This is a genomic window from Streptomyces sp. NPDC006544 (genome assembly GCF_040611715.1).
Taxonomy (GTDB): Bacteria; Actinomycetota; Actinomycetes; order Streptomycetales; family Streptomycetaceae; genus Streptomyces.
Genome location: NZ_JBEXOV010000013.1, coordinates 1 through 111,942 on the forward strand (window position 1 = coordinate 1; position 111,942 = coordinate 111,942).

The window sequence follows — 111,942 nt, forward strand, 5'->3', positions numbered from 1 at the left end:
ACAAACGCGACTACATCTTCAACGGCACACTGGCCACCGCAGCCATCGTCATCTGGCTCCGCGACCTCATCAAAGAGCCATCAGACACTGCCTAGCAGGTCCCTCCGACGTACCGTCACCTCGTGTCCAGCAGGAGCGGGAGCGAAGACGGAAGCGCCGCCCCGGCCGTCGTGGCCGTGGTCACGAAGCTCGCGATCGCGGCCGCCTCCACTACCCCTGCGGACGGGCCTTGAGCTTGCCCCAGACGGCTCCGAGCGCGGCGATGTCCTGGTCGTCGAGCCGGTCGTCGAACACCTCGGCCAGGGCTTCGCGGCGGGTGGCGTCGGCCTCGGCGAAGGCCCGGCGGCCGGCCTCCGTGAGGGCGACGCATACGGAGCGGGCGTCCGTCGGGGACGGTATCCGCTCGATCAGGCCCCGGGCCTGGAGCGAGTCGGCGACGCGGGAGACCTGGCTGCGGCTGAGCAGGGTCCTCGCCCCCAGCTCGGAGGGAGCGACCGGCTCGTCCTGAGCGTGGAGCCACAACATCACCTCGAACCACGACAGCGGCAGGTCGTGGCGGCGCGTGAGCGCCTGGTCGACCCTGGCGGTGAGCGTGGTGCCGGCCCAGACCAGGCCGTAGAAAGCGTGGTCGCGGGGGGTGAGGCCGCCCATCCTGAGCTCGTTGTTCGCCATGGGAAAAGAATACCGGGGTTGCGTGCACACGCACACACCATTAATGTGTGTGCGCACGCACAAATCTAGGGAGATTCATCGTGAGCACCAAGACCGTCCTCATCACCGGCACCTCCTCCGGCATCGGCCTGGCCGCCGCGGTCGCCGCCGCCCGGGCCGGGTGGCACACCGTCGCCACCATGCGCGACACCTCCCGCGCCGACGCCCTGACCAAGGCGGCCGCGGCGGCCGGGGTCGCCGATCTCGTCCAGGTCAAGAGGCTGGACGTGACCGACTCGGACTCCGTGACCGCGTGCGTGACCGAGGTCGTCGCCGAGCACGGGCACCTCGACGCCGTCGTGAACAACGCGGGCGCCGGCTTCGTCGGCACCATCGAGCAGCACGGCATGGAGAAGGTGCGGGACGTCATGGAGGTCAACTTCTTCGGCGTCGTCGAGCTCACCCGGACCGCGCTCCCCCACCTGCGCGCCTCGGGCGGCCGCGTCATCACGGTCACGAGCGTCGGCGGGGTGGTGGGCCAGCCGTTCAACGAGTCCTACTGCGCGGCCAAGTTCGCCGTGGAGGGCTTCATGGAGGCCCTCGCCCCGGTCGCCGCGAGCGTCGGCGTCCAGGTGGCCGTCGTCGAACCGGGCGCCGTCTCCAGCGAGTTCGTGAACAACGTCGGGCTCGACCTGCCGGCCCTGCTGGCCGAGGCGGGCCCCTACGCCCCGGCGCTCCAGGGCTACGTCAACCACGTCAGGAAGTCCTACGGCAGCCACAGCGCCCAGACCTCGGAGCAAGCCGCGGCGCCGGTCGTCGAGGCGCTGACCTCCGAGACCGTGCCGCTGCGGATCCAGACCTCCGGGTGGGCCCGCGACTTCGTCGCCGTCAAGCTCGGCGACCTCGACGGCTCGGCCGTCCAGACCACGATGACCGGCTGGCTGCGCTAGAGCACGGGGCAGGGGACGGGACCGGCCGCCGCCCTAGAGCAGCCCCGCCGCGTCCAGCAGGTAGGCCACCATCGGGTCGTAGAAGCGCGGGTCGCGGACGTGGTCGTCCAGGGGGACCGCCACCTGGAGGGTGCCTTCGGCCTCCCCCAGGAAGAGCGCCGGGTCGTTGCTGTCGGCGTAGCCCACCGCGTCCAGGCCGCGCTGGGCCGCGCAGCCCGCCCATCCGTGGTCGGCGACGACCAGATCCGGCTGGGGGCGGCCCCGTGCGGCCAGGCCGTCCAGGATCGCCGCCATCGGTTCCGGCGAATGGGTGTGCCACAGGGTCGCCCCGCGCTCCAGGACCGCGACGTCCGCGAACTGCCACACCGAGCCCTCGTCGGCCACGAGGCCCTGCGGAATCACCACGATCTCGCAGCCGGCCGCGCGCAGGGCGGCGGCGGTGGCGCGGTGGACGTCCAGCAGGCCTCCCGGGTGGCCCGTGGCCAGCAGCACGCTCTGGCGGTCCAGCGCGGCCTTGCGCAGGCGCGCCGCCATGCGGTCCAGACCGGCGACCGTGAGCTCCGGGTCGATGGTGTCCTGGCCGAAGCGGTAGGCGGCGTCGTCCACGACCCCGCAGCGCTCCGCCATCACGGCGAGCACGTCCTGCTCGTCCGTCCAGCGGTCGCCCAGCTCCAGGCCGAGCCAGTAGTGCCGGTCGCCGTTGGCGAGTTTTCGGTAATGGGAGAGGTTGTTGTCGCGCGGGGTCGCGACGTCCCCCGCGATCCGCGTCCGGACCAGGTGGTCGATGAGTTCGGCTCGGTTGGGGACAGGCGTCTCTATCGGCTTCGGCATGCGGCCCATTCTGCCGCCGCCCGCCCGGAGCCGTCCCCTCCATCCCGACCGGCGGACGCGCCGCGTCACCCCGACAGCGCCCCGAAAGCCCCGTGGGCGAGCCGGCGGAGCAGGGATTCCGTCGCCTCCCGGCCGAGCGCGGCCAGGTGCGGGGTGGAGTTCAGCAGGCCGAAGACCGCGTGCACGCAGACCCGTACCTCCGCCTCGCCCACCTCGGGATGCAGTTCCCGTACGGCGTCGACCCACAGTTCGACGTACTGGCGCTGCAGCTGCCGCACGAGCTTGCGGTCGGCCTCGCGCAGCCGGTCGAGCTCCCGGTCGTGGAGGGTGATCAGCGCCCGGTCGTCGAGGGCGAAGTCGATGTGGCCCTCGACGAGGGAGGCAAGGAGGCCGGGCGGGTCACCGGCCGCCTCCTCCACCCGTCGGCGGCCGCCGGTCAGCAGCCGCTCGCTGATGCCGACGAGGAGCTCGGCGAGCATGGCGTCCTTGCCGGCGAAGTGCCGGTAGAGGCCGGGGCCGCTGATGCCCACGGCGGCGCCTATCTCGTCCACGCCGACGCCGTGGAATCCGCGCGCCGCGAAGAGGCGGGCAGCCTCGCTCAGGATCTGCTCGCGACGGGTCGGGGCGGCCGCTCTGGTGCTCATGGGAATCCATTCTAGACAGGGCCGTTAGCGGTCGTTAACCTAAGTCCCACATGCGTTAACGCTCATTAACAAGCGTGCACCGAGCAAGGGAGCTCGACCGATGCAGCAGGCACCAGTGCTGACGAGCGCCGCCGACCCGGCGTCCGATGCCTGGCGGGCCAACGAGGCCGCCCACCGTGAGCTCGCCGGGGGCCTGCGCGCCCGGCTGGAGGCGGCCCGGCTCGGCGGCGGGGAGAAGGCCCGCGCCCGCCACACCGCGCGCGGGAAGCTCCTTCCCCGCGACCGCGTGGACGCCCTCCTCGACCCCGGATCCCCCTTCCTGGAGCTGGCCCCGCTGGCCGCCGAGGACATGTACGGGGGCGCGGCCCCGGCCGCCGGGGTCATCGCGGGCATCGGCCGGGTCAGCGGCCGCGAGTGCGTGATCGTCGCGAACGACGCCACCGTCAAGGGCGGCACGTACTACCCCATGACCGTGAAGAAGCACCTGCGGGCCCAGGAGGTGGCTCTGGAGAATCGTCTCCCCTGCCTCTACCTGGTCGACTCGGGCGGCGCCTTCCTGCCCATGCAGGACGAGGTCTTCCCCGACCGCGACCACTTCGGCCGGATCTTCTACAACCAGGCCCGCATGTCCGGGGCCGGCATCCCGCAGATCGCCGCCGTCCTCGGCTCCTGCACGGCCGGCGGCGCGTACGTGCCCGCCATGAGCGACGAGGCCGTCATCGTGCGCGGGCAGGGCACGATCTTCCTCGGCGGCCCGCCGCTGGTGAAGGCCGCGACCGGCGAGGTCGTCACCGCCGAGGAGCTGGGCGGCGGCGAGGTCCACTCCCGGGTCTCCGGCGTGACCGACCACCTCGCGGAGGACGACGCGCACGCGCTGCGGATCGTGCGGAACATCGTGGCCACCCTTCCCGAGCGCGGGGCCCTGCCCTGGTCCGTCGAGGCTCCCGAGGAGCCCAAGGTGGACCCGTACGGGATGTACGGCGCGGTCCCCGTCGACTCCCGCACCCCCTACGACGCCCGCGAGATCATCGCCCGGCTGGTGGACGGATCCCGCTTCCAGGAGTTCAAGGCGGAGTTCGGGCAGACCCTGGTGACCGGCTTCGCCCGCATCCACGGCCACCCGGTCGGCATCGTCGCCAACAACGGCATCCTCTTCTCCGAGTCCGCCCAGAAGGGCGCGCACTTCATCGAGCTGTGCGACCAGCGCGGCATCCCGCTGCTCTTCCTGCAGAACATCTCCGGCTTCATGGTCGGCCGGGACTACGAGGCCGGCGGCATCGCCAAGCACGGCGCCAAGATGGTCACGGCCGTGGCCTGCACGCGGGTCCCCAAACTGACCGTGGTGGTCGGCGGCTCCTACGGCGCGGGCAACTACTCGATGTGCGGGCGTGCCTATTCGCCGCGCTTCCTGTGGATGTGGCCCAACGCCAAGATCTCGGTGATGGGCGGCGAGCAGGCCGCGTCCGTCCTGGCCACGGTCAAGCGCGACCAGATCGAGGGCGCCGGCCAGGAGTGGCCGGCCGAGGACGAGGAGGCCTTCAAGGCCCCGGTCCGGGCGCAGTACGAGGCCCAGGGCAATGCCTACTACGCCACCGCGCGGCTCTGGGACGACGGGGTCATCGACCCGCTGGAGACCCGGCAGGTGCTGGGACTGGCCCTGACCGCGTGCGCGAACGCCCCCCTGGACCAAAAGGATCAAGCGCAGCCCGGCTTCGGCATCTTCCGTATGTGACGTGAGGACCTCACTGATGTTCAGCACTGTTCTGGTCGCCAACCGGGGCGAGATCGCGGTACGGGTCATCCGCACGCTGCGCGAGCTCGGCGTCCGGTCCGTCGCCGTCTTCAGCGACGCGGACGCGGACTCCCGGCACGTACGGGAGGCCGACACGGCCGTCCGGATCGGCCCGGCGGCGGCCGCCGAGAGTTACCTGTCCGTGGAGCGGCTCCTGGACGCCGCCCGGCGCACGGGCGCCGAGGCCGTCCACCCCGGCTACGGCTTCCTCGCGGAGAACGCGGCCTTCGCGGCGGCGTGCGCCGAGGCGGGCCTGGCGTTCATCGGGCCGCCGGCCTCGGCGATCTCCCTGATGGGGGACAAGATCCGGGCCAAGGAGACCGTGAAGGCCGCCGGCGTGCCGGTGGTCCCGGGCTCCTCCGGGAGCGGGCTCTCCGACGCCGAACTGGTCTCCGCGGCCGAGAAGATCGGCATGCCGGTGCTGCTGAAGCCCTCGGCGGGCGGCGGCGGCAAGGGCATGCGTCTGGTGCGCGACGCGTCGGCGCTGGGCGAGGAGATCGCGTCGGCCCGCCGCGAGGCGCGGTCCTCCTTCGGTGACGACACGCTGCTCGTGGAGCGGTGGGTGGACCGGCCGCGGCACATCGAGATCCAGGTGCTGGCGGACGCCCACGGGAACGTGGTGCACCTCGGCGAGCGCGAGTGCTCGCTCCAGCGGCGCCACCAGAAGGTGATCGAGGAGGCCCCGTCGGTCCTGCTCACCCCCGAACTGCGGGCGTCGATGGGCGCGGCGGCGGTCGAGGCGGCGCGCTCGTGCGGGTACGTCGGCGCGGGCACGGTGGAGTTCATCGTGCCGGGCGGCGACCCGTCCTCGTACTACTTCATGGAGATGAACACCCGGCTCCAGGTGGAGCACCCGGTGACCGAGCTGATCACCGGGCTGGACCTGGTGGAGCAGCAGCTCCGGGTGGCGGCGGGCGCCGAACTGGGCTTCGGCCAGTCGGACGTCGTCCTGACGGGGCACGCGATCGAGGCCCGGGTCTGCGCGGAGGACCCGGCGCGCGGGTTCCTGCCCTCCGGGGGGATGGTGCTGGCGCTGTCCGAGCCGTCCGGGAAGTCCGTCCGCACCGACTCCGGGCTGACGGCCGGGGTGGACACCGGATCGACGTACGACCCGATGCTGTCGAAGGTGATCGCGTACGGTCCCGACCGGGCGGCGGCGCTGCGCGTGCTCCGTGGGGCGTTGGCGGACACCGTGATCCTGGGTGTCCAGACCAACACGGGCTTCCTGCGGAGGCTGCTGGCGCACCCGGACGTGGTGTCCGGCAACCTGGACACCGGGCTGGTGGAGCGCGACCTGTCGTCCCTCCTCCCTGACGGCGTCCCGCCGGAGGTGTACGCGGCGGCTGCCCTGCTGGCCCAGGCTCCTCTCCCCCACCCCGCCCCTTCCCGCGGTGCCGCGTTCGCGGCTGGGCCGCGTGGTGGGGATCTGCCCGGACCCGCGTCGGCGGGGCCGGACGGTGCCGCCTGGGTCGACCCGTTCAGCGCCGCCAACGGCTGGCGGCTCGGCGGCACGCCCGCCTGGACGGTGCACCACTTCCGTCTCCCGGGCCAGGACCCGGTCACGGTCCGCACCCGTCCCTCCGGCTGCGACACGGAGCTGCTCCTCCTGCCCGCGGACGACGGCGACGCCGGAGCGAGTTCAGCCGCACCGGCCCGCGGGCGCATCGTCACCCGTACCGCCGGCCGCGTCACGGTCGAACTCGACGGCGTCACCCACACCTTCAGCCACGCCGACTCCCCGGAGGGGACCTGGCTCGGCCGCGACGGCGACTCCTGGCACGTCCAGGACCACGACCCCGTCACCGCCGCGCTCACCGGCCGCGGCCACGCAGGGGCCGACACCCTGGCCGCTCCGATGCCCGGCACCGTCACCATCGTCAAGGTCGCGGTCGGCGACAAGGTGGTCGCCGGTCAGAGCCTGCTCGTGGTCGAGGCGATGAAGATGGAGCACGTCATCTCCGCCCCGCACTCCGGCACCGTCACCGAGCTCGACGTCTCCCCCGGCGCCACCGTCGCCATGGACCAGGTCCTGGCCGTGGTCACCCCGGACGAGGAAGAAGAGGAGGTGGCCAAGTGAACGGGCTGCCCATGACCGTCCCCGCACCCGGGCTCCCCGCCCGCGTCCGCATCCACGAGGTCGGTGCCCGCGACGGCCTGCAGAACGAGAAGTCGGCCGTCCCCACCGACGTCAAGGCCGAGTTCATCCACCGGCTGGCCGCCGCCGGGCTCACCACGATCGAGGCCACCAGCTTCGTCCACCCCAAGTGGGTCCCCCAACTGGCGGACGCCGAAGAGCTGTTCCCGCAGGTCCAGGACCTGACCGGAGTCAGTCTCCCGGTCCTCGTCCCCAACGAGCGCGGCCTCGACCGCGCGCTCGCGCTCGGTGCCACCCGCATCGCCGTGTTCGGTTCGGCCACCGAGACCTTCGCCTCGCGCAACCTCAACCGCACCGTCGCCGAGTCCCTCGCCATGTTCGAGCCCGTCGTGGCCCGGGCGAAGGAGCAGGGGGCCCACGTGCGCGGCTACCTCTCCATGTGCTTCGGCGACCCCTGGGAGGGCCCCGTCCCGATCCACCAGGTGGTCGGCGTGGCCAAGGCCCTGCTCGACCTCGGCTGTGACGAGCTGAGCCTCGGCGACACCATCGGCGTCGCCACCCCCGGGCACGTCCGGGCCCTCCTGGGCGGGCTGGGCGAGGAGGGTGTGGGCACCGACCTGATCGGTGTGCACTTCCACGACACCTACGGCCAGGCCCTGTCCAACACCCTCGCCGCGCTCCAGCACGGCGTGACCACCGTCGACGCCTCCGCGGGCGGCCTCGGCGGATGCCCGTACGCGAAGAGCGCCACCGGCAATCTCGCGACCGAGGACCTCGTGTGGATGCTCGACGGGCTCGGCGTCGAGACCGGGGTCGATCTGGCCGTCCTCACCGCCACGAGCGTGTGGATGGCCGAGCAGTTGGGCCGCCCCAGCCCCTCCCGTACCGTCCGCGCCCTGTCCCCCAAGGAGTAACGAAGACCATGGCCCTCGACCACCGGCTCACCCCCGAGCACGAGGAACTCCGCCGCACCGTCGAGGCGTTCGCGCACGACGTCGTGGCGCCGAAGATCGGCGACCTGTACGAGCGGCACGAGTTCCCGTACGAGATCGTCCGCGAGATGGGCCGCATGGGCCTGTTCGGCCTGCCCTTCCCGGAGGAGTACGGCGGCATGGGCGGCGACTACCTCGCCCTCGGCATCGCCCTGGAGGAGCTGGCGCGCGTCGACTCCTCGGTCGCCATCACCCTGGAGGCGGGCGTCTCGCTGGGCGCGATGCCCCTCTACCTCTTCGGCAGCGAGGAGCAGAAGCGGGAGTGGCTGCCGAAGATGTGCTCGGGCGAGGTCCTGGGCGCGTTCGGCCTGACCGAGCCCGGCGCGGGCAGCGACGCGGGCGGCACCCGCACCACCGCGGTCCGCGAGGGCGACGAGTGGGTGATCAACGGCTCGAAGTGCTTCATCACCAACTCCGGTACGGACATCACCGGTCTGGTCACCGTCACGGCCGTGACGGGCCGCAAGGCGGACGGCCGCCCGGAGATCTCCTCGATCATCGTCCCGTCCGGCACCCCCGGCTTCACCGTGGCCGCCCCCTACTCCAAGGTCGGCTGGAACTCCTCGGACACCCGCGAGCTGTCCTTCGACGGCGTACGGGTCCCCCTCGCCAACCTGGTCGGCCAGGAAGGCCGCGGCTACGCCCAGTTCCTGCGGATCCTCGACGAGGGCCGCATCGCCATCTCGGCGCTCGCGACCGGGCTGGCGCAGGGCTGCGTGGACGAGTCCGTGAAGTACGCCAAAGAGCGGCACGCCTTCGGCAAGGCGATCGGCGACAACCAGGCGATCCAGTTCAAGCTGGCGGACATGGAGATGCGCGCCCACATGGCCCGGATCGGCTGGCGCGACGCGGCCTCCCGGCTGGTGGCCGGGGAGCCGTTCAAGAAGGAGGCGGCCATCGCGAAGCTGTACTCCTCGACGGTGGCCGTGGACAACGCGCGCGATGCCACGCAGATCCACGGCGGATACGGATTCATGAACGAGTACCCGGTGGCGCGGATGTGGCGGGACTCGAAGATCCTCGAGATCGGCGAGGGCACGAGCGAGGTCCAGCGCATGCTCATCGCCCGTGAACTGGGGCTCCCGAGCTAGTCGGGCACCGGACGGGCGAGGACGGGGGGCCCGGTTCATTAGGGCCCCCTTACCAATTCGAGCCAAGGTTAGGCTAACCTTCCTAGCGAACGGCCCGACGGCCGCCCGGCACGCACGAAAGCGGACATCGACATGCCCAAGTCCCGTTCCTCCCTCCTCACGCGCCGCGGTCTCATCGCGGCCGGCGGCGCTCTCGGCCTCGTCGCCGCGCTCACCGCCTGCGGCGGCAACGACACCGCGAAGGACGAGTCGGGCAGCAAGGGCGCCGCGGCCTCGGGCCCCTGGAGCTTCAAGGACGACCTCGGCAAGGACCTGACCGCCAAGTCCACGCCGAAGAACATCGTCGCCTTCACCGGCACCGCCGCCGCGCTGTACGACTACGGCGTCAACGTCAAGGGCGTCTTCGGCCCGACGAAGACCGCCGACGGCAAGGCCGACGTCCAGGCCGGCTCGATGGACATCTCCAAGGTCGAGATCCTGGGCAACGTCTACGACGAGTTCAACGTCGAGAAGTACGCGGCGCTCCAGCCCGACCTGCTGGTCACCAACACCTGGGACGGCACGTACTGGTACGTGCCGGAGGCCTCCAAGGACAAGATCCTCAAGCTCGCCCCGGCCGCCGCCGTCGGCGTGGGCGGCGAGGTCTCGATGGACAAGGCCCTGGCCCGCACCGCGGACCTCGCCAAGTCCCTGGGCGCCGACATGAACGCCAAGAAGGCGGTCGACGGCAAGGCCCGCTTCGACGCGGCCTCCGCGAAGCTCCGCGAGGCCACCCGGGCGAACCCGGGCATCAAGGTGCTCGTCGGTTCCGGCTCCGCCGACCTGTTCTACGTCTCCACCCCGGGCACCTCCGCCGACCTGAAGTACTTCCAGTCGCTCGGAGTCGAGTTCGTCTCCCCGGAGAAGACCGACGAGGGCGGCTTCTTCGAGAGCCTCAGCTGGGAGAACGCCGGCAAGTACAAGGCCGACGTCGTCCTCCTCGACAACCGCACCGGCACCCTGCAGCCGGCCGAGCTGAAGGCCAAGCCGACCTGGGCCGAACTGCCCGCCGTCAAGGCGGACCAGATCACCCCCCGCGTGACCGAGCCGATCTACTCGTACGAGAAGTGCGCGCAGATCCTGGAGGACCTCGCGAAGTCCATCCAGAACGCCAAGAAGGTCAGCTGACCTCAGACCGTCCGGCCCCCGGCGCCTCCGCGAGGCGCCGGGGCCTTCTGCCTGGACCGCCGCCGCACCGCAATCCCCAGGGGGGATCCTCCGCATGACCGCCACCGCGCCCGAAGCCGTCGAAGCGGGCGGGACCGCCGAAACGGGCACCGCCGCCGACAACGCCGAACACACCGAAGCCGTCCCGGCCACCCCGCACTTCCGGTTCTTCGAGCTCGAGGTGCTGCGTACGCGCCGCCTCGGCCGGTCCTTCCTGCGGATCACCTTCGGCGGCGAGTCCCTCGCGGAGTTCCGTTCGGGCGGTTACGACCAGAGCCTCTCCCTCTTCCTGCCGCCCGCCGGCCGTGAGCACACGGCGCTGCCGTCCACGGACGAGGACACCTGGTTCGCCAACTGGCGCGGGATGCCGGACGGGGAACGCCCGGTGATGCGCTCGTACACGGTGCGCGCGCAGCGGCGGACCTCCGGGGGCGCGGACGAGGTCGACATCGACTTCGTCCTGCACGGGGACTCCTCCCCGGCCTCCTTCTGGGCGGGCCGCGCCGTCACCGGCCGCCGGATCATGGCCATCGGGCCGGCCGTCGCGGAGAACAAGTCCGTACGCTTCCAGCCGCCGGCCGCCACCGACGCGATCCTGATGTACGCGGACGAGACCGCCCTGCCGGCGGCCGCCGCGATCCTGGACCGGCTCGCCCGGGGCACCCGGGTCAAGGCCTGGTTCGAGGTCCCCCACGAGGACGACCGGCTGGACCTGCCGACGCTCGCCCACGCCGACATCACCTGGGTGGTGCGGGCGCGGGGAGCGGGCCGGGAACGCACCGAGCAGCTGCTGGACGTGCTGCGGTCGGCCGAACTGCCCCCCGCCGAAGCCCCGTACGGCTGGATAGCGGGCGAGTCCGCGACGATCCGGGCGGTGCGCAGGCACTTCGTGCAGGAGTTCGGCGTCGACCGGCGGGCGGTGCGGTTCACCGGTTACTGGCGGCTCGGCGTGAGCGAGGAGGAGCTCCTCGCGGAGGCGTACGCGGGCCGGGCGCCCAGCGAGGACCCGGCGGCGGCGCTCTAACGGCGCCGCTCCACCACCGTCGGGCTCCAAGTCCCGCGTGGCCGAAACCATTTGACGAGGGCCCCGGCGTTGGCCGGGGCCCCTCTGCATTTGGCGTCAAACTAAGGTTAGGCTAACCTAAGCATCACACCCCACGCCCCGCTCCCCCCTGCCCGGAGGAAAGTTGATGCGTCAGCATCTGCTCAACGAGACGACCGCGGACCTCTACCGGCGTTCCGTCACCGAGGGCGTCGCGCGCGTCGCGGCCAAACTCGCCACGACGGAACGGCCCCACACCGGCATGTCCGTCGACGCACTCGCCCCGGTCATCGACGGCATCGACCTCGACTCCCCGCTCGAAGACGCGGCCGCCGCCCTCGACGAGCTGGAGGACGTCTACCTCCGCGACGCCGTCTACTTCCACCACCCGCGCTACCTCGGCCACCTCAACTGCCCGGTGGTCATCCCGGCCGTCCTCGGCGAGGCCGTCCTGTCGGCCGTCAACTCCTCGCTCGACACCTGGGACCAGTCCATCGGCGGCACGCTCATCGAGCGCCGCCTCGTCGACTGGACCGCGCAGCGCATCGGCCTCGGTCCCGGCGCGGACGGCATCTTCACCTCCGGCGGCAGCCAGTCGAACTTCCACGCGCTGCTCCTGGCCCGCGACGAGGCGTGCCGCGTGGTCATGAGGCACGCGGCGGACGCGGGCCGCGAACTTCCCAAATCCGAAGTCCTCCCGAAACTGCGCATCTTCACCTCCGAGGCGAGCCACTTCAGCGTGAAGAAGTCGGCCGCGATGCTCGGACTCGGCTACGAGGCCGTCATCGCCGTCCCCGTCGACCGCCACCGCCGCATGGACACCTCGGTCCTCGCCCTGGAACTGGAGAACTGCGCCCGCGAGGGCCTCTTCCCCATGGCGGTCGTCGCCACCGCCGGCACCACCGACTTCGGGTCCATCGACCCGCTCCCCGAGATCGCCCGCCTCGCCGCCGAGCACTCCGCGTGGATGCACGTGGACGCGGCGTACGGGTGCGGTCTGCTGGTCTCCCCCACCCGCCGGCACCTTCTCGACGGCATCGAGCTGGCCGACTCCGTGACGGTCGACTACCACAAGTCCTTCTTCCAGCCGGTCAGTTCCAGCGCCCTGCTGGTCCGCGACCGCGACACGATGAAGCACGCCACGTACCACGCGGACTACCTCAATCCCCGCCGGATGGCGGAGGAGCGGATCCCCAATCAGGTCGACAAGTCGATCCAGACCACGCGCCGCTTCGACGCGCTCAAGCTCTGGATGACCCTGCGCGTCATGGGTGCCGACGGCATCGGCTCGCTCTTCGACGAGGTCATCGACCTGGCCGCGGCCGGGTGGGACCTCATCGCGGCCGATCCCCGCTTCGAGGTCGTCGTCGAGCCGCAGATCTCCACCCTCGTCTTCCGCTACGTGCCGCGCCCCGCAGGTGCGCAGGTGCCCGCCGGCCTCGTCGACGAGGCCAACCTGCACGCCCGCAAGGCCCTGTTCGCCTCCGGTGAGGCCGTGGTGGCCGGCACCAAGGTGGACGGGAGGCAGTACCTGAAGTTCACCCTCCTCAATCCGCAGACCACGACGGCCGACATCGCCGCCGTACTCGACCTCCTCGCCGTACACGCCGAACAGTTCCTGGGAGAGTCCCTTGTCGTCCACTCGTGAGCCCCGCGACTTCATCGGAATCGGCCTCGGTCCCTTCAACCTGGGACTCGCGTGCCTGACCGCTCCGATCGACGAGCTCGACGGCCTCTTCATCGAGTCGAAGCCGCACTTCGAGTGGCACGCCGGCATGTTCCTGGACGGCGCGCACCTGCAGACGCCGTTCATGTCGGACCTGGTGACCCTCGCCGACCCGACCTCGCCCTTCTCCTTCCTGAACTACTTGAAGGACAAGGACCGGCTGTACTCCTTCTACATCCGCGAGAGCGTCTACCCGCTGCGGACCGAGTACAACGACTACTGCCGCTGGGCCGCCGACCGCCTCGACAACGTCCTGTACTCCACCTCGGTCACCGAGGTCACCTACGACGAGACGGCCGGGCTCTACGAGGTCCACACCGACCAGGGCGAGACCCACCTGGCCCGCCGCCTGGTCCTGGGCACCGGCACCCCGCCGTACGTCCCGGCGGCGTGCGCGCGGGCCGGCGGCGACTTCGTCCACAACTCCGCCTACATGCGGAACAAGGCGGAGCTGCAGCGCAAGAAGTCGATCACTCTGGTGGGCTCCGGCCAGAGCGCGGCCGAGATCTACTACGACCTGCTGGCCGAGATCGACGTACACGGCTACCAGCTCAACTGGGTCACCCGCTCCCCGCGCTTCTTCCCGCTGGAGTACACCAAGCTGACGCTGGAGATGACCTCCCCCGAGTACGTGGACTACTTCCACGCGCTCCCGGAGGACACCCGCTACCGCCTGGAGACCCAGCAGAAGAACCTCTTCAAGGGCATCGACGGCGAGCTCATCAACGCCATCTTCGACCTGCTCTACCAGAAGAGGGTCTCCTCGCCCGGCCCGGTCACCACCACCCTGCTGACCAACACCTCGCTGAACTCCGCCGCGTACGACACCACCACCGGCGCGTACACGCTCGGGCTGCGCCAGGAGGAGCAGGAGCGCGACTTCTCCCTCGCCACCGAGGGCCTGGTCCTGGCGACGGGCTACCAGTACCGGCTCCCCGAGTTCCTGGCCCCCGTCCGCGACCGGTTGAACTTCGACGGCCGGGGCCGCCCCGACGCGGCGCGCAACTACAGCATCGACACCACCGGCCGCGGCGTGTTCCTCCAGAACGGCACGGTCCACAACCACTCGATCACCTCGCCCGACCTGGGCATGGCCGCGTACCGCAACGCGTACATCATCGGGGAGCTGCTCGGCCGCGAGTACTACAAGGTCGAGAAGTCCATCGCGTTCCAGCAGTTCGCAGCCCCGGAAGGCACCCTCGCATGAGCTCCACCACCGACGTCCTGTTCACCCGCACCGATCCGGCCGTGGGCACCTTCTCGGTCCGCCCCCTGGACCCCTTCGCCGACGCCGAGCTGCTGCACGGCTGGGTCACGCACCCCAAGGCCGCGTTCTGGATGATGCAGGAGGCCTCGCTGCCCGACGTCGAGCGCGAGTACGTGCGCATCGCCGCCCACGCGCACCACGATGCCTTCATGGGCCTCCACGAGGGCCGCCCCGCCTTCCTGATGGAGCGGTACGACCCGAGCGAGCTGGAGCTGGTAGGCCTGTACGACGCCCGGCCCGGGGACGTCGGCATGCACTTCCTGGTCGCACCCAGCGACACCCCCCTGCACGGGTTCACCCGCGCGGTCATCACCACCGTCATGGCGGCCCTCTTCGCCGACCCGGCGACGCGCCGTGTCGTCGTGGAACCCGACGTGCACAACAAGGCCGTCCACGCGCTGAACGAGGCCGTCGGCTTCGTGCCCGACGGCCCGGTCACCAAGCCGGAGAAGGAAGCCCTGCTGAGCTTCTGCACCCGCGAGCAGTTCGAAGCCGCCACCGGCCTGACGGGAGAGTCGATATGAGCCTCGCCGACGCCGTTTCCCACCTCTCCCCCGAGCTGTGGGACCGCGCCAACCGCGCCCTGGTCCGCAAGGCCCTGGCGGAGTTCTCGCACGAGCGGCTGCTGACCCCGGCGCCGCTGGGCGACTCGCGCTACTCGGTCCTGAGCGACGACGGCTCCGTCGAGTACCGCTTCACGGCGGCCCTGCACTCCCTCGACCACTGGGCGGTGGACGAGGCCTCCGTCACCCGCCACCGGGACGGCGCCGAGCTGCCCCTGGACGCCATCGACTTCCACATCGAGCTGCGCGAAGCCCTGGGCCTGAGCGCGGAGGTCCTGCCGGTCTACCTGGAGGAGATCTCTTCCACCCTGGCCGGCTCGGGCTTCAAGTACACGAAGCCGCAGATCCCCTCCGCCGTCCTCTCGAAGTCCTCCTTCCAGGACATCGAGACCGGCATGACCGAGGGCCACCCCTGCTTCGTCGCCAACAACGGCCGCCTCGGCTTCGGCGTGCACGAGTACCTCTCGTACGCCCCCGAGACGGCGAGCCCGGTCCACCTGGTGTGGGTGGCGGCCCGCAAGGACGTCTCCACCTTCACGGCGGGCTCGGGCCTGGACCACGACTCCTTCATGCGGGCGGAGCTGGGCGAGGCCGCCGTCGAGGGGTTCGAGGCGCGGCTGAAGGCCCTGGACCTGGACCCGGCGGACTACCACTTCTTCCCGGTGCACCCCTGGCAGTGGTGGAACAAGATCACGGTCACCTTCGCCGCCGAGATCGCGGGCCGCCGCCTGGTCCTGCTGGGCGAGGGCTCGGACGCCTACCTCGCACAGCAGTCGATCCGTACGTTCTTCAACACCAGCGCCCCCGAGAAGCACTACGTCAAAACGGCGATCTCGGTCCTCAACATGGGCTTCATGCGCGGCCTCTCCGCGGCGTACATGGAAGCCACCCCGGCCATCAACGACTGGCTCCACCAGCTGATCCAGTCGGACTCCGTCCTGCGGTCCGTGGACTTCTCGATCATCCGCGAGCGCGCGGCGATCGGCTACCACCACCGCCAGTACGAGCGCGCCACCGACCGGTACTCCCCGTACCGCAAGATGCTCGCCGCCCTGTGGCGCGAGTCCCCGGTGGCCTCCCTCGAGGGCGACGAGCGGCTCGCGACGATGGCCTCGCTCCTGCACGTGGACTCCGAGGGGGCGTCCTTCGTCGGCGCCCTCATCGAGGAGTCGGGCCTCACCCCGGCCGAGTGGCTGCGCTCGTACCTGCGCGCCTACCTGGTCCCGCTCCTGCACTGCTTCTACCAGTACGACCTCGCGTACATGCCGCACGGCGAGAACACGATCCTCGTCATCGAGCACGGCGTGGTGAAGCGGGCGATCTTCAAGGACATCGCCGAGGAGATCGTGGTCATGGACCCGGACGCGGTCCTGCCGCCGGCCGTGGAGCGGGTCCGGGCGGACATCCCGGAGGACATGAAGCTGCTGTCGGTCTTCACGGACGTCTTCGACTGCTTCTTCCGCTTCCTCGGCTCGATCCTGGCCGAGGAGGGCATCTGCGAGGAGGACACCTTCTGGCGGGCCGTGGCCGACTGCGGCCACGCCTACCAGGAGTCGATGCCGCAGCTCGCGGAGCGCTTCGAGCGGTACGACCTGTTCGCGCCGGAGTTCCAGCTGTCCTGCCTCAACCGCCTCCAGCTGCGCAACAACCGGCAGATGGTCGACCTCGCCGACCCGGCCGCGGCCCTGCAGCTGGTCGGCACCCTCAAGAACCCCGTCGCGCCCTTCGCGCGACGGTGAACAGCGGCGGGGCGGTGTCGACACGGTCCCTCGACACCGCCCCGGCGCCCGCTACGACCAGGGCACGTCCGGCGCCCGGTGGTAGTTGACGTCCTGGGATCGAAGGCGCGGGCCCTGGGCCCCCAGGCGCAGCCGGTACGCGGCCCAGTCGCGCGCGCCCGCCGGGGCCCAGCCGAGCTCCGCGAGGCCCAGCACCCGCGGGAAGGCCATGTACTCCAGGTCCTGCCGCGTCGCGACCGTCTCCGTCCACAGCGGGGCCTCCACGCCCAGGACCGCGGACTCCGGGACGCCGTCCAGGTAGCTGCCCGGGTCCCAGTCGTAGGCCTTGCGCACCGGCACGTACCCGGCCCAGGCCAGTCCCGGCTTCGTCGTCCTGTCGTACTTCATGTCCAGGTACAGCCGGTCCGCCGGCGACAGGATCAGCGGGTGGCCCGCCTTCGCCGCGGCGGCCACCGCCGCCTTCTCCGGGGCCGCGGTGGCATCGCGGCCCCAGTAGTGGAGCACGGCCCCCGGGGCCGGCCGCGCCGTCGCCAGCTGGTGCCAGGCGATCACCTTCTTGCCGTGCCCGGCGACGACCCGCTGCGCCCGGTCCATGAAGGCCGCGTACCGCTCCGCAGGGGTGGCGGCCGCCTCGTCGCCGCCGATGTGGAGGTAGCGGCCCGGCGTCAGCTCCGCGACTTCCCCGAGGACCTGGTCGACGAACTCGTACGTCCGCTCCTTGTCCACGCACAGCGAGCTGAAGCCGACCTTGGTCCCCGTGTACCGCTCGGGCGCCTTGCCGTCGCAGTTCAGCTCCGTGTAGGAGGCGAGCGCGGCGTTCACGTGCCCCGGCATGTCGATCTCCGGGACCACCTCCACGAACCGCTCCGCCGCGTAGGCCACCAGGTCCCGGTACTGGTCCTTCGTCCAGTAGCCGCCGGGCCCGCCGCCGACCTCGCCGGTGCCCCCGTACTCCGCGAGCCGCGGCCAGGAGTCCACCGCCAGGCGCCACCCCTGGTCGTCGGTCAGGTGCAGGTGCAGGGTGTTGACCTTGTACTGCGCGAGTTGGTCGACGTACCGCTTGACCTGCTCCACCGGAAAGAAGTGACGGGCCACGTCCAGCATCGCCCCGCGGTACGCGAAGCGCGGCGCGTCGGTGACCGTCCCGCCGGGGACCTCGCCCGGACCGGAGACCGGCAGCAGCTGGCGCAGCGTCTGCCCCGCGTGGAAGAGCCCGGCGGGCGTGCGGGCGGTGAGGGTGACGCCGTCGGGACGGGACTCCAGCCGGTACCCCTCCTCGGCTGCCCCGCCCGCCCCGCCGCCCGCCTTGCCGCCCGCCCCGTCGCCCGCCTTGCCGCCCGCCTTGCCGCCCGCCCCGTCGCCCGGCCCGCCGGCCTCCCCCTCGAGGCGCAGCCGGATCCCGTCGCCGCCGGCGCCGTCCACCACGGGCAACGGCAGTCCGCTGGAGCCGCGGAGCTGCTCGGCGAGGAGCTCGCCGACCCTGCGGACCTCCTCGCCGCCCGCCCCGCCGGTACGGATGACCGTGCCCGGTCCGACGGCGTAGCCGGGGCCTTCGGCCCGTGCGGAGATTGGCGCGGGCAGGAGGCGGTCGTAGGCGGCGAGAGCGGCGGGACGCTCGTCACCGGGCCGGGCGTCGGCGCCGCGGGCGGGTGTGGTGCAGGAGGCGGCCGCGGGGACGACGGCGAGGGCAAGGACGGCGGCGAGCGCGCATCGCGGAACTCTCATGCGCCCAGGTATAGGCCAGCGGGGCCCACAAGGCCGGTGCGAGAATCGAAGGATGGCGGAAATCATCCAGAAGGACGGCACGTGGACCTTCGACGGGGACGCGGTGCGCATCGTGCCGGGCCGCGACAAGGGGGTGGGGCTGCTGCGCCAGACACTGGGCGAAGTGGTCGTGCCGCTGCGCGCACTGGCCGGTGTCTCCCATGAACCCGGTCGCAAGGCGGGCCGGTTGCGCCTGCGCCTGCGCGACGGCGCCGATCCGCTGCTGCAAGTGACCGGCGGGCGGCTGCCCGAGGCCTCCGATCCCTACCGGCTGACCGTGGAGCCGGACCGGTCCGGGGTGGCGGAGTACTTCGTGGCCGAGGTGCGCAACGCCCTGCTGCTCGACCAGGTCGATCCGGGGCCGGTGGACTCCTACCTCCTGCCGGGACCCGCCGTGCCGATCACGGTCGGCGCGGGCGACGGGACGGTGGCCTTCGACGGGGACCGGGTCACCCTGGAGTGGAACTGGACGACGGAGGAGGCCAAACGCTCCGGCGGTGCGCGCGCGTTCCGGATCGGGGACGTGCGGTCGGTCGAGTGGACCCCGTCGAGGGGGCTGGACAACGGGTGGATCCGCTTCGGCATGGCCGGGTCGGCGCAGGCCGCCGCCCCGAAGTACGACCCGTACACGGTGGAGCTCTTCGGTTTCAAGAAGGATCCGCTGATGGCGCTGGTCGCGGCGGCCGTCGCGGTGCGCATGCCCCATCCGGCGGCGCCCGGGACCGCGCCGGACACGGACCCGGGCATCGGCACGGCCACGGGCACGGCGGCTCCGTCGACGCCCGCCCCGGAGGGCGGTTCCGGGAGCGCCCTGGCGGCCGACCGCTCGGCGGACCACGACGCCCTGCTGCGGCGGCTGCGCGAGCTGGGGGATCTGCACCGGTCCGGGATCCTCACGGCGGAGGAGTTCACCACGGCGAAAGCAGCGGTTTTGGGACGTTTCTGATCACCATCGACCGGAATTAACCCTTCCTCTGGTCCATACCAGCGTCATCCTGCCCGATTTCGGGCAGGATCTTTGCGTTCCGCGGCTCATACCGTCAATATCGACGAATGCCCGACCGCCGCCCGTCGCACGACGACCTCGTCGACCACTTGGTGCGCAGCTCCTCGCTCCAGCGGGGCGAAGCCGCCCGAGTCGTGCTCGACGTGCTCGCGTACTTCGACGAGACGACCGAGGAGTTCGTCCGCCGCCGCCACCGTGAGCTCCAGTCCGGGGGCGCGGTCAACGCGGACATCTTCGAACGCATCGCGGCGGAACTGCCGCACCGCGCCGTGGCGCCGCCGGAGCTCTCGCTCCGGCAGCTGCGCCGCATCGTCTACGGCTGAGCGCGGCCGGACCCCGGTCGGGGGCAGGGCGCGGCAGGCAGTGGCAGTGGCAGTGGCAGTGGCAGTGGCAGTGGCAGTGGCAAGGACAACCGAAGCTTCAGGAGGGGTAATACCGTATGTGCGGAATCGTGGGGTACATCGGCAAGCGTGACGTGGCACCGCTGCTGCTGGAGGGCCTTCAGCGACTGGAGTACCGCGGCTACGACTCCGCGGGCATCGTCGTCAACAGCCCGAAGTCCGCGGCCCTGAAGGTCGTCAAGGCCAAGGGACGCGTCCGCGAGCTGGAGTCCCGGGTACCCAAGCGCTTCGCCGGGACCACCGGTATCGCCCACACCCGCTGGGCCACCCACGGCGCCCCGAGCGACATCAACTCCCACCCGCACCTGGACGCCGAGAACAAGGTCGCGGTGGTCCACAACGGCATCGTCGACAACGCCTCCGAGCTGCGCGCCAAGCTGGAGGCCGACGGCGTCGTCTTCCTCTCGGAGACCGACACCGAGGTGCTCGTCCACCTCATCGCCCGCGCCCAGGCCGACACCCTGGAGGAGAAGGTCCGCGAGGCGCTGAAGGTCGTCGAGGGCACCTACGGCATCGCCGTCATGCACGCCGACTTCGCCGACCGCATCGTGGTGGCCCGCAACGGCTCCCCGGTCGTCCTCGGCATCGGCGAGAAGGAGATGTTCGTCGCCTCGGACATCGCCGCGCTCGTCGCCCACACCCGCCAGATCGTCACCCTGGACGACGGCGAGATGGCGACCCTGAAGGCGGACGACTTCCGGACGTACACCACCTCCGGCACGACGACCACCGCCACGCCCGAGACCGTGGAGTGGGAGGCCGCCTCGTACGACATGGGCGGCCACGACACCTACATGCACAAGGAGATCACCGAGCAGGTCGACGCCGTCGACCGCGTGCTGCGCGGCCGGATCGACGACCGTTTCAACACCGTCCACCTGGGCGGCCTGAACCTGGACCCGCGCGAGGCGCGCGGCATCCGCCGGGTCAAGATCCTGGGCTGCGGCACCTCCTACCACGCCGGAATGATCGGTGCGGGCCTCATCGAGGGCCTGGCCCGCATCCCCGCCGACGCCGAGCCGGCCTCGGAGTTCCGCTACCGCAACCCGGTCGTGGACCCCGACACCCTCTACATCGCGGTCTCCCAGTCCGGTGAGACGTACGACGTGCTCGCGGCCGTGCAGGAACTCAAGCGCAAGGGCGCCCGCGTCCTCGGCGTGGTCAACGTGGTCGGCTCCGCGATCGCCCGCGCGGCCGACGGCGGTGTGTACGTGCACGCCGGCCCCGAGGTCTGCGTCGTCTCCACCAAGTGCTTCACCAACACGGTCGTGGCCTTCGCGCTGCTCGCCGTGCACCTGGGCCGCATCCGCGACCTGTCCGTCACCGACGGCAAGCGGATCATCGACGGCCTGCGCAAGCTGCCCGCGCAGATCCAGGAGATCCTGGACGGCGAGGAAGACATCAAGAAGCTGGCCGCCGAGTACGCCGAGGCCAAGTCGATGATGTTCATCGGCCGCGTCCGCGGCTACCCCGTCGCCCTGGAGGCCTCCCTCAAGCTCAAGGAGATCTCCTACATCCACGCCGAGGCCTACCCCGCCTCCGAGCTCAAGCACGGTCCGCTCGCGCTCATCGAGCCGTCGCTGCCGACGGTCGCGATCGTCCCGAACGACGACCTGCTGGAGAAGAACCGCGCGGCGCTGGAGGAGATCAAGGCCCGCAGCGGCCGGATCCTGGCGGTCGCCCACAGCAAGCAGGAGAAGGCCGACCACACCATCCTCGTGCCCAAGAACGAGGACGAGCTGGACCCGATCCTGATGGGCATCCCGCTGCAGCTGCTCGCGTACCACACGGCCCTGGCCCTGGGCCGGGACATCGACAAGCCGCGCAACCTGGCGAAGTCCGTCACCGTCGAATAGCCGGACCGCGGCCGGGCACCCGCCGCGCGCCGGGCCCGACGGCCGCACACACGAAAAGACCCCCGGGGATCCTCCGGGGGTCTTTTCACACGGGCGCGCTCTCACACGTCGGTGCGCCCGCGCCCGCGCCGTCAGCCCGCGCCGTCAGCCCGCGCCGTCAGCTCGCGGTGACCGCCCCGCGCGAGCCCCTGCCGAGCGCCATCGGCCAGCTCGCCAGAGCCGCGGTGGCTCCGTACCAGGCCAGCAGCCCGGAGAGGGCCGCCACCCAGCCGGCCGCCTTGGTCAGTCCTCCGCTCTCGGCGAAGGTGCCGATCGCCAGGAGCAGGAGGGAGAGGGTGAGCAGGCCGTACACGCCCTGTCCGAACAGACCGCCCGACCCGGCGGCCGTGAGGGACAGCGCGAGCAGGGCGAACAGGACGAGGAAGAGTCCGGCCGCGTGCGGCGAAACCTTTCCGTCGGCGCCGTTGGCCCAGGTGAACCAGAAGGCGCCCAGGCCGGCGAACGCCGTGCCGTTGAAGCCGTCGCCGCCCCGGAATTCGAGGACTCCGAGGACGAACAGGGCGAGGCCGCCGAGGAAGGTCGCGAGCGACACGGAGTCGGCCACGGTCACACCGTCGATGATCCCCGTGTGGCCGATACCGAACGCGAGAAGGGTGAGACCCAGGGCCATGTGCCCGAGGGTCGAAGTCGAGGCCGTGCTTCCCGCAGAGACACCATTGTCCACGGCGGGCTCCCTTCGATCTGCAGTTGTTTGCTGCGTCCCAGCAGCATTTATCTACCCCTTACAACGGGGTTCACAACCACACAATCGACATACGGTCGGTTACGGGATGACAACAACCGGTCGCTGGGCCCGCTTGGCCAGCCGGCCCGCCACCGATCCGAAGATCCGGCCGACGATCCCGTGCGTGGAGCCGACCACGATGGCGTCCGCCGAGTACTCCCGGCCGACCTCCTCCAGCTCGTGGCAGATGTCCCCGCCCCGTTCGACCAGGATCCACGGCACCTCGGAGAGGTAGTCCGCGCACGCGAGCTCCAGGCCCAGCACCTCGGTGCGGTGGTCCGGCACGTCCACGAAGACCGGAGGCTCGCAGCCGGCCCACACGGTGGTGGGCAGCCGGTTGGCGACGTGGACGATGATCAGTCCGGATCCCGAGCGGCGGGCCATACCGATCGCATACGCGAGGGCGCGCTCACTGGAAGTGGATCCGTCGAAGCCCACCACGACGCCGTGCCGGAAGGCCGGGTCGCAGGGATGACGTGGTTGTTCCACCGCGCGCAGGTCGGCCGACGCAGGGTCGGCGAGGCGTTTGCGCTTGCGGTCCGCGGGTTCGGAGAATTCGTGACCGGCCATGGATGTCTCGGCGGAGAGGTCCTCAGGGGAAGGGACAAGGCGGCGGGGCGGCAGTAGGCGGAAGCGACGATTCGAACAGTGACGTTTCTGGAAATGGCGACTCAGTGTGACCGAGGTCTGCCCGGGAAGCATCTTCCCAAGCCCGTACCCCCAGGGTACGGCGACACTCCTGTGCTGCCCAGGGCTTGCCGCCCCTGGAGAGCGTCCAAGGGAGCATGCCGCAGCGGCGCCCCCTTGGCAATGGCCGCTGCCCCCTACAGCCAGTGACGAGCAACCCCCGCCCAAGGCACGTGCACCCGTGCGCGCAGTGACCGAGCCGCGCCGCCCGCCGTTGGACAGGAGTCCGACCGTCCAGGAAGAGCCCGCAGGGAGCACGCCGTGCCCGGTCATCCGGTTCACCCCGTCCAGCCCGCTCAGTCGCCCGCTCGGCCGACGCAGTCCGTCCACCTCCCCCCGCCCGCGCTTCACCCGTCCGTGCAATCCGCGAAGCACTCCCACGAGGACCCCGCGGGTGACGTGGTGCGCTGGGCCGCCTTCAGCTGCCTGCTCGTCCCCGTGGTCCTCGTCGTCTACGGCACCTCCTTCGGCGGGGCGGCGGTGGCCACGCTCGGCCTGGCCGCCGTCACGGCCGCCTGCCGGGTGCTGCTGCGCCACTCGGAGAAGGCGGCGCGGAGCATGATGCCGGTCCGCTCCGAGGACCGAATGCCGCCCGCCCAGCGTGGCCGGCATTCGCGCGCCGGGGCCGGATCCCACCGCGGATGTCAGGGTTCCGGCGGGATGTCCCCTCACGACTGACGGTTTCGCACATCCACACCCGCATGTTTTCAGCCAACTTCCCGGCAGGTCACCCCCCTTGCCGGAATGTCCCCCCACCCCCCTCACCCTCTGCGACCCCCATGCCGGAGGGGGCCTTTGACCCTATGGGTACTGGCCATGGCCGGACAGCACGCTTCCCACGCGGCTGGCGGAGTGGAACGCTTCCTGATCGAATGCTTTTCGCCAAGTTGCCAAGTCGACATAGCGCTGCGTGCTGAACTTGTCACGCCGACACCACGGGACGCAGTAGATTCGATCATGTATTTACGGCGGGGGATCCACGTGCAAGGCCGAGGGGAAACGTGCAGGTGCGACCAGACCAAGGAGTCGCGACACCCAAGGGGGGCTTAGCGCCATGAGCCAGGATTCCACCGCCGTCATCGCGGACGGCAGGAAGCTCGCGGGGCGTCGCCGCAGGGAGATCGTCGCGGTGCTGCTCTTCAGCGGCGGGCCGATCTTCGAGAGCTCCATTCCACTTTCCGTGTTCGGCATTGACCGGCAGGACGCGGGAGTTCCACGCTATCGACTGCTCGTGTGCGCCGGGGAGGACGGTCCGCTGCGGACCACCGGCGGACTCGAACTGACCGCGCCGTACGGGTTGGAGGCGATCGCCCGGGCGGGCACGGTCGTCGTTCCCGCGTGGCGTTCCATCACTTCCCCGCCGCCGCCGGAGGCGCTCGACGCGCTGCGTCTGGCGCACGAGGAGGGGGCCCGGATCGTCGGACTGTGCACGGGGGCCTTCGTGCTCGCCGCCGCCGGTCTGCTGGACGGCCGGCCCGCGACGACGCACTGGATGTACGCGCCGACGCTGGCCAAGCGCTACCCGTCCGTCCACGTCGATCCGCGCGAGCTGTTCGTCGACGACGGCGACGTGCTGACGTCAGCGGGCACCGCGGCCGGAATTGATCTGTGCCTGCACATCGTGCGCACGGACCACGGCAGCGAGGCGGCCGGGGCCCTGGCCCGCAGGCTCGTCGTTCCGCCGCGCCGCACGGGTGGCCAGGAGCGCTATCTCGACCGGTCACTGCCGGAGGAGATCGGCGCCGACCCGCTGGCCGAGGTCGTCGCCTGGGCGCTGGAACACCTCCACGAGCAGTTCGACGTGGAGACGCTGGCGGCGCGCGCCTACATGAGCAGGCGCACGTTCGACCGGCGGTTCCGCTCGCTCACCGGCAGCGCACCGCTCCAGTGGCTGATCACCCAGCGGGTGCTCCAGGCACAGCGGCTGCTCGAGACCTCCGACTACTCGGTCGACGAGGTCGCCGGACGCTGCGGGTTCCGCTCGCCCGTCGCCCTGCGCGGGCACTTCCGCCGGCAGCTGGGGTCCTCTCCGGCCGCCTACCGCTCGGCCTACCGGGCCAGGCGCCCGCAGGCGCCGGACGTGGCCCAGGTGACCCAGCTGTCGGATTCACCGGTTCCGCACCAGCGCGCTCCTCAGCCCCAGCGGGCCGCGGCGGCGCTGGCCGCCGCCGGTCCCACGGTCACGGAGCTCTACTCCCCCGGCCGGGTCCTGCGCGAGCACGCGTAGCACCGCGAGGGCACTGCTCGGAGGAGGTCCCCCGCATCGGCGGTCACCGATGCGGGGGACCTTCCGCATAAGGTGGGCGCATGAACGATCGCATGGTGTGGATCGACTGCGAGATGACCGGGCTCTCGTTGACGGACGACGCACTTATCGAGGTGGCCGCACTGGTCACCGACTCGGAGCTCAACGTGCTCGGCGAAGGCGTGGACATCGTGATCCGCCCGCCGGACGCGGCCCTGGAGACCATGCCCGACGTGGTGCGCGAGATGCACACCTCGTCCGGCCTGCTCGAAGAGCTGGCCGGCGGGACCACCCTCGCGGATGCCGAGGCGCAGGTCCTGGCCTACGTACGGGAACACGTGAAGGAACCCCGCAAGGCCCCGCTCTGCGGAAACACGGTCGGCACCGACCGCGGTTTCCTACTGCGCGACATGGCCGCACTGGAGGGGTACCTGCACTACCGGATCGTGGACGTGTCCTCGATCAAGGAGCTGGCGCGCCGCTGGTACCCGCGCGCGTACTTCAACAGCCCCCCGAAGAACGGCAACCACCGGGCGCTCGCGGACATCAAGGAGTCCATCGCCGAGCTGCGCTACTACCGGGAGGCGGTCTTCGTGCCGCAGCCCGGACCGGACTCGGACACGGCGCGCACCATCGCCGCCAAGCACGTGGTCCCCGGCGCGTAGTACCCACCGGAGGGCGGCGCGGCGAAAGGGGGGAGCGAGCACCCTCCCGGACCCTGTACGCTTTTCTTCGGCCGGTCGGTTTTCCGACCGGACATGGTGGGTGTAGCTCAGTTGGTAGAGCACCTGGTTGTGGTCCAGGTGGCCGCGGGTTCAAGTCCCGTCACTCACCCTGCGAGAGGGCCTCGTTCCGCGGAAGCGGAGCGGGGCCCTTCGCCTTTCCCCCGGGTTTCCCCCGGTGCTCCCTTTTCGTACGGTGCTTCGCCGCCCCGCCCCGGGCTGCGAAGCTCCAGAAGAGGCTCACGAGGACTCCCGGACCACCAGCTCTGTCGGGACCACCACGGCCGTGTCCCCTTCCTCTCCCGCTATCCGCGCGAGCAGCAGCCGCGCCATGGTCCGGCCCATCTCCTCGACCGGCTGGCGCACGCTGGTCAGCGGCGGGTCCATGTGCCGGGCGATCACCGAGTCGTCGAAGCCGACCAGGGCCACGTCCTGCGGGATCCGGCGGCCGGCCGCGCGCAGCTCGCGGCGGGCGCCGGCCGCCATCACGTCGGAGGCGGCGAAGACCGCGTCGAGGCCGGGGCGGCGCTCCAGCAGCGCGCGCATCGCCCGGCGGCCGCCCTCCTCGGTGAAGTCCCCGTCCGCGATCAGCAGCTCGTCGGCGGGATGCCCGGCGTCCGTCAGGGCCTGCCGGTAGCCGTCGAGGCGGCACCGGGCGCCGTACACGTCGAGCGGTCCGGTGATGGTGGCTATCGTGCTCCGGCCCCGGTCCAGGAGGTGGCGTACCGCCCCCGCCGCGCCCGCGAGGTTGTCGGAGTCCACCCAGGGCAGCGTCTCGGCGGCGGAGCGGCGCCCGCTGAGGACGGTCGGGATGCCCAGCTCCTCCAGCAGCTCGGGCAGCGGGTCCTGGGCGTGGACGGAGACGAGGAGCACCCCGTCGACCCGGTGGCCGGAAAGGTACTGCGCGAGGCGGCGGCGCTCCCGCTCGTTCCCGGCCAGGGTCAGGACGAGCTGGACGTCGGTCTCGGCGAGGGTGGCGCCGACTCCGCGCACGACGTCGGAGAAGTACGGCTCGGTGAAGAAGCGGGCTTCGGGCTCGGGGACGACGAGCGCGATGGCGTCGTTGCGGTTGGCGGCCAGCGCGCGGGCGGCCCGGTTGGGCACGTAGCCGAGCTCGGACACGGCGGCCTCGACGGCGGCCCGCGTGTGCCCGCTGACCTTCGACGAACCGTTGATCACCCGAGAGACCGTGCCGCGGCCGACTCCGGCGCGTGCCGCGACCTCCTCCAGCGTCGGCCGTCCCCCACTGCGCGTCTGCCCGCTCATGTCGTCCTCCCGGTCGTGAATCTACCCCCGCACCCCCGCTCGGGCGCCACCCTTGCGCGGGCCCGGCCGGGACCGGCGGCCCGAGGCGCCGACGCGTCAGGCGCGGAAGGCGTCGGCGTGGTCCGCGGACCAGGTGGCGAAGGTGCGGGGCGCATGGCCGGTGAGCCGTTCGACCGCGTCGCTGAGGTCCACCGGGAGGCCGTCGGTGGAGGCCCAGAAGTCGAGCAGGGCTTCGGCGTACGGACCCGGTATGTATCCGTCGACCTCGGCCTTCCACTGCTCGCGGGAGACGGTTTCGAAGGGTATGGGACGGCCGACCACCTCGCCCAGTATGTCCAGTTGGGCCGTGAAGGTCAGCGACTGCGGGCCGGTGAGGGTGTACGCGCGCCCACCGAGCGACGGGTCGGTGAGGACGGCCAGGGCGGCCTCGGCGATGTCGGCTTCGTGGACCGGGTCACAGAAGGAGCCCGGATAGGGCAGGTGGACGGGCCGGCCGGACTTCAGCGGCCAGGCCCAGGCGAGGGCATTGCTCGCGAAGGACCCGGGGCGCAGCAACGTCGTGCGCAGCGGGGATCCGAGAAGGGCCTGCTCGACCGCGAGGTGGGAGGCGGCGAGCGGGCTGTCGGCGGCCCCGGGGCCGAGCACCGAGGAGGAGGACAGGAGCACCACGTGCTCGACGCCCGCGGCGACGGCCTCCTTGACGAAGGCGTCGACGGCGGCGGACTCGGCGTAGAGGAAGACGGAGCGGATCCCGGCGAGGGCGCCGGGGAACGTGGCGGGATCGGTGAGGTCGCAGTGGACGGTCCCGGGTTTGTCCGGCTCGCGGGAAGCGAGGCGGTGGGGTACGCCGCGGGCGCCGAGCAGGGCGGAGAGGCCGCGGGCGACGGCGCCGCGGCCGCCGGTGACGAGGATCTCGGGGGTCTGTGACATGAGAGGTGCTCCCTGTTCCTGATGAGTAGACTAGGTACGTGACGCAGACTCTGCGTTACACATTCTCTGCGTCACACAGATAAATTTGGAGCACGGAGAGCCCGATGTCAACCGATAACCCTCGTTCGAGTGATGAGTGGACCCGCGCCGAGCTGCTCGCACGCATCGTCACCGAGAGCCAGCGGCACTACGCCGACTACACGCTCTTCAATCTGGCCATGGCCGACCACGTCGGCCTGCACCCCACCGACATGCAGTGCGTCGCCCTGCTCGACATGGAGCCGGAGCCGGTCAGCACCGGCGACATCGCCCGTCTCACCGGCCTGACGTCCGGCTCGGCCACCCGGCTCGTCGACCGCATGGTCAAGGCCGGCATCGTCGAGCGCCACGCCGACCCGAAGGACCGGCGACGCTCCCTCGTCGCCCTCGCACCCGCCGCCCGCGACCGGATCGGCGCCGCCTGGGAGACCCCCGGCCGCGCTTTCGGGGCCGTGCTCCAGAGCTACTCGGACGCCGAGCTCACGGTCATCGCCGACTACCTGCACCGCGCCGCCGAAGTCGGCCGCGCCCAGGCGAAGCGGCTGAACTCGGGCTCGGACGAGGACACCGCCTGACCCCTGGACGGTGCCCGCCCCCGAGGCCGTCCCGCGCGGGGCCGGTGCTCAGCCCGGCGAGGACCCCATCGCCGTCAGCGCCTTCGTCAGGTCCTCGGCGTTCATGACCGGAGCGACCTCGACCTCGGCGTTGAACTGCGTGAACAGGTCCGCCACCAGCGGCGGCAGCTGCGCGCTGTCCTGCAGGTCGAAGACGATCCACCAGGACCGGACGCCTTCGTGGAGGCCGAAGTAGGCGGCCTCCGGCTTCACGGCTGCCATGAAGTCCTTCATCGCCGCCGTGAGGGCGCCGCTCTTGATGCCCTCGTTCGTGGCGGCCGTGTCGAGATGGGCCCTGAGCATGACTCTCATGCGTGGCTCCTTTCGTCACGGCCACCCTGAGCGGGGGCGCGGACGGCGGCAACATCTCCGCCTCCGTCCGGGCGGGCACGGCTCCGGGCGACTGCGCCGGGCGCGTGCGGATTCCCGCGCGGACACCGCCGGCCCCGCGCCGGGGTCATCGACATAGGGGCGTAACCGGGCGCGCGGCGCGCCCCCGGCCGTTTCCCCTCACGCCGGCCGCCCTTCAGGTGCCCCGTCCCTTGCGCCGGCTGCGCCGCCCCTCGCCCCGCAGGCCCTGCGCCCGCCCGTCCAGCGCGATCCACACCCGGACCTCGGTACCGCCGAGCACCGAACGCCCCAGCCGCACGTCGCCGCCCGTCGACTCCGCGACCCGCCGCACGATGTCCAGGCCCAGGCCCGTCGAACCGTCGCGGCCGCCGTCGTTGCCCCGGCGCAGCGCCGCGTCCGGGTCCGAGATCCCCGGCCCGGCGTCCGAGACGAGCACGATGACCGCGTCCCCGGCGTCGTGGACGTCCACCGCGAAGGGGGTGCCCTCCGGGGTGTGCCGGAAGACGTTGCCGAGCATCGCGTCGAGCGCGGCCGCCAGCTCCGGGCGGCCCACGGGGATCCGTACCGTGCGGTCGACGCCCGCGAGGCGTACCTCGCGGCCCTCGTCCTCCGCCAGCGCCGACCAGAAGGCCATCCGGTCGCGGATCACCTCGGAGGCGTCGCAGCCGGCGCCGGCTCCGCCCGTGGCGGCGGCGGGCGCGCGCTGCTCGCGCGCCGTCCGGATGATCGTGTCGACCTCTCGCTCCAGCTGTTCCACGGCCGCCCGCGTCTGTTCCGCCGCCGGACCGTCCCCGAGGGAGGCCGCGTTGAGCCGCAGCACCGTCAGCGGCGTCCGCAGCCGGTGCGAGAGGTCGGCGGCCAGCTCCCGCTCGTTGGCGAGGAGTTCCATCACCTGGTCCGCCATCGAGTTGAACGCGACGGCCGCCGAGCGCAGTTCCTTGGGCCCGTCCTCCGGGACCCGCGCCCCCAGCCGCCCCTCGCCCAGCCGGTGCGCGGCGTCCGCGAGCCGCTCGGCCGGCCTCACCAGGCGGGCGCCGAGCCGGTCCGCGACCGCCACCGACCCCACGATCAGGGCGAGGCCGACCCCGGCGAGGATCAGCCAGGCGGTGGCCACGCCGTTGCTGAGCTCGCTCTCCGGCACGTGGATCTCCACGACCGCGATGTCCCCGGAGCCGAGCGCGATGGGCTGGAGCAGCGCGGAACCGCCCCCCGACACCGACACCGTGGCGGCCCGGCCCATCTCCCGGGTCCGGGTCACGGCCTGCCGGCCGGCCCAGCCGTCGCCGATGTCCACGCGCGGGCTGTCGCCGACGGCCGGGACGTGCACGGCCATCCGCCGCGCGGCGCCCATCTGTGTGGACTCCACGGCCTTGCGCAGCTGCACCGGGTCCGTGGTGATGGAGAGGGTCGGCCCGATGGTCGCGGCCTGCCGCTCGGCGTTGGAGAACGCGCGGTCGCTGGCCATCTCCTGGACGACCAGCCCGAGCGGTACGGCGAAGGCCACGACCACCATGGCGGTGACCGCGAGGCACACCTTGACCAGCGCCCACCTCACGCCGGCGGCTCCAGCTTGACCCCCACACCCCGCAGCGTGTGCAGGTAGCGCGGGCTGGCGGCGGTCTCGCCGAGCTTGCGGCGCAGCCACGACAGGTGGACGTCGATGGTCTGGTCGTCGCCGTACGACTGCTGCCAGACCTCGGCGAGCAGCTCCCGGCGGGCCACGACCACGCCCGGCCGCCCGGCGAGGAAGGTGAGCAGGTCGAACTCCCGCCGCGTGAGGTCCAGTACGGCCCCGTCCAGTTCGGCCTGGCGGCGCAGCGGATCGATGGCGAGGCCGCCGACCCGCAGGACCCGGGAGGGCGGTTCCACGCCTGCCGCGGAACGGGCGCGGCGCAGGACGGCGGCCATCCGGGCGGAGAGGTGCTCCACGGAGAAGGGCTTGGTCAGGTAGTCGTCGGCGCCGTCGTTGAGCAGCCGGACGATCTCCGCCTCGTCGTCGCGGGCGGTCGCGATGATGACGGGCACGTCGGTGATGCCGCGCAGCATCTTGAGCGCCTCCGCCCCGTCCAGGTCCGGCAGCCCGAGGTCCAGGATCACCACGTCGAAGCGGTGGTGCGCGACCTCGCGCAGGGCCTCCAGGGCGGTGCCGACGCTGCGCACGGTGTGCGAGGCCTCGGTCAGGTGCCGGATGAGGGCGGAACGTACGAACTGGTCGTCCTCGACCACGAGCACACTAGCCATGGCCCGCACCGTAGCCCATTCGGGGGACCCCCAGGGGTGCCGGGACGCGTCTGAGACGGGTGGTGCAGTATGTCCCCCGATGCGACGAGGACTTGCACATGCCGGGGCGTGGACGCTGGCGACCGGGGCGGCGGTGACGCTGTCCTGGTGGGGCGTGCACACGGTCATGTCCGGTACGGCGTACGATCCGCCGCTCGCGGTGCCCCTGACCACGCAGCCGCTCTCGTCCTCCACCCACGAGGCGCAGCCGACGCCGGACGAACCCGCGCCGTCCCCCTCGCCGTCACAGGACTCGCCCTCCCCCTCCGCTTCCCTCTCGCCCTCCGCCGCCCGGCCCCCGGCGCCGTCCGCGTCCTCCCCGCAGCCGTACGGGAAGGGGTCCGGGGGCGAGCAGGTGAAGTCCTACAGCGTCTCCGGCGGCCGGGTCGTCTTCGATCTGCACGACTCCACCGCCGATCTGGTGTCGGCGACCCCGTCGGCCGACTGGCGGATGCAGGTGTGGAAGCAGGAGTGGTGGATCCGCGTGACCTTCACCCGTGACGGCCGCGAGGTGTCGGTGTTCTGCACCTGGCACGACCACCCGCCGCTGGTGGAGATCGTCGACCCGTAGTCCCGTGCCGTACGGATACGGTCATCCCATGAACGGCGCCGCGCGGTACGTCACGGACCTGATCGACGCCTGCGAGCGGTACGGGGACCGGCCCGCCCTCGGGTCCGGGCCGTGGGTGCTCACGTACGCCGAGGTGCTCTCCTGGACGTACCGGCTGGCGGGCGCCCTGGAGGGGCTGGGCGTGCGGCGCGGCTCGGGGCTGGCCTGCGTGTCGGCGGGCAGTCCGCCCCCCGCCCTGCTCGTGCGGCTGGCCGCGCACGTGCTGGGCGCGCGGCTCACCCAGGTGTGCGTGGGCCCCGCCACCCACGGCCTCGGCCTCCTCCTACGGGACTGCGCGCCCTCCCTGGTGGTCCACGACACCCCGGTACCGCCGGGCCCGGGCGCCCGCATCGGCCTGGCCGGACTCCTCGAGCTGGCCGCCGCCCGCCCGGCCCTGCCGGTTCCGGTGGCGGCGCGCGACGAGGACGTGGCCCGGGTGACCTACACGGGCGGCACGACGGGACGCCCCAAGGGGGTGGCCTCGACGTTCGCCTCGATGGCCGCCCGGACCGCGACGCGCCGCGAGCCCGGCGGCCCCGGGGCCGGCGACCTCGGCGGCCCCGGGCCGGCGGTGTTCGTGTCGACGGGCTCGCTCTCCCAGCGCTCCGGCGGCCGCTGCCTGGAGCAGCTGCGGGCGGGCGGCCGCTCGGAACTCCTCCATCCCTTCGGCGTCCGGGAGTTCGCCGAGGCCTGCCGACGGCTGGGGCCCGCGTCCACGTACCTGACACCCGCGGCGCTCTACCGGCTGCTCGACGACCCGGCGACCGCGGACGGCGTCCCCGGCCTGGTCCAGGTCTCCTACGGCGACTCCCCCGTCCACCCGGAGCGGCTGCGCCGGGCGCTGACCCGCTGGGGCCCGGGGGTGCGCTGGAGCCAGGGGTACGGGATGAACGAGGCGGGCGTGCTGTGCCGGCTGTCACCGGCGGACCACGACGCGGCGGCCGCCCACCGTCCCGAGCTGCTCGGCTCCGTCGGCCGGCCCGTGCCCGGGGTGGAGCTGGAGGCCCGCGGTGCAGAAGGGGCCGCCGTCGCGCCGGGTGCCACCGGGGAGGTGTGGGTGCGGTCCCCGATGGTGATGGCCGGCTACCGGAACCTGCCCGGCCTGACGGCGCGGGTGCTGCGGGACGGCTGGTTCCGGACCGGGGACGTCGGCCACTTCGACGACGACGGCTACCTGTACCTCGACGACCGGGTCAAGGACGTGGTCATGGTGGGCGGGGAGAACATCTACTGCGGCCCGGTCGAGGCGGCCCTGACCCGGCACCCCGCCGTGGCCGAGGCGGCCGTGGTGGGGCGGCCCGACGACGTCACGGGGGAGGCGGTGTGCGCCTTCCTCGTCGCGGCCCCCGGGCACGCCCCCACGGAGGCGGCGGCCGCCGAGGCCTGCGCGCTGGTCGTCCGGGAGCTGGCGCGGGACCACCGGCCGACGGCGGTGTTCTGGGAGACGCACCTGCCGCTGACGGACCGGGGCAAGCCGGACAAGCGTCGGCTGCGGGCGAGGGCGGCTGCCCCGCGCTCAGCGGAAGACGGACGGCGGGGGCTGCGGTGAGGCCACCGCCGAGGCGTCCGAGACCGGAGCGGCGCCGCCGGCGAAGTCGGTGAGGGCCCGGCCGTGTTCCACCCGGCCCGGGTGCGGGTCGCTCGCCACGCGGCGGGTGAACTCGGCGAACGGGAGCTGCCGGTCGGCGGCCACCAGAACGGCGTTTCCGAAGCGCTTGCCCCGCCACACCACCGGGTCGGCGGCCAGCGCCAGCTCCGCGAACCGGGACGCGGCCGTCGCGATCTGGCCTCGCAGGTGGGAGAGCGGCGGACCGTCCGCGAGGTTCGCCACGTACCAGCCGCCCGGCGCGAGCGCCCGGCGCACGTCGTCCAGGAACTCCGCGCTCGTCAGGTGCGCGGGGGTGCGGGCGCCGCTGAACACGTCCGCGATCACCAGGTCCGCCCAGCCGTCCGGGACCTTGGCCAGGCCCGCCCGTGCGTCGGCCGCCCGGACCCGGACCCGCGCCTGCGGGTCCAGCGGCAGGTGTGCGCGTACGAAGGCCACGAGCCCCGCGTCGATCTCGACGATCTGCTGCGTCGAGCGGGGGCGGGAGGCGGCCGTGTAGCGCGCGAGGGTGAAGGCTCCGCCGCCGAGGTGGAGCACGTTCAGGGGCTGCCGGGCGGGCGCGCAGAGGTCGATCAGGTGTCCGATCCGGCGCTGGTAGGAGAAGTCCAGGTACCCGGGGTCGTCCAGGTCCACGTGCGACTGCGGGGCTCCGTCGACGAGCAGGGTCCAGGCGCGCGGCCGCTCCCGGTCGGGCTCGAGCGCGGCCCGCCCGCCGTCCACCTGCCCGACCACCGTCCCGGAGGTGTCGCGTCCGCGTCGCTTGTCCTTGCCCTTGCCTGCCACCCGCCCATTATGGCTGGTCAGGACGGGGAGGGGTTCAGCGACAGTTGTCCGCGGCCTCGATCAGCCGGGCCGCCTCGCCGAGCGCCGCGCGCAGCACCTCCGGGTCGGTGACCGGCTCGACGGCCTCCGGGGGGAGCAGCCAGCCGGTGTCGCCCGCGGTGGGCGAGGCGTCGCCGAAGCGCATGCCGCGCCCGTTGGTCTGCGTACAGGCGCTGCCCGGCAGGTCCCAGGCGTCGGCCGTGCCGGGCGGGACGAGGAAGCCGAGGGTGCTGCCGGAACCGTCGTGCAGGACCGGCCCGACGCCGCACGCCTGGCTGGCCTGGCCGGCGGCCCGGCGGATGATGTCGACGGCTTCCAGCCCCTGCCGGGTGGGCACGGTGACCAGATCCGGGGCTCCGGCGATCAGGAGGGCGCCGGGCGCGGACGCCGGGGGCTCGCCGGTCATCAGCGGCACGCCGGTCGTCAGCGGCGCGCCCAGCGCGGTGTCCGTTCCCGTGCTCTCCATGCCGGCCTCCACCAAGGGAACCCCTCCTCGATCCGCGTACGACCCTCACGGGAAGGGCGGGAACCCAGAAAGGTTCCTCCCACTCCGCATGGGTTCAACGCGCGGGAACGTCAACGGGTGCGGCGGCAAGACGCTGCAAAGGATGGCAGTTCATGGCGGATCCCGGGTGAGATATCCGTTTTGTAGCCAAACACCGCGTCAACCACCGGTCACTGGCGGTACGTTCATGGCCGCCGGACACCCCGTCACACAGCAACCGGCAGCGCGTCCCTTGCCCCAGAGAGGCCACGTCCATGGCGGCGTCCCCCCACTCACCCAATTCCCCTTTCCGGCGGCTGCGCGGGCAGCACTCCCCGGCCGAGTTCGCCGCGCTGGTGCGCAGGGCGGCGAAGGAGATCGGCGAAACGGTTTCCTGCGACGCCCGTTACATCGGCCGGGTCGAGTCCGGTGAGATCCGCTGCCCCAACTACGCCTACGAGCGGGTCTTCCTCCACATGTTCCCGGGCCACACCCTGGGCGACCTCGGGTTCTCCCCCCGCGAGTCCGTGCGCGGCAGGCTGGCCCAGCGCGAACAGGCCTCGCCCTTCTCCCCCTTCACCCAGCGTCCCCGCCCGGGTTCCCCCTCGCGTTCCAAGGAGAGCGACGTGCTGCGTCGCGCGTTCATGGCGGGCGGCTCCGCGACCGTGGCGGCCGCGACCCTCAGCCTCACCCTGCTCGGCGACGCCCGCCGCCTGCCCGCCCGCGCCGGCGAGTCCGAGGCGGCCGCGGTCGAGGACGCCGTACGCCAGATCCGGCTGCTGGACGACCGGCACGGCGCGGACGACCTCTACCGGCGGGCCACGGAACCCCTGCGCACCGCCTACGCGTTGCTCGACGCGGGGGCCACCCGGCAGTCGACCGAGGACCGGCTGCACGCCGGCGCGGGCGAGCTCGCCGTCTCGGTGGGCTGGCTCGCGCACGACTCGGGCCGCTTCGACGACGCCCGCTCCCACTACGCCGAGGCCCTCGCCACGGCCCGGGTCTGCGGCGACCCCGGCCTGGAGGCGCACGCCTTCAGCAACATGGCCTTCCTGGCGCGGGACTGCGGCCGGCCGCGCGAGTCGGTACGAGCGGCCCAGGCGGGCCGCCGCGCCGCCCGCGCCCTCGGTTCCCCCCGGCTGCTCTCGCTGCTCGCCCTGCGGGAGGCCGGCGGCTGGGCGGGGCTGGCGGACCGCAAGGCGTGCGAGGAGGCGCTGGCCCGGGCGCACACGGAGTTCTCCCGCGGCGGGGCCGGGGCCGACCCCGAGTGGATGTCCTTCTTCGGCGAGGCCGAGCTGGAGTCGCTGGAGTCCCGCTGCTGGGCGGCGCTCGGCGAACACGCCCGCGCGGCGCGGCACGCGCGACGGGCGGCGGACCTCCAGGATCCGCACTTCGCCCGCAACGTCGCCCTGTACACCGCCGAGCTTGCCGACAACCTGGCGCACGCGGGCGCCCCCGACGAGGCCTCCTGGGCGGGCGGGCGGGTGCTGGACCTGCTGACCGAGGTCCAGTCGACCCGTATCCGGTCCATGCTCGCGGCGACGGCCGGCGCCCTGGTCCCCCACCAGCGCTCCCCGCGCGTGGGCGCGTTCCTGACCCGCCACGCCTCGGCCTGAGCCCCGGCGGCGCCGGGGCGGGGGCGTCACCCGTCCAAGTGGCCCGTGTCGTTCCACCGTTCCAGCGCGGGGGCCCCGTACGCCCAGCCCAGGACCGACAGGGACGTCGGCTCCAGGCGGATGCGGGCGCCGAAGGAGGCGTCGAAGCCGAGCCAGCGCGCCGCCAGGGTGCGCAGGACGTGGCCGTGTGCGAAGACGAGGACGTCCCGCTCGGCCGAACGGGCCCAGGTGACGACCTCGTCCGCGCGGGCCGAGATCTCCGCGACGGACTCGCCGCCCGGGACCCCGTCGCGCCAGATCAGCCAGCCGGGCCGGACCGCCTGGATCTCGGCCGGGGTCATGCCCTCGTAGTCGCCGTAGTCCCACTCCATCAGCGCGTCCCACGGCTCCGCCTGGACGCCGAAGCCGGCCAGGTCGCAGCTCTCGCTCGCGCGCACGAGCGGGCTCGTGCGCACCTCCAGGCCGCGCAGGCTCGCCCACGGCTCGCGCGCGAGGCGCTCGCCGAGCAGCTTCGCGCCGCGCCTGCCCTCCTCCAGCAGGGGCACGTCGGTGCGTCCGGTGTGCTTGCCGAGCTGGGACCACGCCGTCTGGCCGTGACGGGCCAGGAGGATGCGGGGGGCCATATGAGTTCTCCCGGTGGAGGGGCGGAGGGGCACGGAACGACGGAACCATTCGCACGCCTTTGCGGGGATTGCGTCGTCCATCCATCATCCATCACATGAATGGCGTGCAACCTCCGTCACTTCACACACGTCTTACGGCGTATGACTAATCGGCGGCAACCCCCACGATGGTGGGCCGAACTGCTGCTCCTGGGCCTCGTCTACGCGGCGTACTCGGGCGGCAGACTCCTCGTCCGGGGCGACCTGCGGCTCGCCGTGGACCACGGGCTCGCGATCCTGCGCCTTGAGGAGCTGCTGCGGATCGACTTCGAGCGGCCGCTCAACCGGCTCTTCACCGACCAGGGCCTGCTCGGCATACCCGCCGACTTCGTCTACGCCTCGCTGCACTACCTCGTCACCCCGGCCGTGCTGATCTGGCTCTACCACCGCCGCCCCGTGCAGTATCGATTCGCCAGGACCTGGCTGATGTTCTCCACCCTCCTCGGGCTCATCGGTTTCGCCCTGGTTCCGACCTGCCCGCCCCGGCTCCTCGACGCCTCGTACGGCTTCGTCGACACGATGGCCCGCTACAGCGGATACGGCTGGTGGGGCGGCGAGGCCAGCGCCCCGCGCGGGCTCGGCTCCTTCACCAACCAGTTCGCCGCCATGCCGAGCCTGCACGTGGGCTGGGCCCTGTGGTGCGGCATCTCCCTGTGGCGCCACGGGCGCCGGCCGGTGGTGCGGGCGCTCGGCGCCGCGTACCCCGCCGTCACCGCCCTCGTGGTCATGGGCACGGCCAACCACTACTTCCTCGACGCCGTCGCCGGGGCCGCCGTCATGGGCGTCGGCTGGCTCGCGGCCCGCGCCGTCGTGCCCGCCGTGAACGGCCGGTCCGCCGCGTCCGCCGCACCCGCCTCACCCACCGCGTTTGCCTCGCCCGCCTCACCCACCGCACCCGGCGCGTCCGGCCCGGATACGGCCCGAGCAGCCGGTTTCCACGGTAAGTCCACGATTGTCAGTGGCGGATGGGACACTTCCGCGGGTGAGCTCCTACCCGTCCAGCGGTCAGCCGCCGCAGAGCCCGCCGCCCCGGGCTCAGGCTTCGCAGCCCCCGCGGCCCCGGACCCCGCGGCCCCCGGCCCCGCAGCCGAGGGCCCCCCAGCCGGCGGCACTGCGGCAGCGGCTCGCTGACCTGCGCGGCCCCGCTGTACCGCCCCGTCCCCTCGACGCCCGTGCGCTGGCGGCCCTCGCCGCCAACCCCGGCTGCGGCAGACGCGCGCTGCTCGACGGCGCCGGCGTGGACAAGACCGTCCTGGCGGCGGCCCTCGGCTCGCCCGCCGCCTTCGGCCAGTCGCAGTTCGCCATCGTGCGCGGGAACTCCTTCGAGGCCAAGGTCAAGGGCGACGGCGGCGCCGAGCTCCTGCGGCTCGTGTACGAACACCTCGGTGCGGGACCGGCTTCCGGCACCGCGGCCGGCGCCCGGGTGGAGCCGCCCGGCGCGGACGCCCTCCGGCCCGACCTCACCGCAGCCGGGCCGGAGGGCCGCGCCGCCCGCACCGCGCTCGCGCTGCGGGAGGCGACCGCCGCCGGGGCCTGGACCCTGCTCGACCACCCCATGCTCGCCCTGGAGGTGGCCGGGTCCCCGGCCTACCTGGAGCCGGACGCCGTGGTCGTGCATCCCGACGGCCGCTGGACCGTCGTGGAGATCAAGTCGTTCCCGGTGATCGACGGGACCGCCGACGCGGCGAAGGTGGGCGCCGCCGCCCGCCAGGCCGCCGTCTACGTGCTGGCCCTGGAGCGGACCGCCGAGAAGCTGACCGGCGCCGAGGTCGGGCAGACCGTGCTGCTGGTCTGCCCCAAGGACTTCTCCAACCTGCCGACCGCCTCCCCCGTCGACGTCCGCCGGGAGCGCTCCGTGACCCTGCGCCAGCTGGAGCGCCTCACCCGGGTCGAGGAACTGGCCGGGGCCCTGCCCGAGGGGCTCAGCTTCGATCCGGCGCGCTCCGCCGAGGAGCTGACCGAGGCCGTCGCGGCCGTCTCCGCCGCCTATGCCCCCGAGTGCCTGGCCGCCTGTGAGCTGGCCTTCCACTGCCGGGAACGGGCGCGCGGGGCCGGCGAGGTGACCGCGCTGGGCCGCTCCGTACGGGGTGAGCTGGGCGCCCTGAGCACCGTCGAGGCCGCCCTCGCGGCGGCCCTGGCGGGCCCGGGGGACGAGCCGGCCGCCGGCCGCGGAGCCGGACCGGGCGACGGCCCCGATGCCGACCCCTGCGCCGAGACCGAGAGCCACGCCGACCCGACGGGGGCCGCGCTGCGGTACGCCGCCCGGCTGCGCGCCGAGGCCCTGGAGCATGCCCCCGCCCGGATCCGCCAGGAGGCCCGCGCATGTCCCTGCTGACCACCCTGGCCCGGCTCGAGGCCGTCCGGGCCGGCCGGGCCCAGGCCCTGGCGACCGTACGGCACCGGCACCTGGGCGAACGCCCGCTGGTCCTCGTACCGCTGACGACGGCGGGCGAGGCCGGGGCTCCGCTCGGGGCGATGTTCGGCACCGATCCGGACGAGCCGCGGATCCTCGCCATACCGCAGCCGCGCGACCGCGACCTGCGCTGGGAGTTCCTGGCGGAGCTGGCGGGCTACGTGGTCCCGTACATCGACGGGTACGCCGACGAGGTCGAGCTCGTGGAGCGCAACGAGACCGATCCCGAGACGGGGCTCAAGGCCACCGCCGAGCTGTGCCTCGACGCGCCGCAGCTGATCGTGCCCAGCCGCGCGGGCATCGAGTTCGTACGGCTGCTGGGCCGGTCCATGCGGTTCCGGCGGACCGCCGAGGAGGATCCCGAGAACCCCTATCCGGCGCCCGCGCGGGTGCCGTTGCTGGGGCGCTGGTTCACGCACCTCGCGGAGCGCTCCCGGGTGCCGGGCTCCTCGATGCTGCTGTCGGCGACGGACCTGCTGTCGCGGCACTGGGCGACGGGCCAGAGCAGTCTCGAGGACCAGCACCTGGGTGCGCTGCTGGCGTGGATCGACCCGCCGCAGGGCGTGTCCGGCGCCGAGTGGGCGCTGCGCGCGGAGCTCGGCCGGGGCGGGGACGGGCAGCTGCTGGTCCCGCCGGCCGGTCCGGCCACCGATCCGGCCTTCGACAACAAGCTGCTGGCTCCGGCGATCGCGAAGTACGACGCGGCGCGGGCGGCCGGACCGGCGGCCGGCGAGGCGCGGCGGTCCGCGGAGCGGGCGGTGCGCCGGCTCGTCGAGGACCAGATGCGCAGCACCTGGGACGCGACCTGGCAGGCCGTCCGGCTGATGCGCGAACTGCCGCCCGGGGAACGGACCGTGGACCGCTGGACCGGCGACCGCTGGTCGTACACCGCGCACCGGGACCGGGTCCGCTCGGGCGAGGCCCCGCAGCCGCGCCGCGACGACGCGGTGACGGCGGCGGCGAAGCTGGCCGCGCGGGAGCGCGAACAGGTCAAGCTCGACGCCCACGAGGCCCTGGACGACCCGCTGGTGATGGCGGGCCGGCGGCACGCCGGCGAGGCCTTCGCCGGCGAGGTCGTCGAAGTGGTCATGGAGTGGACGGACGCGAAGCGGCCGAGCCCGCGCCCGCTGGTGACGGTGGCCACGGAGGACCGGCCCCAGCTGACCGCCGGCGGTGAGGGCGGCGGCCAGGGCGCCAAGGTGTACCGCTCGCTGGACGGCCGCCCCCAGAGCGCCCGGTTCGTCCGCTGGGAGGAGGACGGCCGGCTCGTGCTGCGGCTCCTCGACAAGATGGGCCGCGGCAGGGAACCGGAGGCCGGCTCGGTGCCCGAGAAGGGCGACCGGATCTGCTGGACGCTCTTCGAGCACGACGCGCGCGGCGGCCCGAAGCTGCCGGACCCCGAGCAGACCCCGTGGACCCACGGCGGACCGCCCGCGCACCTGGCCGCCGGCGCCGCCGCGCCGCCGCTGCCGCTTCCCGACCCCGTGACCGACGAGGACCTGCTGTGAGCTTCGATCCGGGCACCGAGGCCGACCGGGCCACCGGGGCCATCCTGCGCGACACCCTGCACGGCACGGCCCGGGGCGTGGTCGTCGACTCCCCGCCCGGGGCCGGCAAGTCCACGCTGGTGGTCCGGGCGGCGCGGGAGCTGGCCGCGGCCGGGCGCCGGCTCATGGTGGTCGCGCAGACCAACGCGCAGGTCGACGACCTGGTGCTGCGGCTCCACGGCAAGGACCCGGAGCTTCGGGTCGGCCGGCTGCACAGCAGCGACGCCGACGCCTACGATCCGGCCCTGCGCGAACTGGACTCGGTGGTCCTCTCCTCGAAGGCGGCCGACCTCGCCGAGCTGCCGGTCACCCTCTCGACGGCGGCCAAGTGGGCCTGGGTCAAGAACGTGGAGCCCTGGGAGCACGCCATCGTGGACGAGGCCTACCAGATGCGCTCGGACGCCCTGCTGGCCGTGGCCGGGCTGTTCGACCGGGCCCTGTTCGTGGGCGACCCGGGGCAGCTGGACCCCTTCAGCGTGGTCGGCGCCGAGCAGTGGGCGGGCCTGTCCTACGACCCCTCCGCCTCGGCGGTCAGCACCCTGCTCGCCCACAACCCGACGCTGCCGCAGCACCGGCTGCCGGTGTCGTGGCGGCTGCCGGCTTCGGCCGCGCCGCTGGTCTCCCGCGCGTTCTACCCGTACACGCAGTTCCGCAGCGGTACGGGCCACGGCGAACGCCGGCTGTCCTACGGGGTGGCGGGCGACGGCTCGGGCCCCGACCGGGTCCTGGACGAGGCCGCCGAGTCGGGCTGGGGCCTTCTGGAGCTCCCGGCCCGGCACACGCCCCGCACCGATCCGGAGGCGGTGCGGGCGGTGGCCCTGGTGGTCCGCCGGGCGCTGGACCGGGGCGCGGTGACGGTGGACGAGCAGCCCGGCGGCCCGTCCCCGCTGACGGCCGACCGGATCGCCGTGGGCACGGCCCACCGCGACCAGGCGGCGGCGGTCCGCGCGGCGCTGGCAGCCCTGGGCGTCTCCGGAGTCACGGTGGACACCGCGAACCGGCTGCAGGGGCGCGAGTACGACCTCACGGTCGTCCTCCACCCCCTGTCGGGCCGCCCGGACGCGACCGCGTTCCATCTGGAGACGGGCCGGCTGTGCGTGTTGGCCTCGCGGCACCGGCACGCCTGCGTGGTGGTGGCCCGCGCGGGGATCGCGGACCTGCTGGACGAGCACCCGTCGACGGAGCCGGTGCAGCTGGGCGTGACGGTGAAGTTCCCGGACGGCTGGGAGGCCAACCATTCGGTGCTGGCGCACCTGGCGGAACACCGGGTGAGCTGGAGGCCCTGACCGGGCCGGGCTCACCCGCCCGCGATCGCGGCGGCGTAGGCCCGGGGATTGTCGAACATGAGGCAGTGCGCCGCGTCGGGCACCGTCACCACGCGGACCCCGGCGTCGGTGAGTCGCGCACGGTCCCAGATGTCCGGGCTCGACGCCCCGATGAGGAAGTCCCGGGGGATGTCGAGGGATTCCAGCATGGCCCGCAGGGTGGGCTGCGTGGCGCGGTCCAGCCCCACCGCGCTGCGGTGCAGTGCGACGGGGTCGGCGAGCCGCATCGTGGCGCTCCACAGCCAGCCCACGCGTTCGAGGGTGGCCTCGAACCCCCCGCCGCGCACGAACTCCTCCTCGGAGTAGGCGGTGATGCCGCTGCCGCCGGGAAGCAGACCCAGATGCGGGTCGAGCCTGGCCTCGGCGAGCACGAGGCGGGAGACGAGCGCGGGGTGGCGGTGGGCGAGGACGATGGCGACCGCGCCGCCCATGCTGTGGCCGACCACTTCGGCGCCGGTCACCCCGGCTGCGGCGAAGACGGCGGCGAGCGCCTCGGCGTGGTCCTCCGGGGAGTACCCGAAGCCGGCGGGGCGGTCGCTGATCCCGAAGCCGGGCAGGTCGACGAAGAGCGTCCGGCGCCCCGCCAGGGCCGGGTCCAGCGAGAGGTGCGCGGTGTAGGGCCCGGACGCGGCGCCCAGTCCGTGTACGTGGACCCGTGCGGGGCCTGCGCCGTCGGCCTCCGTCCAGCGTATGGACGCGCCTTCGGTGCCGAATCCGGTCTGTCGCATCGCTGCCGCCTTCCAGGGGTGGGGGATTCCGTTCCGGACTATACATCGGCGCCGATGTATGTCGACTGCGTTGTACTACGGGGGTGAAGCATAATGACGGGCATGCTCGAACTGGCCATCCTCGGCTTCCTGTACGAAACCCCCTTGCACGGCTACGAACTCCGCCGTCGCATCGCCGCCCTGACCGGCCACGTCAAGCCGATCGCGGAGGGCACCCTCTACCCGGCGATCAAGCGCCTGGAGAAGTCGGGATGGCTGCGACGGGAGACCCGGCCCGGCACGGGAGCCGCGCCCCGGCACGTGCTGGACCTGACCGAACAGGGCAGGGCGGAGGTGCGCCGGCGGCTGGCGGAGCCGGCGGAGCTGGAGGTCAGCGACGAGAACCGGTGGTTCACGGTCCTGGCGTTCCTCCGGTACCTGGACGACGACGGCCCGGCTCAGGCAGCGGTGTTGCGCCGGCGCCTGGCGTTCCTGGAACAGCCGTCGAGCTTCTTCTATGCGGGCGACCGGCCGCTGCGCGCGGAGGAAGTGCACGACCCGTTCCGGCAGGGGGTGCTGGCGATCGCACGGGCGACCAGCCGGGCCGAACTCGACTGGCTGCGCGCGACGCTGACGGAGCTGGACGCGGCGGCGGCCGCACGCCCGTGACCCGCGCGGCGCCGGCGGTGTGGACACCGGGAACATGGCCGCCCCGCACGCCCGTCGGCCCGCTGCGGCCGATCACCTGCTCGACGCTCTCGTCGCAGAGCCGGTCCCGTTCCCCGTCCGCCCCATCGGCCGTACGCGTGTTCCCATCGACGTGCGGGCACTCTCCGGCCATCTTGCGCGACGTTGGACAATGGACGGTGGCCCGGAAGCTTTTCGTACGCGCAGCAGGAGGACACGCATGGCAGAGCCCGAGCGGACGCAGCGCAGGTTGCGGCCCGCGCAGCTGCTCTTCGAGCCGTCGGAGACCGTCACCGACCCGGAGCACTTCTTCGACCTCGAATCGATCGACGACCCGCGGGAGCTGCTGATCCGGGCGACGGAGCTGACGCTGGCGTTCCGGGCGGCACAGGAGCGCGCGGTGGAGTTCCAGGCGGTGGCCGCGGCGCAGCTGGCGGACCCCAGGCGCTTCGACCGGCTGCCCGCGGCGGCGATCGCGGAGCAGGCGGAGTGGACCGAGGACTATGCGCTCAAGATGATCGAGTTCGGCGAGTCCCTCCTCCGCGGCGCCGGCCCCGAGAGCGCCTAGGCCGTTCGCCCGGGTCGGCCCCGGCGGCGTACGCAGCCGCCGCGAGGCCGTACGGGGCCGGGCTCCGTTCGCCCACTCGGCGGCCGCGGCGGCCCCGTGGGCGGTCGACGCCCCTTCGGGAGCCGTCCCGAAGGGGAGCGGGCCCACGCCCGCGAAGGGGCCGGCCGTCCCGCGCCGGCGCACACCCTCCGGCGGAACGCCCCACCATCCGGCCACGACTCCCCCGCTCCGTCAGCCGCGATCCGGGGAGCCGCGCGCGCGACGTGCTGGCGACCGCCGGCGACCACTGGCATATGCGGCGCGCAACATACCCCAGTCGGACCCCGCCCGTCCCCGCTTTCCGTAACTCCCGGGGACCGAACCACTACGCGCGGTAGACCTTGGCATATGACGACCCTGACGAGCTGTCCCGCCCTCGACGCGCGCGCCCCTCGGACCCCGCGGACCCCGCGGACCCCCGCCACGCACGTCACGCCGACCGGCGCCGCCTGGCTCGCCTCCGCGTCCGCACACCCGCACCGCACGCTCTGCGCCTGGCAGGCCCGGCCCACCGCGCCCGCCGCGCTGCCCTGCGGGACCGCCTTCGACGTCGTCAACGTCCCGCTCGTCCTCGGCCGCCGCATGCTCGACATGCTCTGGGCCGAGGGCCCCGGCTCCGGGCCGGCCGCCGTGCACCGCGGGCGGATGCTGCTCTTCGCCGCCCCCGGCACCGCCCACCGGCTCCCGGCGCTCCTCGCCTGGGAGGAATGGGGCGCCCACGGCACCCACGGCGCTCCCGGCACTCCCGGCACCCCCCACTCCCCCGGCGCCCCCACCGCCCCGGCCCCGCTCTGCCACGGCCGCGGGGACGCCATCACCGTGCCCCCGCTGGCCGCCGGGCACGGGCCGTCCCGGTGGCTGGTGGCGCCCGACACCCGCCAGCCCTGGCTGCCCGGACCCGAGGCCCTGCTGTGGGCATTCGTCCGGGCCGCCCGAGCTGCGGATATCGATTTTTCCGATCGCCGGTCGGGGTGCTAATGTCTTGCTCGTCACCAAGCGCCGCTAGCTCAGTTGGTTAGAGCAGCTGACTCTTAATCAGCGGGTCCGGGGTTCGAGTCCCTGGCGGCGCACAGACGGAGAAGGACCCCCACGCGAGTGGGGGTCCTTTTCGTGTCCCGTGTCCCGCCGCTACCGCTCCCGCTACCGCGTGATCTTCACCGTGTAGGCGCCCGACTGCGTCCGGTCCGCCACTTCGATGGTGACCCGCTCGCCCGGCACCGTGAACGTCTCCCCCACCTCCAGCGGCGCGTCCGCGAGCGGCGGGTACACCGACCGGTCCCAGCACGCCTCGGTGTCCGGATGTGCGTCCACGACCTCGATCGGCCCGCCCCCCGACGCCGCCTCGTTGCGGACGCGGTAGACGAGGACGCCCTCCGTGCACGTCTCCCCGTCGTTGCCGGCGGAGCCACGCGCCTCGACGGCGATCGCGCTGCCGGAGCCCGTTCGGACCACGGCCAGCCGGGTGCCGCCCGTGCCGCCCCGGAGGGGGGCGGCGGAGAGGGGCTGGAGGGTGTGCAGGGAGGAGCCCGACCGCACGCAGTCGACCTGGGAGGCGTCCAGCCAGCCCAGCTTCCACTTCTGCCAGGCGAAGAGGTCCGGGGCCATGCCGAACTGGCTGCCCATGACGTCCCAGTCACCGACGTACGTGTCCCAGTCGCCCTTCCCGTCCGTCGGCCGGTGGTACAGGTCGGGCAGGTCGAAGACGTGCCCGGTCTCGTGGGCCAGTACGTTGCGGTCCGGCGGGTGCTTCTCGAAGACCGTGACGATGCGGCGCAGCTGCGTGCCGTCGGCGCTGATCGGGCGGTCGAAGTTGACGACCTTGGTGGCGTCCGAGTCGACGCCCGGGGCGTCCGGGTCGGCGACGAAGTAGACGACGTCGTACTGGCTGAAGTCCACCTGCGGGTCGGCGGCCGCCACGGCGTCGCGCAGGTAGGCGGCGCGGCCCGCCGGGGCCCAGTCCCGCTGTATCCCGTAGGCCGCGGACGGCTTCGGCATCCTGGTCCACTGCTTCTGCGGGTGGGGGACCAGCCGGAACCGGCCGTAGGAGGCCCGCTCGAAGAAGTCGCTGGTCGCCGGGAAGTAGTCGCCGGTGAGCTGCTCGGTCGTCAGGGTGGGGCGGTGGTCGGGGAAGGACAGGAAGACCATGACCGCGTTGAGGGTGCGCTCGGGCCGGGGGTAGGCGCCGTTCCAGGTGTCCAGACCCAGGGAATGGTGCGCCGCGGTACGGGTCAGCGCGCAGGGTCCGGCCCCGGGGGCGGCGACCGCGGGCCCCGCGACGAGCGACATGGCGGCGAGCGCCGCCAGGGAGGTGACCGCCGCCGCCGTGGTCCGCAAGTGGGAGCGGTCCACTCCCCCGGGTGTCTGCTGTCGCGGCACATCGACCTCCGGTGGTGGATTGATCCCTCTTCATCCACCTTGAGGCGATTGTCTTACTAATGCCCTGTTCCGCTGCCCCACACGAGTGAGCACCAGGGCAAGCCGGTGACGCGCGGGGTTCACGTGTCTGTCTACGGAACGTCACGGCCGGTCAGGTCAGGACAACGACGGCCGCCACGCGGACACAGTCGCGCAGAAACGATCACACGGCTCCGGGCCGACGATTCGTCACCCCGCTGAACTCACGCGCCCCGTACGGCGACGCCGCTGGATAGGGCCGTACGGCAGCCTCTATGATCGGCAGACTTTCCTGCACGGACACCGACACGCACTGCGGGAGCCAACGGTGAGCGGAACCTCAGAAGGACCCGGTTCGGCGGCCGACAGCATCCGACCGGCCATGACGCAGCGTCACACCGCAGTGGCGGCGACGGCCACCCCGGACCGCGTGCGGTCCTCGTCCCGCGACGGCGGCCGGTCCCAGCACGGGGCCGACGACGGGGCTGAGCACCGGGCCGGGCACCAGACCGGGCAGGGGACCGGGCAGGAGGCAGCGCACCCGCACGAGCAGCAGGCCGAGCACCCGGCCGGACGCCGGGCGGACTACCGGGCCGCCTTCGACGCGGCCCACCTCGCGATGGCCGTCGTCGACCGCACCGGTCACGTCGTCCGCGCGAACCAGGCGCTCGCCGGCCTCCTCGGCGCCCAGCCCCACGCCCTCGCGGGGCGGTCCGCCGCCGACCTGGTGGACCTGGCCTCCGAGGCCCGCACCTGGCAGGCGTACCAGGAGGTGCTGCGCGGCCGCCAGGCCCGGCTGCGCTGCACCCGCCGGATCAAGCACCCCGACGGGCACTCGCTCTGGACCGAGATCACCCTCGGGCCCGTCCCGGGGTCCGGCGAAGTGCTGCTGTCCGTCGCCGACATCAGCGACCGGCGCGACCTCCAGGCCCGGCTGCGCCACCTCCAGATGCACGACCCGGTCACCCGGCTGCCCAACCGGGCGCTGTTCTTCGAGCGGCTCTCCGCCGCCCTGGAGGCGTCCTCGTACGAGCACGGCGGCACCGGCCGGATCGGGCTGTGCTACCTGGACCTCGACGGGTTCAAAGCCGTCAACGACACCCTCGGCCACCGGGTCGGCGACCGGCTGCTGACCGCCGTCGCCGCCCGGCTGACGCAGTGCGCCGACCAGTCCGGCTACGGGCGCACCGGCGGCCACCTCGTGGCGCGGCTCGGCGGCGACGAGTTCGCCCTGCTCGTCGAGGACTCCACCGGCACCGAGCAGCTCGCGGACCTGGCCCGGAGCGTGCTGGCCGCGGTACAGGAGCCGTTCGACCTGGCCGGGCAGCGGCTGTCGGTCTCCGCGTCGATCGGGGTGGTGGAGCGGGCGGCCGCCGGAACCTCGGCGACGGCGCTGATGCAGGCCGCGGACACCACGCTGTACTGGGCCAAGGCCGACGGCAAGGCCCGCTGGACGCTCTTCGACCCGGAGCGCAACGCGCACAGGATGACGCGGCAGGCACTCTCCTCCACCCTGCGGCCGGCCGTGGAGCGCGGCGAGTTCACGCTGGAGTACCAGCCGCTGGTGGACCTGGAGAGCGGCCTGGTGCGCGGGGTCGAGGCCCTGGTGCGCTGGAGCCATCCGCAGTTCGGCACGCTCACGCCGAATCGGTTCATCGGCATCGCGGAGGAGGACGGCTCCATCGTCCAGCTGGGGCGGTGGGTGCTGCGGACGGCGTGCCGCCAGGCGCGCCGCTGGCAGATCGAGCAGCCCAGCGACTCCCCCGTCTTCGTGTCCGTCAACGTGGCGGTGCGCCAGGTCTGGGACTCCGACCTGGTGGGTGACGTCGCCGAGATCCTCTCCGAGACGGGTCTGGCCCCGCAGCTGCTCCAGCTGGAGCTGACGGAATCGGCGGTGATGGGCTCGGCCGGGCGGCCGCTCCAGGCCCTGCAGGCGCTGAGCGACATGGGGGTGCGGATCGCCATCGACGACTTCGGCACCGGGTATTCCAACCTCGCCTACCTCAGCCGGCTGCCGGTCTCGGTGCTGAAGCTGGACGGTTCCTTCGTCCGGGGCTTCCGCTACGAGGAGGGCGCCCATCCGAACCCGGCCGACGAGACCATCGTCGAGGCCCTGGTGCAGCTCGCGCACCGGCTGGGCCTGACGGTGACGGCGGAGTGCGTGGAGACGGCCGGACAGGCGGCCCGGCTGCGCCGCGTCGGCTGCGACACCGGCCAGGGCTGGCTGTACTCGCGCGCGGTGGCCCCGGAACTGATCGCCGAGATGATCACCGCCCGTCCGCCGTCCGCCTGAGCGGCCCCGCATCCCCTATCGCGCATCCCGCACCACTCGCATCCCGCACCACCCGCGCACGACCGCCCCCGCACCCCTGGGCAGGGGGCGGGGGCGGTCGGCGCTCGGCGCGGGGTGGGGGGAGATCAGCAGGCGCCGAGGTCCTTCCAGACACCCCATTCACCGGTGGTGCCGGGCACCTCGTTCTGGGTCCACCACTGGGCCTTGTACTTGTGGCCGTTGTACGAGACCTCGCTGCCGCCGGTGTAGACGGTGCCCGGCACGTAGGCCGCGGCGGTGCAGCCCGTGGTGGGCGGCGTCGTCGGCGGGGTGGTCGGAGGCGTCGTGGGCGGGGTGGTGGGAGGCGTGGTCGGCGGGGTGGTCGGCGGCTGGGTGGTGCCGCCCAGGGAGTCCGAGATCTGGTTCAGCAGCGTGGCGTTGGCGTCCAGGCCGAGGAGGGAGTACATCATCGCGCCGGCCAGGCCGCGCTGCTTGCCGTAGTCGACCCGGGCCTGGATGGACTTCTGGTTCAGGCCGGTGAAGAACTCGCCGTCCTTGAAGAAGTAGGAGGCCTTGGCCTGGTCGTCCCAGAAGGTGGTCGCCGGGTTGTCGACGATCCCGCCGAGCTCCTTGTAGAGCGCGATGCCGGCCTGCTGGCTGGTCGGACGGGCCGCGGAGGCCTGGGTGGCGGGCTGGGCGAGGCCGTTGGTGGTGCCGGCCGGAACGCCCTTCCAGCCGCGGTAGTAGAACTCGTAGCCCAGGGTCAGCTTGTTGGCCGGGAAGCCGCCGGCGATGCCGTAGGCCGCGTTGCCGTCGATCCAGGAGTCGATGGCGTTCTTGATGCCGTACTTCTGGGTGCCCGGGGCGATCACGTCGGTCGGGTCGGCGGCCGAGTTCAGCAGCGGGGACTGGTGGTACGTCGGGCCGTCCGCGTCCCAGGCGCCGTGCATGTCGTACGTCATGATGTTCGCGTAGTCGAGGTACGCGCCGATCTTGTCCGTCTCGATGTACTTGATCTTGTCCTGGCCGGCCGGCAGGGCCGAGGTCAGCAGGTAGTGCTTGCCGCCGTTGGCCGCGCCGTAGGCGTCGAGCTGGGTGCGGAACTCCTTCAGCAGGAGCGTGAAGTTCTGCTTGTCCTCGGGGGCGTAGTGGTTGCCGAGGTGGCCGCCCGCCGAGCCCGGGTACTCCCAGTCGATGTCGATGCCGTCGAAGATGCCCGCCGCGCTGCCCGCGCCGCCGTAGCCGCCCTCGACGGGCAGGTTGCCCTTGATGTACTGGTCGATGCAGGAGGAGACGAGCTTCTTGCGGGAGGCGTCGGTCTTGGCCGCGTCGCTGAAGTACTTCGAGTAGGACCAGCCGCCGACCGAGATGTTGATCTTCAGGTTCGGGTACTTGGCCTTGAGCTGCTTGAACTGGTTGAAGACGCCGACGATCGGCTGGTCCCACTTGTCCGCGACGCCGCTGACGCTGTCGGCCGCGCTGAAGGACTTCTGGTAGTCGGCGTACGAGTCGCCCGCACCGTCACCGGCACTGGCGTTGTTGTCGTCGCCCGCCGCCTTGTTCGCCTCGAAACAGGTGAGGTCGGTGGGATGGATGTTGCCGAACGAATAGTTGATGACGTCCAGTTTGCTCGCTATGCCACGGGTATCGAGGTGCTTGGGATAAAAGGCGTTCCCGTACACGCTCCACTGGTCGTAGTAGGCGATCTTGACGTTGCCGGCCGTGGCGGTCGTCGAGGACTCGGCGGCCGAGGCGGTGGCGAGCCCCGCGAAGGTGGCCAGCGCTCCGGCTGCCAGCGCTGCCGTGGCGGCGGCCGCGATGAGGGGTTTACGGATGTGCATGAACTGCCTCCGGGGGGTGGGAGGGGACTGGCCGTCTTCGGACATCGGGTGGGAGAAGTGATAGCGATCACCGCCCAGCCGCGTCAATGGTTTGGACCAAAGAAGGACTAGACCACTCGAGGAACAAATCCCCTTGTCAGAGGCGTGGGTGCATACCAAAAACTGCCCGCCACCCCGGTGACGAGCAGTTTAAGGACCCCTTATGCCACCTCCGCGCAAGGTTTCGGCAACAAACCAGCCAAACCCCGTTCGCCGGCGGTCAGGAGCGCGCCGGGGCGTCCGTGGGCATCGCGTACGCATCTGCGACGAGCTCGTACGAGCGCAACCGGGCTGCTCCGCCGTGGGCGTTGGAGGTCAGCATCAGCTCGTCGGCGCCGGTCGCCCCGACCAGCCGGTCGAGCCCGTCGCGGACCTCGTCGGGGGTGCCGTGGACGACATCGGCGAGCCGCCCGTCCACGAAATCGCGCTCGATGGGCGAGTACGGGTACGCCGCCGCCTCCTCGGGCGTCGGGACCAGCCCGAGGTTCCCGGTGCGCAGCCGCAGCGCCCACAGGGCGCCGGCCAGGGCCTGGGCGCGGGCCTCCTCGGCGGTGTCCGCGGCGAGCGCCCCGGTCGCGATCATGGCGTACGGGGCGTCCAGCACGGCCGAGGGGCGGAAGGACCGGCGGTAGAGCTCCAGGGCGGGGAGGGTGCCGGCCGGGGAGAAGTGGTGGGCGTAGGCGAAGGGCAGGCCGAGCCGGCCGGACAGGCTCGCGCTGAAACCGGAGGAGCCGAGCAGCCAGATGGGCGGCCGCCCCGTGCCACCGCCCTGGACCCGGCCGGGCACGGCGTGCACGCGGGCGTACGGGTGCCCGTCGGGGAAGTCGTCGTCGAGGAAGCGGATCAGCTCCGCGAGCTGGCGGGGGAACTCGTCCGCGGACTCGTCGAGGCGCCCGCCGCGCAGCGCGGCGGCGGTGTGCCCGTCGGTGCCGGGCGCGCGGCCGAGACCGAGGTCGATCCGGCCCGGGGCCAGGGCCTCCAGCGTGCCGAACTGCTCGGCGACCGCGAGGGGGGCGTGATTGGGCAGCATGACCCCGCCCGAGCCCAGCCGGATGCGGGTGGTGTGGGCGGCGAGGTGGGCCAGGATCACGGCCGGGGAGGAACTGGCCACGCCGGGGTGGGAGTGGTGCTCGGCGACCCAGTGCCGCTGGTAGCCGCGGGACTCGGCCAGCCGGGCCACGGCGACGCTGGTGCGCAGGGCGTCGTGGGCGGTGCCGCCGGCGCCGACGACGGCGAGGTCCAGCACCGAGAGCGGCACCGGGGCGTCGCCGAGGGCGGTCCCCCGTATCTCGCCGGTCCCGGCGGTGCTGCCGCTGTCACCGGCGCTGCCGGCGCCGCTGGCCGTCCCGGCACCTTCGGCAGTGTCACTCATCGCGCTCCCCGCTCCGCTCGGTCGTGCTTACGGACATGCCAACCCGCCGGTGGCCTCCGGGCATTCCCGGCACACCGGGCCAAGCGCATGACCTTGGCATATGCCATCGGAGTAGATCCAGGCAGAGGGGCGTGATTGAGCCATCAAGTTCTTCAACAGGCGCTCCACGCGGCCCCCTTGATGGCTATCGTGGTGGGGCAAGCGGTAACAACCTGCTAGGGGGAAACCGTGGCGCTGAAGCCCGAGCCGACCGCGCCGTTCCACTCGGTGCAGTACGCACTGCGCGTACTCGAAGCGGTCGCCCGCCATACCGGCGGCGTGACCGATATACAGATCGCGCGGGAGACCGGCCTTCCGGCGGTCCATCTCGCGCCGATGCTCCTCATGCTGCGCCGCGAGGGGTACGTGCTGCAGGTGTCCGACGGCGCCTATGCGATAGGCGACTCGCTCGTCCTCCTCGGCTCCGGCGTCGACCGCCAGCTGGCCCTGCAGAACAAGCTGCAGGACACCTTGGACCGGCTGCGGGACTCGGTGGGCGCCGCGGTCTACATCAGCCGGTACGTGGACGGCGAGGTCCGGATCACCCAGTTCGCGGACAGCCCGCGCACGCCCAAGGTGCACGAGTGGGTCGATTTCCGCTCGGCGGCGCACGCCAGCGCCGTGGGCAAGTGCCTGCTGACCCAGCTCGACCAGAACGGCCGACGCGACCACCTGTCCCGGCACAAGATCGCCCGGCTCACGTCGAAGACGATCGTGAACGAACGGATCCTGTTCTCGAAGCTGGACAGCCAGCCGGCCACGGTGCCGATGCTCGACCTGCAGGAGTACGCGGTCGGCACGGTCTGTGCGGCCGTCCCGATCACCGCCGGCTCCTCGGTGGGCTGCCTGGCCCTCTCGCTGCCGGTCGAGCACGCCCACCGGCTACGGGCCGCGGCCGAGGTACTGAACCGGAAGGCGGCGCCGCTCCTGCTGTCCCTCACCCTCTGACCGGCGGCGAAGGTCCCGGACGAGGAGCTCCCGAGAGCTCCGGCCGGGGCGCCCGGCCGGTCCGGAAAACACTTCGGGCGGTTCCCGGTGAACCGGAAACCGCCCGAAGGACAGGTGCGCCGCCAGGGACTCGAACCCCGGACCCGCTGATTAAGAGTCAGCTGCTCTAACCAACTGAGCTAGCGGCGCCTGCTGACAGAGAAAATACTACCTGCTCCTCCGGGGTGCTCAAAACCGCGTTCAGCGCCCCAGCAGATCGGCCCGCCCCTGGGCCCCGTACGAGGCCAGGAGCGCCTCCACGTCCGCCGGATCCAGCCGCCGGTACGAGGCCTCGCCCGGCCGGCGCCACCAGACCGGGTCCGGGGTCAGGAAGGCCGCGCGGCGCAGGGAGACCCGGTGGACCTTGTTCGTCGCCGTGGTCGGCAGGGCCGCGACGATCCGGACGTAGCGCGGGGCCATCTTGGTGCCGAGGTCCGGCTGGGCGGCGAGGAAGGCCTCGAAGGCCTCCGGGGAGAACGCGGATCCCGCCCCCTCCCGCAGGGCGACGGCCGCCATGACCTGGTCGCCCGCCACCTCGTCCGGTACGGCGTACACGGCGACCGCGGCGGCCGGCGCCCACCGGGCCAGGATGTTCTCGATCACCGCGGCCGCCAGGTTCTCGCTGTCGACGCGCAGCCGGTCGTCGGTGCGGCCCGCGAAGTAGAGGAAGCCCTCGGCGTCGCGGAAGAAGAGGTCGCCGGTCCAGTACCAGCCCTCGCGGGTGCGCGCCGCCTGCGCGTCGGGGTTGCGCCAGTACCCCTCGAAGAGGCTTCGGCCCTTGTTGACCAGCTCGCCGATGGCCTCGCCGCCGTTGAGGAGGCGGCCCCGCGGGTCCAGGACGGCCGGCGGGCACTCCCGGCCCGTCTCCGGGTCGACGACGGCCAGGTCGTCGCCCGCGCCCGCGCGGCCCAGGGCCCCCGGCGGGGTGTCGGGGGTCCGCTGGACGGAGGCCCCGCCCTCGGTGGCCCCGTAGCCCTCGACGAGGCGGACCCCGAAGCGTTCGTGGAAGCGCGCCGCGTCGACCGCCCCGGCCTCGGTGCCGAAACCCAGGCGCAGGGCGTGCGCTCGGTCGTCCGGGCCGGGCGGGGTGGCGAGGAGGTACTGCACCGCCCGGCCGACGTAGGTGAAGTACGTCGCCCCGTAGGCGCGTACGTCGTCCAGGAACGCGGAGGCGGAGAAGCGGCGGCGCAGGGCCACCGCGGCTCCGCCCGCGAGGGCCGGCAGCCAGTCGGCGATGACGGCGTTGCCGTGGAAGAGCGGCATGCAGATGTAGTGGACGTCGTCCGGGGTGACGGAGAAGTGCCGGGCGAGCGAGTGTCCCGCGCCGGCGAGGCGGCCCTGGGTGCAGATCGCGGCCTTGGGAGCGCCCGTGGAACCGGAGGTGAAGTAGAGCAGCAGCCGGGAGGAGGGCCCGGGCCCGGAGCCGAGGGTCGCGTCGCCGGGCTTCGCGCCGGCGTACGGGGCGAGCAGGGCTCCGTACGCGTCGGTGTCCGTGACCAGGAGGCGGACACCGGGCAGGTCGAGGCCGCGCAGCAGCGGGAGGTGCACCCGCTCGGTCACCAGGATCCGGCAGTCGGTGTGCAGGATGTCGCGGGCGAGCTCCGGGCCGCGCCGGGTGGGGTTGATCCCGGCCACGGCGGCCCCGGCGAGGGCCGCCGCGCCGAGCCAGAACGGGAACTCCGGGGTGTTGTCGAGCAGCACCCCGATGTGCGGCTCCGCCCCCGGCGGCAGGAGGTCGACGAGGAGCGCGGCGCGTGCCGCGGCCTCCAGGGCGGTCCGGTGGTGGCTGAGGACGCCGTCGGCGTACTTCAGTCCGGGCCGGTGATCGCCCCATTGGCGCGCGATGAGCTCCGCGACGGTTTCGGGTGTCGTCGTCGTCCGCATGCCGCCGGAGAATAGCTGACGTACCGTCAGAATTGAACGTCGGAGCAGGAGTAGAAGGCGTTCGCGGTGTCGTTGACCGTCCAGACGGCGAGGATCAGGTGCCGGCCGCTCTTGCCGCTCGGCATGGCGCCCTGGTGGACGGTGGTCATCGCCGGGCGGGCGCCGTTGTAGGCGACCGTGAGGAAGGGCTGCGGGTCGAGGTCGGCGCGGGTCAGGGGCTTGGCTGGGTTCCAGCCGTTCCTGGTGACGTAGTACCGGAAGTCCGTGGTCGAGTGGTTCGCAGTGAACTGCCAGCGGAAGCTGTAGCTCTGGCCGCTGGTCACCGGGGTGGCGGGCCAGGTTCCGCCGCGCGGGTCGTCGAGCTGGGCGAACTCGGCGTGGTTGGCCGAACATATGTGGCCGTCGGCGGGACCGGCCGCCGGGAACCCCTTGAGGCCCTCGACGCTCTGGGGCTCCCACTGGATGGACCCGCAGTCGGCGACGGTCTTGTTGGCGCAGAGCTTCTGGCGGCTGATGGGGGTGTCGGTGTAGCCGTGACTGCTCGCGGTGGGGGCCGTGACGAGCGCGAGGGCCGTGGCGACGCCGAGGCCCACCGCGGCGGCGGCTTTCCGGGATCCGGGCATGCGGAAGGAACGCATGATGCTCCTTGAAGTGGGGGGAGGTGCGGCGAGAGCGCGCGTACGCGTGGGGACGAGCCGCACCGGTGGTGGCGGTACGGCTCGGTCGCGACACTCATGACGGGTTAGGTCTAGACCAAGTGCCACAGTATTGACGGGAGTTGGCCATGTCCATACCAACGGAAGAACGGGTGGTCCGGTCCCACCGGATCCACCCGTTCTCGTGCGCGCCCGTACCTCGGAGAGGCCGTGCGCGGGGGCCCTACTCCGGCCGGCCCGTGTAGAAGGCGACGGTCAGGTCCTTCACCAGCGCCTTGCGCTCGTAGTCGTCGAGCTCCACGAGCCCGCGCGAGGTCAGCCGGTGGACGGTGTCGTCGACGGCGTCCACCACCGAGGTCAGGACCGTGTCCCGGTGCTTGGCGTCGATCGCCGCGACCCTGCGCCGCCGCATCGCCTCGGCGACCTCGGGGGCGTACTCGATCCGGGTCGGCTGCGCCGAGAACACCTCCACCCCGACGGCCTCGGTCTCCGCCGCCAGCATCCGGGTCAGGGCGTCACCGACGGCCTCCGCGTCGCGCAGGGTCGGGGCGTCGTCGTGGAAGGCGTCGGCGGGCAGCTGGGACAGGACGCGGGCCATGGCCGATTCGACCTGTTCGGCGAGGTAGTCCACGTGGTCGGCGACGGCCAGGGTCGCCCGGGCGGTGTCCTTCACCTGCCAGACGACCTGGACGACCACCTGGAGGGCGAGCCCGCCGGAGTCGACGGCGGGCATGGGGTCGCTGCGCCAGTGCCGGAGCCGGACGTCGACCCGGCGGCGCAGCAGGAGCGGGCTGATCCAGGTCAGCCCGGAGCGCCGGACGGTGCCGCGGTAGCGGCCGAAGAGGGTCAGCACCCAGGCGTGCCCGGCGCGGCCGCGGCCCAGACCGCCGAGGGCGAGGAGCGCGACGATGCCGAGGAAGGCGAGCGGGGGCCAGAACCGGGCCTGGAGGCCGCGGTAGGGCCGGGTTTCCACGCCGAAGGCGAGGGCGAGGGAGTCGGGGACGGCCCCGGCCCGCCAGAGCACGGCCGTGCAGCCGGCGAGCGCGAGCCCGCCGACGGCCACGCCGATCCAGCCGGGCAGCACCGGCCCGCGGTGCTCGCGCAGCCGGTCGTCACCCCGGGGCACACGGCGGCCGGGGGCGGGACGGGCGGCGGGCGCGGTCCGGCGGGGGGCGGCGGGCCGGGTCCGGGGCCGGGCCTGCGACTGGCCCTGACCCGGGCCCGGGCCGAGGCCGAGGCCCGCCAACTGGTCATGCGGCTCGGCTTGCTCCTGCGGCTGCGGGTGCGGGTGCGGGTGGTGGGGTTGGTGCTGATGGTGCGGCTGGGCGGCGCCCAGGAACGGCAGGTGCACCGGCACCTCGCTCACCGCGACCCCGCGCACCGGACCGACACGGGGCAGGTCCTGCGTATCGTCCTCCTCCATCCGCGCCACGGCCCGCGCGACCGCCTCCACGACTCCGGGACCGGGCACGAGGCCCCCACCGGCCGGGGCCCCCTCGGCGGGAGCGGGAGCGGGAGCGGGAACCGGAACGTCCACGGACGCCGGCTGCGGCTGCGGCTCCGGTTCCGGTTCCGGTTCCGGTTCCGGTTCCGGCCAGAACAGGTCCTGCGGCTCGGCCGGGGCAGCCGGCGCGGGCTCGGGCGCGAGGGGCTCCCCGGCGCCGCCGAGTGCGGCGGGGGCCGCAACCCGTGGCCAAGGTTCCCGGACACGGGCCGGCGCGGCGGCGGCCGACGCGATCGCCGACGACTCGCGAACACCGGCGCGCTCGGCAGCGGCCGGCGCGATCGCATCCGGCGCGGGCACCGACGGTTCCCGCACGTCGGCCGGTCCGTCCTCGGGAAGCCCCTGCCGGAAGGCCCCACCGCGAGCCGGGGTACGGGCCGCCCCGGCCGACGGGCCGTCCGGCAGGCCGCGTTCACCCGGAGAGCCGTACCCGGCGACGGGGTCCGGACCGTACTCGCCCCACCCGGCCGGTCCGGCTGCCGGGGCAGGCGGCCGGGGCCCCTCCCCGGCGAGGAGTGTCATGCCCGCCGCGGGCTGCTCCCGAGCCGGCGCGGACACCGGCCAGGGGTCGTCCTGCGGGTGCGGGCGGGCGGTCTCGGCTTCGAGGTCCCGCGGGCGCGGGGCGGCCGGCGCGCCGTGGGGCCCCTCCGCCTGGGGGTGCGGGATGTCCACCCCCGCCTCGGCCCGGGCCCGCGCCGCCGGTACGTCGCCGCACGCCGCCTCCTGCGCCCGGGCGGGCCGCCCCGGCGGGGTGCCACCGCCGGCCGAGGTCCCGGCCATCGCGGGCACGGCTTCCCGTACGCCGTCGAGACCGTCCGCCACCGGGGCCGCCTCGCGGACCGCCCGGCCGGCCGGGACGGACCCGTGGTCCGGGGCCGTCGCCGCCGCCTCCGGACCCGCCCGGCCGGACACGGCGGCCCACGGTCCCGGCGCCTGCGTCCGTACCTGCGCGTCGGGCCACGCCGCTCCGGGTGCGGCGGCGACGAGTTCCGGGGACTGCGCCGGCACGTCGGGCACCGCCCGGCCCGCGCCGTGGATCTCGGCCCGCGGAGCCGTGGCGGGAGCCGGGCCCGTGCCGGCCTGGCCCTGAGCCGGGCCCGTGGCCTCGCCCAGGAGCGGGTTCATGACCGGGTCCATGACCGGGTTCATGACCGGCTCCGGGATCGGGATCGGAGCCGGAGCCGTGGGCGCCGTCGGGTGGAAGGTGCCCGTGGTCGATGTCGTGCGCGTGGGGTACATCGTTGCCTCCCTCGTCATGCGAACAGCCGGCGCCAGGTTTCCGGGCCCGGATAGCCGTCGGCCTCGGCTCCGCGCCAGCCCTGGGCGCGCTGGAAGGCCTCGACGTTGCGGCGGTCGGCCTCGCCCCAGCGGGAGCCCGGGCCGGCCGTGTAGTACGCGCCGAAGCCCTTCTTCACCAGCCGGCGGCCGAGGGCGGCGATGGACGGGTGGGACACCCCTGGGCGGAAGGTCGCCTTGCCGGGGTAGGCGGGCTTGCCGGCCGGCCCCGGAGCGCCGGCCTGCGTCGGCGGGTTCGGTGCGGCGCCCGGCGTCGGCGGGATGTCCTTGCCCTGGTGCTGGGCGAGCAGTCGCCAGGTGTGCGCGCCCGGGATGCCGTCGGCGTCCGCGCCGGTCCAGCCCTGGGCGCGCTGGAAGGCCTGGGTCGCCTGCCGGTCGGCGTCGGTCCACCGCGTGCTGACGCCCCGCGGGTAGAAGCGGGAGCCGCCCCGGTCGGACAGCATCCGGCCGAGCTGGGCGACGTACGCGTTGTCCGCGCCCGGCCCGAACTTCGACGCCCCGGGGAAGGTGGCCGACACCGCCGGGGTGCCGCCGGGGGCCGGCGGGTCGGCGACCGGGGTCCCGGGCACGACGGCGCCCTTCAGCCCGTTGAAGCGGTACGGGAGGTACTTCGTCGAGTTGCTCCAGTAGCCGTAGGGCGTGGCCTGGCGGCGCGTCGTGGGTTTCGTCTGTTCGTAGGCGATGTAGTACGTCCGCGACTCGTCCCCCCATCCGCCGAAGAGCACGACGTGCGAGCCCTTGTTGGGGTCGGCCGGGTTGTGGAAGAGCAGCATGTCTCCCGGCAGCAGCTCTTCCTTGGTGATCCGGGTGGCGAACTTGTCGAGGCTGCCGGTCCATTCGTTCGTGCCGAGGTTCCAGGCCATCGAGACGTAGCCCGAGCAGTCCTGCCGGTAGCCGTCCGTCCAGTACTCGGACATGCTGTACGGGACCTGCGCGTCCAGCCACAGCTTCGCCCGGTTGATGATCGTCGCCCGGTCGGTCCGCTTCACCGCCGAGGGCGCTCCCGGCCGGCCCGGCGGCTTCGCGGGCGTGCCCTTCTTGCCTCCGTGCAGCGGTCCCCGGCTGCCCTGGGGCTGCCCCGGGTCGTCCAGCGACACCGTGCCGCCGGGTTCCGGCGCGGCCGCCGCGACCGCCGCTCCCGCGCCGCCGCCGAGGACCACTCCCGCGGCGGTGGCCAGGACCAGCGCCCGGCGGGCGCCCCGCGCGGCCGGATGGCCGCCGTCGCGCAGCGGTATGGCCCGGGCACGGGCGAGCGTGCGGCGGCGCTGGGCGCAGCCCCGGCACGGGCAGTCGCCGGCGGGTTCGTACTCCTCGAAGGCGGCCATCGGCATGGCCGGTGATGCCGGCGTCACTTCGTCCACGTGCGTCGGAGGCTGCATCGTCATGCGGTTCCGTCACTCCCTGTTCGTCCGCTGGCGGCCGGGACCGCATCTGGCGGGGCGTCAGATCCGGGTGACCCAGACATATGGTGCACGACAAAACCCCTAAACATGGGTTAATCGGACAGCGCGGGCGCGGCTTGTCACGAGCACCCCCGCAGGTGGGGTAGAGTTTTGCCTGTCACCAAGCGCCGCTAGCTCAGTTGGTTAGAGCAGCTGACTCTTAATCAGCGGGTCCGGGGTTCGAGTCCCTGGCGGCGCACAGACGAAAGAAGCCCCCCGCAACGAAAGCTGCGGGGGGCTTCTTCGTTTCCGTTCGCGGCGGGGGCTGACCGCGCCGCCCGTGGGGGCCTACGCCTCCGTTCCCGGCCGGATCCCGGCCCCCGTCAGGTACGCCGACACGACCACGTTCGCCGAGTACTGCCTGGCCGCCTTGTCGTACGAGCCGCCGCAGGTCACCAGCCTCAGCTCCGCCCGGCCCTTGACCCGCGGACCGTAGGCCTTGGCCGGGTCGAAGCCAGCGCGCTCGTGGACCCGTACGTCCTCGACCGTGAACTCCGCGACCGAGCCGTCCGCCCGCACCACGCGGATCTTGTCGCCCGGCTTCGCCGAGCTCAGGCCGTAGAACACCGCCGGCTTCGACTGCGTGTCCACGTGTCCGACCATCAGCGCGGTCCCGGCCGTGCCGGGCTGGGCGCCGCCGCGCCACCAGCCCACCGTGCCGGGGTTCTCGTACGGGGGCGGCTCGATCGCCCCCTGTGCGTCCAGGTCCCGGGTGATCACCGGGGCCTGGATGCCTATGGACGGTACGTCGACCCGCGCGGGCGGGGCCGGCCCGAGCGGGACGTGCACCGCGGGCATCCCCGGGGCCGCCGGTCCACCGGCCTGGCCGGGCAGCGCACCGGGCACCCCGGTGATCTCGCGGCCCCACAGCCACAGCCCGAGCACCAGCACCGACCAGGCGGCGAACGTCAGCAGCCGGGAGCCGCCGGAGCCCTTCGGCTCCTCGCTCACCCGCCGCTCACTCGCCGCTGCGGCGGCGGCGCAGGCTCAGCGCCCGGCCGGCGACCGCCAGGCTGGCCACCGCGGCGAGGACGGCGCCGATCACCGTCTGCGGCAGACCGGGGCCGTCGCCCCCGTGGCTCTTCTTCGTCGCCGCGGCCAGCTGCGCCGCGTCGGCGGCCCGGGCCACCTCGGCGGCCTTGGACTGCTGCGCCGCGTTCGTCAGGGACTTCGCGGCGATCTCCTCGGACATGCCGCCGCCACCCGCGTGGACCGGCCAGACCGGCGTGTGGTGGGGCTCCGGGTGGTGCTCGCGGCGGTGCTCGATCTCGATCGAGCCCCATTCGCGGTCGCCGCGGCCGCCGCACTTGACCCTGATGTCGTGGCGGCCGGGCTCGGCCCACGAGCGGATCATCGCGTCGCCCCACAGGGTGCGCCGGTCGTCGCGCCCCGTCGACAGCCGTACCTCGGAGACGAAGACGGAGGACTGGGCGATGGCCCAGTCGTCGTCACAGCCCCGGACGCGCAGTTTGACCTGCGCCCCGGGCTCGGCCGGATTGGGGTCGGCCGAGACGCTGCCGCGGTTCCCCTCCTCGGCGAGGGCGATGGGTGCGGCCACGGCGGACAGGGCCGACAGGGCGACGGCCACCCCGGTGACACGGAGAGCGATCAGATCGGTGCGCATGGTGAACCTCCTCAACAAGGAGATTCACGTGCGACGCGCCGCTCCGCATCCGGAGCGGCGCTCTCTTGGCCCGTACGAGTCAGCCGTACGCCCTAATCGGAGGCCTCAGACGAGATCGACGAGGTCCGCGATGGAGTCGAACGTCATCGTCGGACGGTAGGGGAACTTCTCGGTGTCCTCGGTGGAGGTCAGACCGGTCAGGACGAGGAAGGTCTGCATGCCCGCCTCCAGCCCGGCCAGGATGTCGGTGTCCATCCGGTCGCCGATCATCGCGCTGCTGTGCGAGTGCGCGCCGATGGCGTTCAGGCCGGTCCGCATCATCAGCGGGTTGGGCTTGCCGGCGAAGTACGGCTGCTTGCCGGTCGCCTTGGTGATCAGCGCGGCGACCGCGCCGGTGGCGGGCAGCGGGCCCTCGGGGGAGGGGCCGGTCTCGTCCGGGTTGGTGCAGATGAAGCGGGCACCCCCGTTGATCAGGCGGACGGCCTTGGTCATGGCCTCGAAGCTGTACGTCCGGGTCTCGCCGAGGACCACGTAGTCCGGCTCGTGGTCGGTCAGGACGTAGCCGATGTCGTGCAGGGCGGTGGTCAGGCCGGCCTCGCCGATGACGTACGCGGTGCCGCCCGGACGCTGGTCGTCGAGGAACTTCGCGGTGGCCAGCGCCGAGGTCCAGATGTTCTCGACCGGGACGTCCAGACCCATCCGGCTGAGCCGGGCCTGGAGGTCGCGGGGCGTGTAGATCGAGTTGTTGGTCAGCACCAGGAAGGGCTTGCCGGACTCGCGCAACCGGTTGATGAAGGCGGCGGCGCCGGGGATCGGGGTGCCCTCGTGGATGAGGACCCCGTCCATGTCGGTGAGCCAGGATTCGATCGGCTTGCGCTCTGCCACTGGACTGTTCTCCGCTCTCGGTGGCGTCTGGCCACGGTGACCTCTGGTCTCTACCACCCTATCCGGGCCGGGCCGAGGACGGGCGGGGCGTCCACGGCCCGGACGGGAGGGCTCGGGTCAGCCCAGTCGGACGTTGTCGACGGTCCAGTACCAGTTGTTGGCGCCGCTGTAGCGGAAGCGGACCTGGACGTCGGTGGCGCCGGCCGGAACCTGGAGCGCGATCGACTCGGACCGGGCGACGGCGTCGGCGGTGTAGCTCTTGGCGACCGTCGGCGTACCGCCGTTGTAGGAGACCAGGACCTGGGCGCTCTGACCGGCCTCGTGGCGGTAGTGCGTCTGGAAGGTCAGGTTCTTCGTGGTGCCCGCGGTGACCGCCCACTTGGGGGTGACCAGGGTGGAGTCGTAGGAGCCGGTGTGGCTCTTGTCGTCCCACTCGTCGGAGTCGGCGACGGCGAACACGTCGCGGGAGCGGACGTTCAGCTCGCGCCACTGGTCGCGCTGCGACTGGCTCCAGAACTCGTCGGTCGCGAAGGCCCAGCCCGCCCACTCGGCGACACCGCCGGTGCCCATCCTGGAGTTGTCGACCGACCAGCCGGCCGGCGGGGTGTGCGTGAACCCCTTGGTGGCGGCCGGGATGCCCGTCTCGTCCGCGCGCGCCCGCAGGCCCGGGCGCAGGGTGTCGAAGGCGTCGCCGTCGTCCGGGGCATCCAGCGGGATGCCGTCGACGTCGGAGCCGGCCGGGACCCCGACCTGGGCGAGCGCGGTCGCCGCGACGTCGACGAGCTTGACGTCGCTGCGTACCGAACCGGCGGGGATCCCGGCGCCCTTGGCGATGACGAAGGTGCCGCGCTCCTGGATGCCGGAGCCGCCGTGACCGCCCGCGTCGGTGTGTCCGTGGTCGGTGGTGACCAGGATCTTCCAGTTCTCCTGGCCGTAGGTGGGCCGCGACCGGACCGCGGTCAGGAGCTGGCCGACCAGCGTGTCCACGCGGGCGATGGCGTTCAGGTACTCCTGGCTCGCGGCGCCGGAGGAGTGGCCCGCGTGGTCGATCTCGCCGAGGTAGACGAAGGCCGCGTCGGGGTCCTGGTCGCGCAGTTCCGCCGAGGCGGCCGCGGCGATCTTCGGGTCCTCGCTGCCGTAACCGTCGCGGTCACCCTTGAGGTTGAGCCTCTTGTCGACCTTGGAGGAGAAGACCGGGCCGTTCTGGTCGGTGGAGGTGACCGGCTCCCAGTCGGCGGCCGCGTACGTGTGGAGCGCCGGTTTGGCGTTCTCGATGCGGGTGAGGAAGTCCGGGTAGGCCGTGTAGTTCTTGCCGGTGAAGGAGTTGTCCTTCACCCCGTGCTTGTCGGGCCAGACGCCGGTGGCGATGGTGGACCAGCCGGGGCCCGAGGAGGTGGCGGCCATCGGGTTCGCGTACAGGGTGCTGCGGGCGGTCAGGCCCTGGGCCATCAGGCCGTTCAGGTGCGGGGCGTCGGCGGCCTTGACGCGGTCCAGGACCGTGCCGTCGATACCGATGACGAGCACCTTGTTCGTGACCGCGGCGGCTTCTTCGGCCGTCGCGGCGTGAGCACCGAGGCCGGTGGCGAGCAGGGCGGTGGCGGTGGCCGCCACGGCGAGGGTCCGTCCGGACAGGACAGTGGGCACGTACTCCTCCGGGAGTGGTCGTGGAGAGGGGCGCAGGGCGTGTGCGGGCGTACGGGCGTACGGACGTGCGGGCGTACGGGCGTGCGGGCGTGCCGCGGGTCCGGACCGGAGGCGAGGGTTCGGTCCAGACCCGTTATCTCGGGGTCACTGTTCCCCTCGCGGGTGGCCGGGAGGCTGCCGGTCAGCTTCCGGTGGCCGACTTCCACGCGTCGACGTAGCCGGTGAGGTTCTTGTCGATGTCGGCCCAGTCCGGCTCGAAGACCTCGACTCCGGTCATGAGCCGGGTGAGTTCGACGTCGTTGGCGTCGGTGGGCCGGACGTCCGTGCGCGCCGGGAAGCCGCCGCCGACCCCGCTGACCAGCTTCTGGGCGTCCTCGCCGAGCAGGTGGTCGAGGAGCTTCCTGCCGTTCTCGGCGTGCGGGGCCTTGTCGAGCAGGCCCGCCGCGTACGGGAGGGAGAACGTGGTGGGCTTGCCGCCGGCTTTGGCGGGAAACCAGATGCCCAGGTTCGGCATGGACCGGGACTGCGCGAAGTTCATCTGGACGTCGCCGTTGGCGACGAGCAGCTCGCCCTTGTCGGTCTTGGGGGCGAGCTTGCTGGTGGAGGAGGACGGGCCGACGTTGTTGGCCTGGAGCTTCTTCAGGTACTCCATCGCCGGTCCCTCGCCGCCGAAGTCGTGCATCGACTTGACGAGCACGGCGGTGCCGTCGCCGGCCACTCCCGGGGTGGAGTACTGGACCTTTCCCTTGTACGTGGCGTCCAGCAGCTCCTCCCAGGTCTTGGGGGCCTCGGGCAGCTCCTTCTTGTTGTAGACGAAACCGAAGTAGTTGTTGACGACCGAGGTCCACTTGCCGTCGGAGGACTTGTTCGCACCGTTGACCTTGTCGGCGCCCTGCGGCGTGTACGCCTGGAGGAGGCCCTTGCCGTCGGCCTGCTGGATGAAGGGAGGCAGCGTGATCAGTACGTCGGCCTGCGTGTTGGTCTTCTCGCGGACGGCGCGCTGGACCATCTCGCCCGAGCCGCCCTCGACGTACCGGACCTGGATGCCGGTCTTCTTCGTGAAGTCGGCGAAGACCTTGTCGTACCAGCCGTCGCCCTTGTCGCCCTTGAGGCCGTCGGCGCTGTAGACGGTGACGGTACTCTCCGCGCCACCCTGGGAGCCGACGGCGGCGGACCCGCCGCAGGCGGTGAGGCCGACGGCCAGTGCGAGGCTGCCGGTGACGGCGACGGTGACACGCAGGTACGTGATGCGGGGCATGGAACTTCCTTACCGGGAAAGGGGGTCGGCGGGGCGTTGCGGACGTGCGGGGGAGGCGGCAGAGGGGCCGGTGCGGTCACGGCACTAGCGGTACGCGGCCCTGGTGCGGACGCGCGAGACGGCCAGCAGGACCAGCAGGGTGGTGGCCATGAGGACCACGGCGACGGCGGAGCCGCTGAAGAGCGAACCGCGGTCGGTGGCGGTGAAGACACGGACCGGCAGGGGCATCCAGTCCGGCGGGTAGAGCATCATCGTGGCGCTCAGCTCTCCCATGGACAGGGCGAAGCAGAGCCCGGCGGCCGCGGTGAGGGACGGCAGCAGGAGCGGGAGCCTGACCCGCCACAGCACGTACGCGGGGCGGGCGCCCAGGGAGGCCGCCGCCTGCTCGTAGGCGGGATCGAGACGCTCCAGGGCAGCCGCGACCGACTGGTGGGCGAACGCGGTGACGAGGATCGTGTGCGCCAGGATCACGATCGAGCCGGTGCCGTTCAGGAGCAGCGGCGGCTTGCTGAAGGCGACGAGCACGGCGAGGCCGACGACCACGGACGGCACGGCGACCGGCAGCACGAACAGCGCGTCCAGGGCGCGCTTGGCGCGCCGGCCCAGCCGCGCCGCGGCGAGCGCGGCCCAGGTGCCGACGGTGAGCGCGAGCAGGCTGGCGGCCAGGGCGGTGACCAGCGAGGTCGTCAGCGCCCGGAGGGATTCGCCCCGCACCGCGGCGGCGTAGTTCTCGGTGGTCGGGCCCGAGGGGAACGCCCCGGACCAGTGGGTGGAGAAGGACGCGGCCACGACGACGAGGAGCGGCAGGGCGAAGAGGGGCAGGAAGAGGAGGCCGAAGAGGCACCAGGCGGCCCACCGGCCGGTCCTGCTATGCACCAGCACGCTTGCTCACCACCCGGTAGAGGCCGAACAGGCCGACGGAGATCACGATGTTGACGACGGCGACCACGCAGGCGGCCGCGTAGTCGGATTCGAGGACCGCCTTGCCGTAGACGAGCGTCGGGAGCGTGGTGACGCCCTTGGCTCCGGTGAACAGGACGATCCCGAACTCGTTGAGGCACATGACGAGGACGAGGCTGCCGCCGGCCGCGAGGGCCGGCAGGGAGTCGGGGAGGATCACCCGCCGGACGATGCGGGCGGGTCTCGCGCCGAGCGAGGAAGCCACTTCCAGCTGGGCGGTGTCCAGTTGGGAGAAGGAGGCCAGCAGCGGGCGCATCACGAAGGGCGTGAAGTAGGTGATCTCCGCGAGGAGGACGCCCCACGGGGTGGCCAGGAAGCGGAACGGTCCGTCGGCCGCGCCGAAGACGTCGGTCCACAGGCCGTTGGCCATGCCGACCGTGCCGTAGAGGAAGAGGAGGGCGAGGGTGATGAGGAAGGAGGGGAAGGAGAGGAAGACGTCGATGAACTTGGCGACGGCGCGCGCCCCGGGGAACGGGACGAAGGCGATGACGAGCGCGAGCGCGAAACCGAGGACGAGACAGCCGGCGGTGGCGCCGACGGCCAGCCACACCGTGGTGCCGAGGGCTTCGCGGAAGGAGTGCGAGGCGAACACGGAGGCGTAGGCGTCGAAGGCGCCGCCGCCGTCCTCGGGGCTGAGGGACTGCTGGACGACCAGCGCGAGGGGGTAGAGGAAGAACGCGGCGAGCACGGCCACGGGAGGAACCGCCCAGAGGTGGCCGGGCACGGTACGGGGCGCCCGTGCGGCCTGCGCCGCGAAGCCGCCCGGGGCTTCGGCCGGGGGGCCTTGCCGGCCCGGTGCAGGGCTTCGTACCGGCTGGTGGGGCAGTGCCGGAGCTTCGGGGTCAGGGCGCGCTCCGGCCGCCCGCGGGGGTGGGCGGCGGTCCGTGGCCTCAGCCATCGGACACCGCTGCGGACAGCAGGACCGCGTCGCGCGGCGCGAAGTGCAGGGTGACGCGGTCGCCCAGGGCCGGGGTCTCGCGCAGTTCGTGCAGGTCCGCCGTGACGCGGTGGCCCTCGACGTCGACGTGGAGCCGGTGGGTCGAGCCGCGCCACTGGACCTCGGTGATCGTCCCGCTGAGCGCGTTGGGGCCGGCGCCGAGGCCGAGCAGGTGCGGTCGCACGCACAGGGTCGCAGCCGCGCCGACGGCCGCGCCGCCCGGGTCGAGCGCGAGGCGGTGACCGGCGAAGAGCGCTCCTTCGGCGGCCACGGTGACGGGCAACAGGTTGGCGTTGCCGACGAAGGAGGCGGTGAACTCGGTGCGCGGGGCCCGGTACAGCTCCTGCGGTGTGCCGCAGTCCTGGAGGCGGGCCCGGTCCATGACGGCGATCCGGTCGGCCAGGGTGAGCGCCTCGACCTGGTCGTGGGTGACGTAGAGGATCGACACGTCGGGCAGTTCGCGGTGCAGCCGGGCCAGTTCGGAGAGCATCCCGGAACGCAGCTGCGCGTCGAGCGCGGACAGCGGCTCGTCCAGCAGCAGCACCCCGGGGCGGATGGCGAGCGCGCGGGCGATGGCCACGCGCTGCTGCTGTCCGCCGGACAGCTCGCGCGGGTAGCGGCGGGCGTAGGCCGCCATCCCGGTCATCTCCAGGGCCTCGGCGACCCGGCCGGGGATCTCGGCCTTGGGCACCTTGGGCACCTTGGGCACCTGCTGCGCCCGCTGCGCCCGCTGCGCCTTGAGACCGAAGGCGACGTTGTCCGCGACGCGCATGTGCGGGAAGAGCGCGTACTGCTGGACGACCATGCCGATGCCGCGCTTGTGGGGTGGGAGCGCGGTGACGTCCCGGCCCCCGATCAGCACCCGGCCCGACAGGGGCCGGACGAAGCCGGCGACGGCCCGCAGCGCGGTGGTCTTGCCGGATCCGGAGGGGCCGAGCAGTGCCATGACCTCGCCGGGCTCGACGGTCAGGTCGAGCCGGTCCAGGACGGTGGTGCCGCCGTAGGCGACGGAGACGGAGTCGAAGCGGATGCCGCTCACGCGCGGGGCTCCTGCTCGTGCGGGGTCCGGTGCGGGCGCTGCGGGTGGTCCTGCCGGCCCAGTAGGGCGGGGAGTTCGGCGACGGAGCCGAGGACGTGGGTGGCTCCGTGGGAGCGCAGGGCCTCGCGGTCGTGGGCGCCGGTGAGGGCGCCCGCCACGATGCCGGCTCCGGAGCGGACGCCGCTGAGCATGTCGTACGCCGTGTCGCCGGCGACCACGGTCTCGCGTACGTCGGCAGCGGCTTGGGTGCGCAGGAAGGCGGTCAGCACCATGTCCGGGTGCGGGCGGCCGCGGCCGCCCGCGTCGGCGGGGCACAGGGTGAGGTCGGCCAGGCCCCGCCAGCCGAGGGCGTCGAGGATGGCGTCCTGGGTGGCGCGGGCGAATCCGGTGGTCAGGACGACGGTACGGCCCTGCGCGCGGAGCTCCTCGATGGCCTCGCGGGCGCCGGGGACCGGCGCGACGAGGCCGCCGTCGACGAGCTCTCCGTAGGCCTCCTCGAAGGCGGAGTTGGCGCGCTGCGCGAGGTCCTCGGCGCCGAAGAGGTGGCGGAAGACGGAGATCTTCGACTCCCCCATGGTGTCGCGGACGTACTGGAGCTTCGCGCCGTGGTCGGCGCTGCCCGGCTCGACCCCGAGGCGTTCGGCGGCACGCTCGAAGGCGCGCTCGACGAGGCCGCCGTCGGCGACGGTGGTGCCGGCCATGTCGAGGACGACCAGCTTGCCGGGGGCGGCGGGGGTGTGGGGCGTGAGTGGGGTGTCGGGCAGGTAAGGGGTACGGGGCGTGTGGGGGGTGTGGGAGGTGTTCTCGGTCATCGTGCTTACCAGCCCAGTTCGTTGGCGGTGGTCTCGGCTATGGCGGGCGAGCAGGTCATGCCCCGGCCACCGGGTCCGGTCACCAGCCAGACGCCGTCGCTCACCTGCTGGCGGTGGACGACGCGGGTGGTGTCGGTGCACTGCGCGTACACGCCCGCCCACCGGTGCCTGATCTTCGGCAGCGGGCGGCCCAGGAAGGACTCGATGACCTCGGCGAGGTGCTCGTAGGGGTCTTCGAGGGTGTCGAACGCGAAGGGGTGCTCGTACTCGTGCGTGTCGCCGATGGTCAGTCCGCCGTCCCGGCGCTGGACCATCAGCAGTTGCATCTTGTGCGCGGCGGCGACCGGAGCCTGGACCTGCTCGGCGTTGAGTTCGTCGAGGGCGCCGCTCCGGTAGGCGGGGTAGTAGCGGAAGCTGTCGGCGTCGGCGACCGAGGTCGTCAGGGCCTCGCCGAGCGGGGCGGTCTGCATCATCTGCAACCGGACGCGGCGCACCGGCAGGTCGGGGACCAGCTCACGGACGAGACCGGACAGCGAGGCACCGGTGGCGAGGACGACGGCGTCGCCCTGGTGGACGTCCCCGTGGTCGTCGCGGACGGCGGCGGGTCCGAGGCGGGAGCGGGAGCCGGAGCCGGAGCCGGAGCCGGTGACCTCGCGGACTTCGCGGCCGGGAAGGAAGGTGTAGCGGCCGGAGGCCTCGAGGGCCTCCCGCAGGTGCAGTTGGGCGGTGCGCGGCTCGACGGCCGCGTCGCGCTCGCACCACAGGGCGGCCCGGAAGGCGCCGCGCAGGGCCGGGTTGATCTGCCGGGCCTCGTCGGCGGTGACCAGCGCGTAGCCGCGGGCGGCGGCGTCGGGGCGCGCGACGGCCGCCTCGGCGACGGCGTACTCGCGGGCATTGCGTACCGGAGTGAGGGATCCGATGGCCCGGAAGCCCAGGCCGGGCACCCGTTCACCGATCTCCTCCCAGAGCTGGCGGGCCCGCAGGGCGGTGTCGAGCTCCTCGCCCCCGGCCCGTCCGCTGACCCAGATCTGGCCGAAATTGCGCAGTGACGCGCCGCGGGCCTCGGCCTCACGCTCGATCTGGACGACCTCGTGGCCGCGTTCGACTGCTTGCCAGGCGTGCATGGTGCCGACCACGCCGCCTCCGACGACTATGACTCTCACGTGCACCACGGTGGTGGCGGCCCGTGACCCGGGAGGATCGCGCGGGCGACGGACCGGTGAACAGCCCCCGACGCTTGGACTAGACCCGTTATGATTCCGTGATCACGCGCCGCCCGATTGATGCCCGGTTGATGCGCTTCAGTGCTGGTTCATTCGGTCGTGGACGGACGGAGGCGGGTGGTGAAGCTGAACCGGTCGCCACGGTAGAGCGAACGCACCCGCTCCAGCGGCCGGCCGTCCCGGTCCCGCGAGAAACGGTGGATGAGCAGCATCGGGAGTGCGGGCGGCGTGCCGATCAAGAGGGCCTCGCGGGGGGTCGCGAGGACCGTTTCCAGCTTCTCGTCGGCCTCGCCGAAGGAGATGCCGAGGCTGTCGCGGAGGTAGCCGTAGAAGGAGGAGTCCGGCTGGAAATCGATGTCGAGGCGCGGTGCGCGGGCGACGCGGATGTACGTGCTCTCCAGCCCGACCCGTTCCTCGTCGGCGAGCAGCACCCGTTCCAGGTGCCAGACGGGCTCACCCGGTTCGGCGCCGATGCCCGTCGCCACGTCGGCCGGGCAGGGGAACCGCTCCAGGCCGATGAGGTGCCGGCCGGGCGTACGTCCCTGGCGGCGTACGCCCTCGGTATAGCTCGCCAGCGACAGCGGCTGCTCGAGCTTGGGCCCGGCGACGACGGTCCCGCGGCCGGAGCGACGCAGCCGGCCCTCGAGCAGCAGCTCGCGCAGGGCCTGGCGGACGGTCTCGCGGGAGACCTCGTACCGCTCGGCGAGGTCCCGCTCGGTGGGCAGCGGCCCGCCCTCGCCGAGCTCGTCGAGCAGCCCGGCGATGCGGGCCTTGACGGCGTAGTACTTGGGGATGCGGCCGTGCTCCGGAATCCCGGACCGGACGGGCAGGCCGGGCTGGTGGTGCGCGTACTGGCTCGGTTCTTCCACCCTCGGACTCTACGTGGACCACGCGGCGGCGCTCCGAGCACGGCGACGGGGTGACTGGCGGTGGCCGGGGCGGCTGACGGTGGCCGGGAGGCCCACGGTGGCCGGGAGGCCCACGGTGATCGGGCGGCCCACGGTGGCCGGGAGGCCCACGGTGGCCGGGAGGCCCACGGTGATCGGGCGGCCGACGGTGGCCGGGAGGCCCACGGTGATCGGGCGGCCGACGGCGACGGGTGACTCGCCGCGCCCGGGCCGACTCGCCGCGGACCGGGCGGCGGGGGCGGACCGGCAGGGCGGAGGACGGACCGGGGCAGGTCGGCGGGGCGAGGACCGGGGCAGGTCGGCGGGGCGAGGACCGGCAGCGGAGCCGAGGAACCGGACCAGCCGGGCGAGATCGCACCCGGCGCAGCTCGGCGGGAAGAGGCGAGGCGGGGACGGGAGGCGGGGACGGATTTTCAGGGCAGGTCGGCCGGGACGGACTGACCTCCCGCGCTCGGCTCCGTTCAGGCGGAGGGAGTGGCGCGCAGGCGGCGGGCTCCGAGGACGAGCCCTCCTCCGACGGCCAGGGCGGTCCCGGCGCCGGCCCCGTACACCCAGGCCTCGCGGCCGCGACCGGTGTGGGCCAGCGCCCCCGCCTCGCCGGTGCCGGTCTCGGTGCCGGTGTCGGCGTCGTCGGGCCCCTGGATGTCGAAGCGGTAGCCGCCGGCCTCGCCGATCCAGTCGCCGTCGTCGCCCTTGCGCTGGACGAGGGCGGCGTCGGCGACGACCTCTCCGTGCGGGGTGTCGGCGGCGAATGCGAGGCGGACGGTGACGGTCAGGGATCCGCCGGGGCCGACGGTGAAGCCGGCGAAGGCGTCGCCGCCGTCGAAGACGGCGATGACCTCGTCCCGGTCGGTGTGCTCGAGGCTGGCGGGGAAGGTGCCGGCCTTGGCGTCGAACTCCATCCGGATGTGCGACGGGCGCAGGGCGCGGGCCGTGTCGGTGAACACGACGACGGGGTGGATGGCGGTGCACTCGGTGGGGGTGGTGTTGGTGAGGTCGAGGTACCAGGTCTGCGGGGCTCCGCCGGCGCGGTACACGGCCGGGCCGCCGCGGATCCGCGCGCCGATGGGGAACTGGGGGCTCTTCCCGTCGCCGCAGATGGCCTCCACGCGGGAGGGCAGCGCGGGGGCCGGGCGGGCCCCGCCGCCGGCGCCGACGTCCGCGGCCGCGGTGGGGGCGGCGACGGCAGCGAGAACGGCGGAGAGGGCAAGGGCTTTGCGCAGTCGCATGGAAGACCTTCACTACTCGCCGACGGACAGGACGATAGTCGGACGAGGTGACAATCACCCCGGCCTCGCCCGCACCCTCCCACGCGCCCGCGACCCCGTGTCCACCACCACGCCCGAGTCCTCGGCGATTCCCCCCATATGGCGGTCACGGGCATTTCCGGGCCCAGGAGCCCGCGGTCGCGTGCGTCTCCAGGCCGGGGAGCCCGCGGTCACAGGCGCCCCGGACCCGAGAACCATCACGATCACGCCCGCCCGGGAGTGTGGGGCGACGCTGAAAATGCCGACGGGTCCGGCACTGAGGGTGCCGATGATCGAATCAGGATCGCCCCGCTGGGGTGGTCCCAGCGGGGCGCTTGTCGGCAAGGCGTCGCGGCCCTCGGCCCTCGGCAAGGTGCCGGGACGTCATCAGTCGAACTCCATGCCGAAGTATGGGTCGGGTTCGCCTGTGTAGGGATCGATGCCGGACTCGCGGCGTCGTTGTTCCTCGCGCCAGTGAACGAAGTGCGGAGAGGGCTCCCCCCAAAGGGAGGCATCACTGAGTGGGCACTCGTCGAAGCCCTTGGCGAACAGACGACGGAGGAACTCCGCCATTCCACCGTCGTAGATCTTCCAATGGGGCCAGCCGTGCCGTTCCCAGACGATCACCGGCCACTTGTCGGGGTCGTCGTCGATCGTCAGCCAACCCAGGATGTCGGCTCCGCAGCTCACGCCCCATGCAATGACGACTTCAGGTTCAGCATCAACCCCGTCTGGGCCTCCCTCGTCCGCCCATATTTGCCGCATGGTGGCCGTCTCGCCCGACATGCTCCCGAGTTCCTGCCCGTGGGTTGGCTGCGTGGCCGCTTCGGGAGTGAGCACGCTGAACGCGTCGTCGATGCCTCCGGCTCCGTAGGTGGCCATGAAGGCGACGTAGTCGGATGGGAAGCCGACTCCCCAAGCCCGTCGCATCGCCTCCCAGTCCACCTGCTCATCGGCGCCGTCCCGTGGCGACATCGCCGCGATGAGGGCGGCGAGAGCTGTTCCTGCAGGTGGCATGTCCCCTCCAGTGCCGTGTTCGTCGGATGCAAGGTATCCGGCGCTGCCGACATCGCGTTGTGAGGGTCTGGAAGTTCAGTCGAGGACTTGGGTTACGGCGGACTGAGCGGCTTTCGTCGACGAGGGACTTGCCGGCGGCGAATGTGGCGACGAGAGATTGCGGGCCACCCGTTCGTCGGCAGGCACGCCTACCGATCATGCCGGCATCAAGCTGCCCAAACTGCCGCACTCATAGGCATCTTCAATGACGCCTGACACCCGGAGCCGGGGACCTACGGTCGCACGCGTCCGGACCCGGGAATCCCCGGTCACGCGCGTTCGCGCGTTCCCAGCCAGCGAACCCACGATCACGCGCCCCGGACCGGAGAACCCGCGGTCACGCTCATTCCGCGGCAGGCAGCCCCACGTTCGCGCGCGTTCCTCCGAGTACCAGCCGACGCCGAACCCGTCCCCGTTCGCCGTGTCCACAGCCAAGGATCACCGGGGCGTGAGGAGGGTGGTGACGGGCCCGACCCTCGGCCGTCGCGGAAGCTGGCGCCGATGACGCGGACGAGCAGCATGAACCAGAGGCCCCAGACAGGCACCCACGAACACGCGCGTTCCGAACCAAGAAAACCCACGATCACGCGCCTTCCGCGCCGGGGAGCCCACACGATCACGCGTGTCCCGGCCCGGGAATCCGCCACCACCCGAGCTCACCAGCAGCTGAAGCCCGCCACACCCCTGCTGCCACACCCACCCCGGCACGCCCACCACCGCACCGCCGACCGCCGCACCACCGGGCCGCACCACCGGGCCGCACCGCACCACCAGGCCGCCGCACCGCCGGGCCCCCGGGCCCCCGGGCCGCCGGGCCGCCGGGCCCCAGTACTCAGCCCACCCCTCGCCCGAACACCGGCGCAAGGACGAGCTCCGCCGCCCCCTCCGCGACGCCGACCTCCGCGAGGTCGACCCTCACTCCCTCACCACCGGCCACAGACAGCGGCCAGGCCAGGGACCTCTCCCCCACCACCGCACGGACGCCGTCCAGGAACACGCCCGGCGCAGCCTCCACCACGCGTCCCCCCAGCAACACCCGGTCCACATCGAGCAGCGCGACCAGGTTCGCCGCCGCCTCGCCCACGATCCGCGCGGCTTCCTCCAACCGGCCCTCCGCCACCGCCTCCAGGCACAGCACCTCCGCGCACCCGCGTCCACCGCACCGGCACTGCGGCCCGTCCAGCCGCAGCACCTGGTGTCCGAACTCCCCCGCCGCGGAGCGCCTTCCCCGGTACACCTCTCCGCCGACGCCCAGCCGGAGCCCCGCGCCCAGGCCGGTGCCGACGTGTACGTACGCCACGGCCAGGCCGAAGCCATCCCCACCAAAGCTGATGCCGCCCACGCCGCCCCCACCCGCAACTCCGCCACCCGCAACGCCGCCACGGGAGCCGACCCCGCCGGAGCTCGACCTACTCGAATGAACCCGACCAGACCCGTTCCCACCGAGGCCGACCCCGCCGGCGCCGACCGGCCCGGAACCGACCGGCCCGGAACCGACCGCGCCGAAGCCCGCCCCGCCGGATGCACCCTCGCCCGAGGCCCTCCCACCGGAGCCCGCCCCGCCGAAGCCCGCCCCGCCGAAGCCCGCGCCCGCGACCCCCGCGTTCGTGTCCTTGTCCACCAGCACCGGGAGCCCGAGGCGCCCCTCCAGTACCTCCCGCAACGGGAACCCCTCCCATTCCGGATGTCCCGTCACCCGCCCCAGCACCCCGGTCCGCCAGTCCAGCGGACCCGGCGCGGCCACGCCGACGCCCAGGACCGGCGGCCGCCCGGCCGGGCCGCCGTCCCACACCCGCGCGACCGCCCGTACGACCTCCTCCACCGCCGCGTCCGGACCGTCCCCGAAGCTCAGCGGACCCCGCCCCCGGGCGACGACGCGTCCGGCCAGGTCCACCCGTACCGCCGTCAGCTCGTCGCGATCCAGGTGCACTCCGACCGCGTACCGCGCCTCCGGCACCAGCCTCAGCAGCGTGCGCGGCTTTCCGCCCGTCGACGCCTCGCGTCCCGCGTCGGCCACCAGGCCGTCCGCCCGCAGCCGCGCCGTGATCTTGCTGACGGCCTGCGGGGTGAGCCCCGTACGGTCGGCGAGATCACCGCGCCCGAGGCCGGGGAGCCCGACGAGGTCGGCGCCGCGCAGCAGGTCCAGTACCAGCGCGTCGTTGTGCCCGCGCAGCACCGGCAGATTCACGCCGCTCACATTGCCCCTATTACCCCAGTCCACCTGCCCATTGTCCACCCTCCTTGCACTTAGGCAACACTGTTGCCAAAGTGTTCGCCATGAACGACACCGCCTCCGCCCCCTCCCTCCGCGTCGGACTCGTCGGCTACGGACTGGCTGGTTCCGTATTCCACGCCCCGCTCGTGTCCGCGACCGACGGCCTCGTCCTCGACACCGTCGTCACCTCGGACCCGGGCCGCGCCGCCCAGGCCCGGGAGGCCTACCCGGACGTCCGGATCGCCGCCACCGCCACCGAGCTGCTCGAACAGAGCCCGGCCCCCGACCTCGTCGTCATCGCCTCCCCCAACAAGACGCACGTCCCGCTCGCCACCGCCGCCCTCACCGCCGGCATCCCGGTCGTCGTGGACAAGCCGCTCGCCGCGACCGCCGCCGAGGCCCGCGAGCTGGCCGCGCTCGCGGACCGGACCGGGACCTTCCTCTCCGTCTTCCAGAACCGCCGCTGGGACAACGACTTCCTCACCCTGCGCCGCCTCATCTCCGACGGGGAGCTCGGCGAGATCCAGCGCTTCGAATCCCGCTTCGAGCGCTGGCGCCCGCAGCTCAAGGGCGGCTGGCGCGAGTCCGGCGCCCCGGAGGAGATCGGCGGCCTGCTGTACGACCTCGGCAGCCATGTCGTCGACCAGGCGCTGGTGCTGTTCGGGCCTGCCGTACGGGTCTACGCGGAGGCCGACGTCCGCCGCCCGGGCGCGGAGGCCGACGACGACACCTTCATCGCGCTCACGCACGCGAGCGGGGTCCGCTCGCACCTGTACGTGAGCGCGACCACGGCCCAGCTGGGGCCGCGGTGCCGGGTGCTCGGCTCCCGCGCGGGCTACGTCAAGTACGGCCTGGACCCGCAGGAAGGCGCCCTGCGCGAAGGCCAGCGACCCGGCGACCCCGGCCGCACGTGGGGCGAGGAGCCCGAGCACCTGTGGGGTCGGCTGGGCTCCGGGGAGTCGCCGCTGACCGGCGGCGGGACGCAGGTGCCGACGGCCCCCGGCGACTACCCGGCGTACTACGCGGCCGTGGCCGCGGCGCTGCGCGGCGGTGGCCCGGCCCCGGTCACGGCACTCGAGGCGGCGCACTGCCTCGACGTACTGGAGGCGGCGCGCAAGTCCTCGCTGGCCGGGGCGGCCGTCACGATCGCCTGAGGACGACGGCCGACGCCCCCGGCCCGACCGGCCCACCGAACCGACCGGCTGACCGAACCGACCCGCCGACCCGGCCCGATGCCCGCACACCAGCCAACCCGGCGACCAGCCAACCCGGCTACCCGGCTACCCGGCTACCCGGCTACCCGGCTACCGGGCTACCGGGCTACCGGGCGACCCGGCGATCCGCGACCGAGCGACCGGGGAGCCACGCGGCACCGGGTGCGGGCCGGAGACCGGAAGCCGGGGCGCGGAAGGAAGCCGGGGCGCGGAAGCGGGAGGCCGGGCCGGAAGCCGAGGCCCGGAAGCCGCGAAGCCGAGCCCTGTTGACCGAGGCCCGGAAGCCGAGGCCCGGAGGCCGAGGCCCGAGGGGCCGGGAGCCGGGTACGAAAAGGGCGGTGCCGTAGTCGACACGGCACCGCCCCTCGCGTCCACTCGCACACCGGGACGACTAGGCGCTCTTGAACTCCTGGCGCTGACGGCCGAGGCCCGCGATCTCCAGCTCCACGACGTCACCGGCCCGCAGGAACGGCTTCGGCTCCGGCTGGCCGGCGGCCACGCCGGCCGGGGTGCCGGTGACGAGGACGTCGCCCGGGTACAGGGTCATGAACTGGCTGACGTAGCGGACGACCTCGCCGACCGGGAAGATCTGGTCCGAGGTGTGGCCGTCCTGCTTGAGCTCCCCGTTGACCCACAGCTTCACGTCCAGCGCCTGCGGGTCCGGTACCTCGTCCGCGGTGACCAGCCAGGGGCCGAGCGGGGTGAAGGTCTCGCAGTTCTTGCCCTTGTCCCAGGTGCCGCCGCGCTCGGTCTGGAAGGCGCGCTCGGTCACGTCGTTGACCAGCACGTAGCCGCCGACGTGCGCGAGGCCCTCCTCGGCCGAGGCCAGGTAGCGGGCGGTGGCGCCGATGACGACGCCGAGTTCGGCCTCCCAGTCGGTCTTGACGCTCTCGCGCGGGATCAGCACGGTGTCGTCGGGACCGACCACGGTGTCGGAGGCCTTGAGGAACAGGATCGGCTCGGCCGGCGCCTCGGCGCCGACCTCGGCAGCGTGCCCGTGGTAGTTCAGGCCGATGCCCACGACCTTGCCTATGCGGCCCACGGCGGACCCGATCCGCAGACCCTCGGCGTCCAGCACCGGGAGCTCACCGGACCCGGCCGCGTCCCGTACGCGGGACAGCACGGAGTCGTCGGCCAGCAGCGCGCCGTCCACATCCGTGATCAGGCCGGACAGGTCCCGGAGGGTCCCGTCCTGGTCGAGCAGCGCGGGGCGCTCCGACCCGACGGGTCCTACACGCAGCAGCTTCATGGGCATTCTCCCGTGGTCGTGGGTGGTCGGCCCAGGGGCATGCCCTGGGCCGGCCGATGGGTTGCGGCCATCGGAGGATTGGCTGATCCTCCAAGATGTCGACCCAATCCGCAAGACCCCGTTCACAGACTGGAACGCCCTGCTCCGGCAGTCTCGGCAGTCCCCCGCCCGGCCCGCTCCTTGCGGTGCTGGAGCCAGGCCCGCTCGGCCACGGACCAGGCGGTGGTGGTGACCAGGTACAGCCCGGCCGCCAGCGGCACCACGGCAGCCGTGATCAGCGTCCCGAAGGACAGAAGGGGCAGTACGCCGCCCAGCTTGCGCATGACCTCCTGCTGCTCGGCAGTCACCCCGCCCCCCGCACCATCACGGACACCAGCACCAGCACGGGCCCGACCAGCAGCACCGCCGCCACCACCACCGCCACCGGCACGAGCCCGAGCACCACCGGCACCAGCCGTACTCCCACCGGGCTTCGCCCCGGCGGCAGCGGCGGTTTCCGCAGCGGCGACGGCCGCCAGCGCCGCGGCCCTGCGTCCGCGCACCGCGCTCCACGCGGCCACCGCCGCGATGGCGGCGAACAGCCCGATGAACACCAGCCCCCGCGCCCCGAACAGGCCGCCCTCCCCGAGCGCGTCCGCCCACCGGTCCCCCAGCGGCGCGGCGAACAGCCGGTGCCCGAGCAGCTCGTTGGCGGCCCCGCCGATCTCCGCCGAGGAGAACGCCCGGTACATCACGAAGAAGACCGGCAGTTGCAGCAGCACGGGCAGGCAGCCGGCCACCGGGGTCGCCCCGCGGAAGGCGGCCCGGCTCAGCGGGTGCAGCGCGAGCCGCACGAGCACGGTGAACAGCACGATCGCGGCAGCGGTCGCGGACTCGGCCAGCACCGGTTCCAGGAACCGTCCCAGCAGAGCGACAAGATGAGTGAATACGGACACGTGGGCCCTCCGAGGGGTCTCGTCGAACGTCGAAAAGAGATGCGTTTTCGGCGTGACGACCCGCGAGGGGCGACAACAGAGATCAGCGGTTCTAGGGATCGGCAGAGCGCCAAGGGCAGCAGACCGGTGGATCGTCAGACCAGTGGATGTGGATCTGGATCCGGATCCGGATCTGCGGAAACGGCGATCAGCGGTTGACGATCAGCGACCGGGAAGAACCGTGAGGATCGGAAGGAGCTGCGCGCCCCTACGCGGCCGTCGGGACCGGACGGCCGGGTGCCCTGGGCCGCGACCGGCCCGAGGCGTCGGGATCGCGCTGCGGCAGGAACGCCGTGCGCTGTTCACGATCACGGATCGCGGTGCGTATTCGGTGCGGCGGCACGGGCCGGACGAGCCGCGCGGCCATGGCCGAGGCCCCCACGGCGAGGGTGGCCGCCAGGGCGACCACGACCGCTCCGAGCCCGCCCTCACCGGCGAACAGCCCGAGGAATCCGGCGAGCAGGACGAGCGGCACGAGCACGGACAGCAGCCGGGCGACGAGACGCGAGGAACCCCCGGCGGCGGGCAGCACGAAGCGCACGGGACGAAGACTGCTGCGCCCTGTCATGTGACCCGCCCCCTCCCGCTCCAGAACCCGCTCCGACTCCAGCTCAACCACGACGAGGAGTCCACATCGAATGCGAACGCGAAGTCGAACTCGAAGTCGAACTCGAGACCGATCCTAGCCGCCCCCGCCGACAACGGGCAGGGCTCTGGATCACGTGCCGGCACCTCCCCGCCGGGCCGCCCGTCTCCCTCGTCAACGCTTGAGCGTCCCCCACACCACGAGCCGGTACTTGGAGGTGTACTCGGGCGTGCACGTGGTGAGCGTGATGTACGCGCCGGGCTCGTCGTAGCCGGAGTCCGGTTTGACGATGCTGCGCGGGACGGGCGCGATCACCCCGGTGTCGCGTTCGGTCGTCTCGCTCAAGGTCTTGCCCACGACGTACACGAACCGCTTCCCCTTCACCTCGACGATCAGCTCGTCCCCGGTCCTCAGCCGGTTGATGTGGCGGAAGGGTTCTCCGTGCGTGTTCCGGTGCCCCGCGAGCGCGAAGTTGCCCTCCGCCCCGGGCTGCGCGGTCCCGACGTAGTGGCCGGCGTACCCCTTGTCCAGCACGGACCGCTTGTCCACCCCTTGCGCGACGGGCACGACGACGCCGAGACGGGGAATGCGCAGGACCCCGTACGCCGCCTCCTGCACCGGCGGCTTGCGCGCGGGGCCCGGAGACCGGCCGGCGGGGCTCTCGTCGGGCGCGGCCGGTGCGTCGTCGGGCGCCGCGTCGGGGTCCGGCGTGGGCGTGGCGTCGACACCGGCTCCCACGCTCGGCTCCGCCTCCGCCTCCGCCTCCGGTCCGAGGGCCGCCCACTCACCCTCCAGGTCCGTCACCTGTTCGTGGGCCGCAGCGAGGGCCTGCCGGTTGGTCCACCACACCTGGTGCACCACGAGCAACAACACCACCACGCCGAGGGTGACGGCCAGTTCCCCGGCCGCCCACAGCACCCCCGCGAGACCGGCCCGGCGCGAACGCCGGCCCCTCCCCTGCACCACGATCCGCACGTGATCTCGCACGGGCGGCACCTTAAGTCCTCCCCCGTCAACTGACCAGCGCTAGTACGGTGTCAACCATGCGCCCCGACACGCCTGCCGAGCACATCGCCGAAGCCGAGCGCCTCATCCGCACGGCGACCCGCTACCCCGAGGACCAGGAGCCGCTGCTCCTCCAGGCCGCCGCCCACCTCGAACTGGCCGACGCACGCGAACGGGCGAGCGCCCTCTACGACCAACTCCTCGCCGGGGAAACGGCCGACCCCTCCCTGATCAAGGCCCTCCAGGCCGCCAACCTGTGGGAGTACGGCCACGAGCCCGAGGCCCGCGCCCTGATCTCCGGCATCCGCGCGGCCGCTCCCGAGGACCCCGCGCCCTGGGAGGTCATCGCCGAGGCGCTCGAAGCCCACGACGAGCTGGAAGCCTCGCACGAGTGCTTCACCGAGGCCGCCACCCTCCTCATCCCGGACCACGCCCCCCTCACCCAGGCGACGACCGCGCTCCTGACCGGGCGCCACCGCGTACGCCGCCTCCTGGGGCTCCCGCACGACGACTGGGACATGGTCGCGGACACCCGCCACATCGGCCCGATCCCGCTGGACGAACTCCACGACCCCAAGCGCATCTGGGCCCTCGGCTCCGACGACCCCGCCGAACTGCGCGCCGAGATCGCCCGTCTGCGCGCCGAACTCGGCGACCGCCGCGCCGCGCTCTCCCGCCCCTTCCCGGTGGCCATCCTCCACTGGCCGGCGCCGGAGCTGGCGGAACTCCTCACCTCGTACCCGACACTGGCCGCCGAATACCCCTCGCACGACGCCCACCTGGCCCAGGTCGAAGCCTCCCTGCGCACCCTGGCCGCCTCGGGCACGACGAACCTCGGCATCGTCACCGCGAGCGTCCCCTCGTACGAAGCCTTCGCCGCCTCGGAGAAGACCTCCCCGTCCTCCCCGTCCCTCCTGGCGGAATACGCCACCACCCTCGCGGCCCGCGGCAAAGCCACCTCATGGCCCCCGACCCCGTCCACCCCGTGCTGGTGCACCTCGGGCCGGCCGTACGCGGACTGCCACGGCTCAACCAGCTGACAGAGGGGCCGAGTTCACCCCGAGGCACGCACGACTGCGGCAATTCGGGCAGCGACGCCCACGGGGTCCTCGTGCTCCCAGAAGCGCATCACCACCCACCCCTCCCCCTCCAGGTGGGTAGTGGTCTCCAGGTCCCGCCCCCGGTTCCGGTCCAGCTTTGTCCGCCACCAGTCCGAATTGGCCTTCGGACTGGTGACATGTATCGGGCAGCTATGCCAGAAGCAACCGTCGACGAAGATCGCGACGCGGCGACCAGGGAAGGCGATGTCCATCGTCCGGCGCGGCATTCCGGGCACTTTCCACTGCAATCGGTAGCGGAGCCCCGACGCGTACAGCAGGCGCCTCACCGCCATCTCCGGCCCGGTGCCATGGCGCGCCTGCCCCTGCATTCGGCGGGCCACAAGGACGCTCGATGCCGTAATAGCCGGTTTCCTTATGAGATCAGCCATGCGAAGCCCTCCTCTACGCCGATCCTCCCACGCGCCGGAGTGGCGATCCGAACGCTCGGTGCCCCGCGAGCCGCCGTGCCCATATGTTCACGGAAGCATACGGAAAAAGAATAGCCAAAGCCTCTTCCATCAGTACTTTCAAACCTTCTGATGCAGTTGATCTTCGCAGTAGCGATCTCCTATGCAGGAACCTCGTAGTCGACCGCTCATCCGATACACCTGACCCGGCGTCGATCTCCACGAGGAAGCTGTCAGGGCCGACGGAGGCCTTGAGCTGTACCAGCCCTTGAGCGCCTCACAGGTCTCGGGATCCTTTTCGACCAGACCCACGGGCTGGAATCCAGATCTCTCCAAGCCGAGCGCCAGACCGCCGATTCCGGTGCAGATTTCAAGAGATCGCAGCGAGCCTGCGGAAACCATCGCACTCCTCAAACCGATTCGAATTCACCACTAATCTACTTGGCTCGGTCAGGGCCATCCCTACTCTTTAAGGTCACACCTTGCAGCTGGCAGAGAACCGTGCGCCCGGGAACAGCGGGAGCTGCTGGTGGCCGCGGGCCAGGGCCGCGGGTGGGGTGGGGCGGGGGGTCGTGAGGGTGAGGAAGGTGCGGAGGGCGGACAGGACTTCGGCCGGGGTGTCGCGGACCATCGACGGGGTGGCGCTGACCACGAGGATGCCGTGGGATTCCAGGCGCAGGCGGCGGCGGAGGGTCGCGTGCCAGGAGTCGCGGGTGTAGTGGTACTCCGCCGAGTCGATCTCCAGGGCCACGCCCTCGTCGGGCCAGTACGCGTCCGGGCTCGCCAGGAAGGTGCCGTCGGGGGTGTAGAGGCGGGCGTTCCACAGGGGGGTCGGGAGGTCCGTCGCGGAGAGGGTGTCGCGGGCCTGGGCCTCGGCGACGGAGCGGACCCCGGCGAGGAGTTCGGCGGCGGCCTCGCGGATCGCGGGGCGGCCCAGGAGGCGGGAGGCGCGCAGCTCGGTGTGCAGGTCGTGCGGGTGGCACCAGCCCGCCTGGACCACGTGGGCCAGGACCGAGCGGATCAGGTCGGGGGCCTCGGAGCGGGCGGCGAAGTCGGCGGCCGCGCGGAGCGGGCGGGTGCTCGGGATCCCGGAGACGGTGATGGTGCGGGGCCATCGGGTGGTGGGGAGCGGACGTACCTCCGGTGACCCGGCCAGTCGGCGCGGAGCCCGGATCAGGACGTCCGTCGGCGCGTACGGGGCCTCGCGGATGCCGAGCAGGGCGAGGGCGGCTCCGCCGGTGAGGGCGGCCGTGGTGCCGGAGAGCGGGTCGGAGCCGGGGGCGGCGGCGTACAGGACGGCGGCGAGGGCGCGTTGGCGGTGGTCCGGGGTGCCCGTCTGGAGGAGGTAGACCCGGGGCAGCAGGCGCTGCCAGGGCCCGCCGGGGCGGGTGCGGGAAGTGATCGTACCGCTGGGGACACCGGCGGTGGTGGTGAGCTGGTGGCGTGTGGCGAGGTTGAGCTGCCGACGGGCCACGGACACGGATACGGATCCGGATACCGGTACGGCTCTGGTCGCAGGCCCGGTCGTGGCGCTGGGCGGGGTACGACCTGGGGGATGAGTGGCGCTCGCTGGGCGCGCGGCCGACGTGCCGCGTGCGGCCTGCGGGGTGGGTGGGACGAGCGCGCCGCGCCGGACGCGCGGGGAGTGGTCGGGTTGCGCGGAGTGGGCGGCTTGGGCGGCTTGGGGCTTGCTGTGCGTGTGCGTGGTGCGCGTGATGGGGTTCATGGCCGCGATATGCCCCGCTCGAGCGGCACGAACTCCCCGATGGATGACATTTCGGGACCACCGCCGGGCGCTGCCCCGAGACGTGCCGGCCGCCTGTTGGCGTCAGCGGTGCTCTGCGCGTAAGCCGCGCGCTCGGCGTCAGCCGCGCCCTCCGTGTAAGCCGCACCCTCGGCATCGGCCGCACCCTCCCCGTAGGCCGCACCCTCGGCGTAAGCCGCACCCTCCGCGTAAGCCGCACCCTCGGCATCGGCCGCACCCTCCCCGTAGGCCGCACCCTCGGCGTAAGCCGCACCCTCCGCGTAGGCCGCACCCTCGGCGTGAGCCGCGCACTCCGGGTGAGGCGCGCCCTCGGGTGCAGGAGCACTTGTCGACGGGCCCGGGACGGGGCCTGGACCCGGACCGGCAGGCCGCTGCGCTCGGCCCCGGACAACAGCCGCAGCCGCAGCCGGACCGGCATCGGGCCGGGGCCCAGGGCCGGGGGCCAGAGCCAAAGCCGGTGGCCGGGGCCGGGGCCAGGTCAAAGCCGGGGCAGGGCCTGGGGGCCAGGGGCGGGGCCAGAGCCGGGCCGGGGCCGGAGCCCAGCCAGGTCGGAGACAAGGCCAGACCGGGCCCGGGCCAGAGCCCCGCCCAAGGGCCTGAGCCACAGCCCGGCCAAGGCCCCGGGCCACAGCCCGGCCCGGCCCGGCTCCCGAACCCCGTAGGGAGGGCCGGCTACGCCGCCCGGTTCGGGTGGTCCGGGGACAGGAAGACGATCACGCCCGTTTCCGTGCCCGGCAGGGGGGTGACCTCGTGCCAGCCCAGACGGCGGTACGTCGCCACCGTTTCCTTGGCCAGGCGGCTGGTCAGCAGCCACGCGCGGCGGTCCGGGGCGTCGGCGGTGATCTCGATCAGCAGGTCGCGGCCGGTGCCGCGGCCGCGCGCGTAGGGGCGTACGGCCAGTTCGTCTATCTCCAGCGCGCCGGTCAGGAGCTCCTTCACCCGGGCCGCGCCGAGCTGCGCCGCGACCTGGGCGTACGCGCGGTTCTTCGGGAAGGCCGCCGGCGTGATCCAGCCCGTCGCGAAGCCGTCGATGCCGGTGGCGGACTGGGCGAGGGCCGTACGGAAACCACGGCGCCGGGCGTCGGCCGGAAGCCGCGCGGCGAACTGACGAATGGTTTCTTCGTCTTCGTTCCACGGCGGGGCGGAGAAGACGTCGGCGTAGGCGTCGACCAGTTCGTCCGCGAGGTCGAGGACGGCCTGTCCGTAGCAGATCACGATGTCCTTGCTCCTGGTGTTGAGTTTGGGGGTGGAGGGGGCTGGGGGGTTTGCCCCTTTGGGTGGGAGATTGAATTTATGCCCATCCGGTTGCCTGGGCAGACATCACACGGATCCGGCGAGTGTGCGACAAATCCCCTCCCGTCCTCCGTGTCGGGTGCGGGACGGCCGCGTTGAGCAGGGTGTGGACAGACTGTTTCGGGTCGCCGGCGGGTGCGTGCTCGCGTTCCTTCTCGTCCTGGGCGTGGTCGCGGTACTGCCGCACGGCGTACGGGAGGCGGTGCCGGATCCGGTGATCGGCGGAGCCGTGCTGGTGCTGGGCGGCTTGATGGGCGCCCGACGGATGGCCAAGGGGCCGAGTTAGCCTCATGGGAGAACGGGTGTACGCACTGACGAGCGTACGTCCTGGTGTCCGTACCGCGCTGCCGAGATCCACCGAGATCGAAGTGCGGCTCAGCACGGCACCGTTGACGACGTGAAGGAGTCGTGGGGCATGGCACGGGTACCGAGTTCCGCAGTGGCGGCCGCCGGTCTGGTCGGCGGGTACGCCGTCGCCCGGTGGACCAAGAAGCGACCGCTCGGCGGGGTCGTGCTCGGCGCCGCCGGGATCGCCGCCGGGCGGGAGTGGCACGAGCGCGGCGGAGTGCCCGTCGCGGCCGGGCTCGGCGCGCTGTACCCCGCCGGCTTCGCCGGCGCGCACCCCCTGGCCAAGAAGGTCGGCGCCTGGCCGGCCGTGTTCGCAGCCGCGGGCGTCGTGGCGGCCACGGCCTGGGCCGTCGCCGACCGCGACTGACCGAGGTCCCGGAAGCCTCACCCTGACCGCGCCCCCACCGCGTGAGTGCCCGCGCGACGCGGGGCGCGGGCACGGGGCGCGGGCGCCGCCCCCCGCGCGAACGCCCGGTCTACGCGCCCACCGCGCGCGACACCGAGTAGATCAGCAGCCCCGCCAGAGCGCCGACGACCGTGCCGTTGATGCGGATGAACTGGAGGTCGCGGCCGATGTGGGCCTCGATCTTGCGGGAGGTGTGCTCGGCGTCCCAGCCCGCCACCGTGTCCGTGATCAGCGAGGTGATCTCCGCCCGGTACGTGGTGACCACGTACACCACCGCGCCCTCGATCCAGCCCTCCACCTTGTCCTGGAGCCGGCCGTCCGTGGCCAGGCGGGCGCCCAGCGCCATCAGCGAGGACCGGACCCGCAGGCGCAGTGTGCTCTGCTCGTCCTCCGCCGCCGAGATGATCATCGACCTGACCGCCGTCCAGGTGGAGGCGATCACGTCCTGCACCTCGTGCCGCGCGAGCAGCTCCGACTTGAGCCGCTCCACCCGCGCCCGCGTCTCCGTGTCCGACTGGAGGTCGACCGCGAAGTCCGCCAGGAAGCGGTCCACCGCCCCGCGCGCCGGGTGTTCCGGCATGTCCCGCATCTCCTGGACGAAGCGGAGCAGTTCCTTGTAGACGCGGTCGCCGATCTTGCGGTCCACGAAGCGGGGGGTCCACCCGGGTGCGCCGCCCTGGACCGCCGCCTCGACCGAGTCCGCGTGGAGAACCAGCCAGTCGTGAGCCCGCGCGCACATCAGGTCCACGACCCGGCGGTGGCCGCCGTCCGCGACGACCCTCTCCAGCGTCTTGCCGATGCCCGGCGCGATCTCCGCCGTCTCCGCGCGCCGCGTGATCGCCTCGCCCACGACGGCCTGCACATCGGAGTCCCGCAGGACCGTCAGCGCCCCGCGCAGGGCCGTGGCCAGCTCCGCCGTGACCCGGTCCGCGTGCGCGGGCTCGGCCAGCCAGGCACCGAGCCGGCCGCCGATGCCGAGGGCGTGCAGCCTCGTGCGCACCACGTCGGCGGAGAGGAAGTTCTCCCCCACGAACTCTCCGAGGGAGATGCCGAGCTGGTCCTTCTTCGTCGGGATGATCGCCGTGTGCGGGATCGGGAGTCCCAGCGGCCTGCGGAACAGCGCGGTGACGGCGAACCAGTCGGCGAGCGCACCGACCATGCCCGCCTCGGCGGCGGCCGCGACGTAGCCCGCCCAGCCGCCCGCTCCGTGGTGCTCCGCCCACTTGGCCGCGACGTAGACCAGGGCCACGAGGAGCAGCAGGCCGGTGGCGATCCGCTTCATCTGCCGGACGCCGCGCCGGCGCTCCTCGTCCGCCTCGCTGAAGACGAAGCCGCCCCGTGCCGCCGCGTTCTTCGTGCTGCTGCCCTGCTCCACGTGCTCCTGCTTTCCCCCGGGCGCCGGTTCGATCTCTATAGCATCCGACTCCCGGGGCGCCCTGGGAGTTCCCGGCGCGCCGGACGGCTCCTCCCGCTTCTCGAGCTCTCGCGGCTCCCGCACCTCCTCCGGCTCCACGGGGCTGGTCGGGCTCCACGGCGGTGCTACGGCTCCACGGCGCTGCTACGCCTCCTGCGGTCCGGCGGCCCTTCCGCCGTCCCTACAGCTCCTTGCGCGGATGCGTCTTCGACTTCGAGAGCCTGTTCTGCTTCGCGCTCTTCGGCGGCTTGACCTTGATCTCGACACCACCCCAGAACGCGAAGCCCGTCACGACCACCCGCGGAGCCCCCGGCTCCACCGGCCCGGGGCTGTCGCGCTGGTCGAAGGCACCCATCACGCCGATGCCCCGTACGTCGACCTCCACACCCGGCGGCACGGTGATCTCGATGCCGCCCATGACGGCGACGCAGTTGATCACGACCTCGCGCCGCTCGAAGTTCGCCTCGCGCAGGTCGATCTCACCGCCGCCCCAGAACGCCACCGCGTGAAAGCGGGAGGGCACGGTCCAGTTGCCCTTCCGCTGGAAACCCGACATGACCGCGACGGCCATGGCGGGGCCGCCGGCCGCACCACCGACCGCGCTGCCGCCCCCGATCCGGTCCGGCCACGCGGAGTCCGATCCGGCCGGCACGTCCTTGGTCAGGCCGACCGGGCCCACCGGGGCGGCGGCCACCGGCGCCGTCGCGCCGAGCGCGGGGAGATCGCGCGTCAGCGGTTCCAGCTCCGCGTAGGTACGGGACTTGTACGTCGCCTCCAGCCGCTCCTCGAACTCGTCCATGTCGAGCCGGCCCTCGGCGACGGCGTCCCGCAGACGCTCCACCACCCGCTCCCGGTCCGCGTCCGAAGCCCGCAGGTCCGGCAGCGACTTCTCGTACGGCACCGGCTCCTGGGGCAACGGCTTCTCAGGCCGCTCGTCACTCATGAGGACCAGCCTAAGCAGTCGCCGGTGAGAGTTGTACGGCCCCGACCCGGCTCCCCCTCAGGGTTGTCCCTGATTTATCCCCGGCCCCACCGCGCAGCCCGCACAGCCCGTGCAGCCCGCACAGCCCGCACCCAGCGCTGTCACCGCCCCGCCCTACCCCCGCCCCGCGTACATCCGCGCGATCACGTCCTCGATGTCCGGCTCCCGCACCGACAGGTCCAGCAGCGGATACGCGGCCGCCACCGCCGCCACCAGCGGAGCCGCCGAGGCCCGCGCCGGGAACGCCAGCCACTGGCGCGGCCCCTCCACCTTCACCACCCGCGCCCCCGGCACCTCGATCGGCGCGAGTTCGCGCTCCAGGTCCACCACCAGCGTCCGCTCGCTCTCCCCCGCTCCGCCCGCCGTGTGCAGCCCGCCCAGCGACCCGTCGTACATCAGCCGCCCGTGGTCGATCACCATCACCCGCTCGCAGAGCTGCTCGATGTCCTGGAGGTCGTGCGTGGTCAGCAGCACCGTGGTTCCGAGCTCCTCGTTCAACTGCCTCAGGAAGCCCCGCACCTTCGCCTTGCTCACCACGTCCAGCCCGATCGTCGGCTCGTCCAGGTACAGCACGTCCGGATCGTGCAGCAGCGCCGCCGCGATGTCCCCGCGCATCCGCTGCCCCAGCGACAACTGCCGCACCGGTACGTCGAGCAGTTCGGACAGGTCGAGCCGGTCCACGCAGCGCTCCAGGTTCTCCGCGAACCGCGCCGCCGGGATCCGGTACATCCGCCGCATCAGCCCGTACGAGTCCTTGAGCGGCAGGTCCCACCACAGCGTCGTGCGCTGCCCGAACACCACCCCGATGCGGTGCGCCAGGCGCAGCCGCTCACGCGCCGGATCGATGCCGGCGACCCGCAGGCGGCCGCCGCTCGGGGTGAGGATGCCCGTCAGCATCTTGATCGTCGTCGACTTGCCCGCGCCATTGGGTCCGATGTAACCGACCATCTCCCCCCGGGCCACCTCGAAGCTGATCCCGTCCACGGCCCTGACCTGCCGTTTCTCCCTTCGTACCAGGCCCGCTCGACGCCTTACGTCGAAGACCTTCTCGACCCCGTCCAGCGCGATCAGCGCATCCTTCGTCGCCATGTCTGCTCAGCTCCCCGTGCTCCGGTACGAACGAACTCCCGCGCGCCACGCCAGCGACGCGGGCACGAACACCGCGAACGCCACCAACGGGCTCGCGAACGCCGCCCACACCGGAAGCCCGAGGGGGTCGGGCCGCCCCAGGACGTACAGCGCGGGCAGCCAGTTGACGAAGGCCAGCGGCACGATGAAGGTCGCTCCGCGCAGCAGGTCCTTCGCGAACACGGTCGGCGGGTACTGGAGCATCGTGCAGCCCCCGTACGTGAAGGAGTTCTGCACCTCCGCCGCGTCCCCGGCGACGAACTGGAACGCCGCTCCCGCCACCATCACCGCCGCGAAGATCCCCGCGCCGGCCGTGATCATCACGGGGATCAGCAGCACCTTGCCGACCGTCCAGTCGAGTTGGTCCAGTTGCGAGACCGCCCAGCCGAGCACTCCGAGGCCCTGGGCGATCCGCCCCAGCCGGCGCAGCGCGAAGCGGTCGGCCGCGACCTGGGCGAGCACCGGGACCGGCCGGACGAGCATGGTGTCGAGGGAGCCGTCGCGGATCCGGGCGCCGATCCGGTCGGTGTTGCCGAGCAGCAGGTCGGCCAGGCCCAGGGAGGCCGAGCAGGACCCGTACAGCAGCGCGATCTCGGGGAGCGTGAAGCCGCCCAGCTCGTCCACGTGCGAGAACATGATGGCGATGGCGACGAAGTCGAGAAGGGTGATCGTCGCGTTCCCGAACGTGGCGAGGAGGAAGGACGTGCGGTAGGTCATCGTCGACCGGATCCACATGGCCGCGATCAGGCCGTAGCCGCGCAGCCCTTCCACCACCCGGTTGCGCCGCGGCACGTCCAGGGGCTCCAGGACCCCGGGTCGGCCCGGCCGCCCGGGGCGCACCGCCGTCCCGGCCGCCGCCCCCGGGAACCCGGAGCCTTCCGGGCTCCCCGGGCTCCCCGGGCTCCGCACCCCCTCGCCCGTCCTCTCACCCGTCGTCTCGCCCGTCTCCGCGGCCGTCCTCTCGCCCGTCCCCTCGCCCCGCCGGTCCTCCTCCGCCACCCGCTCAGCCACCCTGGACCACCACCTTTCGCGTAGCGGCCGACTGCATCAGCCGGCCCAGCCCCAGCAGGGCCAGTGCCCAGGCGGCCTGGAAGGCGAACGCCCCCGCCGCGGTGCCGGCTCCCGCGCCCTGGCCGAGCAGGACGTCCAGGGGGACCTGGAGCATCGCCGCCCACGGCATGACGCGGACGAACTCCCCGAAGCCGCCCGGGAACACGGTCAGCGGCAGCAGCATTCCGGAGAAGAAGACCGAGGCGACGGTAGCCATCAGGTTGATGCCGGCGCCGTCCATCAGCCAGAACGCCGCCAGTCCCAGCAGGTAGCGCAGCGCGAAGCTCACCACCAACCCGAGGGTCACCGCGACCAGGAACAGCAGCCAGCGCAGCGGGTCGGCGGGCAGCGCCAGCTCGAAGGCGAGTGCGCCGACCACGAGCGGTACGACGCCGCGGCCCAGGAGTTGGAACCCGGCCCGGCCCAGGTCGCCCGCCAGCCACCACAGCTGGAGGTCGGCCGGGCGGTACAGGTCGACGGCGATGTCACCGGTCCTGACGCGTTCCTGGAACTCCTCCTGGAAGCCGCCGCCGATCAGCGCCCCGGCGGCGAGCAGTGCCTGGCTGACCCACATGAACGTGAGGGCCTGCGCCTGGTCGTAGCCTCCCAGTCCGGGGCGTTCGTCCCACAAGGCGATGAACGTGTAGGCGAGGACGAAACCGAACGCGGTGTTGGTGAACACCCCGGCCGCGGTAGCCGTTCCGTAGGTGGCGTACCGGCGGAAGCCCCCGGCCGCGACCGCCCCGTAGAGGCCCACTTCGTGACGCATGTTCGTACGCGCGCTCGGGCGCACCCGGTCCTCCGTTTCCCACGCCGTGGCTGCGTCGTTCCCACGTCGTTCCCACGTCGTTCGTACATCGGCCAAAGCGCGCGAGCTTAGTGCGGAGGGGCGATCCACGCGAAGGAATTACGCCCGTCCGAAGCGGAACCGGCGGCCATCGGGTAGACACCAGAGGTACAGATGTGGATATTTCGTACGGCGCCGAGGAGTCCCGGAGATGAGCGACCCGTCACCACCGCCCGGTTGGACGCCTCGTGATCCGGACACCCCCGAGGAACGACGTCCCGCCGACGCGGGCGCGGCCTCGCCCCAGGGACCCGAAATGACGGCCGGCGAAGCCAAGAAGGGGAAGAAGGCCGAAAGGGCGGAGCGCAGGCGCGCGACGGCGGCCGGAGCCGGCGGGGCGGGGCGGCGGACCAAGCGCAAGCGCACCGGCTGGCGCCGGATCCTGCCCACCTGGCGGATGGTCCTGGGCGCCTTCCTGCTGCTCGCCCTGCTGGTCGGCGGCGCTCTGGTGGCCGGTTACCTGCTCGTCGACATCCCGCCCGCGAACGCGGCGGCCGTCGCCCAGTCCAACGTCTACCTCTACGCCGACGGCTCCCAGCTCGCCCGCGACGGCGAGGTCGACCGCGTCAACGTGCCGCTCTCCCAGATCCCCCGCACCGTCCAGGAGGCCGTCCTGGCCGCCGAGGACCGCGACTTCCACTCCGAACGGGCGGTGGACCCGGCGGCGATGCTCCGCGCCGCCTGGAACACGGCGACCGGCAAGGGCACCCAGTCCGGTTCGACCATCACCCAGCAGTACGTCAAGAACTACTACCTGGGACAGGAACAGACCATCAAGCGGAAGGTGAAGGAGTTCTTCATCGCGATCAAACTCGGCCGCGAGAAGTCGAAGGGCTACATCCTCGAGGGGTATCTGAACACCAGTTACTTCGGCCGCAACGCCTACGGCATCCAGGCCGCCTCCCAGGCCTACTACGGCAAGGACGTCGGCAAGCTCACCACCGCCGAGGGCGCCTACCTCGCCACCCTCCTCAACTCCCCCAGCGCCTTCGACGTCGTCTCCCACCCCCAGGGGCGCCCGCGCGCCCTCGCCCGCTGGAACTACGTGCTCGACGGCATGGTCAAGAAGGGCTGGATGACGGCCTCCGAACGCGCCGCCGCCCGGTTCCCCGAACCGGGCAAGGTCCGCCCGGCCGCCGGACTCTCGGGCCAGCGCGGCTACCTCGTGGAAGCCATCAAGGACTACATCGTCGAGAACGGGATCCTCGACGACAAGACGCTCGCCGAGGGCGGATACCGCATCACCACGACCATCGACAAGCGCCGCCAGACCGCCATCGTCGACGCCGTCAACGACAAGATGGTCAGCAAGCTCGACCCCGGGAAGGTCAAGGCCGACCGCGTCGTGCGCACCGGCGCCGTCTCCATCGACCCGGCGACCGGCAAGGTCGTGGCCCTGTACGGCGGCATCGACTTCACCAAGCAGTTCGTCAACAACGCCACCCGGCACGACTTCCAGGTGGCGTCCACCTTCAAGCCGTTCGTGTTCGCCTCGGCCGTGCAGAACGACGCGCACACGCAGGACGGCCGCACGATCACCCCGTACACGATCTACAACGGCGACAACAAGCGCCGCGTCGTCGGCACCCGCATCCCCTACGCCCCCGAGAACGAGGGCCAGCTCAGCTACGGCAACATCACCGTCAACACCGCCACCGACCTCTCCGTCAACGCCGTCTTCGCCCAGATGGTCGTGGACGTCGGCACCGACAAGGTCAAGCGGACCGCCGTCGCCCTCGGCCTCCCCGAGAACACCCCGAACTTCGACGCCGTGCCGGCCATGGCCCTGGGCACCATGCAGGCCAGCGTCCTCGACATGACCCAGGCCTACGCCACCCTCGCGGACCACGGCCGCCACACCCCGCACACCTTCGTGGAGAAGATCACCAAGGCGGACGACACCGTTCCGCTGCCGCACCGCGAAGTGACCCAGGCCGTCAGCCGCGAGGCCGCCGACACCACCACGTCCATGCTGGTCAGCGTCGTCGACAACGGCACGGGCACGGCCGCCCTGGCCGCGGGACGCCCCGCCGCGGGCAAGACGGGCACCGGCGAACTGGACCGCTCCGCCTGGTTCGCGGCGTACACCCCGAACCTGGTCACCGTCGTCTCGATGATGGGTCAGGACCCGGACACCGGGACCCTGGAATCCCTCTACGGAGCGCTCGGCGAGGCCCGCATCGGAGGCGGCGGCTACCCGGCCCGGATCTGGGCGCAGTACACGAAGACGGCCCTGGCCGACAGCGACCCCGTCGACTTCGACCTGGAGCTCATGCCCGGCGCCGGCCAGCCGCCGCCTCCCTCGCCCGTCAACCCCAACCCCAACCCCCCGCAGCAGACACCGGGCGAGCGCCCCTCCGGGCCGCCGACCCGTCCCACGCCCAGCCCGCCGACGGGCGGGCAGACGCAGGACGGGGACGGGGACGGACAGGACGACGGCGGCCGGTCGACGAGCGGTCAGGACGACGGGGGCGGCGACAACGGCGGCCGGGACGGCGGCGGCCGGACGGACGGCGGCCGGACCACGGGCGGACAGGACAACGGGGGCCAGACCGCCGGCGGCCGGATCGCGGGCGGCCGGACCACGGGCGGGCTGAGCACCGGAGGCCGGGGCGAGGCCGGCGCCGCCGCAGGCGCCCGCGGCGGCTCCACGGAGGGACAGCGCCCGCCGGCGGACCTCCTGGAATGACCCCGGCCGACCGGCTCAGTGGCCGGAGGTCACCTTCAGGCCCACGACCGCGACCAGCAGCAGGGCGATGAAGAAGATCCGGGCGGCGGTGACGGGCTCACCCATCACGGCCATACCGACCACCGCCGCTCCGGCGGCGCCGATGCCCACCCACACGCCGTACGCCGTACCGATCGGCAGGGTCCTGACCGCGAGCGACAGCAGCACCATGCTCGTCACGATGCCTGCGCCCGTGAACAGGCTCGGCCAGAGCCGGGTGAATCCTTCGGTGAACTTCATGCCGATCGACCAGCCGACTTCGATGACACCGGCGATGATGAGCAGGACCCAGGCCATGACAGGCACCTCCAGAACGAGAGCGGAACGGGGGGTGCGTCGTCTTGTCATGCAGCCATCGGCACCACGGTGCACAGCGACAGCCACCCGGTACGGCGCGTCTCGTCGGGGGTGTGATTATCGTAGCAAAAACAGACGAAAGGGGCCGGTGACCATCGTCACCGGCCCCTTTCGACCATGGAACACAAGGGGGCAGGGAGGGCCCGGGCAGTCGGGCCCCTACAGGTACAGCCCCGTGGAGTCCTCCGACCCCTCCAGCCGCTCGGCGGCCACGGCGTGCAGGTCGCGCTCGCGCATGAGCAGGTACGTCGCCCCGCGCACCTCCACCTCGGCCCGCTCCTCGGGGTCGTAGAGCACCCGGTCCCCCGGCTCGACCGTCCGTACGTTCTGCCCGGTCGCGACCACTTCGGCCCAGGCCAGCCGTTTGCCCACCGCGGCCGTGGCGGGGATCAGGATGCCGCCGCCCGAGCGGCGCTCACCCTCCGGCGAGTCGGACTTCACGAGCACGCGGTCGTGGAGCATGCGGATGGGCAGCTTGTCGTGGGTGGTGGTGTTCTCGCTCACGCCCCGAACCTACCCGCCCGCGCCCGCGCCGCGCCCGTCCGGGTCATCAGCGCTTGCGTCGTGCCGAGACGACGAGCAGGCCCACGACACCGGCCACGAGCAGCGCGGCCGGCACGATCCGCTCGACGCGCGGGGCGCCGTCCTCGTGGCGCAGCCCGTCGCGGGCGTCGGTGACCAGGCGGTTCACCGTCGCCACCGCGCGGCCGACGGCGTGGTCGACGGTCCCGACCACCTTCGCCCTGGCGTCCCCCACGATCGTCTTGGGGTGGACGCGCACACCGATCTCGTCGAGCGTCTCGGCGAGCTGGTCGCGACGGCGGACGATGTCCGCCTCGATCTGTGCGGGGGTCCTGGCTTCCGGCACCGCGCTGCCTCCGTCGTCGTGGTCGGTCCCATGAGGGCGTAGCCCCTCATGAACAGTCTGTCAGCAGCTTAGTCTCGTGACCGTACCGATCCCCTCCCGAGGAGACTGTTGAGATGAGCGAGCGACTTGAGCCGGGCGACATCGCCCCCGCCTTCACCCTGCCCGACGCGGACGGCAACGAGGTCTCGCTCGCCGACCACAAGGGCCGCAAGGTGATCGTGTACTTCTACCCGAGCGCGCTGACGCCGGGCTGCACCAAGCAGGCCTGCGACTTCACGGACAATCTGGCCGTCCTGGCCACGGCCGGCTACGACGTCGTCGGCGTCTCCCCGGACAAGCCGGAGAAGCTCGCGAAGTTCCGCGAGCAGGAGCACCTGAAGGTCACCCTGGTCAGCGATCCGTCGAAGGAAGTCCTCACGGCGTACGGCGCGTTCGGCGAGAAGAAGCTGTACGGCAAGACGGTCACGGGCGTCATCCGCTCCACGGTGGTCGTGGACGAGGAGGGCAAGGTCGAGCGCGCCTTCTACAACGTCAAGGCGACGGGCCACGTAGCCAAGATCATCAAGGACCTGGGCATCTGACCCGCCCCTTCCCGACGGAGCGGCCCGCACCTCACCCGGTGCGGGCCGCTCCGTTTATCGAACGAAATCAGCCGTAACCATCCGACTATCGGTCCGTTACTCCGTACGAGGGCCGCACGTGCGGCCGGGAGACGGAGGGGGCTCATGACCGACCCGTACGAGCGAGGCACGCTGGCCGCGGCCGTAGCCGACTCACGGGGCTGGGCCGACCTGATGCGTCGCCTCCACCTCAAAGAGAGCGGCGGACAGCGTCGCGTCCTCCAGGAGAAGGTCGCCTCCCACGGGATCGACAGCAGCCATTTCTCGCATCGCAGCCCGTGGCGCAAGTACCCCGACGAGGCGATAGAGGCGGCGGCCGCGTCGTCGACCACGCTGCGCGAGGTGGCACTCAAACTCGGTCTGCGCCCCGCGACCGGCGCGCTGTCGCACCTCGTCCGACGCATGGCAGCGGCGGGCATCGACACCGGCCACTTCCCGGGCATGGGCCGCGAGCCCGTCGAGTTGCCGTTCACCCCGGCGGAACTCGCCGCCGCCGCGGCCACCGCCGACAGCGTCCGCGGGACGGCCCGGGCCCTGGGCGTGCCCGACGACAGCCGGTCCCGGGCCGCTCTCGGCAGAATGCTCAAGAAGCACGGCATCGGCACCGCGCACTTCCGCAACTCCCGGACGGCCGTCCCCGAGGACCTCCTGCGCTCCGCCGTTCCGGCGGCCACCAGCTACGCGGACCTCATGCGCACCCTGGGCCTCGAAGTGAACGACGTCAATCACCGCCGGGTACGCCGCCACGTCGTCCGGCTCGGACTCGACGCAAGCCACTTCAAGCGACGCCCATGGGCGTCGCGGACGCCGGCGGCGCCGAAGCCCGTCGCACCCGGCACCCTCACCGTCCTCCCGGAGGGATCCGCCCGATGCGGCCGCTCACGCCTTCACCGGGCACTCCAGGAGGTCGGCACTCCGTACGTCTGCACGAGCTGCGGGAATCCCGGTGAATGGCTGGGCCGACCGATCACCCTCCACATCGACCACATCAGCGGGGACTGGCTCGACAACCGGCGCGAGAACCTCCGGTACCTGTGCCCGAATTGCCACAGTCTGACCGAAACCTGGTGCCGCAACCGGCGCCCGAAGTCCGTCGCCTCCCCGACGTCGGCCCCCTAGAATGAGCGAGGCCCTATCAGATGCAGTGTCTGAATTGAGCCATATATCGCGGTTGTGGTGGAATTGGCAGTCACGCTGGGTTTAGGTCCCAGTGGGGTAAAACCCGTGGGGGTTCGAGTCCCCCCAACCGCACGCACACGAAGGCCCGGCTCACAGAGCCGGGCCTTCGGCGTTTCGGGCGGAGCCGGGCCGCTCAGCCCAGGAGTTCGCGGACCACCGGGACCAGGGCGCGGAAGGCCTGGCCGCGGTGGGAGATGGCGTTCTTCTCCGCCGCCGTGAGTTCCGCGCAGGTGCGGGTGTCGCCGGCCGGCTGGAGGATCGGGTCGTAGCCGAAGCCGCCCGTGCCCGACGGGGCGTGGCGCAGGGTGCCCAGGAGGCGGCCCTCGACCACGCGTTCCGTGCCGTCGGGGAGGGCGAGGGCGGCCGCGCAGAAGAAGTGGGCGCCGCGGTGCTCGTCGGCGATGTCGCCGAGCTGCGCGAGGAGCAGGTCCAGGTTCGCCTTGTCGTCGCCGTGGGCGCCGGCCCAGCGGGCCGAGAAGATGCCCGGGGCGCCGCTCAGGACGTCCACGCAGAGGCCGGAGTCGTCCGCGACCGCCGGGAGGCCGGTGGCCCGGGCCAGGGCGTGGGCCTTGAGCAGGGCGTTCTCGGCGAAGGTGACGCCGGTCTCCTTGACGTCCGGGACCTGCGGGTACGCGTCCGCGCCGACCAGCTCGTGCGGCAGGCCGGCGTCGGACAGGATGGCGCGGAGCTCGGTGACCTTGCCCGCGTTGCGGGTGGCCAGGACGAGACGGCTGGGAGGGGGCGTCGAGGTCATGACCCCATTATCGGCCGTTCGGCCCCCGGCTCAGCCGTCGGCCGTTCGGCCCCCGGCTCAGCCCGGAGTGCAGACCTTGGAGATTTCCTTCGCCGCGTCCGCGACCGGGGTGATGTCCGGGGTGGAGTTGCCGCCCTCGAGGGAGGTGCGGACGTTCTTGACGGCCGTGTTCATCGACGAGATGGCCTTGCTCAGGTCCGCGTTGTCCGTCTGGTCGCCGACCTTCTTGAGGTTGGCCTCGATCTGGTTCAGCGCGTTCTGCGCGTCCTGCGGGCTGTTGCCCGCCTGGGAGACGGCCTGCTGGAGGTCGTTCGCGCCGTCCGTGATGGCGACCGCCGTGCTCGCGCAGTCCATCGCCGTCGAGATCGCGTCGCAGGAGGTGACCGCGGGTATGACGAGGGCCGCGGTCAGGGCGACGGCTGCAAGGCGGTACTTCGGCTTCACTTCGGCCCCCGGGGCGAGTCTGGTGTGCGGACGTGTACTGGAACGTGGACGGGCGCACGGTTTCGACGCCGTGCGCCCGTACCCCGTCAGACGCGGGGACGCGCCCCGCGGTTGCCGGTGGACCGTTCTAGAGCGTGAGATCCAGGGCGCTCAGCTGCAGGGCCTCCAGGTCGGCGCAGCCGCCGGCGGCCAGGTCGAGGAGGGCGTTGAGTTCCTTGCGGTCGAAGGGCTCGGCCTCCGCGGTGCCCTGGACCTCGACGAAGCGGCCGTCGCCGGTGCAGACCACGTTCATGTCGGTGTCGGCCCGCACGTCCTCCTCGTAGCAGAGGTCGAGGAGCGGGACGCCGTCGACGATGCCGACGCTGACGGCGGCGACGGTACCGGTGAGCGGCTTGCGGCCGGCCTTGATCAGCTTCTTCCGCTGGCCCCAGGAGATGGCGTCCGCCAGGGCGACGTAGGCGCCGGTGATGGCGGCGGTGCGGGTGCCGCCGTCGGCCTGGAGGACGTCGCAGTCCAGGACGACGGTGTTCTCGCCCAGCGCCTTGTAGTCGATGACGGCGCGCAGCGAGCGGCCGATGAGGCGGGAGATCTCGTGGGTGCGGCCGCCGATCTTGCCGCGTACGGATTCGCGGTCGCCGCGGGTGTTGGTGGCGCGGGGCAGCATCGAGTACTCGGAGGTGACCCAGCCTTCGCCGCTGCCCTTGCGCCAGCGCGGCACGCCTTCGGTGAAGGAGGCGGTGCAGAAGACCTTGGTGTCACCGAAGGAGACGAGGACGGAGCCTTCGGCGTGCTTGCTCCATCCGCGTTCGATGGTGACCGGGCGGAGCTGTTCGGGCGTACGACCGTCGATGCGAGACATGGCACCGAGCCTAGTCGGTGCGGGGGGTGGGGCAGGACCCCCGTCGGGGGCGCGAAAAGACCCCGTCCGGGTGCGTCCGGGCGGGGTCCTTCGTACGCGGTCCGCGTGGGTGAGCCGGGGGCTCAGCTCACATCATGTCTTCGATGTCGGCGGCGATCGGGTCGGCGTCGGTGCCGATGACGACCTGGATCGCGGTGCCCATCTTGACGACGCCGTGGGCGCCGGCTGCCTTGAGGGCGGCCTCGTCGACCTTGCTCGGGTCGATGACCTCGGTGCGCAGTCGGGTGATGCAGCCTTCGACCTCTTCGATGTTCTCGATACCGCCGAGCCCGGCGACGATCTTCTCAGCCTTGGTGGCCATGTGTTTCTCCCTGAGTTCTACGAAGAACGAGTCTCGGCGGCGCCGTTGCCCTTCGGCCGGCGTTGGTGCGGCTGACCGGCCGGTGTGGTCCGCTTCGTCACGGTAACCCACGGTTGGCCCAGTTACGCGAGCGCGTGCCCGGCATCTGCCGAATGATGACGATCAGCAGCAACCTGCCCTGCGGGCGGGTGAAATGCGATCGCTTCACAAGTGGTCTACACCAGTGTGCCGCACGTGTCGCGGCTGCCAAAACGGGCCTGTCAGGGAGGACGCGGATGAGCGCGAGCAGCACCGCAGCAGAGCCACAGCCGAAGCGGTGGAACGGCCTCTTCCAAGGGCTGCAGAAGATGGGCAGGAGCCTCCAGCTGCCGATCGCCGTGCTGCCCGCCGCGGGCATCCTGACCCGGCTGGGCCAGGCCGACGTGTTCGGCAAGGACGGCCTGGGCTGGACGGACGTCGCCAAGGTCATCGCGGCTGCGGGCGGGGCCCTGCTCAACGCCGACCTCGGCCTGCCGCTCCTCTTCTGCGTCGGCGTCGCGATCGGCATGGCGAAGAAGGCGGACGGCTCGACGGCGCTGGCGGCGGTGGTCGGCTTCCTGGTGTACCGGAGCGTCCTGCGCGCGTTCCCCGAACCCTGCCCGATCGGGACCGTGGACATCGGGGGCGGCTGCCTGGGGACCGACCAGACCTTCGCCGAGTACAACTTCCAGAATCCGGGGGTGTTCGGCGGCATCGTCATGGGCCTGCTGGCGGCCTGGTTCTGGCAGCGCTACCACCGCGTCAAGCTGGTCGACTGGCTCGGCTTCTTCAACGGCCGCCGGCTGGTCCCCATCATCATGACCTTCGTCGCGATCGGCTTCGCCGTGCTCTGCCTGTGGATCTGGCCGCCGATCGGCGACGGGCTGGAGAGCTTCTCGGACTGGCTGGTGAGCCTGGGGTCGGTGGGCGCGGGCATCTTCGGCGTGGCGAACCGCGCGCTGCTGGTGATCGGCCTGCACCAGTTCCTGAACGTGCCGGTGTGGTTCCAGTTCGGCAGCTTCACCAAGCCGGACGGGCAGACCGTGCACGGCGACATCCCGATGTTCCTCGCGGGGGACCCGAACGCCGGGCTGTTCCTCACCGGCTTCTTCCCCATCATGATGTTCGCCCTGCCGGGGGCGGCGCTCGCGATCACGCACTGCGCGAAGCCGGCGCGGCGCAAGGAGGTCGGCGGCCTGATGCTGTCGGTCGGACTGACCTCCTTCGTCACCGGCATCACCGAGCCGCTGGAGTACTCGTTCCTCTTCCTCGCGCCCGCCCTGTACGCGGTCCACGCGCTGCTGACGGGCGTGTCCATGGCAGTGACGTGGGCGTTCGGGGCCAAGGACGGCTTCAGCTTCTCGGCGGGCCTCATCGACTACGTCATCAACTGGAGCCTGGCCACGAAGCCCTGGCTGATCATTCCGATCGGGCTCTGCTTCGCGGTCGTCTACTACGCCGTCTTCCGCTTCGCGATCACCAAGTGGGACATCAGGACTCCGGGCCGGGAGTCCGACGAGGAGATCGCGGTGATGCAGGCGGAGAACACCAAGGCCTGAGCCGCGGCCCGGCGGCGGCGCGGCCCGGGGTGGGGCCCCGGTCCCGCGCGAAGCCCGGGACCCCGGTCCCGCGCGAAGCCCGCGAGGGACCTGCCGGAACATGACCAAGGCCCCCTGAGCGGAGGGGCCGGAGGTACCGGCCGGAACCGACGTACGTCCCGCTCGTCGCGCCCATCCGTATGACCAAGGCCTTCGGACCCTCAGGGTCCGAAGGCCTTTGTCGTGTATGCACCCGTGTGTCCTCCCCCACGGAAGTGGAGGGTTCCTTACCTGAACCTCACGTGCTAAAACTGGTCTACACCACTGAGTGGTGTAGACCACGCGGGGCCTTTCGGCCCCCGGGGTCCTCCCCTTACCTGAGACGCCGCCGCCCCCGTTTTCCATGTCCCGGCAGCGCCTTGTCCAATGGAGGAAGTTGATGACTACGGCCACCGCCGCTCCCGCCAAGAAGCGGGGCTCCGGCCTGATCCAGGGTCTGCAGAAGGTCGGCCGCAGCCTTCAGCTGCCCATCGCCGTCCTGCCGGCCGCGGGCATCCTGCTGCGCCTCGGCCAGCCCGACGTCTTCGGCAAGGACGGCCTCGGCTGGGGCAAGGTCGCCACGGTGTTCGCCACCGCCGGTGACGCCGTCTTCGCCAACCTGCCGCTGCTCTTCTGCATCGGTGTCGCGATCGGCTTCGCCAAGAAGTCGGACGGCTCCACGGCGCTCGCCGCGCTCGTCGGGTTCCTGGTCTACAAGAACGTCCTCACCGCCTTCCCGGTGACCGAGGCCGTCATCAACACCACCGAGAACAACGGCGTCGACATCCCGGCGACCTACAACAACCCCGGCGTCCTCGGCGGCATCATCATGGGTCTGCTCGCCGCGGTCCTGTGGCAGCGCTTCCACCGCACGAAGCTGGTGGACTGGCTCGGCTTCTTCAACGGCCGCCGCCTGGTCCCGATCGTCATGGCCTTCGTCGGCGTCCTCGTCGGTGTCTTCTTCGGCCTGGCCTGGGAGCCGATCGGCGAGCTCATCGCCAACTTCGGCGAGTGGATGACCGGCCTCGGCTCCATCGGCGCCGGCCTCTTCGGCCTGATCAACCGCGCGCTCATCCCGATCGGCATGCACCAGTTCGTCAACACCGTCGCCTGGTTCCAGATCGGTGACTTCACCGACGCCGCCGGCGCGGTCGTGCACGGCGACCTGAACCGCTTCTGGGCCGGAGACGCCAGCGCCGGACAGTTCATGACCGGCTTCTTCCCGATCATGATGTTCGGCCTGCCGGCCGCCGCCCTCGCCATCGCCCACAGCGCCCGCCCGGAGCGCCGCAAGGCCGTCACCGGCATGATGCTCTCGCTCGCCCTCACCTCGTTCGTCACGGGCGTCACCGAGCCGATCGAGTTCTCGTTCATGTTCATCGCACCGGTGCTCTACGCCATCCACGCCGTCCTGACGGCCGTGTCCATGGCCGTCACCTGGGCGCTCGGCGTCCACGCCGGCTTCACCTTCTCCGCCGGCCTGATCGACCTCGGCCTCGGCTGGAACAAGGCCACCTCGCCCTGGATGATCATTCCGATCGGCCTGGTCTTCGCGGCGGTCTACTACTTCGGCTTCCGCTTCGCGATCACGAAGTTCAACCTTCCGACGCCGGGCCGCGAGTCCGACGAGGAGATCGCCGAGATGGAGAAGGCCGAGGCCAAGTAGGGCCCCGCGCCACGCCCCGGCACGACGTGGCCCCCGCTCTCCCGCAAGGGAGGGCGGGGGCTTCGTCGTACGCGCCTCCAGGGGACCCGGCGCGGGGCGGGTGCTCGCGAGGTGGGTGCGCGGGGCGGGTGCGCGAGACCGGTGCGCGGGGCGGGCGCGGAGGGTCAGACCTCGTAGACCGCGCCCGCGTGCGCCAGGTCCACCGGGCCGTCGTAGACCGCGCGGGCGTCCGCCAGGTTCTGCCGGGCGTCCGTCCACGGCGGGATGTGCGTCAGCACGAGCCGGCCGGCCCGGCCGTCGCGGGCGAACTCGCCTGCCTCGCGGCCGTTGAGGTGCAGGTCCGGGATGTTCTCCTTGCCGTGCGTGAAGGAGGCCTCGCAGAGGAAGAGGTCGGTGTCCTCGGCGAGCAGCCCCAGCTCGGCGCAGACACCGGTGTCACCGGAGTAGGTCAGCGCGCGGCCGCCGTGCTCGACGCGGATCCCGTACGACTCGACCGGATGGCGGAGCCTCTCGGTGCGGACCCGGAAGGGGCCGATCTCGAAGGTGCCCGGCTTCAGGGTCCGGAAGTCGAAGACCTCGCTCATCGAGCGCTCGTCGGGGACGTCCTCGTAGGCCGTGCACAGCCGCTTCTCGGTGCCCTCGGGGCCGTAGACGGGGATGGTGCCGCAGCGGCCGCCCTCGTGGCGGTAGTAGCGGGCGACGAAGTAGCCGCACATGTCGATGCAGTGGTCGGCGTGCAGGTGGCTCAGGAAGATCGCGTCGAGATCGTAGAGCCCGATGTGCCGCTGGAGATCGCCGAGGGCTCCGTTGCCCATGTCGAGGAGCAGCCGGAAGCCGTCGGCCTCGACGAGGTAGCTCGAACAGGCCGATTCCGCGGACGGGAACGAACCCGAACAGCCGACGACGGTGAGCTTCATGGAGCGTGAACCTCCGTGGACGGTCCGTGGACGGATGCGGGCCGTGCGTGGGTCGAGCGTAAGGCGCGAAACCTCCGGTCGCTCCTCCGCGGCGGGCCGTTGTGGGGGGAATCACCTGTGCTGTCACCCGGTGGAGCGACGGGGCGTATCGGGGTTGCCGTGCGAGTTGCCGTGCGGGTTGCCGTGGCGGTGCCGCTCCGGCGCCTCGCACGGGAGAGCGGTGCGGGGGTGCGGTACGGGTGCCGTCCGGTCCGCTGCCGTGCCGGGGGCCCCTTGCCCGGCTACGGTCGGAGTATGGACACGTCCTGGTGGCCCGCGGTCGCCGCGGTGGTGGTCGTGGTCCTGCTGGTGCTGGTCCCCCGGCGGGCACGGCATGTCGCGCAGCCGCCGCACGGGCCGGGACCACCGCCGCGTCCGCAACCCGGTGAGCTGTGGTTCCTGGAGAACGGACAGCCCTGTCTGGTCCTGGGCGTACGGAGCCACTGGGCGCGGATCGCGCGGATCACCGGGAAGTACGACGACCGGCGCTCCGGGGTGATCCCGCTGCCGCCGGGGGTGGTGGGGGCGCGGGGGGCGTTCCTGGAGGCGGACCGGGTGACGGAGGTGTCGGTATGGGAGTTCGCGCGGGCACGGCGGCTGGGGGTGGTGGACCCGGCGGTGTGGGACGAGGTGAAGGGACTCGGGTCGTCCGGGTGAAGCGGGTCTACGATCCCGCGGAGCCGGAGGCCGACGGAGTCAGGGTGCTCGTGGACCGGCTGTGGCCGCGGGGCCTGTCGAAGGAGGCGGCGGAGGTCGACACGTGGGCGAAGGCGGTCGCCCCGTCGACGGAGCTGCGGAAATGGTTCCACGGGGGCGGCTGCGTGGAGGAGTTCCGGGCGAGGTACGCGGCGGAGCTGGAGGCGACGGAGGCGGTGGCGGAGATCGCCCGCCTGCGGGAGGCCGCCCTGACCGGGCCGGTCACGCTGTTGACCGCCGTCAAGGATCCGGGGGCGAGCCACGCCGGCGTGCTGGCCGCGCTGTTGTCCTGACCCGTCGGGGGATGCCGCCCCCGGTCGCGGGCGGGCCCTGCCGCTGCGCGGGGCCCGGCCCGGGCCCTCCCCCGGACTCCGTCCGGGAGCCACCTCTTCCGCGGTTTCCCCGGAGCTCCGACACCGACCGGACGGACCCGGGGCTCCGCCCCGGACCCGCGCCTCAAACGCCGGCCTGGCTGGATTCTCCCCGCGGCGGTGCCCCGCGGCCTACGCCCAGAGCTGGCCCTGGAGGACCTCGATCGCCTCTTCCGTCGTCGCCGCCGTGTAGACGCCCGTCGAGAGGTACTTCCAGCCGCCGTCGGCCACGACGAAGGCGATGTCGGCCCGCTCGCCCGCCGCCACCGCCTTGCGCCCCACGCCGATCGCCGCGTGCAGGGCGGCGCCCGTGGAGACGCCCGCGAAGATGCCCTCCTGCTGCAGCAGTTCCCGCGTCCGGGTGACCGCGTCCGCGGAGCCCACCGAGAAGCGGGTCGTGAGGACCGACGCGTCGTAGAGCTCCGGGACGAAGCCCTCGTCGAGGTTGCGCAGGCCGTAGACGAGGTCGTCGTAGCGTGGTTCCGCCGCCACGATCTTGACGCCCGGCACGTGCTCGCGCAGGTACCGGCCGACGCCCATCAGGGTGCCCGTCGTGCCGAGGCCCGCCACGAAGTGGGTGATCGACGGCAGGTCCCGGAGGATCTCCGGACCGGTCGTCGCGTAGTGCGCGCCCGCGTTGTCCGGGTTGCCGTACTGATAGAGCATCACCCAGTCCGGGTGCTGCTCCGCGAGTTCCTTCGCGACGCGGACGGCCGTGTTGGAGCCGCCCGCCGCCGGCGAAGGGATGATCTCGGCTCCCCACATGGCCAGCAGGTCGCGCCGCTCCTGCGAGGTGTTCTCCGGCATCACGCACACGATCCGGTAGCCCTTGAGCTTCGCCGCCATCGCCAGCGAGATGCCGGTGTTGCCGGAGGTGGGCTCCAGGATCGTGCAGCCGGGGAACAGCCGGCCGTTCTTCTCGGCCTGCTCGACCATGTGGAGCGCCGGGCGGTCCTTGATCGAGCCGGTCGGGTTGCGGTCCTCCAGCTTCGCCCAGATCCGTACGTCGTCGGAGGGCGAGAGGCGGGGCAGCCGCACGAGCGGCGTGTTGCCGACCGCGGCCAGGGGGGAGTCGTAGCGCATTACTTCGATCCGCCGGCCACGGCCGGGAGGATGGTGACGTTGTCGCCGTCCTTGAGCTCGGTGGAGATGCCGGCGAGGAAGCGGACGTCCTCGTCGTTGAGGTAGACGTTGACGAACCGGCGCAGCTCGCCGCCCTTGGTCTCGTCGACGATGCGCTCCTGGATGCCCTTGTGGCGGGTCTCCAGGTCCGAGAAGAGCTCGGAGAGGGTCGCGCCCTCACCCGTGACGGCCTTCTCGCCGTCGGTGTAGGTGCGGAGGATGGTGGGGATGCGGACCTCGATGGCCATGGCAGGCTCCAGTCAGGTGGTGAGGGACGGCGAAGTGGGGCGGGGACGGCGGAGGTGCGGGCGTGAGCGTGCGGCCCCGCGGGGGCGGGCGGCTCAGGCGGCAGGACAGATGGCGCTGGCGAGGCGGCACAGATCGACGTGCAGCCGCGCCACGAGCAGCAGCCTGCCGGGCGTCTCGATGCTCACGTCGTGGGGAACCATGCGGTCATGTTAACGATTCCCGGTCCCCGGTTTGGAGTGTGATCCCGCATCGTGGACGCATACCGCTCACATGCTGGTCAGCACCCGGTCAGTAGGCCTCGACGACCTTCACTTCTTCCTCCGTGATCACGCCTTCGACGATCCGGTACGAGCGGAACTGGAACTCTCCGAGTCCGTCCGTGTCGGCCGTGGAGACCAGTACGTAGTGGGCGCCGGGCTCGTTGGCGTACGTGACGTCCGTGCGGGAGGGATAGGCCTCGGTCGCGGTGTGCGAGTGGTAGACGATGACGGGGTCCTCGTCCCGGTCGTCGAGTTCGCGGTAGAGCTTCAGCAGGTCCTTCGAGTCGAACTCGTAGAACGTGGGCGACCGGGCCGCGTTCAGCATCGGGACGAACCGCTCCGGGCGGTCCGTGCCCGCCGGGCCGGCCACCACTCCGCACGCCTCGTCGGGGTGGTCCTGACGCGCGTGCGCGACGATCTGGTCGTAGAGGGCCTGGGTGAGGGTCAGCATGAGCGACAGGATATGCAGACGGGCCCTCCCGTACCGAGGAGTGGTACGGGAGGGCCCGGATGCTGGACACGAGGCCCGGGAGGACACGGTTCCCGGCCGTGACGGGCGGCCGGGACCCACGGCTTGAGGAGCCTCTAGGAGACCTTGTCGAAGGCCTCGGCGCGCGGGGCGCGGGACTTCAGCACCAGGTACGAGACGCCCAGCAGCAGACCCCACAGCGGGGCGCAGTAGAGCGAGACGCGCGCGTCCTTGTCGACGCCCATCATCACGATGACCATGCCGATGAAGGCCAGGGCGAAGTAGCTGGTGTACGGGGCGCCCGGCGCGCGGAACGTCGACTTCGGGACGTCCCCGCGGTCGGAGGCGGCGCGGTAGCGGATCTGGCAGACCAGGATCATGATCCAGGCCCACATGCCGGAGATGGTGGCGAAGGAGACGACGTAGTCGAAGGCCTTGCCGGGGGCGACGTAGTTGATCCAGACGCCGACCAGCATGAGGGCGGCGGAGAAGCTGGTTCCGATCAGCGGGGTGCCGCTCTTGGTGAGCTTGGTGAAGAACTTCGGGCCCTGGCCGTTGAGCGCGAGGTCGCGCAGCATGCGGCCGGTGGAGTACATGCCCGAGTTGCAGGAGGACAGGGCGGCGGTGAGGACCACGAAGTTGACGATCGCGGCGCCGACGCCGAGGCCCATCTTCTCGAAGGCCGCGACGAAGGGGCTGACGCCGGGCTGGAACTCGTGCCACGGGACGACCGACAGGATCATGATCAGTGCACCGACGTAGAAGACGGCGATGCGCCACGGCACGGTGTTGATGGCCTTGGGCAGGGTCTTCTCGGGGTTCTTGGACTCGCCGGCGGTGACGCCGACCAGCTCGACCGCGAGGAAGGCGAACATGACGATCTGCAGGGTCATCAGCGTGCCGCCGATGCCCTTGGGGAAGAAGCCGCCGTCGTTCCACAGGTTCGTGACGGTCGCCGTGTCGGCGGCGTCGGAGAAGCCGAGGGTGAGGATGCCGGCGCAGATCAGGATCATGCCGACGATGGCGGTGACCTTGACCATGGAGAACCAGAACTCGAGCTCGCCGAAGAGCTTCACGGAGATCAGGTTGGCGCCGTAGAGGACGACGGTGAAGATCAGCGCGTACGCCCACTGCGGGAAGCCGTCATGGGTCCAGTAGGACATGTACTGCGCGGCCGCGGTGACCTCGGTGATGCCGGTGACCACCCAGAAGAGCCAGTACGTCCAGCCGGTCACGTACCCCCAGAAGGGGCCGAGGAACTCCCGGGCGTAGTCCGAGAAGGAGCCGGAGACGGGGCGGTACATGAGCAGTTCGCCCAGGGCCCGCATGATGAAGAAGATGACCAGGCCCGCGATGGCGTAGGCCAGGATCAGACTCGGTCCGGCCTTCGAGATGGCCTTGCCGGCGCCCAGGAAGAGGCCGGTGCCGATGGCTCCGCCGATCGCGATCATCTGGATCTGGCGGGCTCCGAGTGCGCGGTGGTACCCCTCGCCGCCCTCGGCCGTGTCGTGCTGCTGCTCGTCGACCTGTACGGAGGTCATGTCTTGGTGCGCCTTTCTCCACGCCGACCCGCGCCTTCACTGGCTCGGATCGGGTCCTCGATCCCCCCGGATACGGATGGAGTTGCACGCCGGCGATCAGCCGGTTCAAGCAGGCCGGGGGGCATGGGTGGCGCCCCGTCGGCGGTCGTGAAGATTTATCACGTGCTTACGGGTGCCCGAGGGGGAAAAATGTGACGCAGGCCGCAAAAAAATCGGGACATGACTGCCGGAAAACAAACAGATCACCACATCGTGGTGATCTGATCGTTATCCGGATTTGAGCGTCCGCTGAGCGAACGGGCCCCCGGTCCGAGGGTCGGCCGGGGGCGATCTGAGGATGATCTGAGGAAACCTCAGAGGGTTTCGATGAGGGTCTCCTGGAGGCCGCCGAGCCACAGGTAGGCCATCACCATCGGTTTGCGCGGATCGTCGTCCGGGAGCCGGAAGAGCGCGGCGCTCTCGTCGTCCTCGGTGATCTCGAGCCGGGCCGCGACGGTGAGCCGCAGGTCGTTGAGCGCGCCGAGCCAGCGCAGCGGCAGCTGGTCGGTCAGCTCCAGGACGGCGGTCCCGTCGCCGCCCGGGGTGAGCCCGTCCAGGCTGCGCACGACGGCAAGCGCGTCCTCCCGCTTGCGGGCGCGCAGGTCGTTCTCGGTGAAGCGGCGGAATTCGGCCGAATGGGCCCGCAGCTCCTCCTCGTCGGCGCCTGCGCCGGACCCCGGACCGCCGTAGGCGTCGGGGAAGAGCCGGGCGAGCGCCGGGTCGGACGGGGGCTCGGTCGGGCCGTCGGAGGCCGCGAAGAGGGCGGCGAGCGGGTCCGCCTCCGGCTCGGGCTCGGGCTCGCCGGGGCCGATGAGCTCCAGCAGCTGCACGGCCAGCGAGCGCAGGATCGAGATCTCGATCTCGTCCAGGGCGATGGCGGCGCCGCCGCCCTTCAGGGCCTCGAAGACGCCGCCCATCAGTTGCGGTCCTGGGACATGGTCGCCCAGAGGCCGTAGCCGTGCAGGGCCTGCACGTCGCGCTCCATCTCCTCGCGACTGCCGCTGGAGACGACCGCCCGGCCCTTGTGGTGGACGTCGAGCATCAGCTTGTTCGCCTTGTCCTTGGAATAGCCGAAGTACGCCTGGAACACGTACGTCACGTAGCTCATGAGGTTGACCGGGTCGTTGTGCACCAGGGTCACCCACGGGACGTCGGGTTCCGGGACCGCGAAGGTCTCTTCGGCCGACTCGGTGCGTTCGATCTCAACGGGAGCAACACTCACTTGTCCCATGCTGCCACTGAGGAGGGTCCGTCGCACAAACGGGCCCTACATCTCGTCAATCTGACGAGATGTGCGCTAGCATCCGTGACATGAACCCTGCGGACCTGGGCCTGCCGGTGGACGTGCCGTCGACAGCGCTCTTCACGGACCATTACGAGCTCACGATGCTGCAGGCCGCGCTGGCCAGCGGCACCGCCGACCGGCGCTCGGTCTTCGAGGTCTTCACCCGGCGGCTGCCCGAGGGGCGGCGCTACGGCGTGGTCGCGGGAACCGGCCGGGTGCTCGACGCGGTGGAGAACTTCCGCTTCGACGGCGCCGTGCTGGAGTTCCTGCGCGAGCGGGCCGTCGTCGACGCCCGCACCCTCGACTGGCTGGCCTCCTACCGCTTCTCGGGCGACATCTGGGGCTACCCGGAGGGCGAGGTCTACTTCCCCGGCTCCCCGGTCCTGCGCGTCGAGGGCAGCTTCGCCGAGTGCGTGCTGCTGGAGACCGTGGTCCTGTCGATCCTCAACCACGACTCGGCGATCGCCGCGGCCGCCTCCCGGATGTCCTCGGCCGCCGGCGGCCGCCCGCTGATCGAGATGGGCGCCCGGCGCACCCACGAACTGGCGGCCGTCGCCTCGGCCCGCGCCGCGTACGTGGGCGGCTTCACCTCCACCTCGGACCTCGCGGCCGGCTTCCGGTACGGGATCCCGACGGTCGGCACGAGCGCGCACGCCTTCACCCTGCTGCACGACGACGAGCGGGGCGCGTTCACGGCCCAGGTCGCCTCGCTGGGGAACGGGACGACCCTGCTGGTCGACACCTACGACGTGGCCGAGGCGGTCCGGACGGCCGTGGAGGTCGCCGGGACCGGCCTGGGCGCGGTCCGGATCGACTCCGGGGACCTGCTGCTGGTCGCGCACCGCGTGCGCCAGCAGCTGGACGAGCTCGGAGCGACGGCGACGCGGATCGTGGTGACCTCGGACCTGGACGAGTACGCGATCGCCTCGCTGGCCGCGGCCCCCGTGGACGCCTACGGGGTGGGCACGCAGCTGGTGACCGGCAGCGGGCACCCGACGTGCTCGATGGTCTACAAGCTGGTGGCGCGGGCGGCCTCCGCCGACCCGAAGGCGCCGCTGGTGTCGGTGGCGAAGAAGTCCTCGGGCGGCAAGATCTCCGTCGGCGGGCGCAAGTGGGCGGCGCGGCGGCTCGACTCCGACGGGGTCGCGGAGGCCGAGGTCCTCGGTACCGGCCCGGTCCCGGCGGCGCTGGCCGACACGCAGCTCCTCGTCCAGCTGGTCAAGGCGGGTGAGGTGGTGGCCCGCGAATCCCTGGAGACGGCGCGCGACCGCCACCGCGAGGCCCTCGCGGGCCTGCCCCTCTCGGCGTCGCAGCTGTCGCGCGGCGAGGCCGTGATCCCGACCGAGTACGCGTAGCGGGGCGCGACGGGACCCGCGCGGGCGCTCAGCGCGCCCGGGCGGGTCCGGGGCTGAGCCCCCGTTTCGGGAAGGGGCGGGGTGGGGGAAGAGCCCCCGCAGCGTCCGCAGCACCACACACCGAGCCGAAGGACACCGGACATGCACCGCGCACTGATCGTCGTCGACGTACAGAACGACTTCTGCGAAGGCGGCAGCCTCGCGGTCGCCGGCGGGGCCGACGTGGCCGCCGCGATCACCGAGCTC

General features: G+C 72.4%; 106 protein-coding genes, 5 tRNA genes and 1 pseudogene (1 of these 112 only partly in view). 47 read left to right on the forward strand and 65 right to left on the reverse strand.

Features of this window, described 5'->3' with window-relative positions; translation table 11 throughout:
• Window positions 1-210: 210 nt before the first annotated feature.
• Complete coding sequence (locus ABZY44_RS08900; protein WP_356651446.1) at window positions 211-672, reverse strand: MarR family transcriptional regulator; 462 nt, start codon at window positions 670-672, stop codon at window positions 211-213.
• Between the two features lie 80 nt (window positions 673-752).
• Here ABZY44_RS08900 and ABZY44_RS08905 point away from each other — a divergent pair, with 80 nt between their 5' ends.
• A complete protein-coding gene (locus tag ABZY44_RS08905) occupies window positions 753-1,601 on the forward strand; it encodes an SDR family NAD(P)-dependent oxidoreductase (protein WP_356651448.1) in 849 nt (282 codons plus the stop codon).
• Between the two features lie 33 nt (window positions 1,602-1,634).
• On the opposite strand, the gene ABZY44_RS08910 is transcribed toward ABZY44_RS08905, so the two are convergent.
• Together ABZY44_RS08910 and ABZY44_RS08915 are read right to left on the reverse strand one after the other, a co-directional pair.
• The gene (locus ABZY44_RS08910) at window positions 1,635-2,441 is read right to left on the reverse strand and encodes a phosphatase (protein ID WP_356651450.1); all 807 of its coding nucleotides are present in this window, start codon (window positions 2,439-2,441) and stop codon (window positions 1,635-1,637) included.
• Window positions 2,442-2,497: 56 nt separating this feature from the next.
• A complete protein-coding gene (locus ABZY44_RS08915) occupies window positions 2,498-3,076 on the reverse strand; it encodes a TetR/AcrR family transcriptional regulator (protein ID WP_356651452.1) in 579 nt (192 codons plus the stop codon).
• A gap of 100 nt (window positions 3,077-3,176) precedes the next feature.
• Between ABZY44_RS08915 and ABZY44_RS08920 the strand changes: the two genes are divergently transcribed.
• From ABZY44_RS08920 to ABZY44_RS08965, 10 genes are all read left to right on the forward strand, one after another.
• Window positions 3,177-4,808 (forward strand): carboxyl transferase domain-containing protein, encoded by a 1,632-nt coding sequence (locus ABZY44_RS08920; RefSeq protein WP_356651454.1) that lies wholly within the window; start codon window positions 3,177-3,179, stop codon window positions 4,806-4,808.
• A gap of 16 nt (window positions 4,809-4,824) precedes the next feature.
• Window positions 4,825-6,945, forward strand: a complete 2,121-nt coding sequence (locus tag ABZY44_RS08925; RefSeq protein ID WP_356651456.1) for a biotin carboxylase N-terminal domain-containing protein — start codon at window positions 4,825-4,827, stop codon at window positions 6,943-6,945.
• Window positions 6,946-6,956: 11 nt separating this feature from the next.
• Complete coding sequence (locus ABZY44_RS08930; RefSeq protein ID WP_356651651.1) at window positions 6,957-7,877, forward strand: hydroxymethylglutaryl-CoA lyase; 921 nt, start codon at window positions 6,957-6,959, stop codon at window positions 7,875-7,877.
• An 8-nt stretch (window positions 7,878-7,885) separates the two neighbouring features.
• Entirely contained in the window at window positions 7,886-9,046 is a 1,161-nt protein-coding gene (locus ABZY44_RS08935; RefSeq protein WP_356651458.1) for an acyl-CoA dehydrogenase family protein, read from the forward strand.
• Between the two features lie 132 nt (window positions 9,047-9,178).
• Window positions 9,179-10,213 (forward strand): ABC transporter substrate-binding protein, encoded by a 1,035-nt coding sequence (locus tag ABZY44_RS08940; protein WP_356651460.1) that lies wholly within the window; start codon window positions 9,179-9,181, stop codon window positions 10,211-10,213.
• Between the two features lie 94 nt (window positions 10,214-10,307).
• Window positions 10,308-11,276 (forward strand): siderophore-interacting protein, encoded by a 969-nt coding sequence (locus ABZY44_RS08945; RefSeq protein WP_356651462.1) that lies wholly within the window; start codon window positions 10,308-10,310, stop codon window positions 11,274-11,276.
• Between the two features lie 166 nt (window positions 11,277-11,442).
• Window positions 11,443-12,942 (forward strand): aspartate aminotransferase family protein, encoded by a 1,500-nt coding sequence (locus tag ABZY44_RS08950; RefSeq protein ID WP_356651464.1) that lies wholly within the window; start codon window positions 11,443-11,445, stop codon window positions 12,940-12,942.
• Window positions 12,926-14,227 (forward strand): SidA/IucD/PvdA family monooxygenase, encoded by a 1,302-nt coding sequence (locus tag ABZY44_RS08955; RefSeq protein WP_356651466.1) that lies wholly within the window; start codon window positions 12,926-12,928, stop codon window positions 14,225-14,227. Before ABZY44_RS08950 ends, ABZY44_RS08955 begins: the two co-directional genes overlap by 17 nt.
• Window positions 14,224-14,811: a GNAT family N-acetyltransferase gene (locus tag ABZY44_RS08960; RefSeq protein ID WP_356651468.1), complete on the forward strand. Its 588-nt coding sequence runs from the start codon at window positions 14,224-14,226 to the stop codon at window positions 14,809-14,811. The genes ABZY44_RS08955 and ABZY44_RS08960 overlap by 4 nt, the downstream gene beginning before the upstream one ends.
• Window positions 14,808-16,589: an IucA/IucC family siderophore biosynthesis protein gene (locus tag ABZY44_RS08965; protein WP_356651470.1), complete on the forward strand. Its 1,782-nt coding sequence runs from the start codon at window positions 14,808-14,810 to the stop codon at window positions 16,587-16,589. Before ABZY44_RS08960 ends, ABZY44_RS08965 begins: the two co-directional genes overlap by 4 nt.
• 51 nt (window positions 16,590-16,640) lie before the next feature.
• Here ABZY44_RS08965 and ABZY44_RS08970 read toward each other — a convergent pair whose 3' ends face one another.
• Complete coding sequence (locus ABZY44_RS08970) at window positions 16,641-18,314, reverse strand: family 20 glycosylhydrolase (protein WP_356651472.1); 1,674 nt, start codon at window positions 18,312-18,314, stop codon at window positions 16,641-16,643.
• A 52-nt stretch (window positions 18,315-18,366) separates the two neighbouring features.
• On the opposite strand from ABZY44_RS08970, the gene ABZY44_RS08975 reads away from it, so the two are divergent.
• The 3 genes from ABZY44_RS08975 to glmS all read left to right on the forward strand — a co-directional run bounded on the left by ABZY44_RS08975 (window position 18,367) and on the right by glmS (window position 21,616).
• The gene (locus ABZY44_RS08975) at window positions 18,367-19,299 is read left to right on the forward strand and encodes a DUF4429 domain-containing protein (RefSeq protein ID WP_356651475.1); all 933 of its coding nucleotides are present in this window, start codon (window positions 18,367-18,369) and stop codon (window positions 19,297-19,299) included.
• Window positions 19,300-19,406: 107 nt separating this feature from the next.
• Window positions 19,407-19,682 (forward strand): hypothetical protein, encoded by a 276-nt coding sequence (locus ABZY44_RS08980; RefSeq protein WP_215022391.1) that lies wholly within the window; start codon window positions 19,407-19,409, stop codon window positions 19,680-19,682.
• Between the two features lie 116 nt (window positions 19,683-19,798).
• Complete coding sequence (gene glmS, locus ABZY44_RS08985) at window positions 19,799-21,616, forward strand: glutamine--fructose-6-phosphate transaminase (isomerizing) (protein ID WP_356651478.1); 1,818 nt, start codon at window positions 19,799-19,801, stop codon at window positions 21,614-21,616.
• 157 nt (window positions 21,617-21,773) lie between these two features.
• On the opposite strand, the gene ABZY44_RS08990 is transcribed toward glmS, so the two are convergent.
• Both ABZY44_RS08990 and ABZY44_RS08995 read right to left on the reverse strand, forming a co-directional pair.
• Entirely contained in the window at window positions 21,774-22,340 is a 567-nt protein-coding gene (locus tag ABZY44_RS08990) for a GPR1/FUN34/YaaH family transporter (RefSeq protein ID WP_356651480.1), read from the reverse strand.
• Between the two features lie 99 nt (window positions 22,341-22,439).
• The gene (locus ABZY44_RS08995) at window positions 22,440-22,970 is read right to left on the reverse strand and encodes a universal stress protein (RefSeq protein ID WP_356651482.1); all 531 of its coding nucleotides are present in this window, start codon (window positions 22,968-22,970) and stop codon (window positions 22,440-22,442) included.
• Between the two features lie 474 nt (window positions 22,971-23,444).
• On the opposite strand from ABZY44_RS08995, the gene ABZY44_RS09000 reads away from it, so the two are divergent.
• From ABZY44_RS09000 to ABZY44_RS09015, 4 genes are all read left to right on the forward strand, one after another.
• Window positions 23,445-23,765, forward strand: a complete 321-nt coding sequence (locus ABZY44_RS09000; protein ID WP_356651484.1) for a hypothetical protein — start codon at window positions 23,445-23,447, stop codon at window positions 23,763-23,765.
• Window positions 23,766-24,141: 376 nt separating this feature from the next.
• Complete coding sequence (locus tag ABZY44_RS09005) at window positions 24,142-25,314, forward strand: helix-turn-helix domain-containing protein (RefSeq protein ID WP_356651486.1); 1,173 nt, start codon at window positions 24,142-24,144, stop codon at window positions 25,312-25,314.
• A gap of 80 nt (window positions 25,315-25,394) precedes the next feature.
• A complete protein-coding gene (orn, locus tag ABZY44_RS09010) occupies window positions 25,395-25,997 on the forward strand; it encodes an oligoribonuclease (RefSeq protein WP_356651488.1) in 603 nt (200 codons plus the stop codon).
• Window positions 25,998-26,093: 96 nt separating this feature from the next.
• A tRNA-His gene (locus tag ABZY44_RS09015) sits at window positions 26,094-26,166 on the forward strand.
• Window positions 26,167-26,294: 128 nt separating this feature from the next.
• Here the strand turns inward: ABZY44_RS09015 and ABZY44_RS09020 are convergent.
• Window positions 26,295-27,320 carry a LacI family DNA-binding transcriptional regulator gene (locus tag ABZY44_RS09020; protein ID WP_356651490.1) on the reverse strand — a complete coding sequence of 342 codons (1,026 nt, stop codon included), beginning with the start codon at window positions 27,318-27,320 and terminating at the stop codon, window positions 26,295-26,297.
• Between the two features lie 96 nt (window positions 27,321-27,416).
• Window positions 27,417-28,250: an NAD(P)H-binding protein gene (locus tag ABZY44_RS09025; RefSeq protein WP_356651492.1), complete on the reverse strand. Its 834-nt coding sequence runs from the start codon at window positions 28,248-28,250 to the stop codon at window positions 27,417-27,419.
• Window positions 28,251-28,354: 104 nt separating this feature from the next.
• Here ABZY44_RS09025 and ABZY44_RS09030 point away from each other — a divergent pair, with 104 nt between their 5' ends.
• Window positions 28,355-28,864, forward strand: coding sequence for a MarR family transcriptional regulator (locus ABZY44_RS09030; RefSeq protein WP_356651494.1), 510 nt, complete (start codon window positions 28,355-28,357; stop codon window positions 28,862-28,864).
• Window positions 28,865-28,912: 48 nt separating this feature from the next.
• Here ABZY44_RS09030 and ABZY44_RS09035 read toward each other — a convergent pair whose 3' ends face one another.
• The 3 genes from ABZY44_RS09035 to ABZY44_RS09045 all read right to left on the reverse strand — a co-directional run bounded on the left by ABZY44_RS09035 (window position 28,913) and on the right by ABZY44_RS09045 (window position 31,495).
• On the reverse strand, window positions 28,913-29,215 hold the full coding sequence (locus tag ABZY44_RS09035; RefSeq protein WP_356651496.1) for a hypothetical protein: 303 nt from the start codon (window positions 29,213-29,215) through the stop codon (window positions 28,913-28,915).
• Between the two features lie 214 nt (window positions 29,216-29,429).
• On the reverse strand, window positions 29,430-30,809 hold the full coding sequence (locus ABZY44_RS09040) for a HAMP domain-containing sensor histidine kinase (protein ID WP_356651498.1): 1,380 nt from the start codon (window positions 30,807-30,809) through the stop codon (window positions 29,430-29,432).
• Entirely contained in the window at window positions 30,806-31,495 is a 690-nt protein-coding gene (locus ABZY44_RS09045; RefSeq protein ID WP_356651500.1) for a response regulator transcription factor, read from the reverse strand. Before ABZY44_RS09045 ends, ABZY44_RS09040 begins: the two co-directional genes overlap by 4 nt.
• A gap of 79 nt (window positions 31,496-31,574) precedes the next feature.
• On the opposite strand from ABZY44_RS09045, the gene ABZY44_RS09050 reads away from it, so the two are divergent.
• Together ABZY44_RS09050 and ABZY44_RS09055 are read left to right on the forward strand one after the other, a co-directional pair.
• On the forward strand, window positions 31,575-32,105 hold the full coding sequence (locus ABZY44_RS09050) for a hypothetical protein (RefSeq protein WP_356651502.1): 531 nt from the start codon (window positions 31,575-31,577) through the stop codon (window positions 32,103-32,105).
• 28 nt (window positions 32,106-32,133) lie between these two features.
• The gene (locus ABZY44_RS09055; RefSeq protein ID WP_356651504.1) at window positions 32,134-33,693 is read left to right on the forward strand and encodes an AMP-binding protein; all 1,560 of its coding nucleotides are present in this window, start codon (window positions 32,134-32,136) and stop codon (window positions 33,691-33,693) included.
• On the opposite strand, the gene ABZY44_RS09060 is transcribed toward ABZY44_RS09055, so the two are convergent.
• On the reverse strand, window positions 33,661-34,533 hold the full coding sequence (locus tag ABZY44_RS09060; RefSeq protein ID WP_356651506.1) for a fused MFS/spermidine synthase: 873 nt from the start codon (window positions 34,531-34,533) through the stop codon (window positions 33,661-33,663). The two genes, ABZY44_RS09055 and ABZY44_RS09060, sit on opposite strands and share 33 nt — an antisense overlap.
• A 34-nt stretch (window positions 34,534-34,567) precedes the next feature.
• Window positions 34,568-34,978 (reverse strand): hypothetical protein, encoded by a 411-nt coding sequence (locus ABZY44_RS09065; protein ID WP_356651653.1) that lies wholly within the window; start codon window positions 34,976-34,978, stop codon window positions 34,568-34,570.
• Window positions 34,979-35,331: 353 nt separating this feature from the next.
• Here ABZY44_RS09065 and ABZY44_RS09070 point away from each other — a divergent pair, with 353 nt between their 5' ends.
• Entirely contained in the window at window positions 35,332-36,672 is a 1,341-nt protein-coding gene (locus tag ABZY44_RS09070) for a tetratricopeptide repeat protein (protein ID WP_356651508.1), read from the forward strand.
• Window positions 36,673-36,698: 26 nt separating this feature from the next.
• Here ABZY44_RS09070 and ABZY44_RS09075 read toward each other — a convergent pair whose 3' ends face one another.
• Complete coding sequence (locus ABZY44_RS09075; RefSeq protein ID WP_356651510.1) at window positions 36,699-37,295, reverse strand: histidine phosphatase family protein; 597 nt, start codon at window positions 37,293-37,295, stop codon at window positions 36,699-36,701.
• Between the two features lie 141 nt (window positions 37,296-37,436).
• Here ABZY44_RS09075 and ABZY44_RS09080 point away from each other — a divergent pair, with 141 nt between their 5' ends.
• The 4 genes from ABZY44_RS09080 (at window position 37,437) to ABZY44_RS09095 (ending at window position 42,580) form a co-directional block, all read left to right on the forward strand.
• The gene (locus ABZY44_RS09080; RefSeq protein ID WP_356651512.1) at window positions 37,437-38,465 is read left to right on the forward strand and encodes a phosphatase PAP2 family protein; all 1,029 of its coding nucleotides are present in this window, start codon (window positions 37,437-37,439) and stop codon (window positions 38,463-38,465) included.
• A gap of 106 nt (window positions 38,466-38,571) precedes the next feature.
• The gene (locus tag ABZY44_RS09085) at window positions 38,572-39,669 is read left to right on the forward strand and encodes a hypothetical protein (RefSeq protein ID WP_356651513.1); all 1,098 of its coding nucleotides are present in this window, start codon (window positions 38,572-38,574) and stop codon (window positions 39,667-39,669) included.
• Entirely contained in the window at window positions 39,657-41,255 is a 1,599-nt protein-coding gene (locus ABZY44_RS09090; RefSeq protein WP_356651515.1) for a hypothetical protein, read from the forward strand. Before ABZY44_RS09085 ends, ABZY44_RS09090 begins: the two co-directional genes overlap by 13 nt.
• Window positions 41,252-42,580 carry an AAA domain-containing protein gene (locus ABZY44_RS09095; protein ID WP_356651517.1) on the forward strand — a complete coding sequence of 443 codons (1,329 nt, stop codon included), beginning with the start codon at window positions 41,252-41,254 and terminating at the stop codon, window positions 42,578-42,580. Before ABZY44_RS09090 ends, ABZY44_RS09095 begins: the two co-directional genes overlap by 4 nt.
• A gap of 11 nt (window positions 42,581-42,591) precedes the next feature.
• Here ABZY44_RS09095 and ABZY44_RS09100 read toward each other — a convergent pair whose 3' ends face one another.
• A complete protein-coding gene (locus tag ABZY44_RS09100) occupies window positions 42,592-43,347 on the reverse strand; it encodes an alpha/beta hydrolase (protein ID WP_356651519.1) in 756 nt (251 codons plus the stop codon).
• 102 nt (window positions 43,348-43,449) lie between these two features.
• On the opposite strand from ABZY44_RS09100, the gene ABZY44_RS09105 reads away from it, so the two are divergent.
• The 4 genes and pseudogenes from ABZY44_RS09105 (at window position 43,450) to ABZY44_RS09120 (ending at window position 45,690) form a co-directional block, all read left to right on the forward strand.
• A complete protein-coding gene (locus ABZY44_RS09105; RefSeq protein WP_356651521.1) occupies window positions 43,450-43,995 on the forward strand; it encodes a PadR family transcriptional regulator in 546 nt (181 codons plus the stop codon).
• A 238-nt stretch (window positions 43,996-44,233) separates the two neighbouring features.
• Window positions 44,234-44,581 carry a hypothetical protein gene (locus ABZY44_RS09110; protein WP_356651523.1) on the forward strand — a complete coding sequence of 116 codons (348 nt, stop codon included), beginning with the start codon at window positions 44,234-44,236 and terminating at the stop codon, window positions 44,579-44,581.
• A gap of 387 nt (window positions 44,582-44,968) precedes the next feature.
• Window positions 44,969-45,626, forward strand: a pseudogene (locus tag ABZY44_RS09115) (hypothetical protein).
• Window positions 45,617-45,690 (forward strand) — tRNA-Lys (locus tag ABZY44_RS09120). The pseudogene ABZY44_RS09115 and the gene ABZY44_RS09120 overlap by 10 nt, the downstream one beginning before the upstream one ends.
• Window positions 45,691-45,760: 70 nt before the next feature.
• Here the strand turns inward: ABZY44_RS09120 and ABZY44_RS09125 are convergent.
• Window positions 45,761-46,996 carry a M6 family metalloprotease domain-containing protein gene (locus ABZY44_RS09125; protein WP_356651525.1) on the reverse strand — a complete coding sequence of 412 codons (1,236 nt, stop codon included), beginning with the start codon at window positions 46,994-46,996 and terminating at the stop codon, window positions 45,761-45,763.
• A gap of 400 nt (window positions 46,997-47,396) precedes the next feature.
• Here ABZY44_RS09125 and ABZY44_RS09130 point away from each other — a divergent pair, with 400 nt between their 5' ends.
• Window positions 47,397-49,307 carry an EAL domain-containing protein gene (locus tag ABZY44_RS09130; RefSeq protein WP_356651527.1) on the forward strand — a complete coding sequence of 637 codons (1,911 nt, stop codon included), beginning with the start codon at window positions 47,397-47,399 and terminating at the stop codon, window positions 49,305-49,307.
• Window positions 49,308-49,432: 125 nt separating this feature from the next.
• Here the strand turns inward: ABZY44_RS09130 and ABZY44_RS09135 are convergent, their stop codons facing one another.
• Window positions 49,433-51,127, reverse strand: a complete 1,695-nt coding sequence (locus tag ABZY44_RS09135; RefSeq protein ID WP_356651529.1) for a glycosyl hydrolase family 18 protein — start codon at window positions 51,125-51,127, stop codon at window positions 49,433-49,435.
• A 259-nt stretch (window positions 51,128-51,386) separates the two neighbouring features.
• Window positions 51,387-52,538, reverse strand: coding sequence for an LLM class flavin-dependent oxidoreductase (locus ABZY44_RS09140; RefSeq protein WP_356651531.1), 1,152 nt, complete (start codon window positions 52,536-52,538; stop codon window positions 51,387-51,389).
• 228 nt (window positions 52,539-52,766) lie between these two features.
• On the opposite strand from ABZY44_RS09140, the gene ABZY44_RS09145 reads away from it, so the two are divergent.
• The gene (locus tag ABZY44_RS09145) at window positions 52,767-53,525 is read left to right on the forward strand and encodes an IclR family transcriptional regulator C-terminal domain-containing protein (protein ID WP_356651533.1); all 759 of its coding nucleotides are present in this window, start codon (window positions 52,767-52,769) and stop codon (window positions 53,523-53,525) included.
• Window positions 53,526-53,640: 115 nt separating this feature from the next.
• On the opposite strand, the gene ABZY44_RS09150 is transcribed toward ABZY44_RS09145, so the two are convergent.
• From ABZY44_RS09150 to ABZY44_RS09170, 5 genes are all read right to left on the reverse strand, one after another.
• Window positions 53,641-53,714 (reverse strand) — tRNA-Lys (locus ABZY44_RS09150).
• 51 nt (window positions 53,715-53,765) lie between these two features.
• Window positions 53,766-55,448 (reverse strand): AMP-binding protein, encoded by a 1,683-nt coding sequence (locus ABZY44_RS09155; protein ID WP_356651535.1) that lies wholly within the window; start codon window positions 55,446-55,448, stop codon window positions 53,766-53,768.
• A gap of 26 nt (window positions 55,449-55,474) precedes the next feature.
• A complete protein-coding gene (locus ABZY44_RS09160; RefSeq protein ID WP_356651537.1) occupies window positions 55,475-56,086 on the reverse strand; it encodes a lytic polysaccharide monooxygenase in 612 nt (203 codons plus the stop codon).
• 241 nt (window positions 56,087-56,327) lie between these two features.
• On the reverse strand, window positions 56,328-58,847 hold the full coding sequence (locus ABZY44_RS09165; protein ID WP_356651539.1) for an SPFH domain-containing protein: 2,520 nt from the start codon (window positions 58,845-58,847) through the stop codon (window positions 56,328-56,330).
• Window positions 58,848-58,861: 14 nt separating this feature from the next.
• The gene (locus ABZY44_RS09170) at window positions 58,862-60,235 is read right to left on the reverse strand and encodes a peptidoglycan-binding protein (protein ID WP_356651655.1); all 1,374 of its coding nucleotides are present in this window, start codon (window positions 60,233-60,235) and stop codon (window positions 58,862-58,864) included.
• A 236-nt stretch (window positions 60,236-60,471) separates the two neighbouring features.
• Here ABZY44_RS09170 and ABZY44_RS09175 point away from each other — a divergent pair.
• Window positions 60,472-60,545 (forward strand) — tRNA-Lys (locus tag ABZY44_RS09175).
• Between the two features lie 89 nt (window positions 60,546-60,634).
• On the opposite strand, the gene ABZY44_RS09180 is transcribed toward ABZY44_RS09175, so the two are convergent.
• The 14 genes from ABZY44_RS09180 to ABZY44_RS09245 form a co-directional block, all read right to left on the reverse strand.
• Window positions 60,635-61,297 (reverse strand): class F sortase, encoded by a 663-nt coding sequence (locus ABZY44_RS09180; RefSeq protein ID WP_356651541.1) that lies wholly within the window; start codon window positions 61,295-61,297, stop codon window positions 60,635-60,637.
• 7 nt (window positions 61,298-61,304) lie between these two features.
• On the reverse strand, window positions 61,305-61,970 hold the full coding sequence (locus ABZY44_RS09185) for a hypothetical protein (RefSeq protein WP_356651543.1): 666 nt from the start codon (window positions 61,968-61,970) through the stop codon (window positions 61,305-61,307).
• A 105-nt stretch (window positions 61,971-62,075) separates the two neighbouring features.
• A complete protein-coding gene (locus ABZY44_RS09190) occupies window positions 62,076-62,855 on the reverse strand; it encodes an HAD-IIA family hydrolase (protein WP_356651545.1) in 780 nt (259 codons plus the stop codon).
• Window positions 62,856-62,972: 117 nt separating this feature from the next.
• Window positions 62,973-64,499 carry an alkaline phosphatase family protein gene (locus tag ABZY44_RS09195; protein ID WP_356651547.1) on the reverse strand — a complete coding sequence of 509 codons (1,527 nt, stop codon included), beginning with the start codon at window positions 64,497-64,499 and terminating at the stop codon, window positions 62,973-62,975.
• A gap of 181 nt (window positions 64,500-64,680) precedes the next feature.
• Complete coding sequence (locus tag ABZY44_RS09200; RefSeq protein WP_356651549.1) at window positions 64,681-65,757, reverse strand: 2-aminoethylphosphonate ABC transporter substrate-binding protein; 1,077 nt, start codon at window positions 65,755-65,757, stop codon at window positions 64,681-64,683.
• Between the two features lie 84 nt (window positions 65,758-65,841).
• Window positions 65,842-66,639, reverse strand: coding sequence for an ABC transporter permease subunit (locus ABZY44_RS09205; RefSeq protein ID WP_356651551.1), 798 nt, complete (start codon window positions 66,637-66,639; stop codon window positions 65,842-65,844).
• Window positions 66,626-67,543: a 2-aminoethylphosphonate ABC transporter permease subunit gene (locus ABZY44_RS09210; protein WP_356651657.1), complete on the reverse strand. Its 918-nt coding sequence runs from the start codon at window positions 67,541-67,543 to the stop codon at window positions 66,626-66,628. The genes ABZY44_RS09205 and ABZY44_RS09210 overlap by 14 nt, the downstream gene beginning before the upstream one ends.
• 64 nt (window positions 67,544-67,607) lie before the next feature.
• Window positions 67,608-68,693: an ABC transporter ATP-binding protein gene (locus ABZY44_RS09215; protein ID WP_356651553.1), complete on the reverse strand. Its 1,086-nt coding sequence runs from the start codon at window positions 68,691-68,693 to the stop codon at window positions 67,608-67,610.
• On the reverse strand, window positions 68,690-69,505 hold the full coding sequence (locus ABZY44_RS09220) for a phosphonatase-like hydrolase (RefSeq protein ID WP_356651555.1): 816 nt from the start codon (window positions 69,503-69,505) through the stop codon (window positions 68,690-68,692). The genes ABZY44_RS09215 and ABZY44_RS09220 overlap by 4 nt, the downstream gene beginning before the upstream one ends.
• Before the next feature lie 5 nt (window positions 69,506-69,510).
• Window positions 69,511-70,668: a TIGR03364 family FAD-dependent oxidoreductase gene (locus tag ABZY44_RS09225; protein WP_356651557.1), complete on the reverse strand. Its 1,158-nt coding sequence runs from the start codon at window positions 70,666-70,668 to the stop codon at window positions 69,511-69,513.
• A gap of 149 nt (window positions 70,669-70,817) precedes the next feature.
• Window positions 70,818-71,597 (reverse strand): GntR family transcriptional regulator, encoded by a 780-nt coding sequence (locus ABZY44_RS09230; RefSeq protein ID WP_356651559.1) that lies wholly within the window; start codon window positions 71,595-71,597, stop codon window positions 70,818-70,820.
• Between the two features lie 500 nt (window positions 71,598-72,097).
• Window positions 72,098-72,865, reverse strand: a complete 768-nt coding sequence (locus tag ABZY44_RS09235; RefSeq protein ID WP_356651561.1) for a hypothetical protein — start codon at window positions 72,863-72,865, stop codon at window positions 72,098-72,100.
• 405 nt (window positions 72,866-73,270) lie between these two features.
• On the reverse strand, window positions 73,271-73,900 hold the full coding sequence (locus ABZY44_RS09240) for an SMI1/KNR4 family protein (protein ID WP_356651563.1): 630 nt from the start codon (window positions 73,898-73,900) through the stop codon (window positions 73,271-73,273).
• Window positions 73,901-74,771: 871 nt separating this feature from the next.
• The gene (locus ABZY44_RS09245; RefSeq protein ID WP_356651565.1) at window positions 74,772-76,175 is read right to left on the reverse strand and encodes an ROK family transcriptional regulator; all 1,404 of its coding nucleotides are present in this window, start codon (window positions 76,173-76,175) and stop codon (window positions 74,772-74,774) included.
• A 41-nt stretch (window positions 76,176-76,216) separates the two neighbouring features.
• On the opposite strand from ABZY44_RS09245, the gene ABZY44_RS09250 reads away from it, so the two are divergent.
• Entirely contained in the window at window positions 76,217-77,308 is a 1,092-nt protein-coding gene (locus tag ABZY44_RS09250; protein ID WP_356651567.1) for a Gfo/Idh/MocA family oxidoreductase, read from the forward strand.
• Between the two features lie 451 nt (window positions 77,309-77,759).
• Here the strand turns inward: ABZY44_RS09250 and ABZY44_RS09255 are convergent, their stop codons facing one another.
• The 4 genes from ABZY44_RS09255 to ABZY44_RS09270 form a co-directional block, all read right to left on the reverse strand.
• Window positions 77,760-78,617, reverse strand: a complete 858-nt coding sequence (locus ABZY44_RS09255) for a fumarylacetoacetate hydrolase family protein (RefSeq protein WP_356651569.1) — start codon at window positions 78,615-78,617, stop codon at window positions 77,760-77,762.
• Between the two features lie 122 nt (window positions 78,618-78,739).
• Complete coding sequence (locus ABZY44_RS09260; protein ID WP_356651571.1) at window positions 78,740-79,552, reverse strand: YidC/Oxa1 family membrane protein insertase; 813 nt, start codon at window positions 79,550-79,552, stop codon at window positions 78,740-78,742.
• A gap of 247 nt (window positions 79,553-79,799) precedes the next feature.
• Window positions 79,800-80,159 carry a DUF6412 domain-containing protein gene (locus tag ABZY44_RS09265; RefSeq protein WP_356651573.1) on the reverse strand — a complete coding sequence of 120 codons (360 nt, stop codon included), beginning with the start codon at window positions 80,157-80,159 and terminating at the stop codon, window positions 79,800-79,802.
• Between the two features lie 192 nt (window positions 80,160-80,351).
• A complete protein-coding gene (locus ABZY44_RS09270; protein ID WP_356651575.1) occupies window positions 80,352-81,164 on the reverse strand; it encodes a class E sortase in 813 nt (270 codons plus the stop codon).
• 56 nt (window positions 81,165-81,220) lie between these two features.
• On the opposite strand from ABZY44_RS09270, the gene ABZY44_RS09275 reads away from it, so the two are divergent.
• Complete coding sequence (locus ABZY44_RS09275) at window positions 81,221-82,222, forward strand: SEC-C domain-containing protein (protein ID WP_356651577.1); 1,002 nt, start codon at window positions 81,221-81,223, stop codon at window positions 82,220-82,222.
• A 14-nt stretch (window positions 82,223-82,236) separates the two neighbouring features.
• On the opposite strand, the gene ABZY44_RS09280 is transcribed toward ABZY44_RS09275, so the two are convergent.
• The 4 genes from ABZY44_RS09280 to ABZY44_RS09295 all read right to left on the reverse strand — a co-directional run bounded on the left by ABZY44_RS09280 (window position 82,237) and on the right by ABZY44_RS09295 (window position 85,669).
• Window positions 82,237-82,671, reverse strand: a complete 435-nt coding sequence (locus ABZY44_RS09280) for a very short patch repair endonuclease (RefSeq protein WP_356651578.1) — start codon at window positions 82,669-82,671, stop codon at window positions 82,237-82,239.
• A gap of 138 nt (window positions 82,672-82,809) precedes the next feature.
• Window positions 82,810-83,091 (reverse strand): DNA cytosine methyltransferase, encoded by a 282-nt coding sequence (locus tag ABZY44_RS09285; protein ID WP_356651580.1) that lies wholly within the window; start codon window positions 83,089-83,091, stop codon window positions 82,810-82,812.
• 73 nt (window positions 83,092-83,164) lie between these two features.
• A complete protein-coding gene (locus ABZY44_RS09290) occupies window positions 83,165-84,169 on the reverse strand; it encodes a hypothetical protein (protein ID WP_356651582.1) in 1,005 nt (334 codons plus the stop codon).
• 957 nt (window positions 84,170-85,126) lie between these two features.
• A complete protein-coding gene (locus ABZY44_RS09295) occupies window positions 85,127-85,669 on the reverse strand; it encodes an acetyl-CoA sensor PanZ family protein (protein WP_356651584.1) in 543 nt (180 codons plus the stop codon).
• Window positions 85,670-85,853: 184 nt separating this feature from the next.
• Between ABZY44_RS09295 and ABZY44_RS09300 the strand changes: the two genes are divergently transcribed.
• Window positions 85,854-86,033 (forward strand): hypothetical protein, encoded by a 180-nt coding sequence (locus ABZY44_RS09300; protein WP_356651586.1) that lies wholly within the window; start codon window positions 85,854-85,856, stop codon window positions 86,031-86,033.
• 129 nt (window positions 86,034-86,162) lie between these two features.
• Window positions 86,163-86,462 (forward strand): hypothetical protein, encoded by a 300-nt coding sequence (locus tag ABZY44_RS09305; protein WP_356651588.1) that lies wholly within the window; start codon window positions 86,163-86,165, stop codon window positions 86,460-86,462.
• Between the two features lie 109 nt (window positions 86,463-86,571).
• On the opposite strand, the gene ABZY44_RS09310 is transcribed toward ABZY44_RS09305, so the two are convergent.
• The 5 genes from ABZY44_RS09310 to ABZY44_RS09330 form a co-directional block, all read right to left on the reverse strand.
• Window positions 86,572-87,876 carry a DUF445 domain-containing protein gene (locus ABZY44_RS09310; RefSeq protein ID WP_356651590.1) on the reverse strand — a complete coding sequence of 435 codons (1,305 nt, stop codon included), beginning with the start codon at window positions 87,874-87,876 and terminating at the stop codon, window positions 86,572-86,574.
• 220 nt (window positions 87,877-88,096) lie between these two features.
• On the reverse strand, window positions 88,097-88,858 hold the full coding sequence (locus tag ABZY44_RS09315; protein WP_356651592.1) for a DUF1707 domain-containing protein: 762 nt from the start codon (window positions 88,856-88,858) through the stop codon (window positions 88,097-88,099).
• A gap of 153 nt (window positions 88,859-89,011) precedes the next feature.
• Window positions 89,012-89,986, reverse strand: a complete 975-nt coding sequence (locus ABZY44_RS09320) for an ATP-binding cassette domain-containing protein (protein WP_356651594.1) — start codon at window positions 89,984-89,986, stop codon at window positions 89,012-89,014.
• A gap of 6 nt (window positions 89,987-89,992) precedes the next feature.
• Window positions 89,993-90,832, reverse strand: coding sequence for an ABC transporter permease (locus ABZY44_RS09325; protein WP_356651659.1), 840 nt, complete (start codon window positions 90,830-90,832; stop codon window positions 89,993-89,995).
• A 196-nt stretch (window positions 90,833-91,028) separates the two neighbouring features.
• The gene (locus ABZY44_RS09330) at window positions 91,029-91,832 is read right to left on the reverse strand and encodes an ABC-2 family transporter protein (RefSeq protein ID WP_356651661.1); all 804 of its coding nucleotides are present in this window, start codon (window positions 91,830-91,832) and stop codon (window positions 91,029-91,031) included.
• Window positions 91,833-92,319: 487 nt separating this feature from the next.
• Here ABZY44_RS09330 and ABZY44_RS09335 point away from each other — a divergent pair, with 487 nt between their 5' ends.
• Window positions 92,320-94,611, forward strand: a complete 2,292-nt coding sequence (locus ABZY44_RS09335) for a transglycosylase domain-containing protein (protein ID WP_356651663.1) — start codon at window positions 92,320-92,322, stop codon at window positions 94,609-94,611.
• 15 nt (window positions 94,612-94,626) lie between these two features.
• On the opposite strand, the gene ABZY44_RS09340 is transcribed toward ABZY44_RS09335, so the two are convergent.
• From ABZY44_RS09340 to ABZY44_RS09350, 3 genes are all read right to left on the reverse strand, one after another.
• Window positions 94,627-94,947 (reverse strand): multidrug efflux SMR transporter, encoded by a 321-nt coding sequence (locus tag ABZY44_RS09340; protein ID WP_356651596.1) that lies wholly within the window; start codon window positions 94,945-94,947, stop codon window positions 94,627-94,629.
• A gap of 219 nt (window positions 94,948-95,166) precedes the next feature.
• Entirely contained in the window at window positions 95,167-95,511 is a 345-nt protein-coding gene (locus tag ABZY44_RS09345) for a co-chaperone GroES (protein WP_356651598.1), read from the reverse strand.
• 46 nt (window positions 95,512-95,557) lie between these two features.
• On the reverse strand, window positions 95,558-95,875 hold the full coding sequence (locus ABZY44_RS09350) for a DUF3618 domain-containing protein (RefSeq protein ID WP_356651600.1): 318 nt from the start codon (window positions 95,873-95,875) through the stop codon (window positions 95,558-95,560).
• A gap of 113 nt (window positions 95,876-95,988) precedes the next feature.
• Here ABZY44_RS09350 and bcp point away from each other — a divergent pair, with 113 nt between their 5' ends.
• The 3 genes from bcp (at window position 95,989) to ABZY44_RS09365 (ending at window position 97,746) form a co-directional block, all read left to right on the forward strand.
• Window positions 95,989-96,456 (forward strand): thioredoxin-dependent thiol peroxidase, encoded by a 468-nt coding sequence (bcp, locus tag ABZY44_RS09355; protein WP_356651602.1) that lies wholly within the window; start codon window positions 95,989-95,991, stop codon window positions 96,454-96,456.
• A 144-nt stretch (window positions 96,457-96,600) separates the two neighbouring features.
• Window positions 96,601-97,614: an HNH endonuclease gene (locus tag ABZY44_RS09360; RefSeq protein ID WP_356651604.1), complete on the forward strand. Its 1,014-nt coding sequence runs from the start codon at window positions 96,601-96,603 to the stop codon at window positions 97,612-97,614.
• A 48-nt stretch (window positions 97,615-97,662) separates the two neighbouring features.
• Window positions 97,663-97,746, forward strand: a tRNA-Leu gene (locus ABZY44_RS09365).
• A 61-nt stretch (window positions 97,747-97,807) separates the two neighbouring features.
• Here ABZY44_RS09365 and rdgB read toward each other — a convergent pair.
• The 4 genes from rdgB to ABZY44_RS09385 all read right to left on the reverse strand — a co-directional run bounded on the left by rdgB (window position 97,808) and on the right by ABZY44_RS09385 (window position 100,203).
• Window positions 97,808-98,428, reverse strand: coding sequence for an RdgB/HAM1 family non-canonical purine NTP pyrophosphatase (gene rdgB, locus ABZY44_RS09370; protein ID WP_356651606.1), 621 nt, complete (start codon window positions 98,426-98,428; stop codon window positions 97,808-97,810).
• Between the two features lie 57 nt (window positions 98,429-98,485).
• The gene (locus ABZY44_RS09375; RefSeq protein WP_356651608.1) at window positions 98,486-98,872 is read right to left on the reverse strand and encodes a hypothetical protein; all 387 of its coding nucleotides are present in this window, start codon (window positions 98,870-98,872) and stop codon (window positions 98,486-98,488) included.
• Window positions 98,873-98,999: 127 nt separating this feature from the next.
• Window positions 99,000-99,731: a ribonuclease PH gene (gene rph / locus ABZY44_RS09380; protein ID WP_356651610.1), complete on the reverse strand. Its 732-nt coding sequence runs from the start codon at window positions 99,729-99,731 to the stop codon at window positions 99,000-99,002.
• Window positions 99,732-99,858: 127 nt separating this feature from the next.
• Window positions 99,859-100,203, reverse strand: coding sequence for a PTS glucose/sucrose transporter subunit IIB (locus tag ABZY44_RS09385; RefSeq protein WP_356651612.1), 345 nt, complete (start codon window positions 100,201-100,203; stop codon window positions 99,859-99,861).
• Window positions 100,204-100,367: 164 nt separating this feature from the next.
• On the opposite strand from ABZY44_RS09385, the gene ABZY44_RS09390 reads away from it, so the two are divergent.
• The gene (locus ABZY44_RS09390; protein WP_356651614.1) at window positions 100,368-101,669 is read left to right on the forward strand and encodes a PTS transporter subunit EIIC; all 1,302 of its coding nucleotides are present in this window, start codon (window positions 100,368-100,370) and stop codon (window positions 101,667-101,669) included.
• A gap of 418 nt (window positions 101,670-102,087) precedes the next feature.
• The gene (locus ABZY44_RS09395; RefSeq protein ID WP_356651616.1) at window positions 102,088-103,353 is read left to right on the forward strand and encodes a PTS transporter subunit EIIC; all 1,266 of its coding nucleotides are present in this window, start codon (window positions 102,088-102,090) and stop codon (window positions 103,351-103,353) included.
• Between the two features lie 164 nt (window positions 103,354-103,517).
• On the opposite strand, the gene ABZY44_RS09400 is transcribed toward ABZY44_RS09395, so the two are convergent.
• Window positions 103,518-104,270: an MBL fold metallo-hydrolase gene (locus ABZY44_RS09400; protein WP_356651618.1), complete on the reverse strand. Its 753-nt coding sequence runs from the start codon at window positions 104,268-104,270 to the stop codon at window positions 103,518-103,520.
• A 294-nt stretch (window positions 104,271-104,564) separates the two neighbouring features.
• On the opposite strand from ABZY44_RS09400, the gene ABZY44_RS09405 reads away from it, so the two are divergent.
• Window positions 104,565-104,966 carry a hypothetical protein gene (locus ABZY44_RS09405; RefSeq protein ID WP_356651620.1) on the forward strand — a complete coding sequence of 134 codons (402 nt, stop codon included), beginning with the start codon at window positions 104,565-104,567 and terminating at the stop codon, window positions 104,964-104,966.
• Entirely contained in the window at window positions 104,963-105,298 is a 336-nt protein-coding gene (locus ABZY44_RS09410) for a DUF488 family protein (RefSeq protein WP_356651621.1), read from the forward strand. The genes ABZY44_RS09405 and ABZY44_RS09410 overlap by 4 nt, the downstream gene beginning before the upstream one ends.
• A 210-nt stretch (window positions 105,299-105,508) precedes the next feature.
• Here the strand turns inward: ABZY44_RS09410 and ABZY44_RS09415 are convergent, their stop codons facing one another.
• The 7 genes from ABZY44_RS09415 to clpS all read right to left on the reverse strand — a co-directional run bounded on the left by ABZY44_RS09415 (window position 105,509) and on the right by clpS (window position 110,287).
• The gene (locus tag ABZY44_RS09415; protein ID WP_356651623.1) at window positions 105,509-106,459 is read right to left on the reverse strand and encodes a cysteine synthase; all 951 of its coding nucleotides are present in this window, start codon (window positions 106,457-106,459) and stop codon (window positions 105,509-105,511) included.
• Window positions 106,459-106,746, reverse strand: a complete 288-nt coding sequence (locus ABZY44_RS09420; protein WP_356651625.1) for a MoaD/ThiS family protein — start codon at window positions 106,744-106,746, stop codon at window positions 106,459-106,461. The genes ABZY44_RS09415 and ABZY44_RS09420 overlap by 1 nt, the downstream gene beginning before the upstream one ends.
• A 93-nt stretch (window positions 106,747-106,839) precedes the next feature.
• Window positions 106,840-106,947 (reverse strand): putative leader peptide, encoded by a 108-nt coding sequence (locus tag ABZY44_RS09425; protein WP_310941867.1) that lies wholly within the window; start codon window positions 106,945-106,947, stop codon window positions 106,840-106,842.
• 88 nt (window positions 106,948-107,035) lie between these two features.
• On the reverse strand, window positions 107,036-107,458 hold the full coding sequence (locus ABZY44_RS09430; RefSeq protein WP_356651627.1) for a M67 family metallopeptidase: 423 nt from the start codon (window positions 107,456-107,458) through the stop codon (window positions 107,036-107,038).
• Between the two features lie 134 nt (window positions 107,459-107,592).
• Window positions 107,593-109,017, reverse strand: a complete 1,425-nt coding sequence (locus ABZY44_RS09435) for an amino acid permease (RefSeq protein WP_356651629.1) — start codon at window positions 109,015-109,017, stop codon at window positions 107,593-107,595.
• 353 nt (window positions 109,018-109,370) lie between these two features.
• Window positions 109,371-109,973, reverse strand: a complete 603-nt coding sequence (locus ABZY44_RS09440; RefSeq protein WP_356651631.1) for a DUF2017 domain-containing protein — start codon at window positions 109,971-109,973, stop codon at window positions 109,371-109,373.
• The gene (gene clpS / locus ABZY44_RS09445; protein ID WP_356651633.1) at window positions 109,973-110,287 is read right to left on the reverse strand and encodes an ATP-dependent Clp protease adapter ClpS; all 315 of its coding nucleotides are present in this window, start codon (window positions 110,285-110,287) and stop codon (window positions 109,973-109,975) included. The genes ABZY44_RS09440 and clpS overlap by 1 nt, the downstream gene beginning before the upstream one ends.
• Before the next feature lie 80 nt (window positions 110,288-110,367).
• Between clpS and ABZY44_RS09450 the strand changes: the two genes are divergently transcribed.
• Together ABZY44_RS09450 and ABZY44_RS09455 are read left to right on the forward strand one after the other, a co-directional pair.
• Window positions 110,368-111,696, forward strand: a complete 1,329-nt coding sequence (locus tag ABZY44_RS09450; RefSeq protein WP_356651635.1) for a nicotinate phosphoribosyltransferase — start codon at window positions 110,368-110,370, stop codon at window positions 111,694-111,696.
• Between the two features lie 141 nt (window positions 111,697-111,837).
• Window positions 111,838-111,942, forward strand: the 5' end (the start) of a protein-coding gene (locus ABZY44_RS09455) for an isochorismatase family protein (protein WP_356651637.1). It continues 495 nt past the right edge of the window; 105 of the gene's 600 nt are visible here — the first part of the coding sequence; its start codon is at window positions 111,838-111,840; its stop codon lies beyond the right edge, outside the window.

Coding starts and splice junctions, on each gene's coding strand:
- ABZY44_RS08900 (WP_356651446.1), bottom strand. CDS start 672: ATGGCGAACAACGAGCTCAGGATGGGCGGCCTCACCCCCCGCGACCAC.
- ABZY44_RS08910 (WP_356651450.1), bottom strand. CDS start 2,441: ATGGGCCGCATGCCGAAGCCGATAGAGACGCCTGTCCCCAACCGAGCC.
- ABZY44_RS08915 (WP_356651452.1), bottom strand. CDS start 3,076: ATGAGCACCAGAGCGGCCGCCCCGACCCGTCGCGAGCAGATCCTGAGC.
- ABZY44_RS08920 (WP_356651454.1), top strand. CDS start 3,177: ATGCAGCAGGCACCAGTGCTGACGAGCGCCGCCGACCCGGCGTCCGAT.
- ABZY44_RS08925 (WP_356651456.1), top strand. CDS start 4,825: ATGTTCAGCACTGTTCTGGTCGCCAACCGGGGCGAGATCGCGGTACGG.
- ABZY44_RS08930 (WP_356651651.1), top strand. CDS start 6,957: ATGACCGTCCCCGCACCCGGGCTCCCCGCCCGCGTCCGCATCCACGAG.
- ABZY44_RS08935 (WP_356651458.1), top strand. CDS start 7,886: ATGGCCCTCGACCACCGGCTCACCCCCGAGCACGAGGAACTCCGCCGC.
- ABZY44_RS08940 (WP_356651460.1), top strand. CDS start 9,179: ATGCCCAAGTCCCGTTCCTCCCTCCTCACGCGCCGCGGTCTCATCGCG.
- ABZY44_RS08945 (WP_356651462.1), top strand. CDS start 10,308: ATGACCGCCACCGCGCCCGAAGCCGTCGAAGCGGGCGGGACCGCCGAA.
- ABZY44_RS08950 (WP_356651464.1), top strand. CDS start 11,443: ATGCGTCAGCATCTGCTCAACGAGACGACCGCGGACCTCTACCGGCGT.
- ABZY44_RS08960 (WP_356651468.1), top strand. CDS start 14,224: ATGAGCTCCACCACCGACGTCCTGTTCACCCGCACCGATCCGGCCGTG.
- ABZY44_RS08965 (WP_356651470.1), top strand. CDS start 14,808: ATGAGCCTCGCCGACGCCGTTTCCCACCTCTCCCCCGAGCTGTGGGAC.
- ABZY44_RS08970 (WP_356651472.1), bottom strand. CDS start 18,314: ATGAGAGTTCCGCGATGCGCGCTCGCCGCCGTCCTTGCCCTCGCCGTC.
- ABZY44_RS08975 (WP_356651475.1), top strand. CDS start 18,367: ATGGCGGAAATCATCCAGAAGGACGGCACGTGGACCTTCGACGGGGAC.
- ABZY44_RS08980 (WP_215022391.1), top strand. CDS start 19,407: ATGCCCGACCGCCGCCCGTCGCACGACGACCTCGTCGACCACTTGGTG.
- glmS (WP_356651478.1), top strand. CDS start 19,799: ATGTGCGGAATCGTGGGGTACATCGGCAAGCGTGACGTGGCACCGCTG.
- ABZY44_RS08995 (WP_356651482.1), bottom strand. CDS start 22,970: ATGGCCGGTCACGAATTCTCCGAACCCGCGGACCGCAAGCGCAAACGC.
- ABZY44_RS09005 (WP_356651486.1), top strand. CDS start 24,142: ATGAGCCAGGATTCCACCGCCGTCATCGCGGACGGCAGGAAGCTCGCG.
- orn (WP_356651488.1), top strand. CDS start 25,395: ATGAACGATCGCATGGTGTGGATCGACTGCGAGATGACCGGGCTCTCG.
- ABZY44_RS09020 (WP_356651490.1), bottom strand. CDS start 27,320: ATGAGCGGGCAGACGCGCAGTGGGGGACGGCCGACGCTGGAGGAGGTC.
- ABZY44_RS09025 (WP_356651492.1), bottom strand. CDS start 28,250: ATGTCACAGACCCCCGAGATCCTCGTCACCGGCGGCCGCGGCGCCGTC.
- ABZY44_RS09030 (WP_356651494.1), top strand. CDS start 28,355: ATGTCAACCGATAACCCTCGTTCGAGTGATGAGTGGACCCGCGCCGAG.
- ABZY44_RS09035 (WP_356651496.1), bottom strand. CDS start 29,215: ATGAGAGTCATGCTCAGGGCCCATCTCGACACGGCCGCCACGAACGAG.
- ABZY44_RS09045 (WP_356651500.1), bottom strand. CDS start 31,495: ATGGCTAGTGTGCTCGTGGTCGAGGACGACCAGTTCGTACGTTCCGCC.
- ABZY44_RS09050 (WP_356651502.1), top strand. CDS start 31,575: ATGCGACGAGGACTTGCACATGCCGGGGCGTGGACGCTGGCGACCGGG.
- ABZY44_RS09055 (WP_356651504.1), top strand. CDS start 32,134: ATGAACGGCGCCGCGCGGTACGTCACGGACCTGATCGACGCCTGCGAG.
- ABZY44_RS09065 (WP_356651653.1), bottom strand. CDS start 34,978: ATGACCGGCGAGCCCCCGGCGTCCGCGCCCGGCGCCCTCCTGATCGCC.
- ABZY44_RS09070 (WP_356651508.1), top strand. CDS start 35,332: ATGGCGGCGTCCCCCCACTCACCCAATTCCCCTTTCCGGCGGCTGCGC.
- ABZY44_RS09075 (WP_356651510.1), bottom strand. CDS start 37,295: ATGGCCCCCCGCATCCTCCTGGCCCGTCACGGCCAGACGGCGTGGTCC.
- ABZY44_RS09080 (WP_356651512.1), top strand. CDS start 37,437: ATGACTAATCGGCGGCAACCCCCACGATGGTGGGCCGAACTGCTGCTC.
- ABZY44_RS09090 (WP_356651515.1), top strand. CDS start 39,657: ATGTCCCTGCTGACCACCCTGGCCCGGCTCGAGGCCGTCCGGGCCGGC.
- ABZY44_RS09100 (WP_356651519.1), bottom strand. CDS start 43,347: ATGCGACAGACCGGATTCGGCACCGAAGGCGCGTCCATACGCTGGACG.
- ABZY44_RS09105 (WP_356651521.1), top strand. CDS start 43,450: ATGCTCGAACTGGCCATCCTCGGCTTCCTGTACGAAACCCCCTTGCAC.
- ABZY44_RS09110 (WP_356651523.1), top strand. CDS start 44,234: ATGGCAGAGCCCGAGCGGACGCAGCGCAGGTTGCGGCCCGCGCAGCTG.
- ABZY44_RS09130 (WP_356651527.1), top strand. CDS start 47,397: ATGACGCAGCGTCACACCGCAGTGGCGGCGACGGCCACCCCGGACCGC.
- ABZY44_RS09135 (WP_356651529.1), bottom strand. CDS start 51,127: ATGCACATCCGTAAACCCCTCATCGCGGCCGCCGCCACGGCAGCGCTG.
- ABZY44_RS09140 (WP_356651531.1), bottom strand. CDS start 52,538: ATGAGTGACACTGCCGAAGGTGCCGGGACGGCCAGCGGCGCCGGCAGC.
- ABZY44_RS09155 (WP_356651535.1), bottom strand. CDS start 55,448: ATGCGGACGACGACGACACCCGAAACCGTCGCGGAGCTCATCGCGCGC.
- ABZY44_RS09160 (WP_356651537.1), bottom strand. CDS start 56,086: ATGCGTTCCTTCCGCATGCCCGGATCCCGGAAAGCCGCCGCCGCGGTG.
- ABZY44_RS09165 (WP_356651539.1), bottom strand. CDS start 58,847: ATGTACCCCACGCGCACGACATCGACCACGGGCACCTTCCACCCGACG.
- ABZY44_RS09170 (WP_356651655.1), bottom strand. CDS start 60,235: ATGCCGATGGCCGCCTTCGAGGAGTACGAACCCGCCGGCGACTGCCCG.
- ABZY44_RS09185 (WP_356651543.1), bottom strand. CDS start 61,970: ATGCGCACCGATCTGATCGCTCTCCGTGTCACCGGGGTGGCCGTCGCC.
- ABZY44_RS09200 (WP_356651549.1), bottom strand. CDS start 65,757: ATGCCCCGCATCACGTACCTGCGTGTCACCGTCGCCGTCACCGGCAGC.
- ABZY44_RS09220 (WP_356651555.1), bottom strand. CDS start 69,505: ATGACCGAGAACACCTCCCACACCCCCCACACGCCCCGTACCCCTTAC.
- ABZY44_RS09235 (WP_356651561.1), bottom strand. CDS start 72,865: ATGCGACTGCGCAAAGCCCTTGCCCTCTCCGCCGTTCTCGCTGCCGTC.
- ABZY44_RS09240 (WP_356651563.1), bottom strand. CDS start 73,900: ATGCCACCTGCAGGAACAGCTCTCGCCGCCCTCATCGCGGCGATGTCG.
- ABZY44_RS09250 (WP_356651567.1), top strand. CDS start 76,217: ATGAACGACACCGCCTCCGCCCCCTCCCTCCGCGTCGGACTCGTCGGC.
- ABZY44_RS09255 (WP_356651569.1), bottom strand. CDS start 78,617: ATGAAGCTGCTGCGTGTAGGACCCGTCGGGTCGGAGCGCCCCGCGCTG.
- ABZY44_RS09265 (WP_356651573.1), bottom strand. CDS start 80,159: ATGACAGGGCGCAGCAGTCTTCGTCCCGTGCGCTTCGTGCTGCCCGCC.
- ABZY44_RS09275 (WP_356651577.1), top strand. CDS start 81,221: ATGCGCCCCGACACGCCTGCCGAGCACATCGCCGAAGCCGAGCGCCTC.
- ABZY44_RS09280 (WP_356651578.1), bottom strand. CDS start 82,671: ATGGCTGATCTCATAAGGAAACCGGCTATTACGGCATCGAGCGTCCTT.
- ABZY44_RS09285 (WP_356651580.1), bottom strand. CDS start 83,091: ATGGTTTCCGCAGGCTCGCTGCGATCTCTTGAAATCTGCACCGGAATC.
- ABZY44_RS09305 (WP_356651588.1), top strand. CDS start 86,163: ATGGCACGGGTACCGAGTTCCGCAGTGGCGGCCGCCGGTCTGGTCGGC.
- ABZY44_RS09315 (WP_356651592.1), bottom strand. CDS start 88,858: ATGAGTGACGAGCGGCCTGAGAAGCCGTTGCCCCAGGAGCCGGTGCCG.
- ABZY44_RS09320 (WP_356651594.1), bottom strand. CDS start 89,986: ATGGCGACGAAGGATGCGCTGATCGCGCTGGACGGGGTCGAGAAGGTC.
- ABZY44_RS09335 (WP_356651663.1), top strand. CDS start 92,320: ATGGTCCTGGGCGCCTTCCTGCTGCTCGCCCTGCTGGTCGGCGGCGCT.
- ABZY44_RS09340 (WP_356651596.1), bottom strand. CDS start 94,947: ATGGCCTGGGTCCTGCTCATCATCGCCGGTGTCATCGAAGTCGGCTGG.
- bcp (WP_356651602.1), top strand. CDS start 95,989: ATGAGCGAGCGACTTGAGCCGGGCGACATCGCCCCCGCCTTCACCCTG.
- ABZY44_RS09360 (WP_356651604.1), top strand. CDS start 96,601: ATGACCGACCCGTACGAGCGAGGCACGCTGGCCGCGGCCGTAGCCGAC.
- rdgB (WP_356651606.1), bottom strand. CDS start 98,428: ATGACCTCGACGCCCCCTCCCAGCCGTCTCGTCCTGGCCACCCGCAAC.
- rph (WP_356651610.1), bottom strand. CDS start 99,731: ATGTCTCGCATCGACGGTCGTACGCCCGAACAGCTCCGCCCGGTCACC.
- ABZY44_RS09390 (WP_356651614.1), top strand. CDS start 100,368: ATGAGCGCGAGCAGCACCGCAGCAGAGCCACAGCCGAAGCGGTGGAAC.
- ABZY44_RS09395 (WP_356651616.1), top strand. CDS start 102,088: ATGACTACGGCCACCGCCGCTCCCGCCAAGAAGCGGGGCTCCGGCCTG.
- ABZY44_RS09400 (WP_356651618.1), bottom strand. CDS start 104,270: ATGAAGCTCACCGTCGTCGGCTGTTCGGGTTCGTTCCCGTCCGCGGAA.
- ABZY44_RS09405 (WP_356651620.1), top strand. CDS start 104,565: ATGGACACGTCCTGGTGGCCCGCGGTCGCCGCGGTGGTGGTCGTGGTC.
- ABZY44_RS09415 (WP_356651623.1), bottom strand. CDS start 106,459: ATGCGCTACGACTCCCCCCTGGCCGCGGTCGGCAACACGCCGCTCGTG.
- ABZY44_RS09420 (WP_356651625.1), bottom strand. CDS start 106,746: ATGGCCATCGAGGTCCGCATCCCCACCATCCTCCGCACCTACACCGAC.
- ABZY44_RS09425 (WP_310941867.1), bottom strand. CDS start 106,947: ATGGTTCCCCACGACGTGAGCATCGAGACGCCCGGCAGGCTGCTGCTC.
- ABZY44_RS09430 (WP_356651627.1), bottom strand. CDS start 107,458: ATGCTGACCCTCACCCAGGCCCTCTACGACCAGATCGTCGCGCACGCG.
- ABZY44_RS09435 (WP_356651629.1), bottom strand. CDS start 109,017: ATGACCTCCGTACAGGTCGACGAGCAGCAGCACGACACGGCCGAGGGC.
- ABZY44_RS09440 (WP_356651631.1), bottom strand. CDS start 109,973: ATGGGCGGCGTCTTCGAGGCCCTGAAGGGCGGCGGCGCCGCCATCGCC.
- clpS (WP_356651633.1), bottom strand. CDS start 110,287: ATGGGACAAGTGAGTGTTGCTCCCGTTGAGATCGAACGCACCGAGTCG.
- ABZY44_RS09450 (WP_356651635.1), top strand. CDS start 110,368: ATGAACCCTGCGGACCTGGGCCTGCCGGTGGACGTGCCGTCGACAGCG.